The 112,347-nt window shown below is 63.2% G+C and carries 107 protein-coding genes, 1 tRNA gene and 1 pseudogene (2 of these 109 only partly in view); 64 read left to right on the top strand and 45 right to left on the bottom strand.

What is annotated here, in order from left to right:
- From AC3D25_RS14150 to gpmA, 4 genes are all read right to left on the bottom strand, one after another.
- Window positions 1-600, bottom strand: partial view of an autotransporter strand-loop-strand O-heptosyltransferase gene (locus tag AC3D25_RS14150; protein ID WP_488888993.1) — the start only. Its footprint begins 645 nt before the window's first position; the window shows 600 of its 1,245 coding nt (coding positions 1-600); its start codon is at window positions 598-600; the stop codon falls past the left edge of the window.
- A 108-nt stretch (window positions 601-708) separates the two neighbouring features.
- Window positions 709-1,464 carry a HesA/MoeB/ThiF family protein gene (locus AC3D25_RS14145; RefSeq protein ID WP_488888992.1) on the bottom strand — a complete coding sequence of 252 codons (756 nt, stop codon included), beginning with the start codon at window positions 1,462-1,464 and terminating at the stop codon, window positions 709-711.
- A 151-nt stretch (window positions 1,465-1,615) separates the two neighbouring features.
- Entirely contained in the window at window positions 1,616-3,196 is a 1,581-nt protein-coding gene (locus AC3D25_RS14140) for a S41 family peptidase (RefSeq protein ID WP_488888991.1), read from the bottom strand.
- A 292-nt stretch (window positions 3,197-3,488) separates the two neighbouring features.
- On the bottom strand, window positions 3,489-4,235 hold the full coding sequence (gene gpmA / locus AC3D25_RS14135; protein WP_488888990.1) for a 2,3-diphosphoglycerate-dependent phosphoglycerate mutase: 747 nt from the start codon (window positions 4,233-4,235) through the stop codon (window positions 3,489-3,491).
- Window positions 4,236-4,447: 212 nt separating this feature from the next.
- Between gpmA and AC3D25_RS14130 the strand changes: the two genes are divergently transcribed.
- From AC3D25_RS14130 to AC3D25_RS14115, 4 genes are all read left to right on the top strand, one after another.
- Window positions 4,448-4,873 (top strand): rhodanese-like domain-containing protein, encoded by a 426-nt coding sequence (locus AC3D25_RS14130; RefSeq protein ID WP_488888989.1) that lies wholly within the window; start codon window positions 4,448-4,450, stop codon window positions 4,871-4,873.
- Window positions 4,870-5,130 (top strand): glutaredoxin 3, encoded by a 261-nt coding sequence (gene grxC / locus AC3D25_RS14125; RefSeq protein ID WP_488888988.1) that lies wholly within the window; start codon window positions 4,870-4,872, stop codon window positions 5,128-5,130. Before AC3D25_RS14130 ends, grxC begins: the two co-directional genes overlap by 4 nt.
- A gap of 107 nt (window positions 5,131-5,237) precedes the next feature.
- Window positions 5,238-5,708, top strand: coding sequence for a protein-export chaperone SecB (gene secB, locus AC3D25_RS14120; protein WP_488888987.1), 471 nt, complete (start codon window positions 5,238-5,240; stop codon window positions 5,706-5,708).
- A gap of 49 nt (window positions 5,709-5,757) precedes the next feature.
- Window positions 5,758-6,756 (top strand): NAD(P)H-dependent glycerol-3-phosphate dehydrogenase, encoded by a 999-nt coding sequence (locus AC3D25_RS14115; protein ID WP_488888986.1) that lies wholly within the window; start codon window positions 5,758-5,760, stop codon window positions 6,754-6,756.
- Window positions 6,757-6,826: 70 nt separating this feature from the next.
- Here the strand turns inward: AC3D25_RS14115 and trmL are convergent, their stop codons facing one another.
- Both trmL and AC3D25_RS14105 read right to left on the bottom strand, forming a co-directional pair.
- The gene (gene trmL, locus AC3D25_RS14110) at window positions 6,827-7,297 is read right to left on the bottom strand and encodes a tRNA (uridine(34)/cytosine(34)/5-carboxymethylaminomethyluridine(34)-2'-O)-methyltransferase TrmL (protein ID WP_488889700.1); all 471 of its coding nucleotides are present in this window, start codon (window positions 7,295-7,297) and stop codon (window positions 6,827-6,829) included.
- Window positions 7,298-7,312: 15 nt separating this feature from the next.
- Window positions 7,313-8,083, bottom strand: a complete 771-nt coding sequence (locus AC3D25_RS14105; RefSeq protein WP_488888985.1) for a ComF family protein — start codon at window positions 8,081-8,083, stop codon at window positions 7,313-7,315.
- Window positions 8,084-8,232: 149 nt separating this feature from the next.
- Between AC3D25_RS14105 and AC3D25_RS14100 the strand changes: the two genes are divergently transcribed.
- The 8 genes from AC3D25_RS14100 to AC3D25_RS14065 all read left to right on the top strand — a co-directional run bounded on the left by AC3D25_RS14100 (window position 8,233) and on the right by AC3D25_RS14065 (window position 15,374).
- Entirely contained in the window at window positions 8,233-9,222 is a 990-nt protein-coding gene (locus AC3D25_RS14100) for a methyltransferase domain-containing protein (RefSeq protein ID WP_488888984.1), read from the top strand.
- 258 nt (window positions 9,223-9,480) lie between these two features.
- Window positions 9,481-9,957 carry a DUF2244 domain-containing protein gene (locus AC3D25_RS14095; RefSeq protein WP_488888983.1) on the top strand — a complete coding sequence of 159 codons (477 nt, stop codon included), beginning with the start codon at window positions 9,481-9,483 and terminating at the stop codon, window positions 9,955-9,957.
- Window positions 9,958-10,062: 105 nt separating this feature from the next.
- Complete coding sequence (coxB, locus tag AC3D25_RS14090; protein WP_488888982.1) at window positions 10,063-11,664, top strand: cytochrome c oxidase subunit II; 1,602 nt, start codon at window positions 10,063-10,065, stop codon at window positions 11,662-11,664.
- Between the two features lie 73 nt (window positions 11,665-11,737).
- Entirely contained in the window at window positions 11,738-13,351 is a 1,614-nt protein-coding gene (gene ctaD, locus AC3D25_RS14085; protein ID WP_488888981.1) for a cytochrome c oxidase subunit I, read from the top strand.
- Window positions 13,352-13,419: 68 nt separating this feature from the next.
- On the top strand, window positions 13,420-13,560 hold the full coding sequence (locus tag AC3D25_RS14080; RefSeq protein WP_488888980.1) for a cytochrome oxidase small assembly protein: 141 nt from the start codon (window positions 13,420-13,422) through the stop codon (window positions 13,558-13,560).
- A gap of 8 nt (window positions 13,561-13,568) precedes the next feature.
- Window positions 13,569-14,147 carry a cytochrome c oxidase assembly protein gene (locus AC3D25_RS14075; RefSeq protein ID WP_488888979.1) on the top strand — a complete coding sequence of 193 codons (579 nt, stop codon included), beginning with the start codon at window positions 13,569-13,571 and terminating at the stop codon, window positions 14,145-14,147.
- A gap of 34 nt (window positions 14,148-14,181) precedes the next feature.
- Window positions 14,182-14,391, top strand: coding sequence for a DUF2970 domain-containing protein (locus AC3D25_RS14070; RefSeq protein ID WP_488888978.1), 210 nt, complete (start codon window positions 14,182-14,184; stop codon window positions 14,389-14,391).
- A gap of 125 nt (window positions 14,392-14,516) precedes the next feature.
- Window positions 14,517-15,374: a cytochrome c oxidase subunit 3 gene (locus AC3D25_RS14065; protein WP_488888977.1), complete on the top strand. Its 858-nt coding sequence runs from the start codon at window positions 14,517-14,519 to the stop codon at window positions 15,372-15,374.
- A gap of 171 nt (window positions 15,375-15,545) precedes the next feature.
- Here AC3D25_RS14065 and AC3D25_RS14060 read toward each other — a convergent pair whose 3' ends face one another.
- Window positions 15,546-15,755 carry a twin transmembrane helix small protein gene (locus AC3D25_RS14060; RefSeq protein ID WP_488889699.1) on the bottom strand — a complete coding sequence of 70 codons (210 nt, stop codon included), beginning with the start codon at window positions 15,753-15,755 and terminating at the stop codon, window positions 15,546-15,548.
- 90 nt (window positions 15,756-15,845) lie between these two features.
- Here AC3D25_RS14060 and AC3D25_RS14055 point away from each other — a divergent pair, with 90 nt between their 5' ends.
- The 5 genes from AC3D25_RS14055 to AC3D25_RS14035 are packed head-to-tail and all read left to right on the top strand — an operon-like array spanning window position 15,846 to window position 19,973.
- Complete coding sequence (locus tag AC3D25_RS14055) at window positions 15,846-16,583, top strand: SURF1 family protein (protein WP_488888976.1); 738 nt, start codon at window positions 15,846-15,848, stop codon at window positions 16,581-16,583.
- 60 nt (window positions 16,584-16,643) lie between these two features.
- The gene (locus tag AC3D25_RS14050; RefSeq protein WP_488888975.1) at window positions 16,644-17,306 is read left to right on the top strand and encodes an SCO family protein; all 663 of its coding nucleotides are present in this window, start codon (window positions 16,644-16,646) and stop codon (window positions 17,304-17,306) included.
- Window positions 17,307-17,318: 12 nt separating this feature from the next.
- Window positions 17,319-18,428, top strand: a complete 1,110-nt coding sequence (locus AC3D25_RS14045) for a COX15/CtaA family protein (RefSeq protein WP_488888974.1) — start codon at window positions 17,319-17,321, stop codon at window positions 18,426-18,428.
- Window positions 18,429-18,471: 43 nt separating this feature from the next.
- Window positions 18,472-19,377: a heme o synthase gene (gene cyoE, locus AC3D25_RS14040; protein WP_488888973.1), complete on the top strand. Its 906-nt coding sequence runs from the start codon at window positions 18,472-18,474 to the stop codon at window positions 19,375-19,377.
- Window positions 19,374-19,973, top strand: coding sequence for an SCO family protein (locus tag AC3D25_RS14035; protein ID WP_488888972.1), 600 nt, complete (start codon window positions 19,374-19,376; stop codon window positions 19,971-19,973). Before cyoE ends, AC3D25_RS14035 begins: the two co-directional genes overlap by 4 nt.
- A 70-nt stretch (window positions 19,974-20,043) precedes the next feature.
- Here AC3D25_RS14035 and AC3D25_RS14030 read toward each other — a convergent pair whose 3' ends face one another.
- Window positions 20,044-20,340: a YciI family protein gene (locus tag AC3D25_RS14030; RefSeq protein WP_488888971.1), complete on the bottom strand. Its 297-nt coding sequence runs from the start codon at window positions 20,338-20,340 to the stop codon at window positions 20,044-20,046.
- A 172-nt stretch (window positions 20,341-20,512) separates the two neighbouring features.
- On the opposite strand from AC3D25_RS14030, the gene AC3D25_RS14025 reads away from it, so the two are divergent.
- The 6 genes from AC3D25_RS14025 to nagE all read left to right on the top strand — a co-directional run bounded on the left by AC3D25_RS14025 (window position 20,513) and on the right by nagE (window position 29,109).
- The gene (locus tag AC3D25_RS14025; RefSeq protein WP_488888970.1) at window positions 20,513-21,325 is read left to right on the top strand and encodes a MetQ/NlpA family ABC transporter substrate-binding protein; all 813 of its coding nucleotides are present in this window, start codon (window positions 20,513-20,515) and stop codon (window positions 21,323-21,325) included.
- A gap of 351 nt (window positions 21,326-21,676) precedes the next feature.
- Complete coding sequence (locus AC3D25_RS14020; RefSeq protein WP_488888969.1) at window positions 21,677-22,411, top strand: GntR family transcriptional regulator; 735 nt, start codon at window positions 21,677-21,679, stop codon at window positions 22,409-22,411.
- A gap of 133 nt (window positions 22,412-22,544) precedes the next feature.
- Complete coding sequence (gene nagA / locus AC3D25_RS14015) at window positions 22,545-23,648, top strand: N-acetylglucosamine-6-phosphate deacetylase (RefSeq protein ID WP_488888968.1); 1,104 nt, start codon at window positions 22,545-22,547, stop codon at window positions 23,646-23,648.
- On the top strand, window positions 23,641-24,648 hold the full coding sequence (locus AC3D25_RS14010; protein WP_488889698.1) for an SIS domain-containing protein: 1,008 nt from the start codon (window positions 23,641-23,643) through the stop codon (window positions 24,646-24,648). Before nagA ends, AC3D25_RS14010 begins: the two co-directional genes overlap by 8 nt.
- 14 nt (window positions 24,649-24,662) lie before the next feature.
- Window positions 24,663-27,254, top strand: coding sequence for a phosphoenolpyruvate--protein phosphotransferase (gene ptsP / locus AC3D25_RS14005; protein ID WP_488888967.1), 2,592 nt, complete (start codon window positions 24,663-24,665; stop codon window positions 27,252-27,254).
- A 79-nt stretch (window positions 27,255-27,333) separates the two neighbouring features.
- A complete protein-coding gene (nagE, locus tag AC3D25_RS14000; RefSeq protein ID WP_488888966.1) occupies window positions 27,334-29,109 on the top strand; it encodes an N-acetylglucosamine-specific PTS transporter subunit IIBC in 1,776 nt (591 codons plus the stop codon).
- 75 nt (window positions 29,110-29,184) lie between these two features.
- Here the strand turns inward: nagE and cydX are convergent, their stop codons facing one another.
- The 5 genes and pseudogenes from cydX to rpoH form a co-directional block, all read right to left on the bottom strand.
- Window positions 29,185-29,304: a cytochrome bd-I oxidase subunit CydX gene (gene cydX, locus AC3D25_RS13995; RefSeq protein ID WP_488888965.1), complete on the bottom strand. Its 120-nt coding sequence runs from the start codon at window positions 29,302-29,304 to the stop codon at window positions 29,185-29,187.
- 12 nt (window positions 29,305-29,316) lie between these two features.
- The gene (gene cydB / locus AC3D25_RS13990; RefSeq protein WP_488888964.1) at window positions 29,317-30,453 is read right to left on the bottom strand and encodes a cytochrome d ubiquinol oxidase subunit II; all 1,137 of its coding nucleotides are present in this window, start codon (window positions 30,451-30,453) and stop codon (window positions 29,317-29,319) included.
- Window positions 30,454-30,474: 21 nt separating this feature from the next.
- Window positions 30,475-32,063, bottom strand: a pseudogene (locus AC3D25_RS13985) (cytochrome ubiquinol oxidase subunit I).
- A complete protein-coding gene (cydP, locus tag AC3D25_RS13980) occupies window positions 32,053-32,334 on the bottom strand; it encodes a cytochrome oxidase putative small subunit CydP (protein WP_488888963.1) in 282 nt (93 codons plus the stop codon). The pseudogene AC3D25_RS13985 and the gene cydP overlap by 11 nt, the downstream one beginning before the upstream one ends.
- 321 nt (window positions 32,335-32,655) lie before the next feature.
- A complete protein-coding gene (gene rpoH / locus AC3D25_RS13975; RefSeq protein ID WP_488889697.1) occupies window positions 32,656-33,591 on the bottom strand; it encodes an RNA polymerase sigma factor RpoH in 936 nt (311 codons plus the stop codon).
- A gap of 366 nt (window positions 33,592-33,957) precedes the next feature.
- Here rpoH and AC3D25_RS13970 point away from each other — a divergent pair, with 366 nt between their 5' ends.
- Window positions 33,958-34,521 (top strand): acyloxyacyl hydrolase, encoded by a 564-nt coding sequence (locus AC3D25_RS13970; protein ID WP_488888962.1) that lies wholly within the window; start codon window positions 33,958-33,960, stop codon window positions 34,519-34,521.
- A gap of 45 nt (window positions 34,522-34,566) precedes the next feature.
- Window positions 34,567-34,950, top strand: a complete 384-nt coding sequence (locus tag AC3D25_RS13965; protein ID WP_488888961.1) for a nuclear transport factor 2 family protein — start codon at window positions 34,567-34,569, stop codon at window positions 34,948-34,950.
- Between the two features lie 28 nt (window positions 34,951-34,978).
- Here AC3D25_RS13965 and leuA read toward each other — a convergent pair whose 3' ends face one another.
- The gene (gene leuA / locus AC3D25_RS13960; protein ID WP_488889696.1) at window positions 34,979-36,631 is read right to left on the bottom strand and encodes a 2-isopropylmalate synthase; all 1,653 of its coding nucleotides are present in this window, start codon (window positions 36,629-36,631) and stop codon (window positions 34,979-34,981) included.
- A 399-nt stretch (window positions 36,632-37,030) separates the two neighbouring features.
- Window positions 37,031-38,002 (bottom strand): DNA-binding protein YbiB, encoded by a 972-nt coding sequence (gene ybiB / locus AC3D25_RS13955; protein WP_488888960.1) that lies wholly within the window; start codon window positions 38,000-38,002, stop codon window positions 37,031-37,033.
- A gap of 227 nt (window positions 38,003-38,229) precedes the next feature.
- On the opposite strand from ybiB, the gene AC3D25_RS13950 reads away from it, so the two are divergent.
- From AC3D25_RS13950 to AC3D25_RS13940, 3 genes are all read left to right on the top strand, one after another.
- Entirely contained in the window at window positions 38,230-38,928 is a 699-nt protein-coding gene (locus AC3D25_RS13950) for a fumarylacetoacetate hydrolase family protein (protein ID WP_488888959.1), read from the top strand.
- 651 nt (window positions 38,929-39,579) lie between these two features.
- Window positions 39,580-40,227, top strand: a complete 648-nt coding sequence (gene maiA / locus AC3D25_RS13945; protein ID WP_488888958.1) for a maleylacetoacetate isomerase — start codon at window positions 39,580-39,582, stop codon at window positions 40,225-40,227.
- The gene (locus tag AC3D25_RS13940) at window positions 40,224-40,844 is read left to right on the top strand and encodes a LysE/ArgO family amino acid transporter (protein ID WP_488888957.1); all 621 of its coding nucleotides are present in this window, start codon (window positions 40,224-40,226) and stop codon (window positions 40,842-40,844) included. Before maiA ends, AC3D25_RS13940 begins: the two co-directional genes overlap by 4 nt.
- A 69-nt stretch (window positions 40,845-40,913) precedes the next feature.
- On the opposite strand, the gene ftsY is transcribed toward AC3D25_RS13940, so the two are convergent.
- Window positions 40,914-42,146, bottom strand: coding sequence for a signal recognition particle-docking protein FtsY (ftsY, locus tag AC3D25_RS13935; RefSeq protein ID WP_488888956.1), 1,233 nt, complete (start codon window positions 42,144-42,146; stop codon window positions 40,914-40,916).
- Between the two features lie 254 nt (window positions 42,147-42,400).
- Here ftsY and rsmD point away from each other — a divergent pair, with 254 nt between their 5' ends.
- From rsmD to AC3D25_RS13920, 3 genes are all read left to right on the top strand, one after another.
- On the top strand, window positions 42,401-43,060 hold the full coding sequence (gene rsmD, locus AC3D25_RS13930; protein WP_488888955.1) for a 16S rRNA (guanine(966)-N(2))-methyltransferase RsmD: 660 nt from the start codon (window positions 42,401-42,403) through the stop codon (window positions 43,058-43,060).
- A 99-nt stretch (window positions 43,061-43,159) separates the two neighbouring features.
- Entirely contained in the window at window positions 43,160-43,660 is a 501-nt protein-coding gene (gene coaD, locus AC3D25_RS13925; protein ID WP_488888954.1) for a pantetheine-phosphate adenylyltransferase, read from the top strand.
- Between the two features lie 85 nt (window positions 43,661-43,745).
- The gene (locus AC3D25_RS13920) at window positions 43,746-44,003 is read left to right on the top strand and encodes a YfhL family 4Fe-4S dicluster ferredoxin (protein WP_488888953.1); all 258 of its coding nucleotides are present in this window, start codon (window positions 43,746-43,748) and stop codon (window positions 44,001-44,003) included.
- On the opposite strand, the gene hisC is transcribed toward AC3D25_RS13920, so the two are convergent.
- From hisC to AC3D25_RS13880, 8 genes are all read right to left on the bottom strand, one after another.
- Window positions 43,990-45,060, bottom strand: coding sequence for a histidinol-phosphate transaminase (gene hisC / locus AC3D25_RS13915; RefSeq protein ID WP_488888952.1), 1,071 nt, complete (start codon window positions 45,058-45,060; stop codon window positions 43,990-43,992). The two genes, AC3D25_RS13920 and hisC, sit on opposite strands and share 14 nt — an antisense overlap.
- Before the next feature lie 20 nt (window positions 45,061-45,080).
- Window positions 45,081-45,683, bottom strand: coding sequence for an aminoacyl-tRNA hydrolase (gene pth / locus AC3D25_RS13910; RefSeq protein ID WP_488888951.1), 603 nt, complete (start codon window positions 45,681-45,683; stop codon window positions 45,081-45,083).
- Window positions 45,684-45,822: 139 nt separating this feature from the next.
- Entirely contained in the window at window positions 45,823-46,449 is a 627-nt protein-coding gene (locus AC3D25_RS13905) for a 50S ribosomal protein L25/general stress protein Ctc (protein WP_488888950.1), read from the bottom strand.
- A 159-nt stretch (window positions 46,450-46,608) separates the two neighbouring features.
- Entirely contained in the window at window positions 46,609-47,559 is a 951-nt protein-coding gene (locus tag AC3D25_RS13900; protein ID WP_488888949.1) for a ribose-phosphate pyrophosphokinase, read from the bottom strand.
- A 48-nt stretch (window positions 47,560-47,607) separates the two neighbouring features.
- Window positions 47,608-47,684, bottom strand: a tRNA-Gln gene (locus AC3D25_RS13895).
- A gap of 55 nt (window positions 47,685-47,739) precedes the next feature.
- On the bottom strand, window positions 47,740-48,633 hold the full coding sequence (gene ispE, locus AC3D25_RS13890; RefSeq protein WP_488888948.1) for a 4-(cytidine 5'-diphospho)-2-C-methyl-D-erythritol kinase: 894 nt from the start codon (window positions 48,631-48,633) through the stop codon (window positions 47,740-47,742).
- Window positions 48,634-48,664: 31 nt separating this feature from the next.
- On the bottom strand, window positions 48,665-49,291 hold the full coding sequence (gene lolB / locus AC3D25_RS13885; protein ID WP_488888947.1) for a lipoprotein insertase outer membrane protein LolB: 627 nt from the start codon (window positions 49,289-49,291) through the stop codon (window positions 48,665-48,667).
- Window positions 49,291-51,150 (bottom strand): tetratricopeptide repeat protein, encoded by a 1,860-nt coding sequence (locus tag AC3D25_RS13880; RefSeq protein WP_488888946.1) that lies wholly within the window; start codon window positions 51,148-51,150, stop codon window positions 49,291-49,293. The genes lolB and AC3D25_RS13880 overlap by 1 nt, the downstream gene beginning before the upstream one ends.
- An 85-nt stretch (window positions 51,151-51,235) precedes the next feature.
- On the opposite strand from AC3D25_RS13880, the gene mutM reads away from it, so the two are divergent.
- On the top strand, window positions 51,236-52,066 hold the full coding sequence (mutM, locus tag AC3D25_RS13875) for a bifunctional DNA-formamidopyrimidine glycosylase/DNA-(apurinic or apyrimidinic site) lyase (protein WP_488888945.1): 831 nt from the start codon (window positions 51,236-51,238) through the stop codon (window positions 52,064-52,066).
- Window positions 52,067-52,074: 8 nt separating this feature from the next.
- Window positions 52,075-53,145 carry an A/G-specific adenine glycosylase gene (mutY, locus tag AC3D25_RS13870; RefSeq protein ID WP_488888944.1) on the top strand — a complete coding sequence of 357 codons (1,071 nt, stop codon included), beginning with the start codon at window positions 52,075-52,077 and terminating at the stop codon, window positions 53,143-53,145.
- Here the strand turns inward: mutY and AC3D25_RS13865 are convergent.
- The 11 genes from AC3D25_RS13865 to kdsD all read right to left on the bottom strand — a co-directional run bounded on the left by AC3D25_RS13865 (window position 53,142) and on the right by kdsD (window position 62,602).
- Window positions 53,142-53,774, bottom strand: a complete 633-nt coding sequence (locus AC3D25_RS13865; protein ID WP_488888943.1) for an LON peptidase substrate-binding domain-containing protein — start codon at window positions 53,772-53,774, stop codon at window positions 53,142-53,144. The genes mutY and AC3D25_RS13865 overlap by 4 nt on opposite strands.
- Window positions 53,775-53,806: 32 nt before the next feature.
- The gene (gene rapZ, locus AC3D25_RS13860) at window positions 53,807-54,703 is read right to left on the bottom strand and encodes an RNase adapter RapZ (protein WP_488888942.1); all 897 of its coding nucleotides are present in this window, start codon (window positions 54,701-54,703) and stop codon (window positions 53,807-53,809) included.
- Between the two features lie 52 nt (window positions 54,704-54,755).
- Window positions 54,756-55,724, bottom strand: coding sequence for an HPr(Ser) kinase/phosphatase (gene hprK / locus AC3D25_RS13855; RefSeq protein WP_087643377.1), 969 nt, complete (start codon window positions 55,722-55,724; stop codon window positions 54,756-54,758).
- Window positions 55,725-55,880: 156 nt separating this feature from the next.
- The gene (gene ptsN, locus AC3D25_RS13850; RefSeq protein WP_488888941.1) at window positions 55,881-56,372 is read right to left on the bottom strand and encodes a PTS IIA-like nitrogen regulatory protein PtsN; all 492 of its coding nucleotides are present in this window, start codon (window positions 56,370-56,372) and stop codon (window positions 55,881-55,883) included.
- A gap of 369 nt (window positions 56,373-56,741) precedes the next feature.
- Entirely contained in the window at window positions 56,742-57,095 is a 354-nt protein-coding gene (gene hpf / locus AC3D25_RS13845) for a ribosome hibernation-promoting factor, HPF/YfiA family (protein ID WP_488888940.1), read from the bottom strand.
- 233 nt (window positions 57,096-57,328) lie between these two features.
- A complete protein-coding gene (locus AC3D25_RS13840; RefSeq protein ID WP_488888939.1) occupies window positions 57,329-58,846 on the bottom strand; it encodes an RNA polymerase factor sigma-54 in 1,518 nt (505 codons plus the stop codon).
- A gap of 133 nt (window positions 58,847-58,979) precedes the next feature.
- Window positions 58,980-59,747, bottom strand: a complete 768-nt coding sequence (gene lptB / locus AC3D25_RS13835) for an LPS export ABC transporter ATP-binding protein (protein ID WP_488888938.1) — start codon at window positions 59,745-59,747, stop codon at window positions 58,980-58,982.
- An 11-nt stretch (window positions 59,748-59,758) separates the two neighbouring features.
- Window positions 59,759-60,439, bottom strand: coding sequence for a lipopolysaccharide transport periplasmic protein LptA (lptA, locus tag AC3D25_RS13830; protein WP_488888937.1), 681 nt, complete (start codon window positions 60,437-60,439; stop codon window positions 59,759-59,761).
- A gap of 29 nt (window positions 60,440-60,468) precedes the next feature.
- Window positions 60,469-61,071, bottom strand: coding sequence for an LPS export ABC transporter periplasmic protein LptC (gene lptC, locus AC3D25_RS13825; protein ID WP_488888936.1), 603 nt, complete (start codon window positions 61,069-61,071; stop codon window positions 60,469-60,471).
- Window positions 61,068-61,619, bottom strand: a complete 552-nt coding sequence (locus AC3D25_RS13820; RefSeq protein WP_488888935.1) for a KdsC family phosphatase — start codon at window positions 61,617-61,619, stop codon at window positions 61,068-61,070. The genes lptC and AC3D25_RS13820 overlap by 4 nt, the downstream gene beginning before the upstream one ends.
- Entirely contained in the window at window positions 61,619-62,602 is a 984-nt protein-coding gene (gene kdsD / locus AC3D25_RS13815) for an arabinose 5-phosphate isomerase KdsD (RefSeq protein WP_488888934.1), read from the bottom strand. Before kdsD ends, AC3D25_RS13820 begins: the two co-directional genes overlap by 1 nt.
- 157 nt (window positions 62,603-62,759) lie before the next feature.
- Between kdsD and AC3D25_RS13810 the strand changes: the two genes are divergently transcribed.
- The 5 genes from AC3D25_RS13810 (at window position 62,760) to purU (ending at window position 67,830) form a co-directional block, all read left to right on the top strand.
- Entirely contained in the window at window positions 62,760-64,754 is a 1,995-nt protein-coding gene (locus AC3D25_RS13810; protein ID WP_488888933.1) for a monovalent cation:proton antiporter family protein, read from the top strand.
- 50 nt (window positions 64,755-64,804) lie between these two features.
- On the top strand, window positions 64,805-65,362 hold the full coding sequence (locus tag AC3D25_RS13805; RefSeq protein WP_488888932.1) for an adenine phosphoribosyltransferase: 558 nt from the start codon (window positions 64,805-64,807) through the stop codon (window positions 65,360-65,362).
- A gap of 2 nt (window positions 65,363-65,364) precedes the next feature.
- Window positions 65,365-65,979 carry a LysE family translocator gene (locus AC3D25_RS13800; RefSeq protein WP_488888931.1) on the top strand — a complete coding sequence of 205 codons (615 nt, stop codon included), beginning with the start codon at window positions 65,365-65,367 and terminating at the stop codon, window positions 65,977-65,979.
- A gap of 90 nt (window positions 65,980-66,069) precedes the next feature.
- A complete protein-coding gene (locus AC3D25_RS13795; protein WP_488888930.1) occupies window positions 66,070-66,927 on the top strand; it encodes an NUDIX hydrolase in 858 nt (285 codons plus the stop codon).
- 33 nt (window positions 66,928-66,960) lie between these two features.
- Entirely contained in the window at window positions 66,961-67,830 is an 870-nt protein-coding gene (gene purU / locus AC3D25_RS13790; protein ID WP_488888929.1) for a formyltetrahydrofolate deformylase, read from the top strand.
- A gap of 72 nt (window positions 67,831-67,902) precedes the next feature.
- On the opposite strand, the gene AC3D25_RS13785 is transcribed toward purU, so the two are convergent.
- Window positions 67,903-68,988, bottom strand: a complete 1,086-nt coding sequence (locus tag AC3D25_RS13785) for an AI-2E family transporter (RefSeq protein WP_488888928.1) — start codon at window positions 68,986-68,988, stop codon at window positions 67,903-67,905.
- A gap of 127 nt (window positions 68,989-69,115) precedes the next feature.
- The gene (gene uvrA, locus AC3D25_RS13780) at window positions 69,116-71,989 is read right to left on the bottom strand and encodes an excinuclease ABC subunit UvrA (RefSeq protein ID WP_488888927.1); all 2,874 of its coding nucleotides are present in this window, start codon (window positions 71,987-71,989) and stop codon (window positions 69,116-69,118) included.
- A 274-nt stretch (window positions 71,990-72,263) separates the two neighbouring features.
- Here uvrA and AC3D25_RS13775 point away from each other — a divergent pair, with 274 nt between their 5' ends.
- Both AC3D25_RS13775 and AC3D25_RS13770 read left to right on the top strand, forming a co-directional pair.
- Entirely contained in the window at window positions 72,264-73,466 is a 1,203-nt protein-coding gene (locus AC3D25_RS13775; protein WP_488888926.1) for an MFS transporter, read from the top strand.
- A 136-nt stretch (window positions 73,467-73,602) separates the two neighbouring features.
- The gene (locus AC3D25_RS13770; RefSeq protein ID WP_488888925.1) at window positions 73,603-74,130 is read left to right on the top strand and encodes a single-stranded DNA-binding protein; all 528 of its coding nucleotides are present in this window, start codon (window positions 73,603-73,605) and stop codon (window positions 74,128-74,130) included.
- A gap of 155 nt (window positions 74,131-74,285) precedes the next feature.
- On the opposite strand, the gene AC3D25_RS13765 is transcribed toward AC3D25_RS13770, so the two are convergent.
- Window positions 74,286-75,389 (bottom strand): glycosyltransferase, encoded by a 1,104-nt coding sequence (locus AC3D25_RS13765; RefSeq protein ID WP_488888924.1) that lies wholly within the window; start codon window positions 75,387-75,389, stop codon window positions 74,286-74,288.
- Window positions 75,390-75,734: 345 nt separating this feature from the next.
- Complete coding sequence (locus AC3D25_RS13760) at window positions 75,735-76,898, bottom strand: hypothetical protein (protein ID WP_488888923.1); 1,164 nt, start codon at window positions 76,896-76,898, stop codon at window positions 75,735-75,737.
- A 417-nt stretch (window positions 76,899-77,315) separates the two neighbouring features.
- Here AC3D25_RS13760 and AC3D25_RS13755 point away from each other — a divergent pair, with 417 nt between their 5' ends.
- The 5 genes from AC3D25_RS13755 (at window position 77,316) to AC3D25_RS13735 (ending at window position 84,724) form a co-directional block, all read left to right on the top strand.
- Window positions 77,316-77,963, top strand: a complete 648-nt coding sequence (locus AC3D25_RS13755) for a response regulator (protein WP_488888922.1) — start codon at window positions 77,316-77,318, stop codon at window positions 77,961-77,963.
- A gap of 160 nt (window positions 77,964-78,123) precedes the next feature.
- On the top strand, window positions 78,124-78,801 hold the full coding sequence (locus tag AC3D25_RS13750; protein ID WP_488888921.1) for a response regulator: 678 nt from the start codon (window positions 78,124-78,126) through the stop codon (window positions 78,799-78,801).
- A 13-nt stretch (window positions 78,802-78,814) separates the two neighbouring features.
- On the top strand, window positions 78,815-79,459 hold the full coding sequence (locus AC3D25_RS13745; RefSeq protein WP_488888920.1) for a response regulator: 645 nt from the start codon (window positions 78,815-78,817) through the stop codon (window positions 79,457-79,459).
- Window positions 79,460-79,610: 151 nt separating this feature from the next.
- A complete protein-coding gene (locus tag AC3D25_RS13740; RefSeq protein ID WP_488888919.1) occupies window positions 79,611-80,342 on the top strand; it encodes an aquaporin in 732 nt (243 codons plus the stop codon).
- 47 nt (window positions 80,343-80,389) lie between these two features.
- A complete protein-coding gene (locus AC3D25_RS13735; protein ID WP_488889695.1) occupies window positions 80,390-84,724 on the top strand; it encodes an ATP-binding protein in 4,335 nt (1,444 codons plus the stop codon).
- Between the two features lie 100 nt (window positions 84,725-84,824).
- On the opposite strand, the gene AC3D25_RS13730 is transcribed toward AC3D25_RS13735, so the two are convergent.
- Window positions 84,825-85,769, bottom strand: a complete 945-nt coding sequence (locus AC3D25_RS13730) for a LysR family transcriptional regulator (protein WP_488888918.1) — start codon at window positions 85,767-85,769, stop codon at window positions 84,825-84,827.
- Window positions 85,770-86,188: 419 nt separating this feature from the next.
- Here AC3D25_RS13730 and AC3D25_RS13725 point away from each other — a divergent pair, with 419 nt between their 5' ends.
- From AC3D25_RS13725 to AC3D25_RS13715, 3 genes are all read left to right on the top strand, one after another.
- Complete coding sequence (locus tag AC3D25_RS13725; RefSeq protein ID WP_488888917.1) at window positions 86,189-87,349, top strand: porin; 1,161 nt, start codon at window positions 86,189-86,191, stop codon at window positions 87,347-87,349.
- 164 nt (window positions 87,350-87,513) lie between these two features.
- Entirely contained in the window at window positions 87,514-87,957 is a 444-nt protein-coding gene (locus AC3D25_RS13720) for a CHRD domain-containing protein (RefSeq protein ID WP_488888916.1), read from the top strand.
- Window positions 87,958-88,063: 106 nt separating this feature from the next.
- Window positions 88,064-89,008, top strand: coding sequence for an alpha/beta hydrolase (locus AC3D25_RS13715; protein ID WP_488888915.1), 945 nt, complete (start codon window positions 88,064-88,066; stop codon window positions 89,006-89,008).
- On the opposite strand, the gene AC3D25_RS13710 is transcribed toward AC3D25_RS13715, so the two are convergent.
- Window positions 88,978-89,826, bottom strand: coding sequence for an EcsC family protein (locus AC3D25_RS13710; RefSeq protein ID WP_488888914.1), 849 nt, complete (start codon window positions 89,824-89,826; stop codon window positions 88,978-88,980). The genes AC3D25_RS13715 and AC3D25_RS13710 overlap by 31 nt on opposite strands.
- Window positions 89,827-89,933: 107 nt before the next feature.
- On the opposite strand from AC3D25_RS13710, the gene AC3D25_RS13705 reads away from it, so the two are divergent.
- Together AC3D25_RS13705 and AC3D25_RS13700 are read left to right on the top strand one after the other, a co-directional pair.
- Window positions 89,934-91,529 carry an MDR family MFS transporter gene (locus AC3D25_RS13705; RefSeq protein WP_488888913.1) on the top strand — a complete coding sequence of 532 codons (1,596 nt, stop codon included), beginning with the start codon at window positions 89,934-89,936 and terminating at the stop codon, window positions 91,527-91,529.
- Between the two features lie 21 nt (window positions 91,530-91,550).
- A complete protein-coding gene (locus AC3D25_RS13700) occupies window positions 91,551-92,012 on the top strand; it encodes a MarR family winged helix-turn-helix transcriptional regulator (RefSeq protein ID WP_488889694.1) in 462 nt (153 codons plus the stop codon).
- Here AC3D25_RS13700 and AC3D25_RS13695 read toward each other — a convergent pair.
- Complete coding sequence (locus tag AC3D25_RS13695) at window positions 92,009-93,283, bottom strand: amino acid deaminase (protein ID WP_488888912.1); 1,275 nt, start codon at window positions 93,281-93,283, stop codon at window positions 92,009-92,011. The two genes, AC3D25_RS13700 and AC3D25_RS13695, sit on opposite strands and share 4 nt — an antisense overlap.
- Window positions 93,284-93,453: 170 nt before the next feature.
- Between AC3D25_RS13695 and AC3D25_RS13690 the strand changes: the two genes are divergently transcribed.
- From AC3D25_RS13690 to AC3D25_RS13680, 3 genes are read left to right on the top strand one after another with little or no spacing between them, the layout of a single operon-like run.
- Window positions 93,454-94,341, top strand: a complete 888-nt coding sequence (locus AC3D25_RS13690; protein WP_488888911.1) for a MurR/RpiR family transcriptional regulator — start codon at window positions 93,454-93,456, stop codon at window positions 94,339-94,341.
- A 1-nt stretch (window position 94,342) separates the two neighbouring features.
- Complete coding sequence (locus tag AC3D25_RS13685) at window positions 94,343-95,833, top strand: N-acyl-D-amino-acid deacylase family protein (protein WP_488888910.1); 1,491 nt, start codon at window positions 94,343-94,345, stop codon at window positions 95,831-95,833.
- A gap of 18 nt (window positions 95,834-95,851) precedes the next feature.
- Window positions 95,852-96,238, top strand: coding sequence for a RidA family protein (locus tag AC3D25_RS13680; protein WP_488888909.1), 387 nt, complete (start codon window positions 95,852-95,854; stop codon window positions 96,236-96,238).
- 69 nt (window positions 96,239-96,307) lie between these two features.
- Here the strand turns inward: AC3D25_RS13680 and queF are convergent, their stop codons facing one another.
- Genes queF through ilvA form a run of 3 tightly spaced genes read right to left on the bottom strand, consistent with a single transcriptional unit; the run spans window position 96,308 to window position 99,573 of the window.
- Complete coding sequence (gene queF / locus AC3D25_RS13675) at window positions 96,308-97,132, bottom strand: NADPH-dependent 7-cyano-7-deazaguanine reductase QueF (RefSeq protein WP_488888908.1); 825 nt, start codon at window positions 97,130-97,132, stop codon at window positions 96,308-96,310.
- Window positions 97,133-97,139: 7 nt separating this feature from the next.
- The gene (locus AC3D25_RS13670; RefSeq protein ID WP_488888907.1) at window positions 97,140-98,042 is read right to left on the bottom strand and encodes a 5'-nucleotidase; all 903 of its coding nucleotides are present in this window, start codon (window positions 98,040-98,042) and stop codon (window positions 97,140-97,142) included.
- A 7-nt stretch (window positions 98,043-98,049) separates the two neighbouring features.
- Window positions 98,050-99,573, bottom strand: a complete 1,524-nt coding sequence (gene ilvA / locus AC3D25_RS13665; protein ID WP_488888906.1) for a threonine ammonia-lyase, biosynthetic — start codon at window positions 99,571-99,573, stop codon at window positions 98,050-98,052.
- A 549-nt stretch (window positions 99,574-100,122) separates the two neighbouring features.
- Here ilvA and AC3D25_RS13660 point away from each other — a divergent pair.
- The 11 genes from AC3D25_RS13660 to aspS form a co-directional block, all read left to right on the top strand.
- Entirely contained in the window at window positions 100,123-104,178 is a 4,056-nt protein-coding gene (locus AC3D25_RS13660; RefSeq protein ID WP_488888905.1) for a DUF3683 domain-containing protein, read from the top strand.
- Window positions 104,179-104,216: 38 nt separating this feature from the next.
- The gene (locus AC3D25_RS13655; protein WP_488888904.1) at window positions 104,217-104,645 is read left to right on the top strand and encodes an HIT family protein; all 429 of its coding nucleotides are present in this window, start codon (window positions 104,217-104,219) and stop codon (window positions 104,643-104,645) included.
- A 22-nt stretch (window positions 104,646-104,667) separates the two neighbouring features.
- Window positions 104,668-105,078 carry a gamma-butyrobetaine hydroxylase family protein gene (locus AC3D25_RS13650; protein WP_488888903.1) on the top strand — a complete coding sequence of 137 codons (411 nt, stop codon included), beginning with the start codon at window positions 104,668-104,670 and terminating at the stop codon, window positions 105,076-105,078.
- A 106-nt stretch (window positions 105,079-105,184) separates the two neighbouring features.
- Entirely contained in the window at window positions 105,185-105,916 is a 732-nt protein-coding gene (gene ubiE, locus AC3D25_RS13645) for a bifunctional demethylmenaquinone methyltransferase/2-methoxy-6-polyprenyl-1,4-benzoquinol methylase UbiE (RefSeq protein WP_488888902.1), read from the top strand.
- 27 nt (window positions 105,917-105,943) lie between these two features.
- Window positions 105,944-106,948, top strand: a complete 1,005-nt coding sequence (locus AC3D25_RS13640) for a Tim44 domain-containing protein (protein WP_488888901.1) — start codon at window positions 105,944-105,946, stop codon at window positions 106,946-106,948.
- A 135-nt stretch (window positions 106,949-107,083) separates the two neighbouring features.
- Window positions 107,084-107,776, top strand: coding sequence for a ubiquinone biosynthesis accessory factor UbiJ (locus AC3D25_RS13635; protein ID WP_488888900.1), 693 nt, complete (start codon window positions 107,084-107,086; stop codon window positions 107,774-107,776).
- A gap of 11 nt (window positions 107,777-107,787) precedes the next feature.
- Window positions 107,788-109,365: a ubiquinone biosynthesis regulatory protein kinase UbiB gene (gene ubiB / locus AC3D25_RS13630; RefSeq protein WP_488888899.1), complete on the top strand. Its 1,578-nt coding sequence runs from the start codon at window positions 107,788-107,790 to the stop codon at window positions 109,363-109,365.
- Window positions 109,362-109,982 carry a methyltransferase gene (locus AC3D25_RS13625; RefSeq protein WP_488888898.1) on the top strand — a complete coding sequence of 207 codons (621 nt, stop codon included), beginning with the start codon at window positions 109,362-109,364 and terminating at the stop codon, window positions 109,980-109,982. The genes ubiB and AC3D25_RS13625 overlap by 4 nt, the downstream gene beginning before the upstream one ends.
- 185 nt (window positions 109,983-110,167) lie before the next feature.
- Window positions 110,168-110,551 carry an FmdB family zinc ribbon protein gene (locus tag AC3D25_RS13620; RefSeq protein ID WP_488888897.1) on the top strand — a complete coding sequence of 128 codons (384 nt, stop codon included), beginning with the start codon at window positions 110,168-110,170 and terminating at the stop codon, window positions 110,549-110,551.
- A gap of 121 nt (window positions 110,552-110,672) precedes the next feature.
- A complete protein-coding gene (locus AC3D25_RS13615; RefSeq protein ID WP_488888896.1) occupies window positions 110,673-111,329 on the top strand; it encodes a DUF502 domain-containing protein in 657 nt (218 codons plus the stop codon).
- Window positions 111,330-111,396: 67 nt separating this feature from the next.
- On the top strand, window positions 111,397-112,347 hold the 5' portion of the coding sequence (aspS, locus tag AC3D25_RS13610) for an aspartate--tRNA ligase (RefSeq protein ID WP_488888895.1). Its footprint extends 852 nt past the window's final position; the window shows 951 of its 1,803 coding nt (coding positions 1-951); it begins with the start codon at window positions 111,397-111,399; the stop codon falls past the right edge of the window.

The raw sequence follows: 112,347 nt of genomic DNA, 5'->3' as shown, positions 1-112,347 counted from the left end.
CATCCGGCTCGTGCGCGGGTCGGTCGGCTGGTGATCGCGGTCGGTGTACGGCGAAAACAGGCCGACGTAGTAGGTTGCGTAGAAAGTGAGATCGGCGGCGTCGAGCTGCGCTTGTGTCATCAGCCGCAGATCAGGATATCCGGCGTTGAAAAGCGGCTGCAAATGCCCGGCGAGATACACGACCATCTCGCAACCGTGCTGCGCCCGCATCGCTTCGATGATCGGCAGCCACGCGATCGAATCGCCGAGCGCCATGGTGGAAAGCCGCACCAGAATCCGGCGATTCGACGCGTCGTAGCGATGTTCGAACACGAGCCGGTCGCCGTCGAAAACCTGCAGCAGAAAGCGCACGAAGTACTTCCGGCGGCTCGTCACCACGATGCCCGCTTCCACCGGCTCGTTGAACAGCACGCTGCCCACGTCGAGATCGGTCATGCGCACATGCCAGCCGTCGACCGGCACGCTCACGCGGCAACCATAGTTGAAATCGAACGCGATGCCTTCGGGGCCGCTGAAACACGGCGCGCCGGGATTCGCGAAACTGCTTTGCGTCAGGCCGCGCTGGGAGCTGGCGACGTTAGGGAGGGCGGTGCCGCTCATGGTTTTCCAGGTTCGAGGATGCAGCGCGATACCTTATGCGGATGCGCGCTTTATCGAAACTGGAGAACTCTTAAATTTGAGATGGCGGTGGGAGACGACCGGCAAGGGTCAGCGATGCCGTCCGCCGCACACTGGACAATCGGCCTGCCGCGCGATCCGCATCGTGTTCCACTCCATGCGGAGCGAGTCGAGCATCATCAGCCGGCCCGCGAGCGTTTCGCCGAACCCGCCGATCACCCGCAGCGCTTCCGCCGCCTGCATCGCACCGATGATGCCGACGGTCGGCGCGAACACGCCCATGGTCGAGCACGCCACTTCCTCGAAGGCTTGATCGGGCGGGAACACGCACGCGTAACACGGCGATTCTGCTCTGCGGAAGTCGAACGTGCTGATCTGGCCGTCGAAGCGCAGCGCCGCGCCCGACACGAGCGGCACGCCGTGCGCGACACACGCCGCGTTGATCGCGTGGCGCGTGGCGAAGTTGTCGGTGCAGTCGAGCACGACCGTCGCGCGCGGGACGTTCGCGTCGAGCCACGCGGCGTCCGCGCGCTCGCCGACCGCGTTGATCTTGACGCCCGGATTCAGCGCGGTGAGCGCTTCACGGCCGGACTCCACCTTGGACTGGCCGACCGAGCGCGTGACGTGCAGGATCTGGCGCTGGAGATTGGTGAGATCGACGGTATCGGCGTCCACCAGCGTGATCTCGCCAACGCCGGCGGCCGCCAGATACATCGCCGCCGGCGACCCGAGACCGCCCGCGCCGATCACGACGGCATGCGCGTCGAGAAAGCGCTGCTGCGCCTCGATGCCGATTTCATCGACGAGGATATGGCGGGAATAGCGAAGGAGTTGGTCGTCGTTCATGGCGGCAGTCGGTGGAGCGACGCCTGACTCATGCGGTTCGGCATGCGGCGCGCTTTTCGCTGACATTCTAAACGCGCGATGCGGGTGAAAAAGGTTTGACGCGGGTTTTGAAGCGGACTTCGCGGCGCGGTGCCGCGAAGTCCGACGCGGATTACTTGCTTTCCGCCGCCGGCGCGGAGGCCGGTGCGGCGGCGGACGCCGGATCCGAACCCGGCGTAGCGGGCAACGCCGGCGTGACCGCAACCGGCGCCGATGCCGAGCGCGGCGGCTTGGCCTGAGCCAGCTTGCGCTCGCTGATCGATTTCGACTCGACCACCGGCTTGCCTTCCAGCTTGTTCAGCGCCTGTTGCAGCATGAAGTCGTCCGCGCTGCCGAATTCGACCGGCTTGCGTTCGCGATCCTTGCGGCGCTGTTCCGGCGTCTTCTTGTCGTTCTGCTCTTCGAGCAGGCGCAATTGTTCCAGACGGTCGGATTCGCGGGCTTCCTGTTCCTTCTTCTCATTCGGATCCTGCGTGTTCGCCAGGTGATTCGAGTAATCGACCTCGCGCGTGACGAGCGCGTCGTCCGGGTCGCCTTCCGCGTACTGGTCGACCGGAACGTCCGGGCGCACGCCCTGGTTCTGGATCGACTTGCCGCTCGGCGTGTAGTAATAGGCCGTGGTGAGACGCAGCGCGGTGTCGGCGGTCATCGGCCGAACGGTTTGAACCGAACCCTTGCCGAATGTGGTCTTGCCGACGATCAGCGCGCGGTGATGATCCTGCAGCGCGCCCGCGACGATTTCCGAGGCCGACGCCGAATACGCGTTGGTCAGCACGACCATCGGCACTTTCTTGAAGATTTCCGGCAGATTCTTCAGCGGATCCGTGTCGAAAGACGGCAGGCGATAGTTGTCATAGGTATCGCGGAAGGTTTGCTTCGCATCCGCGATCTGGCCGTTGGTCGATACCACCACCGAATCCGGCGGCAGGAACGCGCCCGCGACGCCGACCGCGCTCTGCAGCAAACCGCCGCCGTTATTGCGCAAATCGATCACGAGGCCCTTCAGATCAGGCTGCTGGCGCGCGAGATCCTGCAGCTTCGCGGCGAGATCCGGCACCGTGCGTTCCTGGAAGCTCGTGATCCGGATGTAGCCGTAGCCCGGCGCCGGAATCTTCATCTTCACGCTCTGGACGCGGATCAGCGCGCGCGTCACCGTGATCGGAAACGTGCGGTCGTCGGTCTTGCGGAAAATGGTGAGCGTGACCTTCGTGCCCGGGTCGCCGCGCATTTGCTTCACGGCTTTGTCGAGCGTCATGCCGCGCACGGGTTTGTCGTTGATGCGTGTGATCAGGTCGCCCGGACGGATGCCCGCGCGGAACGCCGGCGTGTCTTCGATCGGCGAAATCACCTTGATCAGCCCGTCTTCCGACGAAATTTCGATCCCGAGACCCGCGAAACGACCTTTGGTCTGTTCCTGGAGCTCTTCGTAATCGGTCTTGTCGAGATACGACGAGTGCGGATCGAGGCTCGATACCATGCCTTTGATCGCGGCGGTCAGCAGCTTTTTGTCGTCGACCGGTTCCACGTATTCATGCTTGATTTGCCCGAAGACTTCGGCAAACAACCGCAATTGGTCTAGCGGGAGGGGCGCGGAGGCTGCTTGCTGCGCCGAGGCGGACAGTTGCAGGGTTGCAAATACGCCGGTAGCAAGGCCCGCGGCGATCAGGCCGATATTTTTCAGGTTCTTTCGCATGGAGTCTGTTGCGGTCGGAAGCGGATTAGGCTGCGTCGTGGTTGACTGGGCAGTATAACTGCTCCCCTCAAGCGCGGACTTAAACGCAGCTTAAACGGCTGTGTAACCGGTTGTGAAGCAATTGGATTGGCGATGCCCGCGAAATGACCGCAAATTGCGGACCCGGAACGGGCTAGCTCTGAATGCCCCCGACCGGACGTCGGTAAGACGCGTTGCGGCGGCGAAGAAACTCGCGCGCCGGACGCGATGCGCCCGGCGCCCGTGATTGCCGAGGTCAGTGCAGCCCGGACGCTCAGCCCGCCTTGCCTTGCTTGGCGACCGCCGCCTGAGCCGCCGCGATGGCTTCCTGGTCGCCGAGATAGTAGTGCTTGATCGGCTTCAGGTTTTCGTCGAGTTCGTAGACGAGCGGGATGCCGTTCGGAATGTTCAGCCCGACGATATCGTCGTCCGAAATGCCGTCCAGATACTTGATGAGCGCGCGCAGCGAGTTGCCGTGCGCCGCGATCACCACGCGCTTGCCCGACTTGATGGCGGGCGCGATGGATTCGTTCCAGATCGGCAGCACGCGGGCCACGGTGTCTTTCAGGCACTCGGTGAGCGGAAGCTCTTCGCGCGGCACGCGAGCGTAGCGCGGATCGTCGAAGGACGCGCGTTCGTCGTTCGCTTCGAGCGCGGGCGGCGGCGTATCGTAGCTGCGGCGCCAGACGAGGACTTGCTCGTCGCCGTATTTCTTGGCCGTTTCCGCCTTGTTCAGCCCGGCGAGCGCGCCGTAGTGACGCTCGTTCAGACGCCACGAATGCACGACCGGCAGGTACATTTCGTCCATCTGGTCCTGCACGTGCCAGAGCGTGCGGATAGCGCGCTTGAGCACCGAGGTATAGGCGATATCGAAGCTGAAACCGGCTTCCTTCAGCAGCGCGCCGGCTTGCTGCGCCTCGCGATTGCCCTGTTCGGTCAGGTCGACGTCGACCCAGCCGGTGAACCGGTTTTCCTTATTCCACGTCGATTCGCCGTGGCGGATGAGCACTAGCTTGTACATGATGGTCTGTAGGTCGGTTAGTTGGGAAGCGGGAAAAAGCAGGAAAAAGCGAGAAACGATTCTTCGGCCAGCACGCGGGTCCGTGCGCTTCGGCACCTGGCCGAACGGCCATCGCCACAGGACCCGAGCCTCGCGGCAAACGGTTATTTTATAATGGCTGGATTGCCCTGATTTTTCTTTCTTCCTTTTCTCCACTTTTGGCGGCCTCTGACGTGAAGTTTTTCACCGATTACACGAACCTTGTACTCATCGCGATCGCCCTCATCTCCGGTGGGTTGCTGCTCTGGCCGACGATCGGCCGCCGTGGCCGTGGCGGCCTGTCCGCGCCCGAAGCCACCACGCTGATCAACCGCCGAAACGCGGTCGTCGTCGATTTGCGCCCCGCCGCGGAATTCGCGAAGGGTCATTTGCCCGCGGCGCGCAATGTCGAATTTGGCGAGCTCCAAGCAAAGATCGGCCAAATCGCGAAGAATAAGAGCAATCCGGTCTTGCTCGTATGCCAGACCGGCCAGCAATCGCAGAAGGCGAGCCGCACCGTGTCCGACGCCGGCTACGCCGAAGTTCATGTTCTGCAGGGCGGCGTGGACGCCTGGCAGAAAGCCGGCATGCCGGTCGTGAAACAAGGAGCACTCAAGTGAATAAAGTCGTGATGTACAGCACGCAAGTCTGTCCGTATTGCCAGATGGCCGAACGTCTTTTAAAGTCGCGCGGGGTCGAGCACATCGAAAAGGTGCTGATCGACCGCGATCCGGCGAGACGCGAGGAAATGATGACCCGTACCGGCCGCCGTACCGTGCCGCAGGTGTATATCGGCGAGACGCATGTCGGCGGTTATGACGATCTTTCCGCGCTCGATCGCAAGGGCGGCCTCGCGCCGCTGCTCGAATCGGCCTGAAAGCCGTCCGGAACACGAAAGCGCCAGGCACTAAGGCGGACGGTGCCGCGACCTTCGGAAAGAAGGCGCGGCGCCGTTTGCTCGTTAAATAATCTAGGGAATCAACCATGTCTGACGACAACACCCAGCCGTTCTTCAACATCCAGCGCATCTACCTGAAGGACATGTCGCTCGAACAGCCCAATTCGCCGGGCATTTTCCTCGAACAGGAAATGCCGTCGGTCGAAGTGGAAGTGGACGTGAAGGCCGAACGCCTGGCCGAGACCGTGTTCGAAGTGCTGGTGACGGGCACCGTGACCGCCAAGGTCAGCGACAAGGTTGCGTTTCTAATCGAAGCGAAGCAGGCCGGCATTTTCGATATCCGCAACATCCCGGTCGATCAGATCGACCCGCTTGTCGGCATCGCCTGCCCGACCATTCTGTTCCCGTACCTGCGCTCGAATATCGCCGACGCGATCACCCGCGCCGGTTTCCCGCCGATCCACCTCGCGGAAATCAACTTCCAGGCGCTCTACGAGCAGCGTCTCGCGCAGTTGGCGCCGGGGCAGGAAGGCGCGGCGAACGGCGCAACGCACTAAACACGCGGCGTTTATCGCCCAAGTCAAACCGCCGGACCCGGAGCCGAGCATGAAAGTAGCCGTTCTCGGCGCCGGTGCCTGGGGCACCGCACTCGCGGGCCATCTGGCTACGCGGCACGACACCGTTCTCTGGGCGCGCGACCGCGCGCTCGTCGAATCTCTTTCCGATACCCACGAAAACGCCCGCTATCTGCGCGGCGTGGCGCTGCCCGACACGCTGCGCTACGACGCCGATCTCGCCGCTGCGCTCGCACACGCCGCGAACGACGCGGCGCTGTGTGTCGTCGCGACGCCCGTGGCCGGCTTGCGCGCGCTCTGCCGGACGATGCGCGAGTTGGGCGCGGTGCCGGCGCATATCGTCTGGTTGTGCAAGGGTTTCGAAGCCGAGACGCAATGCCTGCCGAACGAAGTGGTCGCGGCCGAACTGCCCGAGCATGCGAGCAACGGCACGTTGTCCGGACCGAGTTTCGCGCGCGAAGTCGGGCAAGGACTGCCGGTTGCGCTGACGGTGGCGAGCGCGTCGGCTGTGCTGGCCGAACGCACCGTCGTCGCCTTTCACCACGGCGCAATGCGCATCTACACCGGCGACGACGTGATCGGCGTGGAAGTGGGCGGCGCGGTGAAAAACGTGCTGGCGATCGCGACCGGTATCGCCGATGGTCTGGGCCTCGGCCTCAACGCCCGCGCCGCGCTCATCACGCGCGGGCTGGCGGAAATGTCGCGGCTCGGCGTGGCGCTAGGCGGCCACGCTGAAACGTTCACCGGTCTGACCGGTCTCGGCGATCTGATCCTGACCGCGACGGGCGATCTTTCCCGCAATCGCACGGTCGGGATGCAGCTTGCCACCGGACTGTCGCTGACCGAGATTCTCGCAGCGCTCGGCCACGTGGCGGAAGGCGTGCGATGCGCGCGCGCCGTGCTGACGCTCGCGCAGACACGCGGCATCGACATGCCGATCACGCAAGCCGTTTGCCGCGTGCTGTTCGACGGCGTCGCGCCGCGCGACGCGGTGCAGGCGCTACTCAGCCGCGACGCGAAAGCCGAATAGGCGCTTCGGGTTTCACGCATTCGAAAAGCCGTCCCGATTCGTCGGGACGGCTTTTTTTCGACGGATCGCGTTATTCGCCGCCGTCGAAACCGGCCTGCCGCCACGCTTCGAACGTCACGACCGCCACCGTATTCGACAAATTCAGGCTGCGGTTGCCGGGCCGCATCGGCAGGCGCACGCGCTGGGTGGCTGCGAACGTGTCGAGCACGGCGGCCGGTAATCCGCGCGTTTCCGCGCCGAACACGAACCAGTCGCCGGGCAGGAACCCGTGGTCGAAGAAGGGCGTCGAGCCGCGCGTCGTGAAGGCGAACATGCGCGCCGCGTCGGGCGATTCCTTCGCGATGAACGCGTCCCAGTTTGCGTGGACGTGCATCTGCGCGTACTCGTGATAATCCAGGCCCGCGCGACGCATCTTGGCGTCGTCGAGTGGAAAGCCGAGCGGTTCGATCAGGTGCAAACGCGCGCCGGTATTGGCGCACAGCCGGATCACGTTGCCGGTGTTCGGCGGAATTTCGGGTTCGACAAGGACGACGTTGAACATGGGATTGAGCAAAAGTTAGTCTTTCGGCGTGCGCAACGCGACGAAATTCGTCACGCGGCGCGCGCCCGCTGTCTTGAGTGCGCGCGCGACGGCATCGAGGGTCGCGCCGGACGTCATCACGTCATCGACGATACCGACATGCCGCCCGCGCACGTCTTTTTCCACCGAAAACGCGCGGCCCACGTTGCGGCGCCGCGCATCGAGATCGAGCTTCGACTGCTGCGCGGTGTCATGCACGCGCCGCAGCAGCACGGCGTCGGCGCGTGTGCCGAGCCGCGCCGCGAGCGGCCGCGCGATCGTCCACGCCTGATTGTGGCCGCGCGCGCCGAGCCGCTCGCGCGACAACGGCACCGGCGCGATCACGTCGGGCGCAGGCCAGTCGCTGTCGTCGAACGCGCGATGAAGCTGGCGCGCGAACGCATCGCCCGTGGCGAGCCGTGCTCGGAATTTCAGATCGACAGCGAGCGTGTCGAGCGGCGCGCGGTAATCGGCGAGCGCGAGGGTCGCGTCGAAGTGTGGCGGCGCGATCTCGCACGCCGCGCAGCGCGGCTTCGGACCGTTTCCGGCGCGCCGTGAAACGGGCAGCGGCATCGCGCAAGTCGCGCATCGCACGCGCGGCTCGTTCCAGTACGCGGCGTCGCACCCGGTACACAACATCTGCTGCGACAAATTGCCACACAACGCGCACTGATTGGGCAGCGCCGCCGCGCAGAAGCGCCGGACGACGCGCGTTGCGTTCAGCAACGCGGACCGGCCGGACAGCCGGGTAAGGATCTGCAAAGTCATCGGCGGCCCGGACATTTTCAGGACAAAGTCGCGTGGCGCCCGACGCCGCCGCTTGCTCGCGAAGGCTGACGCAGCGCGTATCCGCAACAGTTTCAGGACGGTTTTCAAGACGACCGAGTATACTTCGCCGTCTCCGCAAGCAGGCCGACATGTCCCCAACTTCCGCACAATCTAGCCGACCGGTCTATGACCCGCGCCGTCTGCGCCGGATCTTCGATCGTCGCGCCGCGACCTTCGACGACACCGCGTTTCTCCTGCGCGAAATCGCCCAGCGGATGCGCGAGCGTCTCGATTACATCAAGGTCGCGCCGGTTCGCGCGCTCGACGCGGCTTGCGGCCCGGGCGCCGATCTGGCCGGATTGCGCGAGCGCTTTCCCGAAGCGTCGGTGGTCGGCGTGGATTTGTCGGCGGCGATGGTGGCGCGCGCGCGCCAAGCGGAGTCGGCGGATTCCGATGCCAGCGCCGGAGCCGGCTGGCGGCGCTTCTTGCCCGCGTCGCTCCACAAAGCGTTTGGCGCACGCGGCCCGCAACTCGCGCAAGCCGACTTCTCCGAATTGCCGTTCGCGCCGGGCGCGTTCGAGCTGCTCTGGTCCAATCTCGCGCTCCACTGGCATCCGCGTCCCGATCTCGTTTTCCCTGAATGGCAACGTGTTCTCAAGGTCAACGGCCTCTTGATGTTCAGCACGTTCGGCCCGGACACGCTGCGCGAACTGGCTGGCGCGTTCCGTCAAGCGGAGAAGTCGATCGGCGTCGCGCCGCGTCCGCACACCATCGATTTCGTCGATATGCACGATCTTGGCGACATGCTCGTCGAGAGTGGATTCGAGATTCCGGTCATGGACCAGGAAGTGCTGACGATCACCTACAAATCGCCCACTTCGCTGCTCGACGACGTGCGCCGGCTCGGCGCCTATCCCGCCGCCCTGACGCCGGATCCAGACGGTGCAACCGACGGCCGCGCCTTGCGCCGCGCGCTTCACGAGGCGCTGGAGGCGCGCCGGGGCGCGGACGGAACCATCCCGCTCACGTTCGAGGTGATCTACGGTCATGCGTGGAAAGCGGTGCCGCGCACGACTGCGGAAGGGCATGGAATCGTTCGGCTCGAAGATATCGGACGAGGCCCAAAACGGAATCGGTGACGCGGTAAAGAGGGCTTTCGTTATGTCAGAAATTTGCGGCTGAAAACGGTGCTTTTGTGTGCGTCGATTGGGCGCAGAAGCTTGTGGCGCTTGGCTTTGCGCTGTTCTGCCCCTTGCTTGTGGATGCAAGGCAACACGCCTATAATGCGTCAGTTTGTCGCCCGGCCGACACGATTTTAAGCAGTTTCCTAGTGGTCGGACGCAGGTTCCGCAAGCAGGCTGGCGCAGGACAGACAGCAAAGCAGGCAGGAGGCGGCGATGGAAGCAAGCGATTTGCTGACGGAGACCGAGCCAGTCATCAGAGACTGGCTGATGAAGCGCAACTGCTCTGTTTCGCCGCGGCAATTCGTGGCTTTTTATGTGTCGCTTGCGCTGGTTTCATTGGGTATCGCGGTATTGCTGGTCCTGAACGGTGCCTGGCTGGTGTTGCCGTTCACCGGGATCGAGTTGATCGTGGTCGGTATCGCGTTTGCCATTTACGCGCGCCACGCGGTCGATTACGAACGAATCCGGCTGTTTGAAAACCGGCTGTTGATCGAGCAGATGAACGCCGAAGAATTGACGCAGTTCGAGTTCAATCCGCGCTGGGTGCGGGTCGAAACGGGCGCGACACCGAGGGAACCGCTGCGGCTGGTGTCGCGCGGGGAGTCGGTGGAGATCGGGCAGCACCTGGCGCAGCATCGTCGCAAACAGTTTGCCGCCGAATTGCGTATCTCTCTCAGGCGCTGCGCCTGAAGCGAATCGCACGGACTGACTGGCAAGACGGCGCGCCCCGCGAGACGTTCGCATTTGAGGCGGCGCGCACGCGGACAAGCGGTGCGGACGGGGTCGAAGGTTTGAATGGAAATTTTGGGTAAGGATGCTATGAAAACAATCAAGCGAGCCCTCACGGGCGTGCTGGCGGCAGGCGGAATGCTCGCTGCCGGCGCGGCCCTGGCGGTCAACGACGCTCCTGGCGGTCCTCGTGTGAACGAGCTGAACTTCCAGCAGCCTGTGACGAAGATCGCCGAGGAGCTCTTTGGCCTCCATACGTTCATGCTGATCATCTGCCTGGTGATTTTCCTGGGCGTGTTCGGCGTGATGTTCTATTCGTGCATCGTTCACCGCAAGTCGAAGGGCCATAAGGCCGCCAACTTCCACGAAAGCACCACCGTCGAAATCATCTGGACGATCGTGCCGTTCGTGATCGTCGTGCTGATGGCGCTGCCGGCTACCAAGGCCGTCGTCGCGATGAAGGACACGACCAACGCCGACCTGACCGTCAAGGTCACCGGCTATCAGTGGAAGTGGGGCTACGACTACGTGAAGGGACCGGGCGAGGGCATCAACTTCCTCTCCACGCTGTCCACGCCGCGTAGCGAGACGAACGGCCAGCAGCCTATTTCCAATCTGTATCTGCAGGAAGTCGACAACCCGCTCGTGGTGCCGGTCGACAAGAAAATCCGCATCATCACGACCGCCAACGACGTCGTCCACTCCTGGTACGTCCCGGCGTTCGGCGTGAAGCAGGACGCGATTCCGGGCTTTGTCCGCGATACGTGGTTCAAGGCGGAAAAGGTCGGCACGTTCCGCGGTTTCTGCACGGAACTCTGCGGCAAGGAACACGCTTACATGCCGGTCGTGGTGGAGGTGCTCTCCGCCGACGACTACGCGAAATGGGTCGACGACCAGAAGAAAAAGATGTCGGCGAGCGCTGACGATCCCAACAAGACCTACACGATGGACGAGCTGAAGGCGCGCGGCGAAAAAGTCTACGCGTCGAACTGCGCGGTTTGCCACCAGCCGACCGGCAAGGGCGCGGGCCTGTTCCCGGCGCTCGACGGCAGCAAGGTCGCGAACGGTCCGATCGCCGGGCACGTCGGTATCGTGCTGCACGGCAAGGGCGCGATGCCGCCGTGGGGCACGGCGCTGAACGACGTCGAAATCGCGTCGGTCATCACGTTCGAACGCAATAGCTGGGGCAACAAGACGGGCGACCTTCTGCAGCCGAAGCAGGTTGCGGACGCACGCAACGGCAAGATGCCGGCAGGCGGCGATCACACGGCAGCAGCAGCCGCGCCGGAAGCGGCGTCGGCTGCGGCCAGCACGGCGGACACCGCTTCGGCTCCGGCCGCTGCAGCCGCCGCCGCGTTGCCCGCGAGCGTCTACTTCGAGACGGGCAAGAGCACGCTGCCCGCCGATGCCGCCGCCGCGATCGATGCCGCCGCCGCTTACGCGAAGGCGCATCCGGACGCGAAGCTGGCGCTGTCGGGTTTCACCGACGCCACCGGCTCCGCCGACAAGAACGCCGAACTCGCCAAGACGCGCGCGCAAGCCGTGCGCGACGCGCTGAAATCGGCGGGTGTCGCGGAAGACCGTATCGTTTTGAAGAAGCCGGAAACCATCACGGGCGGTGCGGATACGAAAGAAGCCCGCCGTGTAGAGATCAATCCGGCCGCCTGACGTGCCTCGTGCCGCCGTCGAAGGTGGCACGTGTACCGGCTAAGTGCCGCAGTATTCGCTTTAGGAGATTGTCATGTCTAGCATCGGACACGATGTAGCCGCGGGTCACGACCACGCGCACGACGACCACGCGCACGCGTTGCCGACCGGTTGGCGCAGGTGGCTGTTCGCCACCAACCACAAGGACATCGGTACGCTGTACCTGTTGTTCTCGTTCATCATGTTCCTCTCCGGGGGCGTGATGGCGCTGATGATCCGCGCCGAGCTCTTCGAGCCCGGCCTGCAGATCATGCGGCCCGAGTTCTTCAACCAGTTGACCACCATGCACGGCCTGATCATGGTGTTCGGCGCGATCATGCCGGCGTTCGTCGGCTTCGCGAACTGGATGATTCCGCTGCAGATCGGCGCATCGGACATGGCCTTCGCGCGGATGAACAACTTCAGCTTCTGGCTGCTGCCGGTCGCCGCGGTTCTGCTCATCACGTCGTTCTTCGTACCGGGCGGCGCAACCGCTGCCGGCTGGACGCTGTACGCGCCGCTGTCCACGCAGATGGGCCCGGGCATGGACTTCGCCATTTTCGCGGTCCACTTGATGGGCGCGTCGTCGATCATGGGCGGCATCAACATCGTCGTCACGATTCTGAACATGCGCGCGCCCGGCATGACGCTCATGAAGATGCCGATGTTCGCGTGGACATGGCTCATCACGGCGTACCTGCTGATCGCGGTGATGCCGGTGCTGGCGGGCGCGATCACGATGGTGCTGTTCGACCGCCACTTCGGCACGTCGTTCTTCAACGCGGCGGGCGGCGGCGATCCGGTGATGTACCAGCATATCTTCTGGTTCTTCGGGCACCCCGAGGTGTACATCATGATCTTGCCGGCGTTCGGGATCGTCTCGCAGGTGATTCCGGCGTTCGCGCGCAAGCCGCTGTTCGGCTATAGCTCGATGGTCTACGCGACGGCTTCCATCGCGATCCTGTCGTTCATGGTCTGGGCGCACCACATGTTCGCGACCGGCATGCCGGTGACCGGCCAGTTGTTCTTCATGTACGCGACCATGCTGATCGCGGTCCCGACGGGCGTGAAGGTGTTCAACTGGGTCGCCACGATGTGGCGCGGCGCGCTGTCCTTCGAAACCCCGATGATGTTCGCGATCGGCTTCCTGTTCGTGTTCACGATGGGCGGCTTCACGGGCCTGATCCTTTCGATGGCCCCGCTCGATATCCAGATGCACGGCACTTACTACGTGGTGGCGCACTTCCACTACGTGCTGGTGGCGGGATCGTTGTTCGCGCTGTTCGCAGGCTGGTACTACTGGGCGCCGAAGTGGACCGGCTGGATGTACAACGAGACGCGCGGCCAGATTCACTTCTGGGCGTCGATGATCTTCTTCAACATCACGTTCTTCCCGATGCACTTCCTGGGCCTCGCGGGCATGCCGCGTCGCTATGCGGACTACCCGGCGCAGTTCACGGACTTCAACCAGATCGCGACGATCGGCGCGTTCGGTTTCGGTCTGGCGCAGGTGTACTTCCTGTTCGCGGTCGCGCTGCCGACCTATCGTGGCGGCGGCGAGCTTGAAAAAGCGAGCGACAAGCCGTGGGATGGCGCGGAAGGCCTCGAATGGACCGTGCCGAGCCCGGCGCCGTTCCATACGTTCGAAACGCCGCCGACGGTCGAATAAATACTGTTGGCCGGGCGGTCCGCGGATTGTTCCGCGGACCGCCTCAAAAGGAAATTGAAGCAGAACGCATGTCACGGAATTCACAAAAAAGACGAACGCCCGAGGAAATCCGCGCGGGCAACAAGCGGCTCGGTTTGATCTTGCTGGTTATCGTCGCCGTCTTTTTTATGGGTGCCGTCATCCAGCAATTCATGCTCTCCCGAGGTTGAGTAATCAAGTGTCCAGTCCAGAAGAAGCGCGAATCGACCGTTCCTTCAACCGGTCGATGCTGGTCAAGCTGTTCGTCGTGGCGCTGCTGATGTTCGGTTTTGGATTTGCACTGGTGCCGATGTACCGCGCGATCTGCTCGATCACCGGCATCAACAATCTCGTGCAGCGCGACGCGACCGAGCGCGAGGCGAAGAATACGCAGGTCGACGCGAGCCGCTCGGTGTCGATCGAATTCGACGCGAACGCGCGTGGACCGTTGCAGTTCAAGCCGGAGCAGAACACGCTCGACGTGCATCCGGGCCAGGTGATGACGATCATGTATCAGGTCACCAACGAACAGGACCGCACGGTGCAGGCGCAGGCGATTCCGAGTTACGCGCCGAAGCAGGCCACCGAGTATTTCAAGAAGATCGAGTGTTTCTGTTTTACCCAGCAGACGCTGGCGCCGAAGGAAACGAAGCGGTTGCCGGTGGTGTTCGTCGTGGATACGAAGCTGCCGAAGGACATCAAGACGATCACGCTGTCCTACACGTTCTTCGAACTGACGGCGCCGCAGACGGTCACGAAGGGCGGCAGCGGCGCCTGAGTTTCGATGGCGACACACAAGCAGGGGACGCAAGATGGTCGAAACAGGCAGGCCGGCTCGAAAATCGAGCTTTTTGCGGCTGATGAAAGCGGTGTTCTGGTCGTTTTTCGGCGTCCGGCGGCGCAGCGATCTCGAAAGCGACGCGGCTCAGTTGAAGCCGCTGCATTTGATCGCAGCGGCGGTGATCGGCGCGGTGCTGTTTATCGGCTTGCTGCTGGTGGTGGTGCGGGCCGTGGTGGGATAAGAGATTAAGCGGAATCAGGCGGAATCAGGCGGAACAAGCGGTCGGGCCGGCGCGTTTTTTTGAGACAAGCGCGCGGTCGCGGATTGAAGCAAATCAAGAAACTGGATCGAAGTGGAGAGTCAATAATGAGCGGTCAAAACGAGAGCCCGTACTATTTCGTGCCGCATCCGTCACGGCATCCGATCATGGCGGCGTCCGGCCTTCTGGTCACGCTCGGATCGGCGGCTGCGTGGGTGAACGGTGAAGTCTGGGCGCCGTACACGGCGCTGCTCGGCCTGTTGTTCCTGCTGTTCACGCTGTGGCACTGGTTCGGCGACGCCATCTCGGAATCCGAGGGCGGGATGTACGGCAAGAACGTCGACAAGTCGTACCGCTGGAGCATGAGCTGGTTCATCTTCTCCGAAGTCATGTTCTTCGCGGCTTTCTTCGGCGCGTTGTTCTACGCTCGCCAGATCGCGCTGCACGAACTCGGCAGCCTCGACTACAAGCTGATCTGGCCGGATTTCACCGCCGTATGGCCGAACAACGGCCCCGCCGCGCTCGTGCCGCATTTCCGCTCGATGACCCCGTGGCCGTTGCCGACCATCAACACCGCGCTGCTGCTCACGTCAGGCGCGACGCTGACGGTCGCTCACCACGCGCTGCGCGAGGATCATCGCAAGAAGGCGATCATCTGGATGGCGGCGACCGTGCTGCTCGGCGTGACGTTCCTGTTCTGCCAGGGCTACGAGTATTTCCACGCATACAACGAGCTGAATCTCACGCTGGCGTCGGGTGTCTACGGTTCGACGTTCTTCTTGCTCACTGGCTTCCACGGTTTCCACGTGTTTCTCGGCGGCACGATGCTGACGGTGGTGATGGTGCGGCTGATTCGCGGGCACTTCACGGCCGAACACCATTTCGCGTTCGAAGGCGCGGCCTGGTACTGGCACTTCGTGGACGTCGTGTGGCTCGGGCTGTACGTCGTCGTGTACTGGCTGTAAGAACCGGGAGAAGGGCGGCCGACTTTTCGCCGCCCGTGATGCAGATGCAGCACCGCTGGAAACAAGCACGCGATAGCGCCGCCCTCGACGTTTTTCGGGCGGCGTTTTGCTTTTCAGGCTATTTGCGCGACTTGAGGCCGGGACATATCGCCGCAGCCGCGCAGCCAAAAATCAGCGTCCGAGCGGAATGCCGGACGACTGAATCCAGCCCATCCAGTGTGCGAACAGGATGAACAGGAATAGCGAGATCGACAGCCCGACGCGCGCGGCGAGCGACCAGACCATCCGCTTGGTCTTGCCCTTGTCGGTCATCATAAAATACAGCGCTGAACCCAGGCTGCCGATGATGAGGATGAAAGCGATGGCGACGAAAATGTGCATGAAACCTGCCGCGACACGGCGCATTGATTCGAATCGTTCGATTATCGCACCGCGTCGCGTGAACTGCGTGCGGCGGGACGGATGGCCGGTATGAAGATCCGCTTCTGGCCCGCGCTCATCATCCTGATCGTGATGGCGATTACCGTGCGCCTCGGCTTCTGGCAGCGCGACCGCGCGCATCAGAAAGAGGCGCTGAACGCGCAGATCGTCGCGTTCGAAAACGCGCCGGTGCAGCGCGTCGGCGCGGCGCCGTTGCCGCTGAAGGACATCGAGTTTCATCGGGTCAGCGCGCGGGGTGAGTTTTTGCCGGATCGCGTCGTTTATCTCGATAATCGTCCGTATAACGACCAGCCCGGCTTTTACGTCGTGATGCCGTTTAAACTCGCCAATGGCGGCTACGTGCTCGTCAATCGTGGCTGGCTGCCGCGCAATCTCGCCGATCGAACCGGGATCGAGCCCTACGACACGCCGAAAGGCCAGATCGAATTGCAGGGTGTGGCGCGCGCGAATGCGTCGCAGGCGTTCGAACTCGGGCACGGCGGATCGGCCGCGAACCAGCCGATCCGGCAGAATCTCGATATCGCGGCTTACGCGCGCGAAACCGGTCTGCCGCTCCAGCCGTTCGTGATCCAGCAACAAAGCGCCACCGCCGACAAACTCGTGCGCGACTGGCCCACGCCGACGCTCGGCGTCGAGCGCAATTACGGCTACATGCTCCAGTGGTGGGGCATGGCGGCGGCGGCACTCGCCTTCGGCCTGTATGCCGCGCGGCGCGCCGCCAAAAAAGAGACGGTGCAGGACGACGCCGAACCCGTCCACCGCGCCTGAAATATCTCGCGGATCGTTCATCAGGAACGCGCCGCGCTTAAATTCGTAGAGGTTTCCGTTTTGTCGATGCAAACGCCACGCCCTTCGCCGTCCGCCATCAACAAGGCGCGCGCCGAGCAATCCCAGCCGCGCCCGGGTTCCTGGACGCGCGGCCGCTGGATGCTCATCCTGCTCGCGCTGGTCTGCGCGGCGCCCGTCATCGCCTCGTATTTGACGTACTACGTGTTCAAACCGGCTGGCGGCACGTCGGGCTACGGCCAGTTGATCGACCCGCAGCGCCCGATTCCCGAGCAATTCGTCGTCACCGACGAAGCCGGCAAGCCCATGCCGCTCACCGCGCTGCGCGGCAAATGGCTGATGATCACGGTCAATAGCGGCAATTGCGACGAGCAATGCGTGAAACGGCTCTTTTTCATGCGCCAGGTGCGCGTGCTGCAATCGGCGGAACGCGAGCGCGTGGTCAACGTGTGGCTGCGGACCGACGACCGTCCGGTGTCCGATGTCATCAAGGCCGCGTATCCGCAGCCGGACACGCGCATGTTGGTCGCGAATCCGGCGCAGGTGGCCGCGTGGTTGCCCGCGGGCGAGGATTCGCAACTCACCGACCACATCTTTCTCGTCGATCCGAACGGCAATCTGATGATGCGTTTCCCGAAGAATCCCGATCCCGCCAAGATCAAGGCGGATCTGGCGAAATTGCTGAAATGGTCGCGGATCGGCTGAGGATTTAGACGAATGTTCGTATTGCAACTGGGCTTGATCGGCGTGTGCATTGCGCTGCTGCCGCTTTCCTACGTCTGGGTCAAAGCCGACGACAACAAATTCCGCAAGCTCGTCTGGCTCACCACCTTCCTCACGCTCGATCTCATCATGTTCGGCGGCTTCACGCGGCTCACCGATTCCGGCCTCGGCTGCCCGGACTGGCCCGGCTGCTACGGCACGGCGTCGCCGTTCGTCGCGCACGCGGCGATCACGGCCGCGCACCAGGCGATGCCGACCGGCCCGGTGAGCATGGCGAAGGCGTGGATCGAGATGCTGCACCGCTATTTCGCAATGGCGATCGGCGTGCTGATCGTCGCGCAGGTTCTGATTGCGTGGACCGCGCGCGTCAAGCGCCGTCCGCTGCACGTTTCGCCGTGGTGGCCGACCGGCATTTTGCTGCTGATCTGCGTGCAGGGCGCGTTCGGCGCATGGACCGTCACGATGAAACTCCAGCCGGTCATCGTCTCGCTGCATCTGTTGCTCGGGCTTGCGTTGCTCGGCGCGCTCGGCTGGCTCGCCGCGCGCCAGACGCCGATTCCGGTCTACGAACCCGCCGCCGCGCGCTGGCTTCCGGCCGCCGCGCTCGGACTGGTTTTGCTGATCGTACAGATCGCGCTGGGCGGCTGGGTGAGCACCAATTACGCGGTGCTCGCCTGCACGGACTTCCCGCTGTGCAACGGCCAATGGGTCCCGCCGATGAACTTCGCCGACGGCTTTCACCTCTGGCGCGCGCTCGGCATGACGGGCGACGGCGGCTTTATCACGCAGGACGCGCTGGTCGCGATTCACTGGACGCACCGCACGTTCGCGGTGGTCGTCGTGCTTTACATGCTCTGGCTCGCGCTGAAGCTGCGCCGTTTCGAATCGCTCCGAAAGCCGGCGAACGGCGTGCTTTTGCTGATCGTCGTGCAGTTCCTGACGGGGCTGTCGAACATCGTTCTGGAGTGGCCGCTGCCGGTTGCCGTGGCCCACAACGGCGGGGCGGCGATCCTGCTGTTGCTGCTCGTCATGCTAAACTTCCGCCTCTCTTCCAGCCGACCCGGCCGCGCCGTTTTACCCGTGCGCGATGCCGCTTCAGCGTGACTTACAGCCCGTTCCGTCTGCACCTGACACCGGCGAATCCCTCATGGAAAGCACCACACTGACCTCTCCCTCCGGCAACCGCCTCTCGCAATATCTTGCGTTGACGAAACCCCGCGTGACGCAACTCGCGGTGTTTTGCGCGGTGATCGGCATGTTCCTTTCGACGCCCGGCATGGTGCCGTGGACCGTGCTGATCGGCGGTACGGTCGGTATCTGGCTGCTCGCGGGCGCGGCATTCGCCATCAATTGTCTCGTCGAGCAGAAAGTCGACGCGTTGATGCGGCGCACCGCGTGGCGTCCGTCGGCGCGCGGCGAGATCACGCCCGTCCAGATTCTGCTGTTCTCGGCGGTGCTCGGCGGGCTCGGCATGTGGACGCTCTACACGTTCACCAACGCGCTCACGATGTGGCTGACGGTCGCCACGTTCGTCGGTTATGCGGTGATTTACACGCTGCTGCTCAAACCCTATACGCCGCAGAACATCGTGATCGGCGGCGCGTCGGGCGCGATGCCGCCCGCGCTCGGCTGGGCGGCGGTGACGGGCGCGTTGCCCGGCGACGCGTGGATTCTCGTGCTGATCATCTTCGTGTGGACGCCGCCGCATTTCTGGGCGCTCGCGCTGTATCGGCGGAAAGACTACGAAAACGCCGGCTTGCCGATGCTGCCGAACACGCACGGCGAGCAGTACACGCGCCTGCATATCCTGCTGTACACGGTGGTTTTGTTCGCCGTGACGATGATGCCGTTCATCTCCGGCATGAGCGGCGTGGTGTACCTCGCGTCCGCCGTGGTACTCGGCGCGATATTTCTCGCCTACGCGTGGAAGATTTATCGCGCGTATTCCGACGATCTCGCGCGCCGCACCTTCCGCTACTCGATCCTTTACCTTTCGCTGCTGTTCGGCGCGCTGCTCGTCGACCATTACGTGCGCGTGGTGATCGGCGTATGACGGGTTCCGTGCTGAAGTTCGCACGCTGGCTCGCGCTGGCGTTCACGTGTGCCGCGCTGCTCGCCGCGTGCGACAAATCGCCGTCGTTCAAGAATCTCGATATCACCGGCAACACGCAGTTCGGCAGCGATTTCGCGTTGCCGGATACGAACGGCAAGACGCGCACATTGGCCGACTTCAAGGGCCGCGCCGTCGTGCTGTTCTTCGGCTATACGCATTGCCCGGACGTCTGCCCGACCACGCTCGCGGAATTGTCGCAGGCCATCCAGCAACTCGGCGAAGACGGCAAACGCGTGCAGGTCCTGATGGTGACCGTCGATCCCGAACGCGATACTGCGCCGCTGCTCGCGCAGTATGTGTCGGCGTTCAATCCTACCTATGTCGGCTTGCGTCCGGACGACGCGCAGCTCGCTAAAGTCGCGAAGGATTTCCGCGTGTATTACGCGAAGGCCACGAGCAAGACGCCCGGCGACTACACGATGGACCACACGGCCGCGAGCTATGTCTTCGATCCGAACGGCAAGCTGCGCTTGTTCGCGCGCGACGGGCAGGGCGTCGAAACGTGGGTTCACGACCTGAAACTGTTGCTCGACTGACGCGCGGCGGGTTCAATAAAGCCCGATAAAAAGCGGCCGGAAGGCCGCTTTTGCATTGCCGTCACGCGTCTTAGTCGTCGAGCGCGGGCGGAAGATTGAGCCCCGGCGCATGACGCGTCGCCTTGAACTCGGTCACTTCGTGATGCGCCAGCTTTTGCTGCGCGAACGGATCTTCCGCGAGAATCGCGTCGAGCCGCTCACGATGCATCGACGACGCCAGAATGATCCCGCCGTCGCGCGGCATTTTCGGACCGGCGAGGACGAATGCGCCCGCCGCGAAATAGCGCTCCAGAAAGGCGCGATGCGCGTCGAGCGCGTCGTCGATTTCAGCGAGCGCGCCGGTGTAGCGCAGATTGATGAGATACATGGCGGCCTCGGCGAAAAAATGAGCAGGATCAGCCGATTCTAACGGGCGCGTCCGCGTCGCGTCTGCCCGCATATCGCCATGAGAAATGTGTATTTCTATTTGCACCAACGCTGTGCGAACATCGCCCGACTTTTTCCGTTCTACCCGTCATCCGTAACAAGTGAGAAATTCAATGCAGCGCAGAACTTTGCTTCAAACCCTTTCCGTCGCGGTTGCATCGGCGGCGCTCGTCACCAGTTTCGGCGCGCACGCCGACGATAAAGTCATCAAGGTCGGCACCGTCGGCGGCCCGGATGCGCAAGTCTGGCAAGTGGTGCAGAAAGTCGCGAAGCGCAACGGTCTCAACGTGAAGGTCGTCGAATTCAACGATTATGTGCAGCCGAACGCCGCGCTCGACGCAGGCGATCTGGACGCGAACAGCTTCCAGCACCAGCCGTATCTCGACAGCCAGGTGCAGCAGCGCGGCTACAAGATCGTCAACGCGGGACTGACGTACATTTCGCCGCTCGGCGTGTACTCGAAGAAATTCAAGTCGATCAAGGACTTGCCGCAAGGCGCGAAGATCGCGGTGCCGAACGATCCGTCGAACGAGAATCGCGCGTTGCTGCTGCTGCAGGCGCAAGGCGTGATCAAGCTGAAGGCCGGCGCGGGCACGAACGGCAACAACGCGACGCCGCTGGATGTCGCCGATAACCCGAAGAAGGTGAAGCTGCTCGAACTCGACGCCGCGCAATTGCCGCGCACGCTCACCGACGTGGACGCCGCCGCGATCAACACGAACTTCGCGCTGGCCGCCGGTTTGCAGCCGACCCGCGACGCGATCGCGCTCGAGGATGTCCACAGCCCGTACGCGAACCTGATCGCTGTGCGCGCGAAGGACAAGGACCAGCCGTGGGTGAAGAAACTGGTTGCCGCGTATCAGTCGCCCGACGTGCGCGAATTCATGAAGACGGAGTTCAAGGGATCGATGGTTCCGTCGTTCTGAGTTTCAGCGTTCGGCGTTTTGAACGCCGTGAAGAAAACCGCGCGATGCGAATCGGCGCGGTTTTTTTTCGTCCGAGAAGCCAATGAAAAACGTGCGGCGCGGTGCATTCAAGCTGACGAAAGACGGGCTGAAAGGAGAGCCCAAGGTTCAGCCCAACTGGCATGGTTTGGGCTGCGAATCCGGGTAAATACCAATCTAAAATCACCTTGGCGCGGAGCCTTAAATGTACTGGTAAGTGTTTGATAAACAAGAGTTAAATGAGCGATCCGCAGACAATAAATCTCAAATTGACTGGTATTATTTTGGTTATATAATGGGCTCGCCGATCACCTCAGAAATAAGACTGCTCTTATGGATCAACGCTGGCGCGACCTGACGCCGAACGCGAGTAACGACACGCCGCTTTATCTGCAGCTTGCCGCGAAACTGGCAGCCGCGATTCATGCGGGCGCGTGGTCGGCGGGCGAGGCGTTGCCGTCGGAGCGCAGCTTGTCGGAGGGTGTCGGCGTGTCGCGGATCACCGCGCGCAACGCGATCGCGCTCTTGGTCGAGCAGGGCTTGATCCGGCGCGTGCGAGGCGCGGGCAGTTTCATCACGCCGCGCGTCGAAGATCCGCTGTCGAGACTCACGGGTTTCACGAAGAAGATGGAACAGCGCGGTTTCACGCCCGATTCCGTGTGGCTCGCCCGCGAAATCCGCGTGGCGGATCGCGATGAAACGGTGCAACTGGGTTTGTCGCCGGGCGCGGGCGTCACGAGCTTGCGGCGGTTGCGCCGCGCGGACGGCATCGTGATGGCGGTCGAGCATTCCACGCTGCCCGCGTCGATCGTGCCGGACCCGGCGAGTGTCGGCGCTTCGCTGTACCGGTATCTGGAAGAACGCGGAATGGCCGTCGTGCGCGCGCTGCAGCACTTCAAGGCCGTCAACGCGGGCGACGAAATTGCCCGGCTGATGGGACTTGCGCCGCGCGCGGCGTTGCTGGTGATTACGCGGATCGGCTATGGGTCGGATCAGCGCGCGATCGAATTGACGCACACGTATTGCCGCGACGATTACTACGATTTCGTCGCGGAGCTGCACCGGTAGCGCCGAAAGAGACGCACTGGAAAAACAAAGAGGACACGCGGTTCCGGCCGCATGGCAAGCGCGATTGCTTGCCGCCTGCTCGCAGCAGCGCAGCCGGTATCAAGCCTCATCAACGCTCCACCAGAGAGAGTTCATGCTGAAAGGAAACATACTCACGACCGACGGCTGGATTCACGGCACGGTTCGTTTCGAGAACGGCCGCGTGACGGCGCTCGAAGGCGAACGCGTCGATCCGTCGTCGAACGACGCGCCGTATATTCTCCCCGGCTTCATCGACCTGCACGTGCACGGCGGCGGCGGCCGCGACATCATGGAAGGCGGCGACGCCGCACAGACGGTGGCACGCCTGCACGCTCAACACGGCACGACGAGCCTGCTCGCCACCACGATGACCGCCCCGCGCGACGAACTCATGGCGGTCGTCACCGGTCTCGGCGAACAGGCGAAGCACCGGATTTCGGGCGGCGCGCGCATGCTCGGCGTGCATCTGGAAGGTCCGTACATCAATCCCGGCAAGCTCGGCGCGCAACCCGACGCCGCCGCCGTCGCCGTGCGCGACGAAGTGCTCAAATACCTGTCGCTCGCGCCGATCCGCGTCGTGACGATCGCACCGGAAATCTCCGGCCATATGGATGTCATCACGGAAATGGCAGCGCGCGGCGTGCGCGTGCAGCTCGGCCACTCGCTCGGCACTTACGACGACGCCGTCAACGCGCTCAAGCACGGCGCGCGTGGTTTCACGCACTTGTTCAACGCGATGTCGCCGCTGCATCACCGCGATCCGGGCATGGTTGGCGCTGCGCTCGCGCACGCCGAGTACGCGGAACTCATCCCCGATTTGCTGCACGTCCATCCCGGCGCGATCCGCGCGGCGATGCGCGCGATTCCGCGCCTGTATGTCGTGACCGATAGCACGTCGGCGTCCGGCATGCCCGACGGCGAATACCGACTCGGCAGCCAGCACGTCACCAAATGCATGGGCGGCGTCCGTCTCGCGGACGGCACGCTCGCCGGCAGCACGCTCACCATGGATCAGGCGCTGCGCAATCTCGTCTCCATCGGCTTGCCGATGGCGGACGTCTCGAACCGCTTGTCGCGCTTCGCCGCCGATTACCTCGGTCTCGAAGACCGCGGCCGTATCGCGCGCGGCGCGTGGGCCGACATGGTCGTGTTCGATCGCGAACTCGCGCTGACCGCCACTTACGTCGAAGGGGAATCAATTGTCGAATATGCTTAAAGAGGCGCTGGCGTCCGCCGATGTCGTGGCCGCCCAGCTCGCCGATACCTCGCAGATCGAGGCGCTCGCCGCCAAGCTCGCCGAGAAGCCGCGCCATGTGGCGCTGACCGTCGCGCGCGGCAGTTCGGACCACGCGGCGAGCTATTTCGCCAGTCTCACGATGAGCCGGATCGGCGTGCCGGTCGCGTCGCTGCCGATGTCGGTCGCGACGCTCCAGCAAGCACCGCTGCGCGTGGACGGGCAACTCGCCGTCGCGTTTTCGCAGTCGGGCAAAAGCCCGGATCTCGTCGGCACGATGCAGGCATTGCGCGACGCCGGCGCGTTCACCGTCGCCGCCGTCAACGTGCCGGATTCGCCGCTCGCCGACGCTTGCGAATGGCATCTGCCGCTGCTTGCCGGCGCCGAACTCAGCGTCGCCGCCACCAAGAGCTATATCGCGATGCTGTCGCTGTCGGCCATCGTGATTGCCCATGTCCAGCAGGACGCCGATCTTCTCGCCGCGCTCAAGACGCTGCCGGACGCGCTGCGCGTCGCGGGCACGCTCGACTGGTCGCGGGCGGTCGAAGAATTGCGCGGCGTGGACCGGATGATCGTGATCGGGCGCGGGCTCGGCCTCGCCATCGCGCAGGAAGCGGCGCTCAAATTCAAGGAAACCTCGGGCATTCAGGCCGAAGCGTTTTCGAGCGCGGAAGTGCGTCACGGTCCGATGGAACTCATCGGTCCCGACTACCCGCTGCTGGTCTTCGCACCGCGCGGGCCGGAGCAGGCCGGGTTGATCCAGTTGGCGCGCGACATGCGCGCGCGGGGGGCGCGCGTGCTGCTCGCCGCGCCGGACGATATCGCCGAAGCCGATCTGCCGCTCGCGACGACCGACCATCCGGCGCTCGATCCGATCGCCGCAATCCTTTCTTTCTATGTGATGGCAGCGGGTCTCGCCGCCGCGCGCGGGCGCAATCCCGACGCGCCGCAGCACCTGAACAAAGTCACCGAAACCCACTGATACCGAGAAATCCGATGCGCCGTGCCGAGGAGTCCCTGTTGAACCATTCCACCGATAACCCGACCGATTTCGTTCTGCTCGCGCCGCTGACCGGCCCCGTCGTGCCGCTCGCCGATATCCCCGATCCGGTGTTCGCGGAAGGCATGTTCGGCGACGGCATCGGCATCGATCCGCTCGGCGGCGTGCTCGTCGCGCCGTGCGACGGCTCGATCACGCATCTCGCCCGCACCGGTCACGCCGTCACGCTGCGCACGGCGCAGGGCGCGGAAATCCTGCTGCACATTGGTATCGATACGGTCGAACTCGGCGGCAAGGGCTTCACGCCGAAGGTCGAGCAGGGCGCAACCGTGCGCGCGGGCCAGGTGCTGATCGAATTCGACGCCGATTACGTCGCGCAAAACGCGCCGAGCCTCGTCTCCGTCGTCGCGGTGGCGAACAGCGACGCGTTCGAGGTCGTGCGGCGCGCGGGCCGTGGCGTCGTCAAGGCGGGCGAAGACACGCTGCTGGTGCTGCGCTCGAAAGACGGCGCGAAAGCGGACGCGGCGCGCAGCGATTCGAATTTCACCGACGAAGCCCGCCGCAACGTGACGCTCTCTCACGCGGGCGGTCTGCACGCCCGCCCGGCGGCGCGCGCGCGGGAAGCGGCGCGCGGTTTCGACGCGAAGGTCGAAGTGCGTTACGAAGGCCGTAAAGCGCCGATCGAAAGCGTGGTCGGTCTGCTCGGACTCGGCGCGAGCGAAGGCGCGACCATCGAGATTCTGGGCGTCGGCGCGCAGGCGGCGGCGGCTGTCGAAGCGGTCGCGGCGGAATTGCTGCGCGAGGCGCACGGCGAAGTGGAAGAAGCGCCGGCGCGCGAGCGCTCGCCCGCGCCGCGCACCGTCGCGCGCGCGGCCGGCCAGCCGCTCGATCCGAACACGCTGGCGGGCGTCTGCGCCGCGCCGGGGATCGCGGTGGGCACGCTCGTGCGCTGGGACGACAACGACATCGCGCCGCCCGAACAGGCAAGCGGGACGTCGGCGGCGGAAAGCCGTCTGCTGGATCGCGCGATTGCCGCGATCGACGCGGAACTGGATGAAACCGTGCGCACGGCGTCGCAGCGCGGGGCGATCGGCGAGGCGGGCATTTTCGCGGTGCATCGCGTGCTGCTCGAAGATCCGACTTTGCTCGACGCAGCCCGCGACCTCATCAGCCTCGGCAAGAGCGCCGGTTTTGCGTGGCGCGAGGCGATTCGCGCGCAGATCGTGTTGCTGTCGAATATTCAGGACGCGCTGCTGGCCGAGCGCGCCGCCGATCTGCGCGATATCGAAAAGCGCGTGTTGCGCGCGCTCGGCTACACGAACACGGTCGCGCGCGAATTGCCGCAAGAGGCCGTGCTCGCCGCCGACGAATTCACGCCGTCCGATTTGTCGTCGCTCGACCGCACGCGCGTGACGGCGCTCGTCATGGCCCGCGGCGGCGCGACCTCGCACGCGGCGATCATCGCGCGGCAGGCCGGCATTCCGGCGCTGGTCGCCGTGGGCGATGCGCTTCACGCCATTCCGGACGGCACGCAAGTGGTGGTGGACGCGAGCGCCGGGCGGATCGAACATGCGCCGACCGCGCTCGATGTCGAACGCGCGCGCACCGAACGCGACCGTCTTGCCGGCGTGCGCGAAGCGAATCGGCGGACGTCGCAGGAAGCTGCATCGACGCGCGATGGCCGCGCCGTGGAAATCGCCGCGAACATCGCGACGCGTGAAGACGCGCAGACCGCCGTCGAAAATGGCGCGGATGCGGTGGGTTTGCTGCGCACCGAATTGCTGTTCATCCATCGCCAGGAAGCGCCGACGGTCGATCAGCATCGCGAAAGCTACCAGAGCATCGTCGATGCGCTGAACGGGCGGACAGCCATCATCCGCACGCTCGACGTGGGCGCGGACAAGGAAGTGGATTACCTGACGCTGCCGCCGGAAACCAATCCGGCGCTGGGTTTGCGCGGCATCCGGCTCGCGCAGGTGCGCCCGGATCTGCTCGACGATCAATTGCGCGGCCTCCTCGCCGTGCGTCCGGTCGGCGCGGTGCGGATTCTCCTGCCGATGGTCACGGATTCGGGCGAACTCGTGCGCTTGCGCGCGCGTATCGACGAACTGGCGCGCGAAGCGGGCCGCACCGAGCAAATCGAAGTGGGCGTGATGATCGAAGTGCCGTCGGCGGCGTTGCTCGCCGACCAGCTCGCGAAGTACGCGGATTTCCTGTCGATCGGCACAAACGATCTCACGCAATACACGCTCGCGATGGACCGCTGCCAGCCCGATCTCGCCGCTCAGTCGGACGGCCTGCATCCGGCCGTGCTGCGGCTCATCAAGGCCACGGTGGAAGGCGCCGAGAAGCACGGCAAGTGGGTCGGCGTGTGCGGCGCGCTCGGTGGCGATCCGGTGGCGGTGCCGCTGCTCGTCGGCCTCGGCGTGACCGAACTGTCGGTCGATCCGGTCTCCGTGCCGGGCATCAAGGCCCGCGTGCGCAATCTCGATTACCAACTTTGCCGCCAACGCGCCAAGGATGTTCTCGCGCTGGAATCGGCACAGGCAGTAAGAGCAGCAAGCCGCGAAATCTGGCCGCTGGACTAAACGTCCGTTCAGCGTTCAGGACTCGCGTCCCGGAAACACATCCGATCAACGACAAGACCTATATTTTTTGGAGAACTCGATGGACGCCAACCCGTTTGCAAAAATGCAGCGCCTCGGCCGCGCGCTGATGCTGCCGATTGCCGTACTACCCGTGGCCGGGTTGCTGTTGCGACTCGGCCAGCCCGATGTATTCAACATCAAGATGATCGCCGACGCGGGCGACGCGATCTTCACGAATCTGCCGCTCCTGTTTGCGATCGGCGTGGCAGTGGGCTTTGCGAAGGACAACAACGGCACGGCGGGTCTGGCCGGCGCCATCGGGTATCTGATCGAAATCGCGGTAATGAAGGACATCAACGACAAGCTCAACATGGGCGTGCTGTCGGGGATCGTCGCGGGTATGGTCGCGGGCTATCTGTATAACAAGTACAAGGACATCAAGCTGCCCGAGTACCTCGCGTTCTTCGGAGGGAAACGCTTCGTGCCGATTGTCACGGGGGTGGCCTGTCTGGTACTCGGCATCGTGTTCGGGTACATCTGGCAACCGGTGCAGCACGCGATCGACGCGGCGGGCCTGTGGCTCACCACGGCAGGCGCGATCGGCACGTTCGTGTTCGGCGTACTGAACCGTCTCTTGCTCGTGACCGGTCTGCATCACATCATCAACTCGCTCGCCTGGTTCGTGTTCGGTTCGTACACGCCGGCTGGCGGCGGCGCGGCGGTGACGGGCGACCTGCACCGTTTCTTCGCGGGCGACCCGACCGCGGGCGGCTTCATGACCGGCTTCTTCCCGATCATGATGTTCGGCTTGCCGGCTGCGTGTCTCGCGATGTTCCATGAAGCACCGAAGGAACGCCGCGCGATCGTCGGCGGTCTGCTGTTCTCGATGGCTCTGACCTCATTCCTCACGGGCGTGACCGAGCCGATCGAGTACACGTTCATGTTCCTCGCGCCGGTTCTCTACGCGATCCACGCGCTGCTGACGGGCCTCGCGCTCGCCATCTGCTCGGCGCTCGGCATTCACCTGGGCTTCACGTTCTCCGCCGGTGCGATCGACTACGTGCTGAACTACGGCTTGTCGCAGCGCGGCTGGCTCGCGATCCCGATTGGTATCGTCTACGGCTTCGTGTACTACGGCCTGTTCCGCTTCTTCATCCGCAAGTTCAACATGGCGACGCCGGGCCGCGAACCCGCGACGACCGATGCGCAAGTCGAGTCGTTCAACACGGGCGGCTATGTTTCGCCGGTCGCGGGTGCCGCCGTTCCGCGTGCCGTGCAGTACATCGCCGCACTGGGCGGCGCGTCGAACCTGACGCTCGTCGATGCCTGCACGACGCGTCTGCGTTTGTCGGTGGTGAATACGGAGAACGTGTCGGAACCGCAGTTGAAGACGATCGGCGCACGCGGCGTGCTCAAGCGCGGCGCGACCAACGTGCAGGTCATCATCGGACCGGAAGCAGATTTGATCGCCGATGAAATCCGCACGGAACTCGAACGTTCCTCGACGCGTGGCGCCACGCCCGCTTCGTCCACGCCCGCAGCGGCCGAGGTCGCTCCGGCGGCAGTGGCGGCCGGCGAGCAAGGTCCGCTCGATCCGGACCCGCTGCGCTGGCTCGCGGTGTTCGGCGGCGCGACGAACGTCGCTTCGCTCGACGCGATTGCCGCGACGCGCCTGCGCGTGGTGGTGCGCGATCCGTCGTCGGTGGATCGTCAGCGTCTGGCTTCGCTCGACGTCGCGTGGGTGTCGGCTGACACGTTCCATATCGTCGTCGGCGCGGCGGCTGATCGCTATGCGCGTCAGTTCGCGACGCGCTTGTCGGCGAACGGCGGCGGTGCTGCGCCGTTGCCCGCCTGACGCGGTTGGCGTGATTCGCCGGAAGTAAAAAAGCGGCGCCCTCGGGCGCCGCTTTTGCATGGTGCAATTAGAAGACTACTTCTTCGCGCGTTGCTGCGATTCATCCAGTTCATGCCGCGATTCGAGCCACATCGCATTGATGATGCCGAACGCCAGCGCCACGCCGACACCGAGAACCCAGCTGAAATACCACATGTTCGTGCTCCTTTAATACAGGGAATGGGTGTTGTCGCCGATGGTCTTGAGCGTGACCTTGCCGCGCATCACGCGATACACCCAGCCGGTATAGATCAGGATCAGCGGCATGAAGACCACGACCGCGATCAGCATGATCTGCAAGGTCGAGCGGCTGGAGGTGGAATCCCACACGGTGAGGCTGCTACGCGGATCGAGCGAGGACGGCATGATGAACGGGAACATCGAGAAACCCGCTGTCAGAATCACGCCGGTCACCATCAAGCCGGTCGAGATGAACGCGCTTTTCTCGAATCGCGACGACGCCAGCAGCGCGGCGACCCCGCCGCCCAGAATGCCGATAACGGGCGCGGCCATCATCCACGGATAGCGGCCGTAGTTCGAGAGCCACAAGCCCGGCGCGGCTTCGACCGTCTTCAACAGCGGATTCGCGACCGAATCCAGCGCGGGCGCGCTGGTAATCATGAAGCCGCCGATCATCGTCGAAACCACTACGCCGCCGATCGCGAACAGCACGACCGCGAAGAGCGCCGCGATCCGCAACGCCACCGACGCGCGGCGCGCCACCGCGCCGTCCGTCTTCATCTTGACGAACGCCGCGCCGTGCGCCGCCAGCATCGACACGCTGACCAGCCCGCACAGCAGCGCGAACGGATTCAGCAGCGCGAAAAAGCCGCCGAAATAGGTGACGCGCAAGTCGCTGTCGAACTGGAACGGCACGCCTTGCAGCAGGTTGCCGAACGCGACGCCGAACACCAGCGCCGGCACGAAGCCGCCGATGAACAGACCCCAATCCCATGCGCTGCGCCAGCGCGGGTCGTCGCGTTTGCTGCGGTAATCGAAGCCGACGGGCCGGAAAAACAGCGCGAACAGCACGAGCAGCATCGCGAAGTAGAAGCCGGAAAACGACGCCGCGTAGACGAGCGGCCACGCGGCGAACATCGCGCCGCCCGCCGTGACGAACCAAACCTGGTTGCCTTCCCAGGTCGCGCCGACCGTATTGATGACGACGCGCCGTTCTTCGTCGTTGCGGCCGATGAACGGCAGCAGCGTGGCCGCGCCCATGTCGAAGCCGTCGGTGAGCGCGAAACCGATAATCAGCACGCCGATCAGCACCCACCAGATCAGCTTTAAGGTGACGTAATCCATGATTGAGGTTTCCGTGTTGTTTTAAGCGTGCCGCAAAGCGCGTTCGGACTTCGCTTCCGCGACTTCGTGGTGATAGCGCCCGGTATGCAGCGAGGACGGGCCGCGTCGCGCGTACTTGAACATCAGCATGATTTCCACGATGAACAGCACGGTATAGAACAGCACGAAGCCGCCGATGCTCAGATACAGATCGCTGGGTGCCAAATTCGAGGCGGAAAGGTGGGTCGGCAGGATGCCGGCGATGGTCCACGGCTGACGGCCGACTTCCGCTACGATCCAGCCCATTTCACACGCGATCCACGGCAGCGGAATCGCGATCACCGCCCAGCGCAGGAACCAGCGGCGGTTACGGCTCAACAACGTGCGCCGCGCCGAGAACCAGAACGCGAGCACGAAGGTGGCGAGCATCGCCGTGCCGAGCGCGACCATCGCGCGGAACGACCAGAACACGGGCGCGACCGGCGGAACGGTTTTCTTCGCGGCGGCCTTGATCTGCTCGGGCGTCGCATCGACGACATTCGGCGTGAACTGCTTCAGCATCAGGCCGTAGCCGAGGTCGCTCACGTGCGCGTCGAAGGCGGCGTGGGTTTGCGCGCTCGTATCGCCCTGCTTGAGCTGCTGGAGCGCGGCGTACGCGAGCATGCCGTTGCGGATGCGCGTCTCGTTTTGCAGCATCAAATCTTTCAGGCCGACCACCGGTTCGTCGATAGAGCGCGTCGCGATCAGGCCGAGCGCGTAGGGAATGCGGATCGCGTAATCGGTGCGCTCGTCCTTCTGGTTCGGGATGCCGAACAGCGTGAACGGCGCCGGCGCGGGCGCGGTGTCCCACTCGGATTCGATCGCCGCGAGCTTCATCTGCTGGACTTCGCCGGTGCGATAGCCGGATTCGTCGCCGAGCACGATCACGCACAGCGTCGATGCCAGCCCGAAGCCCGCCGCGATTGCGATCGAACGCAGTGCGAAGTCCGTGTCGCGCTTTTTCAGCAGATACCACGCCGAGACGCCGAGCACGAACATCGCCGCCGTCACGTAGCCCGCCGAAACGGTGTGCACGAACTTCACCTGCGCGACGGGATTCGTGATGACGTCGTAGAGGCTCGACAATTCCATCCGCATGGTTTCGTAGTTGAAATGCGCGCCGACCGGATTGTTCATCCAGCCGTTCGCCACGAGAATCCACAGCGCCGAAAGGTTCGAGCCGACCGCGACGAGGAACGTGACGATCAGATGCTGCACGCGCGTGAGGCGATTCCAGCCAAAGAAAAACAGCCCGACAAACGTCGATTCCAGGAAGAACGCCATCAGTCCTTCGACGGCGAGCGGCACGCCGAAAATATCGCCCACGTAATGCGAGTAGTACGACCAGTTCGTGCCGAACTGGAATTCGAGCGTGAGGCCGGTGGTCACGCCCATCGCAAAGTTGATCCCGAAGAGCTTGCCCCAGAACTGGGCATGTCCTTGTAGACCTGTTTGCCGGTCATGACATAGACCGATTCCATAATGACGAGCAGCCACGACAGGCCGAGCGTGAGCGGGACGAACAGGAAGTGGTACAGCGCCGTAATGCCGAACTGGAGCCGCGACAGATCGGCGACTTCGCTACTGATCATGATGATTACCTTCTGATTCCGGCGACGGATTTTGGATGGAGAGGAGTTGCTGCGCGACCGCGGCGGGCGGCATCTTCATGTGTTCCGCCTGCGGATGTCCGAAGAACGCGTGTTTGAGCGTCATCAGGACGGCTAACTTGATCAGGACGATGAGAATCAGGTCGCGCGTGAGCGTCGGCCCGTGGAACCACGCCGAAAGGCGTTGCCTAAAGCGGCCGCGCGGCGTGGCGGCGCTGCTGGTCGGGCTTCTGGGATGAAGAGTCGTTGTCATGGTTTGTCTCGCTGGAACGAGCAATGTCCGGATGCGCCGCCTTTATTCCCGAGCGGCGCGGGACGCCTTCTCCGGCGCATTTTTAGCGCGCGCCGGATACAAACCATTCTAAGAGGAGGGTTTTATCGTGAAGACGATGAGGACATGCGCGGACGTGCGGCACGCTGTCGCGCGGAAGGCCGTCACGCGCTGTAATAGGCCCCGATGCGGCGTTACGCCACAGCGAGGGAACCAAGCACGGGGACGCATCGGACAAAAAAAAGCCCGCAGTCTTTCGACTGCGGGCCTGTCCAAACTTGATGCGCGCCGAAGCGCCAAACGTTATGCGTAGTCGTGCAGCGCCGTGCGCATTTTCTTCATCGCGCTCGCTTCGATCTGGCGAATCCGCTCCGCCGATACGCCGAACTCGGCCGCCAGTTCATGCAGCGTCTTGCCGCCCGAGCCGTCGTCCTGCACTTCGAGCCAGCGCGCCTGGATGATCCGGCGGCTGCGTTCGTCGAGCGACTCCAGCGCGGTGGAAAGGCCATCGCTTTGCAGCTTGTCGAACTGGCGCGCGGCGATCACGTTGGTCGGCTCGTTGTGCGAGTCGGCCAGATACGCGATAGGCGCATACGCTTCCTCGCCGTCCTCGACCTGACCTTCGAGCGCGATATCGCCGCCCGACAACCGCGTTTCCATCTCCGCGACTTCCTCGCGCTTCACGTTCAGTTCCTTCGCGAGACCTTCGATCTCGTCGGGCGTGAACGCGGCAAGGCCGGTCTTGTGGCTGCGCAGGTTGAAGAACAGCTTGCGCTGCGCCTTCGTGGTCGCGACCTTCACCGTGCGCCAGTTGCGCAGGATGTACTCGTGAATCTCGGCCTTGATCCAGTGCATTGCATAGGACACAAGACGCACGTTTTGCTGCGGATCGAAACGCTTCACGGCCTTCATCAGACCGATATTGCCTTCCTGGATCAAATCCGCGTGCGGCAGGCCGTAGCCCAGATAATTACGGGCGATCGACACCACCAGCCGCAGGTGCGACAGCACCAGCTGGCGCGCGGCGGTCAGGTTGTCGTTTTCGCGGTATTCGGTGGCGTATTGGCGCTCTTCTGACGGCGTCAGCATCGGAATGCGGTTCACTGCCTGGATGTACGCGTCGATATTGCCAATCTGGCCCGTCAGCATCGACGACTGCGCGAACGTCAGCGCGCCTGCCGAAGCGGCCTTGGCCGACGCCGAGCTCACAGTATTCGGAAGGGTCATCGCATGGGTCACGCTCATAAGCTCCTTTATCAACAAAAACTCGCGCGAACAATCGAGCGAGTCACCACGATATTAGCACTCCCGTCTACTGAGTGCTAAGGATTAGAGCGGCCAGTTATGTGGGAGTTCCCACAAAGACTATCAAGATGTTAGAGCTAATAGTCGATTTTGCACGAAGAAACTTTTATGTCAGTTTTACCGAAAAGCTTGCGGGGCTGATCGCATCATTTACCGCGATTCTGACGATTTCAGAAAGATAATTCTACATTCGACGCGAATCAAAATACTTATCTGAGCAGGATTTCGCGACCGTCTCTAAAATGTCGCGTCGCCCGCAATAGCGGGACACCGTCATCAGAGAACCGGTCAGGGGAGTTCATGCAAAAGAACAATGGCGCTTGGCGGAAGCTCATTCTTCATATCGCTGTTCTCGCGTCCGCGGCGGCGGCGTCCGTGGCGCATGCCGATACGTTCGGCGTGCAGGTGGCCGGCGGCGTCGCCGATCACGACATCAAGAAAGCCGATGTCGGCGTCGTGTGGGATCCGAACTGGACGTGGTGGGAAATTGGCGGTTTCCACTTCACGGCGGTGCTCGAAGGCCACGCGGGCGTCTGGCATTCCACGGGCGACCACCCGGTCAATCCGAATCTGCTCGAATTCGGCATCACGCCGATGATTCGCTTCATCCGGAGTTCGGGTTCCATCCGGCCGTTCATCGAGGCGGGCGCGGGCGTGCGCCTCCTGTCCCACGCGCGCGTGACCGAAACCTACACGCTTTCGACCGCCTTCCAGTTCGCCGATGTCGTGGGCGTCGGCGCGGTCTTCGGCGATCGCCAGAACTATCAGGCCGGGTTCCGCCTGCAGCATTTATCGAACGCCGGTATCAAACATCCGAATCCTGGTATAAATTTCAGCCAGCTATATCTGCAATACAACTTCTGACGAGGACCGTCCGCACCGGTTTCTCGACGCGAGGGGAACCGACAGATGCCGGCAAAAACGATTGAAGCGATCCGCGAGATGGAACGCGACCGCTTTCGCGCGATGGTGGACGGCGACGGCGGCGTGCTGGACGTGCTGCTCGCCGAAAACGTGTGTTACGTGCACACGAACGGCAAGCGCGAAACGAAGCGCCAGTTCATCGACGCGATCACGGCCGGCCGGCGCCGCTATCGTCAGATCGAAATCCAGTCGCAGGATGTGATTCCGGCCGGGCGGGAAACGTGCCTCGTGTCGGGGCGCGCGCTGATCGAGATGGAATCGAAGAACGGCGCGCTGCTGTTTCCGATCGCTTACACCGCCGTTCACGTGCAGACGGACGGTCAGTGGCAACTGCTCGCGCTGCAGGCAACGCGCGTGGCGCTGGACTGATCCGGCGCCAAACCGCGCGTTCAGAACCTCACGCCGCCACGCGTTCCTCGTTCCGTTCCGCCGCCCGCGCCCACGCCGAGCGGTTCACCGCGCTGATAATCGCATCCGCCACGGCCCGCGCGCCGTCCGCGTGCACGCCGACCCCGAACCGCAGCGGCTCGCCATCCACACGACAGCCGATAAACACCGCCGTTTCGCCGCTGCGCGTGCTCGCGGTATCGAATGAGGCGACGTCCACCGTGACGCCCGCCGCCGATACCGCGCGCGCCACCGCCTGCGCGTGCGCTTCGCTGGCGTCGGGCGCGTGCGGTGTTTTCACCTCGCGTCCGCCGATATTCAATCTGGCCGCGTCCACGCGCGCCACCGGTCCCTGAACGTCGAAGTATTCGCGACGGAACAGCGCGCAGACGGCGTCGCCCGACACTTCTTCGCCCGACGCATCCGCGACCTGCTGCACCGCGTGGCTGAATTCGATCTGCACGCGGCGCGGCGGCGTGAAGCCGAGCCCGCGTTCGAGCAGGAACGTCGCGCCGCCTTTGCCCGACTGGCTGTTCACGCGAATCACGGCGTCGTAACTGCGGCCGAGATCGGCGGGATCGACGGGCAGATACGGCACTTCCCACACCGCGTCCGGCTTTTGCTGCGCGAGACCCTTGCGGATCGCGTCCTGATGCGAGCCGGAAAACGCCGTGAAAACGAGATCGCCCGCGTACGGATGGCGCGGATGTACCGGAATCTGGTTGCAGCGCTCGACCACGCGCCGCACGCCGTCGATGTCCGAAAAGTCGAGGCCCGGGTCGATCCCTTGCGTGTAGAGATTCATCGCGAGCGTGACGAGATCGACATTGCCGGTGCGCTCGCCATTGCCGAACAAGCAGCCTTCGATCCGCTCCGCGCCCGCGAGCAACGCGAGTTCGGCGGCGGCGACTGCCGTGCCGCGGTCGTTATGCGGATGCACGGACAACACGATGCTGTCGCGATAGCCGAGATTGCGGTGCATCCACTCGATCTGGTCGGCGTAGACGTTCGGCGTCGCCGCTTCGACGGTGGCCGGAAGATTCACGATCATCTTGTGATCGCGGGTCGGACGCCAGGTTTGCGCGACCGCATCGCAGACTTCGCGCGCGAAGCTCAACTCGGTCATGCTGAAGGTTTCGGGCGAATACTGGTAGGTCCAGTGCGTCGCGGGCCGCGCATCCGCGTGTTCCTTGATGATGCGCGTGCCGTCCACCGCCAGCGCCTTCACCTCGTCCTTCGACTGGCCGAACACGATGCGCCGGAACGACGGGCAGATCGCGTTGTACAGGTGAACGATCACTTTCGATGCCCCTTCCACCGCCTCGAAAGTGCGCTCGATCAGGTCGCGCCGCGATTGCACGAGCACTTCGATGGTCACGTCGTCCGGCACGCGCTTTTCGTCGATCAATTTGCGCACGAAGTCGAAGTCCGTCTGCGAGGCCGACGGAAAACCCACTTCGATTTCCTTGAAACCCGTCGCCACCAGCATTTCGAAGAACTCGAGCTTGGCCGCGATCGACATCGGCTCGATCAGCGCCTGATTGCCGTCGCGCAGGTCGGTGCTCATCCAGATGGGCGCGCGCTCGATCGTGCGCGTGGGCCAGCGGCGGCCGTTCAACTGAACTTGCGGAAACGGGCGGTATTTCTCGGAAGGGTTGCGCATCGTCATCGTGGACCTCGTAAGTCTCGATAGGCGTAGCGTCTGCGAGGGCGCGCGCGGCGGGCGATGGTGACGCCCGGCGCTGACATGAACGATGCGTATGCAACGTCCATGTGACCCTCGCGTTTCGAATCCGCGCAAATACGCGAACGAAAGCTGACAGCTACAGGTTTAAAAGCAGGTTTTTTTAAAGGGGTACAGCGAAAAACGGAGAACTGCTGGCAGGACCGCGCAGACAACGCGCAGCGCTACGTTTAGCGATTTACGCTAGACGTAGCGATAGGGGCCGCGCTAGGCGGCCCGAAATAATTCGGAGGGAAGAGAATTGGGTGAAGCGCATTTCTTCACTTTAGCCAGCGCTGGCTGAAGTGTCAACACAGATGTCAATCGGAATGTTCCGATTTATGGCGCGCGTCGCACGACATCCGAGATAGTCTCGACCTGACGCGCAACGGCGGGGGGCACCGGAATCTCGCCGCGCAGCACGCCTTCGATCCACCGCGCGGTCGTCGCTGCGTCGAGCGATTCGGGAATCTCGGCGGGCGGGGCGTCGGCGGCGGAGCGTTCCGGCGCGATCAGCGTTTCGGCGTGTCCCGCGTGAAACCAGTCCACCTGGACCTGCCGGCGCGTATCGGCGACCGCTTCGCCTTCCGTACCGCGCGCGAGCAGCGCTCCGCCGGCAGCGGCATCGGGATGACGCGTGAAAAGCCCGGTCAGGCTCTCCCGATACTCCGGATGCGTGTAGTTCACGAGCCGCAGACCCGACTCCGCGAACGGCTGCAGGATCTTGACCAGCGTATGCGTGGAATTGCGCACGCCCATGATGCGTCGCAGGCGCAGAAGCCGCGCGAGCTTCGGCGCGAGCACGTCGACCGGCGCGAACGCGAGACGGCGTGACGCGAGGTTGTCCTCGATCTCATCGTGCGATTGCGCCGCTTCGATCCCCAGTTCGGCGAAAATCGCCGCGCTCGTCACGCGGCCCGGGTCGTCGGTGACGCCGTGCACGAGCACCGGCACGCCGTCGCGCGCGAGCAGCAGCGACAAAAGCGGCGTCAGATTCGGCTGCTTGCGCGCGCCGTTATAGCTCGGAATCGACACCGGACGCGCGTTCTCGCGGCCTCGCTGGATATGCAGCGGCTCGAACGACGCGTGCGCGGCGGCCAGCATCGCGGCGAGTTCATCGGCGGTTTCGCCCTTCACGCGATACGCGAGCAGCACCGCGCCGAGTTCGAGGTCGGACACGCGGTTGTCGAGCATCGCTTCGTAGAGCGCGTAGGTGTCGTCGCGGGTCAGCGCGCGGGCGCCGTTCGGTCCGCGGCCGATTTCCTTGATGAAACGGGCGCACGGGAAGGCGGGTAGATCGGAATCTGTCATTAAATTGGGGCGGGCCAGTGTGCATCGCGATCCGGCCGATGCATTTCTGAGATACGGGAACTCCTTGAGTACCGCATTTACGCGACGCTTGCAAGTCGATGCAACCGCTCGCGCGCTCGGCACGCGCCGCGCCGCCGAGCCGCCATGAGAACGGCGCGCACGTTAAACTTATTGTTTGAGGCATTCGTCGCGCGCGGATGCTTGAGGAAACGAACAAGGAGAGCGGGATGGGTTACGTATTCAATCCGGCGCCGGTGGTAGCGGTGCCTGTCGATGGTTCGAGCGATCAATTTGCCGTGCGCCGCATTTATTGCGTCGGCCGTAATTACGAGGCGCACGCGCGCGAAATGGGCCACGATCCGGATCGCGAGCCGCCGTTTTTCTTCAGCAAGCCCGCCGACGCCGTGCTCTGCGTCGCGCCCGGCGCGACCGGTGAATTCGCGTATCCGTCGCAGTCGAAGAACGTTCATTTCGAGATGGAACTCGTGGCCGCGATCGGCAAGCAGGGTAAGGACATTCCTGCCGATCAGGCGCTCGACTATGTTTATGGTTACGCGCTCGGTCTCGACATGACGCGCCGCGATTTGCAAGGCGAAGCGAAGAAACTCGGCCGTCCGTGGGATACCGCCAAAGGTTTCGATCACTCGGCGCCGCTAGGGCCGATCCATCCGGTGTCGAAAGTCGGGCATCTTGAAAAGAGCGCGATCTGGCTTACCGTCAACGGTGAGGAAAAGCAGCGTTCGGATATTTCGCAGCTCATTTGGTCGGTCGGCGAGACGGTCGCGTACCTTTCGACGCTGTTCGAGCTGTTCCCCGGCGACCTGATTTTTACGGGTACCCCGGAAGGGGTTGGCGCGGTCGTCAAGGGTGACTTGATGAAGGGCGGGGTGGACGGGATTGGGGAATTCGCTGTTCGCGTGGTTTAGGCTGGATTGCTGGCGCGCGTTGTTGTTGTTTTGGTTACTCGGACGCTTGTGGGGAACCTGCACGGTTTTTTGGTTTGCTGGCGCTTTTGCTTTTGTTTGCCTGCGGTTTCTGGGAACTTGCTTTCGTGTAGGTTTATTAGCACGCCGCTATGCGCGGCAGCAGTCACTTTCTTTGCTGCTGCAAAGAAAGTAACCAAAGAAAGCAGCGTGACCGTCTAAGTGTCCACCACGAACCGTTTCTGGGAGTGGTGCGCAAGCTGATTCGACCATCGCACCACAAAACAGAGTGGAGCCGCTCATTCATCCCGGCAGGCACGAAGTGCCTGTCGGAACGGCATAACCGGAAAAACCAAACCAACCGACGGTTTCAAATATGCCCGGCGTCCGAGCGCAGCGAGGACGGACCTGACAGGCGCTGTGCCAATACTAACGACTGCGAGTTAGCCGAATCAGCCTGCGCGCCTATCCGCGGGGTTATTCGTGGTGGACACTTAGACGGATAAGCTGCTTTCTTTGGTTACTTTCTTTGCAGCAGCAAAGAAAGTGACTGCTGCCGCGCATAGCGGCGTGCTAATAGACCTACACGAAAGCAGGTTTCCAGGAAGGACTGGCAAACAAAACAACAGCGCCAGCAATACCAAAGGAGCAACCGTGAAGCTGTACAGCTATTTCCGCAGTTCGGCGGCATATCGCGTGCGGATCGCGTTGAATTTGAAGGGGCTTTCCAGCGATTACGCGCCCATCCACCTGCTGCGCAACGGCGGCGAGCAACTCAGCGCGGCGTATCGCGCGGTCAATCCGGATGGCATCGTGCCGACGCTCGTGACCGACGATGGCGCCGCGCTCAACCAGTCGCTCGCGATTATCGAGTATCTCGACGAAACGTATCCCGAGCCGCCGCTGCTGCCGCGCGCGCCCGCCGACCGCGCCTACGTTCGGGCGATCGCGCTGCAGATCGCGTGCGAGATTCATCCGCTGAACAACACGCGCGTTCTGAAGTATCTGAAGGATGAACTCAAACTCGACGATCCCGCGAAAGACGCGTGGTACGCGCATTGGGTCGAAGGCGGTCTGGCGACGCTCGAAACCCGGCTCGCGGGCGATTCGCGGGTCGGCGCGCTATGTTTCGGCGACTCGCCGACGCTGGCCGATTGCTGCCTCGTGCCGCAAGTGTTCAACGCGCGGCGCTTCCATGTCGACGTAAGCCGCTATCCGACCATCGAGCGTATCGCCGATCACGCCGCGACGCTCGAAGCCTTCCACCGCGCCGCGCCAGCGCAACAACCGGATGCTGAATGACGCTGCCTTATCTGTCGAGTTTTCTGTCGGGCGCCGGGCTCGGCGCGAGTCTGATCATCGCGATCGGCGCGCAAAACGCTTATGTATTGCGGCAAGGGCTGAAACGGCGGCACGTCGGGCTGGTCGTCGCGATTTGCGCGGCGATCGACGTATTGCTGATCGGTCTGGGTATCGGCGGCATGGGCGCGCTGATTGCCCGCGCACCGTTCCTGCTCGAAGTGATCCGCTGGGCGGGCGCGATTTTCGTGTTTCTGTACGGCGTGCGCGCGTTTCTCGCGGCGTGGAAAGGGCCGGGGCATCTGAACGCGTCGGACGCCGAGACGCAGACGGCGCTCGGCGCGGCCACGACCGTGCTCGCACTGTCGCTGCTCAATCCGCACGTCTACCTCGATACCGTCGTGCTGCTCGGCGGGATCGGCGCGCGCTATGGATGGCCGATGAACGCGTGGTTTGCGGCGGGCGCGATGTGCGCGTCGATCATCTGGTTCACGACGCTCGGCTACGGCGCGCGGTTTCTCAAGCCGTGGTTCGAGAAGGATGTCGCGTGGCGCGTGCTGGATGTGATCGTCGGTTGCGTGATGTGGTGGATCGCGGCGACGCTCGTGTTCTCGCACTGAACGCGCGCGCCGGATGCAAAAAAGGCGCTCGAGCTCGAGCGCCTTTTTATGCCGTGTCGAGGCGGCGGTCTAGCCGAGCAACGCGTCCGCGAATTCTTCGGCGCTGAACGGCTGCAAATCTTCCACCTTCTCGCCGACGCCGATGAAATACACCGGCACCGGCCGCTGCCGCGCGATCGCGGCGAGAATTCCGCCCTTCGCCGTGCCGTCGAGCTTCGTCACGATCAGGCCGGTCAGCCCGAGCGCGTCGTCGAACGCCTTCACCTGCGCGAGCGCGTTCTGCCCGGTATTCGCGTCGATCACGAGCAGCACTTCGTGCGGCGCATCCGGCATCGCCTTCGCGATCACGCGCTTCACCTTGCGCAGTTCTTCCATCAGATGAAGCTGGGTCGGCAAGCGGCCGGCGGTATCGGCCATCATCACGTCGATCTTGCGCGCGCGCGCCGCGCCGACCGCGTCGTAGATCACCGCGGCCGCGTCGCCGCTTTCCTGCGACACGACCGTGACATTGTTGCGCTCGCCCCAGACGGCGAGCTGTTCGCGCGCGGCGGCGCGGAAGGTGTCGCCGGCGGCGAGCAGCACGGATTGGTCGAAGCGTTGCAGATGCTTCGCCAGCTTGCCGATGCTCGTGGTTTTGCCCGCGCCGTTCACGCCCGCGATCATCATCACGAGCGGCTGCGCGCGGCCGAGCATCAGCGATTGTTCGAGCGGCTTCAGCAAATCGATCAACAGCGTGCGCAGCGCGGCTTTCACCTGCGCGGCGTCGGTCAGACGCTCGCTGCGCACCTTTTCGCGCAACGATTCGAGCAGGAATACGGTTGCATCGACGCCCGCGTCCGACATCAGCAGTGCGGTTTCGAGTTCCTCGTACAGATCCTCGTCGATCTTCGCGCCGACGAAAATGCCTGTCAGGCTCGAACTCGTCTTCGACAACCCGGTTTTTAGCCGCGTAAGCCACGATCTCCGCGCGTTTTCATCGGCGGCGGGCGGCGGCACGATCTCGACGATTTCTTCGCTCGGCGCGGGCGATTTGCGCAGCGGTTGCGTGCGGCCTTGCCAATACGGCACCTCGGCTGCGGGCGCGGCTTCGTCGACGGGCTGCGCGGGTGTGACCGGCGTGGTCGCGTGACGCAGCGGCTCGGCGGCGGGCGTGCTCGGCTCTTCGACCGGCTGCGCAGGCGTAACTGGCGTGGTGGCGTGACGCAGCGGCTCGGGCGCCTCAGGCTCGTCGAGTTCGGACTCGACCTGCGCCTCAAGCTCCGTCTCGGCCGGCTTTTTGAATCGTTTGAAGAAGCTGAACATGGTCGGCAGTGGTGAGGTGGCGCGCGCATTCCTTCGATAAAACGACGCCGCATGCCCGAAAAACCGGCGCGGCGAACGCGAAAGCGCGGAAGGCGCGTATTTTATCAGGCAGCGCGGCTTGCAGGGCGCGGCTCGGCGCGGCTTGGCGTCCTAGGCTGTGGTAACGTTGGTTTTCAACGCACGCGCCCCGATCCAACGCGCTTTTTTAGCCGTTGCATCGCGAGAAAGCCGCTTATTCCTCTGATTTCCTGCACATGTCCCGTTCGTCCATTACCCGTAATCCCTCGTCCCGCTCCCCTGAACGCGCCGCGCCCAAGGTTCGCGAACCGTCGCCGTCGCGAGGTGGAAAGCCGAACGCCATTCGGATCATCGGCGGCGAGTGGAAGCGCACGCCGTTGCCCGTGCTCGATCTCGAAGGCCTCCGTCCGACGCCCGACCGCGTGCGCGAGACGCTTTTCAACTGGCTCGGCCAGGATCTCGACGGTTTGCGCTGCCTCGATCTCTTCGCCGGCAGCGGCGCGCTCGGCTTCGAAGCCGCGTCGCGCGGCGCGGCACGTGTGCTGATGATCGAAAGGAGCGGCCGGGCCGCCGCGCAATTGAAGGCGAACCAGACGCGGCTTGCCGCGCGCAACATCGAAATCGCCGAGGCTGATGCGTTGCGCCTCGCCGCGAGCCTACCGCCGAACTCGTTCGATATCGTTTTCCTCGATCCGCCGTTCGGCGAAAAATCCCTGTTCGATCGCGCGCTCGACCTCGCGGTGACGCTCGTCGCGCCCGGCGGCGCGCTGTATGTGGAATGCGGCGATCCGCTCGACACCGCCGCGATCCCCGCGCTCGCCGGCTGGGGAATTACCCGCGAAGGCAAGGCGGGCGCGGTCCGCTATCATTTGCTGCGACGCGAAAATGAGGAATAATGCGCGTGCCAAAATAACGCGCCGGGCGACGACCTGGCGGCGCCCGCGGGTTGCCAATGCGGCTAGGCGGCCCAATGTATATGGAAGAGGAGAAGCTTCATGGTAGTCGCTGTGTACCCGGGAACGTTCGACCCGCTCACGCGCGGTCACGAGGACCTCGTTCGGCGCGCATCGAGCATTTTCGATACGCTGGTCGTGGGCGTGGCCGACAGCCGAAACAAGAAGCCCTTTTTCACGCTCGAAGAGCGGCTCGACATTGCACACGACGTGCTCGGCCACTATCCGAACGTGCAGGTCATGAGTTTCACCGGTCTATTAAAGGACTTCGTGCGCAAGAACAACGCGCGCGTGATCGTGCGCGGTTTGCGGGCCGTCTCCGATTTCGAGTATGAGTTCCAGATGGCGGGCATGAACCGCTATCTTTTGCCCGACGTCGAAACCATGTTCATGACGCCGTCCGACCAATACCAGTTTATTTCGGGCACCATCGTGCGCGAAATCGCGCAGCTGGGCGGCGATGTGAGCAAGTTTGTGTTTCCTTCCGTCGAAAAGCGGCTGAAGGACAAGGTCGGTCCGATACCGTCGGACCCGGCGCCCTGAGGCGCTGCGCCCGCGTTGGCTCGATGATCTATCGGGCTTGCGCGGGCTCAATGCCGGTTACGAACCGGCGCTAAGAGAGTGAAGTATGTCTTTGATCATTACCGACGAGTGCATCAACTGCGACGTGTGCGAGCCCGAGTGCCCGAACGACGCGATCTCGATGGGCACGGATATCTACGTGATCGACCCGAACAAGTGCACCGAATGTGTCGGCCATTTCGATGAACCGCAGTGCCAGCAAGTCTGTCCGGTCGAATGCATTCCGCGCGACCCGGCGCACGTCGAGAGCGCCGAGCAGTTGATGTCCAAATATCACGCGTTGATGGCGGCTAAATCGAAGTAAGGCTGTTCAGCGCGTCGAGCAACGCGTCGCATTCGGCATCCGTGCCGACCGAGATGCGCAAATGCTGGTCGATCCGCGGTAGCTTGAAGTGCCGCACGAAAATCTCCCGTTCCTTGAGCTTCGCCGCGAGCGTCGCCGCGTCGTGCGCCGGATGCCGCGCGAACACGAAATTGGCCGCCGACGGCACGACTTCGAACCCCAGCATTTCCAATCCGGCGCGTAGCCGCTCGCGGCTCGTCACCACTTTCGCGCAGGTCGCACGGAACCACGCGTCGTCTTCGTAAGCTGCAATGCCCGCCGCCTGCGCCAGCCGGTCGAGCGGATAAGAGTTAAAACTGTCCTTCACGCGCGTCAACGCGTCGATTAGCGCGGCGTCGCCGAAAGCGAAACCCAACCGCATGCCGGCCAGCGAACGCGCCTTCGACACCGTCTGCACGACCAGCAAATTCGGATATTCGCCGATCAACCCAATCGCCGATTCCGCGCCGAAATCCACATAAGCCTCGTCGATCACCACCGGCGAATCCGGATTCGCTTTCAGTACCGCTTCGATCTCGGCGCGCGTAAGCGCACGGCCCGTCGGCGCGTTCGGATTCGGCAGAAGCACGCCGCCATTGGGCGCACGGTAATCGTCGATGCGAATGGCGAAGGTATCGTCCAGCGGAATCGTGTCGTATTGCACGCCGTACAACTGCGCGTACACCGGATAAAAGCTGTACGTGATATCCGGGAAACGGATCGGCCGCTCGTGCTTCAACAGCGCCTGAAACGCGTGCGCGAGCACTTCATCCGAGCCATTGCCGACAAACACCTGCTCCGGCGAAATTCCGTGATGCTGGGCGACCGCCGCCCGGAGCGCGCGCGCCGTCGGGTCCGGATATTTGCGCAACGACTCGCCGTCGTCGCCCAACTCGCGGCGGATCGCCTCGACCACGCGCGGCGAGGGCGGATACGGATTCTCGTTGGTATTGAGTTTGACGGGATGCGCGAGCACGGGCTGTTCGCCCGGCACATACGGCGTCAGGCGATGAACGATGTCACTCCAGAAACGGCTCAAGTGCGGCTCCAGCGTTGATGTCAGGGATTGCGATGCAGGTTCATCATCGCGCGGTCGGTCTCGCCCGCGACCACGAAGGGCATGACGGCGAGCGCGCGCTCGATCGACGCGTCGATCACGTCCTGTTCCTCGCGGCGCGGCGGCTTCAGCACGAAATTCGCCACATCGGGCTTGGCGCCCGCGCGCGAGCCTTCGGGAATCAGATCGCGCGGATGCCCGATACCGATCCGCAGCCGCCAGTACTGCTGCGACGACAGATGCGCGGAAATGTCCTTCAGACCGTTATGACCGCCGCTTCCGCCGCCCAGTTTCATCTTGACCGTGCCGGGCGGCAGATCGAGCTCGTCGTGCGCGACGAGAATCTCGTCGGGCAGAATCTTGAAAAACTGTGCAAGCGCGACCACCGATTGCCCCGAGCGGTTCATGAACGTCTGCGGTTCGAGCAGATGAATCTCCTGGCCGTTCAGGCGGCCTTTGCCGTAGTGACCGTGAAAGCGGCGCTCGTCGCGCAGGCTCGCGCCAGCGTCGCGGGCCAACTGGTCGATGAACCAGAAGCCGGCGTTATGCCGTGTCGCGGTGTATTCGGCGCCCGGATTTCCGAGTCCGACGATCAGTTTGATCATGTTTGCATCGCGGCCAGCGCGAGCGTTCCGCGTCCGGCCGTATCGAAAATGAGCGAAAAAAAACCCGCCGGAGCATTGCACCGGCGGGTCACGTCGACCGTTCTTGCGAACGGATCGAGAGGATCGGCTCGCAGCGTGATTACGCTGCCGGCTTGTCGCCTGCAGCCGCTTCGGTGCCGCCCGTTGCTTCGTCCGAGACGACAGCAGCCGGAATGGTCGCCGAAGCAACAACCGCGTTTTCCGCTTCGACGTGCGCGACCAGCGTCACGCCCTTCGGCAGAACGATGTCCTTCACGTGAAGCGATTGACCGGCGACGATGTTCGCCAGATCGACTTCGACGAATTCCGGCAGGTCAGCCGGCAGACATTCGATTTCCAGTTCCGTTACGACGTGCGAGATCACGGCGCCCGATTGCTTCACAGCCGGGTTCGTTTCCTGGTTCATGAAGTGAACCGGAACCTTGGTGTGCAGCTTCTTCGACGAATCGACGCGCTGGAAGTCAACGTGCAGAACGATCTGCTTGAACGGGTGGTATTGCACGTCGCGCAGCAGAACCTGTTGCGACTTGCCGGCCACTTCCAGGTCGAGAATCGACGAATGGAAAACTTCTTTCTTCAGGGCGTGCCACAGGGCGTTGTGGTCCAGTTCGACCAGTTGAACGTCCTTGTCCGCGCCATATACGATGCCCGGGGTCTTGCCCGAGTTACGCAGGCGGCGGCTCGCACCCGTACCTTGCAAATTACGCTCGAAAGCGACTACTTTCATGATTCAACTCCATAATCTGCCCGCGACCAGGCAGTGAAAACGGGGCGTCTCGCCGTTCGGCGTCAACCCCAAGAGCAACGATACAAACCTTCGTTCGCTTGTACCGATCACGCAAAAACGCGAAGCATCGAGCTTCGCGTGTCTGCCAATTCGTGTTTCTTACTCGGCGAAGAGCGACATCACCGAGTCGCCGCGCCGGATTCGCGAGAATGTTTCCGCGAGCAGTCCCGCGCTCGAAAGCAGGCGGATCTTCGCGCAGGCGCGCGATTCGGCGGACAGCGGAATGGTGTCGGTGACGACGAGTTCGTCGAGTTCCGACGCCGCGATCCGTTCGCCCGCGCCACCCGAAAGCACCGGGTGCGTGGCATACGCGAAAACTTGCTTCGCGCCGCGCTGCTTCAAAACCTGTGCTGCCTTGCAGAGCGTGCCGGCGGTATCGACCATGTCGTCCATGATCACGCAGGTCCGGCCTTCCACTTCACCGATGATGTTCATCACTTCGGCGACATTCGCCTTCGGGCGGCGTTTGTCGATGATCGCGAGATCGGTGTTCAACTGTTTTGCCAGTGCGCGGGCGCGAATGACGCCGCCGACGTCCGGCGACACGACCAGCAGATGCTCATAATTCTGCTTGCGCAGATCGCCGAGCAAAACCGGCGTTGCATAGATATTGTCGACCGGAATGTCGAAGAAGCCTTGAATCTGGTCCGCGTGCAGGTCCATCGTGATGACACGATCGACGCCCGCGATCTCCAGCATATTCGCGACAACTTTCGCCGAAATGGCGACACGCGCGGAACGCGGACGGCGATCCTGACGTGCATAACCGAAATAGGGAATGGCGGCGGTGATCCGGCCAGCGGATGCGCGCTTGAGCGCATCGACCATGATCATCAGTTCCATCAGGGTGTCGTTCGTCGGCGCGCAGGTGGACTGCAGAACGAACACGTCCTTGCCACGAACGTTTTCCTGGATCTCGACGAGGATTTCGCCATCGGAAAAGCGGCTGACCGTCGCCTTGCCGAGAGGAATTCCAAGGATCTTGACGACTTCCTGGGCAAGCGCGGGATTGGCGTTGCCAGTAAATACCATCAGGCCGTCACTGCTCATCGTGCACCTGTTTCCGGCTGGAGGCGGGAGGAAAAACGCGAGAAATTATGGCAGGGGAGGAAGGACTCGAACCCTCGCATGCCGGAATCAAAATCCGGTGCCTTGACCAACTTGGCGACTCCCCTACACTAACTTTGAGTCTTGCCGGGTAGTGTAGGACAAACCCGACAAAACAAAACCTTATGACGCGAAAGCGAAGAGAGGATGAGAATCCAGGCTGCTAGTCACAACGCTTTTCCAGCTTGCCGGAAGCTTGGCTTGCGCCAACTCTGCTTCAGTCTTGCTGCGAAACGCGGCAAACACGCTCGCTCCAGATCCAGTCATTCGCGCAGGTGCAAGATTCGATAACCACTCAAGCACCAGAGCAACTTCCGCGTACTTCTCTGCGACAACCGCCTGCATGTCATTTCGACCAAAGCTATCCGGCCAATTTGCGTCAGAACTATGTTGTGCAAGGAAGTCCGTAATTGTGAGGACTTTCGAGTCCCTTGTCAACGCTTTCTCGGAAAAAATCGCGGCGGTGGGCACGTGCGCCGCAGGAGTCACCACAAGGAAAAAACGTTTCGGCAATGTCACCGCCTCCAACGCCTCTCCGACTCCTTCCGCAAACGCATTTTGCCCGAAGACAAAAAATGGCACATCCGCGCCGAGTTGCAGGGCGAGATTTTGCAGCGTTGCGCGCGGCAGGTCAACGCCCCAAAGGCGATTTAACGCTAAAAGTGTGGTTGCCGCGTCAGAACTACCGCCGCCGAGTCCCGCGCCCATCGGTAAATGCTTGTCGATTTCGATTTCCACGCCGAATCCGCTGCCCGTGTGCTTTTGCAGCAGACGCGCGGCGCGCACGACGAGATCGTCGGCCTCGGGAACGCCCGCAACCTCGGTCTTGCGCGTGATGACGCCGTCGTCGCGCCGCGTGAAGTGCAGGACGTCACCCCAGTCGAGCAACTGAAACACGGTTTGCAGCGCGTGGTAGCCGTCCGGACGACGCCCGGTGATATGCAGGAACAGGTTCAGTTTCGCGGGCGCGAGACAGTCGCGCATCGACGCAGGCGGCAGTGATATCGGTTCGGACATGCTTGGAGCGGTTCTTGGTGCGAGCAACAAGTTACTGGTCGATCACGAGCTTGATGTCGAGCGGCGGTTCGTCGCGCGACAGGTTCAGGCGCTTTACGCCGGCTGCGGGCGCGTCGGCGTAGGCGAGATAGTCGATCGTCCAGCCATCCTGCTTGATTTCCTTCAGCCGGCCGTTTTCCGACGACGAATCCATCGTGGTTCGCGCGCGCGACGTGGGCGCGGGTGACGGCTGCAGCCAGTAGCGCAATCCTTCGACAGGCAGCGGGAAACCGAGCGCGCTACGCATCAGTTCGGACACGTTGTCGGCGGTTTGCGGCGCGCGGTTGGGCAATTCGAGCGTCGCGGACGAAGGCGACGACGTCACGATGGCGAGCGTCTGGCCGAGCGGATTGCGCAACTGCAAAGTCACGGTATCGCCGTTTTCCTGCCAGTCGAAGTTGCCGTAAGCGTTGCGCTGCTGGCTGTTCTGGTCGTTGTATTGCACGGCGAAACGTCCGTGATACGCGCGGCTCGTCTGGGCCGTGATGGACGTCGCCGCGTTCGACGTGCTCGGCACGCGCGGCTTGACCGCGCAACCCGACAACATCACGACGGCCGCCGCGGCGAACGTCAGCGCGCCGCGGCGGAGCGGCGCGCGTTCAAAAAAAATCGATGCCATCAAAGGTCGTTCACCTGGAGTCGTTTGAGCGTCTTGACGAGCGTGTCGTTGTCCGGTTCGAGCTTCAGCGCCTGACGCCATGTGTCGCGCGCCTGGTCTTGCTGCCCGGATTTCCACTGCACCTCGCCGAGATGCGCGCCAATTTCAGCGTTCGGCTGCAAGTCGTAAGCCTGTTTGAGAATTTTCGCTGCCTCGATGGAATTGCCTTGCCGGTACTTCGCCCAGCCCAGGCTATCCATGATGAACGCGTCGTTCGGCGCGAGCGAAACCGCTTTCTCGATGAGCTTCACGGCTTCGTCGATACGCTGGCCGCGATCGACGAGCGAATAACCGAGCGCGTTATAAGCCTGTGGATTGTCCGGCTGCGTGCGCATCAGCTTGCGCAACTGCGCTTCCATCGTGTCGTAGTGGCCGTTCTTTTCGGCGGCCATCGCGTAGTCGTAGGTCAGATCGGGATCGTCGGGGAAAACGGCGACCGCCTTCGCCAATGCCGCTTCCGCCTCGGGATAACGCTTCGCCTCGAACAGCAGCCCGGCGTCCGTGCGGGCGAGCAAGGCGAGATCGCGCGGGTCGGAGCTTTGCAGATTGCCGAGCAACTGCCGCGCTTCGTCGGTCTTGCCCTGCCGCGCAAGCAGCTGCGCGCGCGTGATCTGCGCGGGCAGATATTGCTGGCTCGTGTGCGGAATCTTGTCGAGCCACTGAACGGCGGCAGCCTCGTTTTTCTGCTCCAGCGCCAACTGCGCGAGATAAATGTACGCCTGGCCCGGATCGGCGCCCGGCGTGGTGTCGGCGATTTTCGCGTACTGGACCAGATAATCCTGCGCGCGATCCAGCTGCTTCTTCTGCACGCTGATGAGCGCGAGCGCCATCAACGCGGTCAGGTCTTTCGGATCGTTCTTGCGCATGATGTCGAACTGCTTCTGCGCGTCGTCGATCCGGTCCGCCGACAAATACAGTTGCGCCAGCGCGAGCCGGGCATCGTGCGATTTCGGGTTCTTCTCAAGATACTTTTCGAACGACGCGATCCCTTCCTTGCGCTCCTCCGGGCCCATTCGAGCGAGCGTCAGCGCGGCGGGCAGATAATCCGGACGCAGTTCCAATGCCTTTTCGAGCGATGCCTTCGCGCCCGGTTGATCGTCGGCGGCGAGTTGCTGACGGGCAAGCGCGAGATGCGTCTCGGGCCGCTGCAGGTCATTTTTCGTGAGATCTTTCAGCACATTCAGCGCGCCCACGCGATTCGGGCCGCGCGAAAGCAGTGTCTGCAGCGAAAGAATCGCCTCGCCGCGTTGCTGTTCGGGTACTTTCGCGAGTTCGCTGGCGAGAATGGGGCTGGCGTCGTCGGGCTTGCCGGCCACGATCAAGAGCGAGGCGCTCAACTGCGCGGCGCGCTCGGAGTGGGGCGCGGACTGCTGCCACAGTTGGGCGGCGGTGAGCGCGTCGTTCGGGCTTTGCGCGGCGATCGCGATTTCGGTCGCGCGCTGGGCGAAACGCGGATCGTGCGTGTCGCGCGCCATCGAAAGGTAAGTCTGGTAAGCCGGCGCGGCCTGGCCACGCTGCAACGCGACTTCGGCGGCGAGGACCTGGAACACGAGCTGGCTCGTCACCGGAATGTTCGGCAAATCCTGCTCTTCCTTGCCCGACGGCGGAGCGGTCAGGAGATCGGCGGCGGTTTGGTCGTCGCTGGCGGGCGCGGGAATCTGTTCGGGGTTTTGCGCGTACGCGGGCGCAAATGCAAACGCGGCGGCCGTCAGCGCAATGGCGCCCGCTACTGCGCGTGCGATGCGCGTGACCGGCGTGCGGCAAGCCTGAGCGGACTTAACAGGCTGCTTCGAAAACAGCTTTACGAAGGACAAGTTCATGGAAATCCGATCGATGTTTCGGTCGATTGTAACGCGCTCGCTACAATACGGGCACATCACCCAGCAAGTTGCAGACCAGTAAAACATGCCAGAGTTGCCGGAAGTCGAAGTCACGCGACGCGGAATCGAACCGTATGTCGCTGGACGGCGCGTCGAACGCGTCGATGTGCGCACGCCCGCGCTGCGCTGGCCCATTCCCGCGCATCTCGCGAAGACGCTGAAAGACCTGAATATCGATACGGTCGAGCGGCGTGGAAAGTATCTGCTGTTCGGCACGGCCGCCGGGTGGCTGATCGTGCATCTTGGCATGACCGGCACGCTGCGCGTCCTGCGCAACGTGCCGCGTCCGCCCGAGGCCGCTAAGCACGATCACGTCGATCTGATCTTCGATGACTTCATCCTGCGGTTCCGCGATCCGCGGCGTTTCGGCGCGATCCTGTGGCATCCGCGCGAGGACGGCGACGTGCTCGCGCATCCGCTGCTCGCCAATCTCGGCGTCGAGCCGTTCACGCCGGGATTTTCCGGCGCGCTGATGTTCCAGAAGACGCGCGGCCGCAAAGTGGCCGTGAAGCAGGCGCTGCTCGCGGGCGATATCGTGGTCGGCGTGGGCAACATTTATGCGTCGGAAAGTTTGTTTCGCGCGGGCATCCGGCCGACGACGGCCGCCGGGCGCATCTCGCTCGTGCGATACGACCTGCTCGCGGATGCCGTGCGCACGACGCTCGCCGCCGCGATCGAAAAGGGCGGCAGCACGTTGCGCGATTTCGTCGGCAGCGACGGCGAATCCGGCTATTTTCAGCTCGATTATTTCGTCTATGATCGCGCGGGCCTGCCGTGCCACGTCTGCGGCACGGCTATCCGACAAATCGTGCAAGGTCAGCGATCGACGTATTTCTGTCCGCGCTGCCAACGCTAATTCCTTCGATGCTCGCACTTACCGATTTCTCCACGCGCCTGATCGCGTGGCAACGCGTTCACGGCCGTCACGACCTGCCCTGGCAAAACACGCGCGATGCTTATCGCGTATGGCTTTCGGAGATCATGCTGCAGCAGACGCAAGTGTCCACGGTGATTCCGTATTACACGCGTTTTCTTGCCCGTTTCCCCGACGTGAAAACGCTCGCCAACGCGCCCGCCGACGACGTCATGGCGCATTGGGCCGGACTCGGCTACTACTCGCGCGCGCGAAATCTGCACAAATGCGCGCAGATCGTGGCGTCGTCGCATGGCAGACATTTCCCCCGCACGGTTGAAGAACTGGCCGAATTGCCGGGCATCGGACGTTCCACGGCGGCGGCCATCGCGTCGTTCGCATTCGGCGCGCGCGCGACGATTCTCGACGGCAACGTGAAGCGCGTGTTGGCCCGCGTGTTCGGCGTGGAAGGTTTTCCGGGCGAAAAGCGCGTCGAAAACGCGATGTGGACGCTGGCGGAATCGTTATTACCCGACGCCGCACACGCCGACGAAGTCACCGCTTATACGCAAGGTCTGATGGATCTCGGCGCGACGCTTTGCGTGCGCGGCAAGCCCGATTGCGCGCGCTGTCCGTTCGCGCCGGATTGCGTCGCGAATGTCGAAGGGCGGCAAAAGGCGCTGCCCACGGCGCGTCCCAAAAAGGTCGTGCCGACGCGCAAGACGTGGATGCTCGTGCTCAAGGATGGCGACGCCGTGCTGCTGGAAAAGCGTCCGCCGTCCGGGATTTGGGGCGGTTTGTGGAGCCTGCCGCAAGCGCCCGACGAAGCCTCGCTCGAAGCGCTCGCGATGACGCTCGGCGGCGCGGACGCGGACGAAGTCGAGCGTCTCGCGCCGCTCACGCACGTATTCACGCATTTCAGGCTGGATATCGAGCCGCGTCTCGCGCGCGCACGGCCGGTCGCGCACGATGCGTCGGCGCGGCCGGTGACGGTCTGGGCGCCGCTCGCGGAGATCGGCGCGTACGGTTTGCCCGCGCCGGTGAAGAAGCTGCTCGACGGACTTCAGGGCACGCTGATCTAGAGCAGTTGATGATGCTGCATGTAGTGATGCACGACGTCGATACGCGCGGCGGCGTCGTCCAGCTCCATCAGCTTCTGGCGCGCGCGCATGGGGATCGGCAGGATTTCGGACAGCCGGTTCGACACCCAGGTCGGATCGTCGAATAGAAAAGGTTCGGCGAACGGCAGGTTTTGCGGATCGCGCGCCTTGATGGTCTCGATAATCCGCTCCAGCACTTCCGCGCACGCGCCGAACTTGGCGAGTGCGTCGCTACCCTGCAGCGGCTCGTCGTCGCCGATCGTCTCGGCCATGCCCACCAGCAAATTGCTCGGCTCGACGCGGTGCGAAAGCAGCCGGAAACGTTTCGTGCCGCGCGATTGCACGATCAACATGCCGAACGTGTCGACGTCGCATTGCGTGATTTCGGCGAGACAGCCGATCGGCTCAGGCACGGATGGATCGCCGGGCGACGCGATTTCACTTCCGCTTTTCAGCAGACACACGCCGAACGGCGTGTTTTCGCGCAGGCAGGCACGCGCCATATCGAGATAGCGCGCCTCGAAAATCTTCAGAGGAAGCAGACCGCCCGGGAACAGCACGGTGTGCAGGGGAAAGAGCGGCAGATCGGCGAGTACGGGATTGGCTGACATCGCGCGCCTCCAGGTTGGACCGCCCGCGGCGATCAGATTGGCGTCGGCGCGGCGAAGCCATCGTGCGAGATGGGTGCGTCGCGATGCCGCACGATCACATTGGCTTTGTCTCCGAAGCGCGCGGCGAGCGCCTGGGAAATGAACACCGAACGGTGCTGGCCGCCGGTGCAACCGATCGCGACAGTGAGATAGCTGCGGTTATCGTCGCGGAAATGCGGGAGCCATTTTGCGATGAACGTGCCGATGTCGTCGATCATCTGATGGACCATCGGCTGCGCCGACAAATAGTCGATCACCGGCTGATCGAGTCCGGTCAGCGGGCGCAGTTCGCGGTCGTAGTACGGATTCGGCAGCGTGCGCACGTCGAACACGAAATCGGCGTCGAGCGGCACGCCGCGCTTGAAGCCGAACGATTCGAACATCAGCGTGAGACCGGCCGGTTCCTGCTCGATGAACTGCTTGACCCACGCCCGCAGCACGTTTGCGCGCAGGTTGCTGGTATCGATCTGATGGCCGAACTGGGCGAGGCCCGAGACCAGTTCGCGTTCGCTTTCGATCGCTTCGGCGAGCGACGTGAGCACGCCGACATCGGCGTCGTGCGCGGGCGACCCGGACAGCGGATGGCGGCGGCGCGTTTCGGAAAAACGCTGGATGAGCGCCTGCGTGCTGGCGTTGAGGAACAGAACGCGCGTGTCGAACGCGCTCGAAAGAACCTTGACGATGGCCGGCACTTCGTCGAGCGAGCGGCTCGAACGAGCGTCGATGGCGATCGCGAGGCGCGTCTGGCCTTCTTTCGCGAGATAGTCGGCGAGTTCGGGCAAAAAGCGCGGCGGGAGATTGTCGACGCAAAAGTAGCCGGCGTCCTCCAGCGCGTTCAGGGCGACCGATTTGCCGGAGCCGGAGATGCCCGTGATCAGAATGATGCGCATGAGTTTCGACTCGTTCGCTTGTGTTTTCAACGTCCTGGCGCCCGCCGCGCGGTTAAATCAGCTTTCCGGGGAACTGGCTGTCGGGGTCTTGCATCGCCAGCCGCTGACGGTCCATGAAGTCACGCAAGGTATCAATACCACGCAGTTGCAGGATCGTGTTGCGCACGGCCGCTTCCACCAGCACGGCGAGATTTCGCCCGGCGGCGACCTGAATAGTCACCTTGCTGATCGGCAGGCCGAGCACGTCGACGGTCTGGCTTTCGAGCGGCAGCCGCTGGAATTCGCCGTCCGGACGACGCACGAGTTGGACGATCAGCTTGAGTTTCATTTTCCGCCGCACGGCGGTTTCGCCGAAGATCGTCTTGATGTCGAGCAAGCCGAGTCCGCGTACTTCCAGCAGGTTTTGCAGGAGCGGCGGGCAGCGTCCTTCGACGAAATCCGGACCGAGCCGCACGAAGTCTACGGCGTCATCGGCGACAAGTCCGTGACCGCGGCTGATCAGTTCCAGCCCGAGTTCGCTCTTGCCGAGGCCGGAGTCGCCGGTGAGCAGCACGCCCATGCCGAGGATGTCGAGGAACACGCCGTGCAACGTGGCGCGCGGCGCGAGAATGCGCGACATATAAAGCCGCAGACTATCGATCACCGCCGCCGCCGACATCCGCGTGGTGAAGAGCGGCGTGGACGAGCGCGTGCAGCGCAGAACCAGTTCCGGCGGCGCGCCGACTTCGCCCGCGACCACGAGAAACGGCGGTTCGAGCGCGATCAACTCGGCCATGTTGCGCGAGCGGTCTTCGTCGGATTGACGCTGGTAATAATTGATCTCGGCGTCGCCGAGCACCTGAATGCGGTTCGGATGAATCAGATTCAAGTGGCCGACGAGATCGGCACTCGACGTCGCGTTGGCGACGGTTTCGGTGGAAAAACCGCGTTCCCAGCCTTCGTGACCCGTGAGCCAGCTCAGTTTGAGCGCGGCTGCGTTGTCGTCGAAAATGCTCTGGGCGTTGATGCTGGACGTATCCATGTGGCCGAAACTCCGAAGGAAGCCGGGAGCGGACGGCACGCGGTCAGGCCGCGCGTTCGACTTGCCGGAAACCGCTCCATTTCACCGATTGTGCGCCAGAAGCCGCGCCGGCGCGAGCGCACGGGCCGTCGGGCAACTGCGCGTTTCGCTTGGGCACTACGGTTGCCACTGCGTGAGCACTTTGTGCAGTGCCTCACGATCCTCTTCCGTATTCAGGCGTTCGCGCGCCTGAGCATCGGACAGTAACTGAGCAATTTCGGACAGGATTTCCAGATGCTGCTGGGTAGCCTGTTCAGGTACGAGCAGGAAGATCAGCAGCGAGACGGGCTGGCCGTCCGGCGACTCGAACGCGATAGGTTCGGCCAGCCGCACGAACGCGGCGAGCGGTTGTTTCAGACCTTTGACGCGGCCGTGCGGAATCGCGACGCCTTCGCCGAGCCCGGTCGAACCGAGGCGTTCACGCGCGAAAAGGTTGTCGGTGACAGTGCTGCGGGCGATGCCGTTCTGATTCTCGAAGATCAGTCCCGCTTGCTCGAACACGCGCTTCTTGCTGGTGACGGTCAGTCCGAGGACGACATTTTCGAGGGGAAGAAATTTGGCTAAACGATTCATGTTGGCAGGCTGATGCGTGGCCTGAATTCTCCTCATCGTGGCGACTGGCGGATTAGCGCACACGGCGATGTTGGAATGGAGCGCGCCTTAAGGCGCATTCCGATTGACGACCCCGATATTAACCGGTTCATTATAGAACAGTGCAACCTGCGATGGTGCAGCGCGCCATCGCTTTTTAACTGAATGGTTCCATTTTAAAGCGCCGGAAATCAACGACTTGTGTGATGTTTCAACGAAAAAGCCGCCTGCTTGCAGGCGGCTCGTGGCCGAGGTTGCACCTCGACATGCACATTGTCGCGACCGGGAATAAATTCGAGTATTTCCTCGAATCATCTGCATGCGGACTTGCCGCATGAGCACCGTCCGGTGAGGAGCATGAGCCGGCTCATGGCCGGGCGGCTCGACTCACGGTAGCGGCGCTTCGATCTCCGTAGTCTGGTACTTCATCGCGTCATGGGCGTGGCCCTGAATCTTGTCTTTGTGGCGTATGACCTGCCGATCCAGCTTGTCCACCATCAAGTCGATCGCCGCGTACATATCAACGTCACAACTCTCGATGAAAATGTCCTTGCCCTTCAGATGCAAGTTGATTTCCACCTTTTGCCGCTTGTCCTTTTCCCTATGATTGTCGACCGAGAGGACCACATTGCCATCGATCACTTGATCGAAATGACGGAGCACCCTGTCCAGTTTGGTGATCACGTACTCGCGCAACGCAGGCGTCAATTCGAGGTGGTGTCCACTGATCTGCAGATTCATAGTTGCTCTCCAAGCTAATGGCCGCTTGGGCGCTTCGACGCGGCTGACACGGACCGGTGGGAATCTCGCGGCGTTCGCTGGTGGGCTGACGCTGGCGCGGGTTCCACCGGCCGGCTGGTCCGCGCGTGTTCGCGTTGCGGCCGGTAAAGGCTCGCCGCAACATGCAGCGAGCTACAGAGACGATTCGGCTTTGATGCTCGACTGTCCTCGTTTAAGTGGCGCGGTGTGAGGTGTCAGAGGGACTTTCGCAGATTTACCGCCGGGATTTTCAACGCTTCGCGATACTTCGCAACGGTACGCCGCGCGACCACGAAACCTTGCTCCGCCAGCAGTTCGGCGATGCGGCTGTCTGAAAGAGGAGATTTTGAATCTTCCGCTCCTATCAGTTGCTTGATGAGAGCGCGGATCGCCGTGGACGATGCCGCGCCTCCTGTGTCAGTCGAAACGTGCGATCCAAAGAAGTACTTAAACTCAAGCGTCCCAAATGGGGTCAGCATGTATTTCCCGGTCGTCACACGCGAAACCGTCGACTCGTGTAAACCCAGCGTATCAGCAATTTCCCGCAAAACCAAGGGCCGCATGGCAATTTCGCCATGCGCGAAAAAGTTCTTTTGCCGCTCGACGATAGCCTGCGCGACACGCAGAATTGTCTCGAATCGCTGCTGGATATTCTTGATGAGCCAGCGCGCTTCCTGAAGCTGCTGGCGCAGCGAACCGCTGCCCGGATCGCCGCGATTGTTGCGCAAAATATTCGCGTACAAGTGGTTGATCCTGAGACGCGGCACGATCTCTGGGTTCAGTTCAGCCGCCCATCCGGTCGTGGTTTTGCGCACCAGAATGTCGGGTACGACGTAATCGGCCTCGCTCTTTCCGTAGGCCGCGCCGGGAAACGGCTCAAGCGAACGGATGAGCGCGTGGGCGTCGCGCAGCGAGTCGTCGCTGGCTTTGAGTTGCTTGCGCAGGCGCGTGAAATCGCGCGCGGCGAGCAGTTCGAGATGATGCGAAACGATGTCGATGGCGAGCGTTCGCGTGGCCGATCCGTCGAGTCGCAGCAACTGCAGCTTGAGACATTCCGATGCCGATCGTCCGCCGACGCCGGGCGGATCGAAGCTCTGCAGCAGCGCGAGCGCCGCGCTGAGTTCGTCGAGATCGACTTCGAGTTCTTCCGGCAGATCAGCCTGCACTTCGTCGAGCGACGCGGTGAGATAGCCGTCTTCATCGAGCGATTCGATCAGGAAAGTGATCAGCGCGCGATCCCGCGGATTCGCGGCCGTCATGCGCAACTGCGCGCTCAGATGGTCGCGCAGCGTGGTCGTGGATTCGTGGATTTGCAGCGGCGGCAGGTCGTCGTCGTCCGAGCCGGTGTTCGAGCGGCCGTAGTCTTCGAGGTTCCACGAATCGGACCCGGAACCGTTGTCCGAGCCCATGCCGTTGTATTCGTCGACGCCCTGCGGATCGCCGTTTTCGGAGCGTTCGGAACTCGACGTGCTGCTGGTCGAGCCGTTGTTCATCAGCGGCTCGGGTGGCGCGCTCGACGTGTTCGCGGACGTGATGAGCGAGCCGTCGGCGGCAACGCGCAGCGGGCTCGCGATCCAGTCGTCCTCGTTTTCCAGCAGCGGATTTTGCGCGACCGCCATCGCGACCTCTTGCTGCAGTTCGAGCGTCGACAACTGCAGCAGCCGGATGGACTGCTGCAGTTGCGGGGTCAGCGCAAGATGCTGCGATAGGCGAAGTTGGAGGCTAGCTTTCATGGCAAAGTTTTATTCATTGTAGAGAGTTTGCCACGCGCGCGAAACCTCGCGGGGATTCGTCAAAACGAACGTGCCGCCCAAGAGGGGCGGCACGTAAGAATTGCTGATGAAGGAAAGCCGCCGAAGCGCTGCATCACATGCGGAAATGTTCGCCCAGATAAACGCGCCGCACGTTCTCGTTTTCGATGATCTCGCTCGGTGCGCCCGCCGCGAGCACGCTGCCGTCGCTGATGATGTACGCGTGGTCGCAGATGCCGAGCGTCTCGCGCACGTTGTGGTCGGTGATCAGCACGCCGATATTGCGCTGCTTCAGGAACTTCACGATCTTCTGGATTTCGAGCACGGCGATCGGATCGACGCCCGCGAACGGCTCGTCGAGCAGGATGAACGCCGGGTTCGTCGCAAGCGCCCGCGCGATTTCCACGCGCCGGCGCTCGCCGCCCGACAACGATAACGCCGGGTTATCGCGTAAATGCGCGATCTGCAGTTCGTCGAGCAGCGCCTCGGCGCGCTCGGTGATGGCTTCCTTCGAAAGACGCTTGTCCGATTCGTCGGTTTGCAGTTCCAGCACGGCGCGGATGTTCTGCTCGACCGTGAGCTTGCGGAACACGGACGCTTCCTGCGGCAGATACGACAGGCCGAGGCGCGCGCGCTTGTGGATCGGCAAAAGGCTGATGGACGTGCCATCGAGCGCGATTTCACCGGCATCCAGCGGAACGAGACCCACGATCATGTAGAACGACGTGGTCTTGCCCGCGCCGTTCGGACCGAGCAGGCCGACCACTTCGCCGCTTTTCACGTCGAGCGATACGTCCTTCACGACCGTGCGCGAGCCGTAGCGTTTTTTCAGGTTGCGGACGGAGAGCGAGCTGCTCTCGCCGAGAGGCTTCCGATGTAGCATGGCGGACGCGTTCACTCTTGCGGCGCTCCCTGGATCGAGTTCGACGGTGCGAGCGTCGCGGGCGCGCCGGTCAGCGGCGCAGCGCCGCCGTTGCGCGGCGCCAGCATGGCGCGCACGCGGCCAGTCGGATTGCCCGGGCCCGCAACGTCCTTGCCCGCCTTCGCGGTGTAGAAGTCTTTCTGGCCGTCGTAGGTGATGACGCTGCCGCGCACTTCGTCCTGAATCTTCGTCAGTCCTTGCAGGCGGCGCACGACCGCGCGGGTCGTGAGCGTGGTGAGATCCTGCTTGCCGTCGTAATCGATACGAACCGCGTTGCCTTCGATGTATTCGTCCAGGCCGTCGCGCTTCTGGCGGAAGTACGACAGGGTGTTGCCCGTCGACGTGCCGGTTGCGTACTGATAACCCTGCGGGTCCTGCGTGACTTCAACGCGGTCCGCGCGAATGATGATCGTGCCTTTCGTGGCGACCACGTGACCCGTGAAGATGTTCATCTGCTTCAGGTCGTCGTAGGTCATGTTGTCCGCTTCGATATTGAGCGGCTTGTCGTTGTCGGCGCGTTCGGCGTGCGCGCCGGGGGCGAAGCCCGCGAGCGGCAGCGCGACCAGTGCGGCCACGAGCCCGAACGTGCGGACGCGGCGCGACAGCGCGGCGCGAGCGCGGACGGAATCGGGACGGAGGAACGGTTCGTTCATGCAGTCACACTTGGAATGGGAAAAGCGGATCACTGGGAGGGGCCGCCCTTGATGTCGGACGCGGCGATCGCGCCGCGAACGTTGCCAAAGAGCTTCATTTCCCGGGTCACGTTGTTGTAGTTCATGCCGTTGGCGGTCATCACGGATGGACCGCGCTGCAGTTTAACCGGCTTTTCCGTTTCGATGACATCGTCGTTCACGTGGATCCGGAAGTGCTCCGAATCGGCCTGCATCTGCGGATCGCCCGCGCCGGCCACACGCAAAATGCGCGCGTGATCGTACAGATCGACAATCGATACGTCGCCGTTCACCGTGCCGCGCTGCGACGTGGCGGTCACCGTTGGCTTGCCCGGCTGGAACATGCGCATTGCGGGCAAGGTGAGATCGCTGTCTTCGTCGTCTTCGTAATGCACCATCGACGTCGCCGTCAGACGGTATTGCGTCGTGCCGGTCGTGTCGAGTTCGGAGACGGAAAAGTTGTCGGCGAAATAGTCGGCCGTGTGAGTTTTCGCGCGCGCGGGCTCTTCGCTCGCGGGCGGCAGTGTCGCCTGCAGAAGCCAGTATGTGATGCCGGCGAGCGCCGCCACCGCGACGAGCGGCACGAGCGAAGTCAGGCGAGCTGGACGTTTCATCGCGCTCCCGTCGCGGCAGCGAGCAAGCCGTCGTAAGTCTGCTGCGCGCGCAGGATGACTTCGCACACGTCGCGCACCGCGCCGTGGCCGCCGCGCGCCTCGGACACGTAATGGACGCGCTCGATTACTTCCTGATGCGCGTTCGCCGGCGCGGCCGCGAAGCCGCAAAGGCGCATCACGGCGAGGTCCGGCCAGTCGTCGCCCATGTAACCGCAATCCGTGGCGGCGATGCCGGTTTCGCGCAGCAATTCGGCGAGGGCGACGGTTTTATCGGCGACGCCTTGATAAAGATGCGCGATGCCGAGTTCGCGCGCGCGCGCCGCGACGATGCCCGATTGGCGGCCGGTGATGATGGCCGTAAGAACGCCGGTCGAGGCGAGCATTTTCACGCCGTGGCCGTCGAGCGAATTGAACGATTTCATGGTGTCGCCGTGTTCGGTGAAGAACAGGCTGCCATCGGTGAAGACGCCGTCGACGTCGAAAATCATCAGCTTGACGCGGCTCGCGCGTTCTTGCGCCAGGCTCGCGGCGGCGGGCGTTTGCGCCATCAGATCACCTTCTTGGAAAAGAGGTCGTGCATGTTCAGCGCGCCGATCAGCGTCGCGTTTTCATCGACAACCAGCATCTGGTTGATGCGAAACCGCTCCATCAGTTCGACCGCTTCGACGGCGAGCTGGTCCGGACCGATCGTGCGCGGGTTGCGCGTCATCACGTCGGCGAGCGGCAGGGCGCGGAAATCGCCTTCGCGCTGAAGGATCCGGCGCAAGTCGCCGTCGGTGAAAATGCCTTGCACGCGCCGTTCGCCGTCGATCACCGCCGTCATGCCCATGCGTTTGTCGGTGATCTGGAACAGCGCGTCGGCCACACTCGCCGTCAGCGCCACGACCGGCACTTCGTCGCCCACGCGCATCACGTCGCGCACGTAGGTGAGCAGGCGCCGGCCGAGCGCGCCGCCCGGATGCGAGCGCGCGAAATCGTCGGGGCCGAAGCCGCGCGCGTCGAGCACGGCGACCGCGAGCGCATCGCCGAGCGCGAGCGCGGCCGTCGTGCTCGCGGTGGGCGCGAGGTTCATCGGACAGGCTTCTTTCTCGACACGCGCGTTCAGATGAACGTCCGCGAGTTGCGCGAGACTCGATTCCGGCCGGCCGGTCATCGCGATAAGCTTGGCGCCGAGGCGCTTGATGAGCGGCAGGATAGCAACGAGTTCTTCGGTTTCCCCGGAATTCGACATCGCGATGAAGATGTCCTCGGCGGTCACCATGCCGAGATCGCCGTGACTGGCTTCGGCGGGATGCACGAAGAACGCGGGCGTTCCCGTGCTGGCCAGCGTCGCGGCGAATTTGCGCGCGACGTGACCCGACTTGCCGATGCCCGACACGACCACGCGGCCGCGGCAGCCGAGCAGCAGTTCGACCGCACCGACGAAGCTGTCGTCGAGCAGATCGCAGAGGCCGCGCACTGCGTCGGCTTCGGTCTCGAGAACGGAGCGACCCAATGCTAGCGCACGGTCGCCATTGATTTTCGCTATCATGCGCGGAGTATAGCAAAGGCGTTACTTCGCCGCGCCGGACCAACAGCGGTCTCGCACCGCTCATCCGCCCCCCGCAGGCTTGTACGACGGGCCTGTCCACGAGAACGAACGTGCTCGCCGCGCGCTCCTTCCGCCGACAAACGAGGACGCTAGACGGATGACTTCTCCGCTCGAAATGACGCTGTTATTGCTGCTGTGTTCAGTGGCGGGCGTCGTCGTATTCCGGTTTTTCAACCTGCCGCCGATGCTGGGCTATCTGACGGTGGGCATCATCGTCGGGCCGCATGCGTTGGGGATCGCGCCGGACAGCGAGCGCGCGCAGCATCTGGCCGAGTTCGGCGTCGTATTCCTGATGTTCTCCATCGGGCTCGAATTCTCGCTATCCAAATTGCGTTCGATGCGCCGCATCGTGTTCGGGCTCGGCGCGAGCCAGGTCGGCGGAACGATCGCGATTGCGCTGCTGTTCGGCTGGATCGCCAATGTGTGGGTGCATATGTCGTGGGAGGCGAGCATCGCGCTCGGCGGCGCGCTCTCCATGTCGTCCACGGCGATTGTGAGCAAACTGCTTGCCGAGCGCCTCGAACTCGAATCCGAGCACGGCCGCAATATCTTCGGCGTGCTGCTGTTCCAGGATCTGGCGGTGGTGCCGCTTCTCATCATCATCGCCGCGTTCGGCAACGGCAATTCGTCGCAGCTCGCGATGTGGCTCGGCATCGCCGCGATCAAGATCGTGGTCGCGCTGACCGTGCTGCTGTTCATCGGCCAGAAGTTCATGACGCGCTGGTTCGATCTCGTCGCGCGCCGCCGCTCGCAAGAGCTGTTCATGCTGAACCTGCTGCTGGTTACGCTGGGCGCCGCGTTCATCACCGATAAATTCGGCCTGTCGCTCGCGCTCGGCGCGTTCATCGCGGGGATGCTGATCGCGGAAACGCCGTACCGGCATCAGGTGGAAGAAGACATCAAGCCGTTCCGCGACGTGCTCCTCGGGCTCTTTTTCGTCACGACCGGCATGCTGCTCAATCCGCGCGTGATCTGGGAGCATCCGCTTCTCGTGCTCGCGTTCTTCCTCGTGCCGATCCTGCTGAAAGCCGTGATGATCACCGGCCTCGCGCGGCTGTTCGGCGCGCCGGCGGGCGTCGCGATGCGCACCGGGCTTTATCTCGCGCAGGCGGGCGAGTTCGGTTTCGTGCTGCTGAACCTGATCCTCGACAAGCATCTCGTCGATCCCGTTCTGCTCCAGGCCATTCTCTCCGCGATGCTGCTCTCAATGCTCGCCGCGCCGTTCATCATCCAGAATGCGGACCGAATCGTGCTGCGGCTTTCCTCGACGGAATGGCTGCGGCAATCGCTGCAAATGACGAAGATCGCGACGCAGAGCCTGAAACAGAGCGGCCACGTGATCATTTGCGGCTATGGCCGCGCCGGGCAGAATCTCGCGCGGATGCTGGAGCACGAAGGGTTGTCGTATGTCGCGCTCGATCTGGATCCCGACCGCGTGGCGGCGGCCGCGGCGGCGGGGGAATCGGTCGTGTTCGGCGACGCCGGGCGCCGCGAGGCGCTGCTCGCCGCCGGCCTGCACCGCGCCGCGACGGTCGCGATCACCTACGCGAACACGCCGTCCGCGTTGCGCGTGCTGCATAACATCCACGAGTTGCAGCCCACGTTGCCGGTCATCGTGCGGACAGTGGACGACGCCGATCTCGAAAAGCTGATCGCGTCGGGCGCGACGGAAGTGATTCCGGAGATCGTCGAAGGCAGCCTGATGCTCGCGTCGCACACGCTCGTGCTGATGGGCGTGCCGATGCGGCGCGTGGTGCGGCGCGTCGAAGAAATGCGCGACGAGCGCTACAGCCTTTTGCGCGGCTATTTCCACGGCGCGGACGACGCCGACGACGAAGATGGTCACGAACAGGTCCGGCTACAATCTGTGGCTGTCGATGCGAACGCGGAAGCGGTCGGCCGGACGCTCGACGAGCTCGGGCTGGTCGGCCGCGGCGTGGAAGTCACGGCGATCCGCCGCCACGGTATTCGCGGCGTCGAGCCGGCGCCGGACACGAAACTGCGCGCGAGCGATATCGTCGTGTTGCGCGGCTTGCCCGAAGCGCTCGCGCTCGCTGAAGAACATCTGTCGCGCAATCGCCGCGCGGGCTGAACATTTTTTACCCGGAAAGCGCCTGGCCGCGCCGATTCCCTGGAGACGTCATGTCCAAGATTCCGTCGAACACACCGCTCGATCCCGTCGGCTTTATCCGCGAGCGGATTCGCACCATCGAGGACTGGCCGCAGCCCGGCGTGCAGTTTCGCGACATCACGCCCGTGCTGCAGGACCGGCGGGCGCTGCGCACGCTGATCGACGTGTTCGTGCAGCGCTATATAGATTGCGGGATCGACACGATCGCCGGGCTGGACGCGCGCGGTTTCATCATCGGGCCGATTCTCGCGTATGAACTGAGCCTCGGTTTCGTGCCGATCCGCAAAAAAGGCAAGCTGCCGTACAAGACGCTTTCGCAATCGTACGAGCTGGAATACGGCAGCGCGACGGTCGAGATTCACGAAGACGCGTGCCAGCCGGGCGAGCGCGTGGTGATCGTGGACGACCTGATCGCGACCGGCGGCACGATGATGGCCGGCAAGCTGCTGCTGGAACGCCTCGGCGCGGAAGTGGTGGAGGGCGCGGCGATTATCGACTTGCCGGAACTCGGCGGCTCGAAGCGTCTGCGCGACAGCGGCCTCGACCTTTTCACCGTCTGCGAGTTCTGACGATGCCCAATTTCCTCCTGTTCCTCGCCGCCTCGCTCGCGATCACCATCGCGCCCGGCCCCGACAATCTGCAAGTGCTCGCGCGCGGCATCTCGCAAGGCCGCGCGGCCGGCCTCGTCGCCGCGCTCGGATTCGCCGCCGGCGTCAGCTTCCACACGACGCTCGCCGCGCTCGGGGTGGCCGCGCTTTTGCGCTCGTCGCCGATGGCGTTCGAAGCCGTCAAGCTCGCGGGCGCGGCGTATCTCGTGTGGATCGGCATCAAGGCGCTGCGGAGCCAGGGTCTCGCGACCGCGCATGAACGGCCGAGCCAGCCGCTCTGGACCGTGTTCCGCCAGAGCGTGATCGGCAATATTCTCAATCCGAAGGTCACGCTGTTTTTTATCGTGTTCCTGCCGCAGTTCGTGAATCCGTCGAGCGGACACAGCGTGATGCTGCAGATGTTCGCGCTCGGCGCGGTATTCATGGCGCAGACAGTGGTGGTGTTCTCGGTGTTCGGCCTCGCGGCGGGAATGATCGGCGCGTGGCTCAAGCGCCGGCCGCGCGCGGGCGTGTGGCTCGACCGGCTGGCGGGCGCGACGTTCATCGGGCTGGGCATCCGGGTCGCGCTGAAGGACTGACCCCGAAGGTACAATTCGCGGCTCGTTCATCGCGCCACAGTTACCGCTTGATCGCGCTTCAGCGCCCTCGCGCGCAGCCGGAGTTTTTCCATGAGTTTGCCTTCGATCGTCGCCGCCCGCCGCTTCGATCCCGCCGCGCACCGGCCGTTTTTCATCGGCGCCGAGCGGGTCGGCTGGATTCGTTCGAGCGACCTTGCATTGCTCGAACCGTGGCGCGACGTGTTCGATATCGACGCCAATTCGGTCACGCTCGCGCCCGCTTTCGCCGATGTGACGAGCCGCAGCGCCGCGCTCGGCGCGGTGATCGGCATGCTCGCGGCGGACGGCCGGATTCCCGGCTGGCGCAATGAAACCTACGCGGTGCGCAATCATTTCGACGCCGAGCCGCTCGCGTTCATCGAGCGCGCGGCGTCGCGATTCTTCGGCACGCAGACCTACGCGGTGCATCTGAACGGCGTCGTAGAATATGAGAAGGGCGCGCCGAACCTGTGGATCGCGCGGCGCAGCGAGACGAAGGCGACCGATCCCGGCGTGCTCGACAACGTGGTGGCGGGCGGGATCGGCTGGGGCATGGATATCGAGGCGACGCTCGCGAAGGAATGCTGGGAAGAAGCCGGCATGAGCGCGGAACTCGCCGCGAACGCCGTGCGCGGCGGCACGTTTCATGTGCTCCAGTCGCTGCCCGAAGGCACGCAGGCCGAGCAGATTTTCGTCTACGATCTCGCGCTGCCCGCCGATTTCGCGCCGCGCAACCAGGACGGCGAAGTGGGCGAACACCGGCTCGCGCGTATCGACGAAGTCGCGCGCTGGATCGAGGAAGGCGCGCTCACCGTCGATGCGACGCTCGCCACGCTCGATTGCCTCGTGCGCCGCAACTGGATCGACGCCGGTGCGTGCGAAGGTCTCGCCGCGCTGTATTTGCCACCCGCGTTGCCGCCTGCGCTTTAATTCTCAAGTATCGAAAGAAGGAGTAACCGGTTCATGTCGACCGACCATAGTTTCATTCTGAAGTTGTCCTGCCCGGACCGGCCCGGCATCGTCCACGCGGTGTCGGGGTTTCTGTTCGATCTCGGCAGCAACATTCTCGACTCCGCGCAATTCGGCGACAGCCACACTGGCGAGTTCTTCATGCGCGTGCATTTTCAGCAGGTCGGCGGCGATCCGGGGCTGGAAGCGCTGCGCACGTCGTTCGCCACGCTCGCCGACGAGTTCGGCATGAGCTGGGAATTGCACGATGCATCGGCGAAACCGCGCGTGGTCATCATGGTGTCGAAGATCGGCCATTGCCTGAACGATCTGCTGTTCCGCTATCGCACCGGCCAGTTGCAGATCGAGATTGCCGCGATCGTGTCGAATCACAAGGATTTTTATCAGCTCGCGGCGAGCTACGACATTCCGTTCCATCATCTGCCGCTCGCCGCCTCGACCGCGCACGCGAAGGCCGCGCAAGAAGCGCGCGTGATGGAAATCGTCGATCAGCACAACGTCGATCTCGTCGTGCTCGCGCGCTACATGCAGATTTTGTCGCCCGAAATGTGCGCGAAACTCGCGGGCCGCGCGATCAACATTCATCACTCGTTCCTGCCGAGTTTCAAGGGCGCGAAGCCGTACTATCAGGCGTTCGACCGCGGCGTCAAGCTGATCGGCGCGACCGCGCATTATGTGACCACCGACCTCGACGAAGGTCCGATCATCGAGCAGGAAGTGGAGCGGGTCGATCACAGCATGACGCCGGACCAGTTGACCGCGATCGGGCGCGACGTGGAGTGCGTGACGCTCGCGCGCGCGGTGAAATGGCATGTCGAGCACCGGATCGTGCTGAACGGCAGCAAGACGGTGGTGTTCCGCTGATTCTTGCGTCGTGCAGGACGTGAAAAAGCCGCCGGATCGCGAGATCCGGCGGCTTTTTTCTTTTGATCGACCTTAAACCAGCCGCAGATAAATCAGTTCGCGCTTCACATACGCGTAGAAAATCGGCGCGGCGATCACGCCCGGCAAGCCGAACGCGGCTTCCATCGCGAGCATCGCCAGCAGCAGTTCCCACGCGCGCGCCTCGATCTGTCCGCCGATAATGCGCGCGTTCAGGAAGTATTCGAGCTTGTGGATCAGGATCAGAAACGCGAGCGACGCGACCGCCGTGCCGAACGAAACCGACAGCGAAATCGCGACGATGATCGCGTTGGAAATGAGGTTCCCGATCACCGGCAGCAAGCCGACGATGAACGTCACCAGCACGAGCGTCTTGGAGAGCGGCAGGCGTTCGTGAAAGACCGGCAACGCGATCAGCAAGTACAGCGCGGTGAAAATGGCGTTGATCGCCGAGATCTTGACCTGCGCGAACACGATGCGCCGGAACGCTTCGGAAAAGCGCGTGACGCGCGTGACGAGCGCGGTGGAGAGCGGCAGACGATGCGAGCTTTTCGGCACGCCCACCGCGATGATCGCGCCGATGATCATGCCGATCAGCACATGCCCGAACCCGCGCGCCGCCTCCTTGCCGCCGGCCTGCAACTGCGCGGCGTGCTTCTGCATGAGTTCGGCGGCTTTGTCTTTCATCTGCTCGGCGTCGACGGGCAGGTAGTTGCCAACCCAGTCCGGCACCCGCAGACGCGCGTGCGAGGTGAGCGTCATCAACTGGTCGAGCAGCTTTTGCAGGCTCGGCACGTCGCGCTGAAAGTGTTCGATGGTGGCGATGGTCGCGCCCGTCAGCCCGCCGACGATCACGACCGCCAGCAGCACCACCGCGAGCCAGCGGGCGCGGCCGCCGGTCATCCGCTTTTCGATCAGCGGCGCGATCATATGGACGAGTTGATAGACGAGCATGCCCGCGAGCATCGCGCCTAGCAGGTTCAGATAAAGCACGAGAAACATCGTGGCGAAGGCCACGAGATAACTGCCGATTTCCACCGCCGACAGCTTCGGCATGCTCATGTCGCTCGTCAGCCGCACCGGCCGCGCAGGCATTTCCCGCACCGGCCTGTCTTCGGCCGCCTGGTTGCGTTTTGCCATGACTGCTTCCCGTCTCCTACCGCTGACCACGTTCATCACTGCCGCGCCCGGCGGGCGCGGCTCATCTTTGCGGCGTGTTGCGCTTGTCCTGCTGGCCTCGAACGCGACCTGACCGGACGGCCGAGGCTCAGGCGGCGGATTTCGGCCGTTGCAAGAGCGGCGCGAGATACCGGCCCGTGAAGCTGGCCTTGGTCTTCGCGACCTGCTCGGGCGTGCCCTGGGCGATGATCTGCCCGCCGCCCGCGCCGCCTTCCGGACCGAGATCGATGACCCAGTCGGCGGTTTTGATTACATCGAGATTATGCTCGATGATCACGACCGTGTTGCCCTGATCGCGCAGCCGATGAATCACTTCCAGCAACAGCGCGATGTCATGGAAGTGCAGGCCCGTCGTCGGTTCGTCGAGGATATATAACGTCCGACCGGTATCGCGCTTGCTCAGTTCCAGCGAAAGCTTGACGCGTTGCGCTTCGCCGCCCGAAAGCGTCGTGGCCGACTGGCCCAGGCGGATATAGCCGAGACCGACATCGAGCAGCGTTTTCAGCTTGCGCGCGACCACCGGCACCGGTTTGAAGAACTCGTGCGCCGCTTCCACGGTCAGGTCCAGCACTTCGCTGATGTTCTTGCCCTTGTACTGCACGTCAAGCGTTTCGCGGTTGTAGCGCTTGCCGTGGCAGACGTCGCACGGGACGTAGACGTCGGGCAAGAAGTGCATTTCCACCTTCAGCACGCCGTCGCCCTGACACGCTTCACAGCGCCCGCCTTTCACGTTGAACGAGAAGCGGCCCGGGTCGTAGCCGCGTTCCTTCGCCGCCGGAACGCCCGCGAACAGTTCGCGGATCGGCGTGAAAAGGCCCGTGTAGGTGGCGGGATTAGAACGCGGGGTGCGGCCGATCGGGGATTGATCGACGTTGATAACCTTGTCGAAATGTTCCAGCCCTTCGATCGATTCATAGGGCGCGGGTTCGGTCGCCGAACCGTAGAGATGCTGGGCGACCGCGTGATACAGCGTGTCGTTGATGAGCGTGGACTTGCCCGATCCGGAAACGCCCGTCACGCAGGTCAGCAGCCCGACCGGCAGATCGAGCGACACATTCTTCAGATTATTTCCGTACGCTTCGATGATCCGCAGATAGCGCTCGCCCGGCGCGGTCCGGTCGGACGAAAACGCGATGCTGCGCTTGCCGGCCAGATACTGGCCGGTCATGGAGTTCGGGTCGTTCTGAACCTGCTTCGGCGTGCCTTGCGCGACGATCACGCCGCCATGCACGCCCGCGCCCGGCCCCATGTCGACGACGTAATCCGCCATGCGGATCATGTCCTCGTCATGTTCGACGACGATCACCGAATTGCCGATATCGCGCAGATGCTTGAGCGTCCCGATGAGCCGGTCGTTGTCGCGCTGATGCAGGCCGATCGACGGTTCGTCGAGCACGTACATCACGCCGGTCAAGCCCGAGCCGATCTGCGAGGCGAGGCGAATCCGTTGCGCCTCGCCGCCCGACAGCGTTTCGGCGCTGCGTTCGAGCGACAGATAATCGAGCCCGACGTTATTCAGGAACGACAGCCGCGCGACGATTTCCTTCACCACTTTATCGGCGATCTCGCCCTTCGCGCCTTCCAGATGCAGCGACTCGAAGTAGCCAAGCGTATCGCGCAACGGCCAGCCGCTGACCTCGAAAATGCCGCGCGCCTGCTCGCCCGAGCCGACTTTCACGTTGCGCGCTTCGCGCCGGAGACGCGTGCCTTCGCACGCCGGACACGCCTGATTGTTCTGGTACTTCGCGAGTTCTTCGCGCACGGCGGTCGAATCGGTTTCCCGATAACGACGTTCCAGATTCGGAATGATGCCCTCGAACGCGTGCTCGCGAACCGAGGTGCGGCCACGCTCGTTGATGTACGAAAACGGAATGGCTTGCTTGCCGGAACCGAACAACAGGGTCTTGCGGGTTTTCTCCGGCAGATCCTCGAATGCCTGGTCGATGTCGAATTCGAAGAATGCCGCGAGGCTCTGCAGCATCTGGAAATAGAACTGATTGCGCCGGTCCCAGCCTTTCACCGCGCCCGCCGCGAGCGACAGCGACGGATGCGCGACCACGCGTTTCGGGTCGAAGAACGTGATCTGGCCGAGGCCGTCGCATTCCGGACACGCGCCCATCGGGTTATTGAACGAGAAGAGGCGCGGCTCGAGTTCCTGCAGCGAGTACGAGCACACCGGACACGCGAACTTCGAGCTGAACAGCTTTTCGTTCTCGGTATCCATTTCGAGCGCGATGGCGCGGCCGTCCGCCAGACGCAGCGCGGTTTCGAACGATTCCGCGAGCCGCTGCTTCATGTCGGCGCGCACCTTCAGGCGGTCGATCACCACGTCGATCGTGTGCTTGTCGTTCTTCTTCAGCTTCGGCAGCGAATCGACTTCGTAGATCTTCGCGACGCCTTCGTTCGCCGTGCCGCCGCCCGAACGAATCCGGAAGCGGATGAAACCCTGCGCCTGCATCGCCTCGAACAATTCGACATGCTCGCCCTTGCGATCGGCGACGACCGGCGCGAGGATCATCAGCCGCGTTTCCTCGGGCAGCGCGAGCGCGGCATCCACCATTTGGGACACGCTTTGTGCTTCGAGAGGAATGTGGTGATCGGGGCAATAGGGCGTGCCGACGCGCGCGAACAGCAGCCGCAGATAGTCGTGGATCTCGGTGACCGTGCCGACCGTGGAACGCGGATTGTGCGAGGTCGCCTTCTGTTCGATGGAGATGGCGGGCGACAGACCCTCGATCAAATCGACGTCTGGCTTCTCCATGAGCTGCAAAAATTGCCGCGCATAAGCCGACAGACTTTCGACGTAACGCCGCTGACCTTCCGCGTAAAGCGTATCGAAGGCGAGGGACGACTTGCCCGACCCGGACAGGCCCGTAATCACGATCAGCTTGTGACGAGGCAAGTCGAGACTGACGTTTTTCAGGTTGTGGGTGCGAGCCCCACGAATACGGATTTCTTCCATGAACCGGGCGGAAAGTGAGGGGGCTAAACCTGCTACTATAACGACTTTTCAAGGGCGCCGTACCCGCGTTGGTACTCGCGTCCGGGCGCATCGGAGAGCGCGTCGACCGGGTGCCGGGAGGCTCCGTCCGAAAGCGCGGTTCGGCTCGACAGGCTCGGTTTGGCGCGTCGAGCGCTATGCCGAACATGGCGCCGGTTCCTGAAACTACAAGGTGAGCACGCCGGGCTTCGCGCCGTGGCGCGCCGCACACGCATCTCACACATTCCCGCTTCTGATGTCCAATCCGTCTGCTACGTCCACACGCCTGAGCGCGCCCGAAATGCGCGCGATCGTGTCGCTCGCCGCGATCTTCGCGCTGCGCATGCTCGGCCTCTTCATGATCATGCCGGTTTTTTCGATCTACGCGAAGACGATCCCGGGCGGCGATAACGTGCTGCTTGTCGGCATTGCGCTGGGTGCATACGGCGTGACCCAGTCGATGCTCTATATCTTCTACGGCTGGATCTCCGACAAACTCGGTCGCAAGCCGGTCATCGCGTTCGGGCTCGTCGTGTTCGCCATCGGCAGCTTCGTCGCGGCCGTCGGCCATTCGATGACCTGGATCATCGCCGGGCGCGTGATTCAGGGCATGGGCGCGGTGTCGTCGGCGGTGATCGCGTTTATCGCCGACCTGACGACCGAAGAAAATCGCACGAAGGCCATGGCGATGGTCGGCGGAAGTATCGGCGTGTCGTTCGCGGTGGCGATCGTCGGCGCGCCGATCGTGTTCCAGTGGGTCGGCATGAGCGGGCTGTTCACGCTGATCGGCTTCCTGTCGCTGCTTGCGGTCGCCGTCGTGGTGTGGGTCGTGCCCGACGCGCCGAAGCCGCCGGTGCACGTCAAGGCGCCGTTCGCCGAGGTGCTGCACAACGTCGAATTGCTGCGCCTGAACTTCGGCGTGCTCGTGCTCCACGCGACGCAAACCGCGCTGTTTCTGGTCGTGCCCCGCATTTTGGAAGCGGGTGGATTGCCCGTCGCCGCGCACTGGAAGGTCTATCTCCCGGTGATGGGTCTGGCCTTCGTGATGATGGTTCCGGCGATTATCGCGGCTGAAAAGCGCGGAAAAATGAAGGCCGTTCTGCTCGGCGCGATCGGGCTTATCCTGATCGGACAGTTGTTATTGGGTGCGGCTCCTCATACGCTATGGTCAGTGGCCGCCATCCTGTTCGTGTACTTTCTTGGCTTCAATGTGCTGGAGGCGTCGCAGCCGTCGCTCGTCTCGAAACTTGCGCCGGGCACGCGCAAGGGCGCGGCGGCGGGCGTATACAACACCACGCAATCCATCGGCCTCGCGATGGGCGGGGTGATCGGCGGATGGTTGCTGAAAGTGGACGGGCAGAGCGCCGTTTTCTTCGCGTGCTCGGCGCTGGTGTTCGTGTGGCTGATCGTGGCCGCGAGCATGAAAGCGCCTCCGAGCAAGACGCGGCGCACCGTTTAGTCGTTTTCGTTATTTTTATTGGCTTTAACCGAATCTGGCCGGAGCGGCCGAACCGTGTTCACGTCGCCGGCATCGGCTGGCGCGCTGAGCGCGTTTCACGCCGACGGCGACAAGCATCGAATCAACAGGAGAAATCATGGCATCCGTCAACAAGGTCATTCTCGTCGGGAACCTGGGCGCCGACCCGGAAACCCGCTATCTGCCGAGCGGCGACGCCGTGGCGAACATCCGTCTCGCGACGACCGACCGCTTCAAGGACAAGACGTCCGGCGAAATGAAGGAACTCACGGAATGGCACCGCGTGTCGTTCTTCGGGCGTCTCGCGGAAATCGTCAACGAGTATCTGAAGAAGGGCTCGTCGGTGTATATCGAAGGCCGCATCCGCACGCGCAAGTGGACCGATCAGGCCGGCCAAGAAAAATATTCGACGGAAATCGTCGCCGAACAGATGCAGATGCTCGGCGGCCGTAGCGGCGGCGGTGGCGGCGGCGATGAAGGCGGCTACAGCCGCGCGCCGGCTGAACGCAGCGGCGGCAGCAGCCGCGCACCGGCGGCCGGCGGTCGTCCGGCGGGCGGCGCGGGTGGCGGGAGCGGTGGTGCGAGCCGCCCGAGCGCGCCGGCTGGCGGCGGCTTCGACGAAATGGACGACGATATTCCGTTCTAATTTCTCGTCAGACGCACCACGCCTCAAAGCGAAGCGGCGGAATGTCCGGATGCGAATCCGGTCATTCCGCCGCTTTTTTTGCGTCAGTGAAACGCAGTCAGCTCAGGTTTTAGCTAGGTTGTCAGCTCGCGTGTCGCTCGCGTGTCGCTCGGGTGTCAGCTCGAAAAACTATGCTTCCGGCAGATCTCTTCTTTATGGCCGAGTTGCGCGGCATCGGCGAGTTCGTCCATGGCGCGCACCGAGTTCTTGAGCACCGCCTGATGCAGATCCCGCGCGCCTTCCCTGACCGCCGCGCGATCCTCGGACAGCGCCGCTTCATCGCCGCGGGCGTGAAAGTCCGCGGCCGAACCGTGCGGGGGCACCAGCACCGCGAAGCGTCCGAAGCTTTCCCGGAACGCACCGCGATTCGGCACCATCGGCTTGCAGCCGCGCAAGGCCGCTTCGAGAACCGGCATGCAGAAGCCTTCGAGCCGCGAGGTCGAGAGAACGAAGTCGGACTGCGCATAGAGATCCGACAGCGCCTGTTCGGACAAATTTGAGAAGACGCTCACGCGCTCGGACAATCCGCGAGCGACGACTTCCGCTTTCAATTCGTCGCTCTGCGAGGCGGGCACGACCATCGCCAAACGCAGGCCGGCGCCTTCCGCGCCTTCCATATAGCCGAGCGCCTGCTGATACTGCTTGTGTGTCGCGAGTGTGCCAACCCACACATAGCGATATCGCTCGCCTTCAGGATTCGCTTCAGAAGGAAAGCTAAAGGCTTTTTCAATCGGCACGCCACAAACGCTATAACTCACTTGTCCAATCAATCGCTGAATCATTCGTCCTGTTGCATGGGTAACGCAATAAACGAACTTTAGCTTGCGTGTAACCCACGGAAGATAATAGCGATAAAAAAGCGCCGACTTTTTATTTCGCGGAACGAAGTACTGAATCATGTCGTGATAAATCGGAATCTGCTTGTCGAATCCGAAAGGCACAACGTATTCCTGTGAAATAACCGCAATCACCGGACGCCCGGCGCGAATCCACATCTGGAACGCGAGCACCCAGTAGGTGACGAGCCACGGCACGCGGGCGCGCTCCAGGAAGCGGATAGTCCGGTTGCTTTCCTTGGCCTGCGCGAGTTCGCGGGCGCCGAGGATCAACGGCGTGCAGCCACGCTCGCTCATCGATTCAGCGACTTGTTTGAGAAAACGTCCCATGCTGCCGGAATCGCCGATATCCGATCCGGGCGCGCAAATTAAAACTGGTTTCACTGGACCCCCGTTAAAACGGCGGCACACCGCATTCGGTGAGCAGCTTGCGCATCATGGAAGGACGAGTAGGCGCGTACATACAATGCTGATTGCCGTGAAAGAATGGGTACGGCACTGGAAAGGGGCGCGGCCTGAATCGTATTCCTCATCTTGTAATAAAATTGACTGCGCATATCAATGCGATCATGCGTCGCACAACTGCATTCTCGCTTAAATTCCGCGCTTTAATTTATTGCGGCCCTGCTTATCTCCGCCAATCGTTAGTCATATCGGGCTATCGCACACGAGCGGGCGTTCGCGAACCTGCGCCGGCCGCGCAAATTCGCAAAAAGTCCACGCTCGGTCTCAGTGCGCTTCGCCGCCACGGCCCTTCGCGACCGTGGGCACGCCGAATCCGAAGATCGTCAACGCGCCGGGCGCGCTGCTGCTCGCCGGCGTCCAGGCGCTGACACCGGCCGTGCGCTCGACGTCCGGCGAAGCGGGCGCCGCATGGTTCGCCGTTTTGGTCGTGTGGGCGGCGTGTCTGGTGCGCGGCGTTTGCGCGGCCTCCAGCGTGCGCGTCGATCGACGATGCGAATTCGCGCGCTGCAGAAGCGTCCCGGCCTCGCTGCTGCTCACGTCGATGGCCTGCGCCGCATTCGCGTGGCGCCGCATGCAACCCCACGAACGCGTGCGCTCGCATGACTCGGCACGTTGTAGCGCGATGTCGCGCTTGCGTTCCTGCCGCACGAGATCGAGCCTCGCGCGCTGCAGTTCGGCGTCGATGTCGCTTCCCGGCGGCAACGCGGTGATCTGGTCGCGAGCGGCGGCGAGATCGCGGCGGGCCAGCGCGGCGCGCACGGCGGACGCTTCGTCGGCGGCGAGCGGGACAGACGCCGCAATCGGCGCCTGGGCCAGCGCGGGCGCGGCGAGCGATTCGATAGGCGGCGCGATGGGTGTCATTGGCGGGATCGGCGCGATTGACGGGATCTGGAGCATGGGTCCCGTCGGCATCGCGAGTACGGCGGGCGGCGCGACGGATGCGCCCACCAGCGGCGCGGCCGCGATGCTGCCGGCTGCGCTCTTGACGTCGGATTCCGGTGTTGCCGTGCGCGCGGGCGCTCGCGGCACCTGCAGCGCCATCATCCCGACCAGTGCAAGTGCGGCCACGCCCGCCACCGCGAGCGCGATCGCCAGCGGACGCACGACGCCGATCCCCGGTTGCCGCATCGCCTGGCTTTCACTGAGGCTCGGATACGCGATATCCCCCCGTACCCGGCGCGAGAGCACGCGTGCCACCGCGCCCTTCGGCTTGCTATCGAAGCTGGTTCCGAGCGTCCCGCCAACCTGGCCCGAATAGTTCTGGCGCGGTGCCGCATCGGCGCTGACGAGCACATCGGCCGCGTCGCGCGAAGCGGCTGGATCGGCGGTGCCGCAATGCGGGCAATGGTCGGTCTGGTCGGCGAGCGAGCCGCCGCAGCGCCGGCAAATCAGGCCATATGTCGATGCAAACAAATGAGTTCGAACCATCTTTTCAAGCTCCCACGGCGGAGGTGGCCGCGATTGGCCGTTATCTCGATCGACCTCGTTACGCGCACCGGCCACGCGAACTAATCCGGTTTCTGACAATAAGACATATCGTATGGAGTAACCCCCACGATGGGAATTACCCTGTTACACATCGCGAAACGTCCGATACCACGAATAGCGCGGGCCACCGTCAGGCTTGTTAGTTGACCGACACGAGCATGGTCGTGGTGACTAGCCTCCGTCGTGGCGTACCGCACAAAAGGAGTCCAAAACCTCCGCACGGAATCGTGAGCGGGTCTTGCCGGACGCGTTTGGTTGACGCGTTCGAGAAGCGGCCGTCGCACTTCGCAGAAGAAATGCGCTTACGACGGCTGCAGTTTCACTGTAGTTGCAAACAAAAACAACCGAGAGTGCTCCTTGAAACTAAAGATTATCCTGGCAGACGACCATCCGTTCGTTCTGCTAGGCATCCGCGCGACGTTCAACATGGACGAAAGCCTGGAAGTCGTGGGTGAAGCGACCAGTGCAACGGCGCTTCTCGCGTTGCTCGCCACCACGTGTTGTGACGTGCTCGTTACCGATTTCGCCATGCCCGAGCACGGCTGCCGCGCCGACGACGGCCTGCGCCTCATCCGGCGTGTGCGCCGCGACTGGCCGGACGTCCGCATTGTCGTGCTCACCAGCATGAGCAATGTCGCGATCCTTCGCTCCATCCTCACGGCCGGTGCGATGAGCCTGTTGAACAAGGTGGAATCGATGGAAGAACTGGCGTCCGCCGTTCGGTCCGCCGGGCTCAACCGCCGCTATCTTAGTACGTCGATCGTCGAAGCGCTGGCCGTGGCCGGCGCGGAAACCGACGCGCTCGCCGCGAGCCCGCGCCTTTCGCCGCGCGAAGTCGAGGTCGTCCGCATGTTCGCGAGCGGACTCTCCATCACGGAAATCGCCCGGTCGCTCGATCGCGACGTGCGCACCATCAGCCGCCAGAAGCGCGACGCGATGAGCAAACTTGGCGTTCAGAACGACCCCGGCCTTTTCGCGTTCGCACGAGCGCACGGACTGACGTGATGGCGCCCGCATCCGTCCCGCTTCTCTCTTTCCCGCGACGCCGCATGCCGCTTTTCGTCCATCCCGGTCGTGCAGGTCGTTCGATTTCAACGCAAGCCAAGATCCAGCGTAGCGCGCCGGCCTGCCGCGCCTCCACGCAAGCGGAACCAGGAGCAGGGACATGAACGCGCTCACACAGAGAATCCGCCTGGCAATCGCCGACGACCACCCCTTGGTCCTCCTCGCCGTCGAGCGGTTGATCGCCAATTTCCCGAACATCGAGATCGTCTGCCGCGCGTCCGACTCGACCCGCCTCGGCGAGATGCTCGAGTCGCTCAAGTGCGACGTGGTCGTCATGGACTTCTTCATGCCGGGCGGCCGCTACGGCGACGGCGTCGCGCTGATCCGTCATCTGGCCGAGCGCTACCCGAAAATGGCGATCGTCGTCCTTTCAATGATGACCGACACCGATCTGATCGCGCAGGCGCTCGAGGCGGGCGCGAACGCGATGGTGAGCAAGCAGGACCGGCTCGAACTGATCTACCTGGCGATCATTTCGGTGCTCGCGCACGAAGACTATCTCGGGCCGTCGGTGCGCTCGCTGCTCGCTGACGCCAACGTTGCCAGCCGCGTCGACCTCATCCGCCAGAAACTCACTCGCCGCGAACTCGACGTGCTCGCGCGTTATGCCAAAGGCGGCAACGTCACCGAGATCGCGAAGGAACTCGGGCGCAGCGTGAAGACGATCAGCGCGCAGAAGTGCGCCGCGATGCGCAAGCTCGAACTCGCAACCGATGCGGACCTTTATCGCTTCGCGTTCGACAGCGGCCTTCTGCAAACACAGCGAAGCGCGGCCTGAGTCGGGGACATCCATGGACACAAAAATAAAAATAATCGTCGCGGACGACCATGTCGTCGTGCGCGAGGGCATGCGGATCTGGCTCACGCGCGACCCGCGCTTCGACGTCGTCGAGACCGCCGCGGACGCCGTGACGCTCGCCGACGCGCTCGATCGCGTGCCATGCGATTTCGTCATTTCCGACGTCGGAATGCGGGGCATGAACGGCGAAAACAACGCCATCGCCCTGTTGCGCCGCGTGTTGCGCCACAAGCCGCGGCCTCATGTGATCGTCGTGACGATGATCGCCCAGGCGCAAATGCTGGCCGGGTTGTTGCAAGCGGGCGTGGAAGGCATCGTCGACAAACGCGACGGCATGCATGCGCTCAACGAGGCGATCGACGCCATTCTTCGCGGCGAATGTTTCGCGTCGGCGCACGCGAGCGCGCTGCTCGGCGACGACCCGTTCGCCATGCCGGCGCGCGCCGGCGTGCTGAGCGCGCGCGAGTGGGAAGTTTTCCAGCTCTACGCCAGCGGCCTTCCGGTGGCGAGCATCGCCCAACGGCTCGGGCGCAGCAGCAAGACCATCGGCACGCAAAAGCGCAACGGAATGCGCAAACTCGGCCTCGAAACCGAACACGATCTGGTGGGATATCTGAGACAGATCGGTCTCGCGTGAAGGAGTAGAGAAAATGCTTAGGATCATTTAAGACTGATCCTATTCGAATCCATTCGCACCGGCCGCAAACTCAGATTCCAAAAAAATCCGAAACGACGCCGACCTGAGCGACGTTGCGGCATGGCCAGCGATTGCTGGAAGGGGCGCTAAATTGATCAAACGACTCACGGCCGAATGTTCGGGAACCTTCTGGCTCGTGTTCATCGGCTGCGGCTTTGGCGCTTTCAACGTCGGGCATTTCGCTGGCGGACGCGCGTCGTTCGCGCAGCCGGTCGCGTTTGGTCTGGCATTGACGACGGCTTCCTACCTTTTTCGCCCCATTTCGGGCGCGCACTTCAATCCTGCCGTCACGGTCGCCTTGGCCGTCGCCGACCGCTTTCCGGTTCGCGATCTCGTTCCGTACATGCTCGCGCAAATTGCCGGATCGATCGCGGCGGCGGTACTGCTGTTTTATCTCGCCGACTTCCAGCCGGCGCGCGAAATCGTCGAATCGAGCTTTGCCGCGAACGGTTACGAAGCGCACTCGCCGGCTCACTTCCGCCTCAGCGCCGCGCTCGTGATCGAAATGCTTGGAACCTTCGCGTTTGTCACCGGACACATGGCGGCGTTCGCCCGGCGCTCGACGGGCCTTGCCGCGTCGACGATCGTCGGCTTGATGCTGATGCTGGTGTATTTCGTCGCGAGCCCGATCACCGGCGGCTCGATGAATCCGGCGCGCTCGACCGGCCCGGCGATCGTGATCGGCGCATGGGCGCTCGACGAACTCTGGCTGTTCTGGGCCGCGCCGCTCGGCGCTGGTGTGCTCGCCGGTCTCTGCTATCCCATTCTTTTCGAATCGCGCGCTGGGAACCCATCGCTAACGCCGCACGACACTCCGTTTTGAACGCCTGGATCCGCGCCCGGCGAACCCCTGCTTACTTGTTCCGCATGATGAACCTGTTGTCCCGAATTCTCCTCGTCGTGCTGATGCTGTGCGGACAACACGCATTCGCCGATCCGCTTCGCGCCAATCTGTCGCGACGCTCGCTCGACGAGTACGCCGTGCTGACCGTCGGCGTGCTCGCGGGATCTACGTCGCCTAAGCCCGACGCCGCCGATCCCCTCAGCAAAGGTGAAGAAGCACTGCGCGAAATAAGCGGATCGAAAGCGCGGTTCGAAATCCGGCGCTATCCGAACATGGCCGCATTGGTCCGCGCGGCGTGCGCGGGCGAAGTCGACGTAGCCGTGAGCGTGCCGCGCGCCGCCGATTCGTCGCGCTGCCTGACATTCACGGTGCCGTTCGCGTTCGACAACGCGGTGGTGATCGCGCGCCCGGACGAGGTCGACGCGGTCGCCTCGGGCGCCATGCGTGGCGCGGTGGTCGCCGTCGAGGCGGGCCTGGCGCTTGAACGAAGCGTCCAAGAACGTTTCCCCGACGCACGCATCTTCTCGTTCGAAAATCAGGCTGCGGCGTTGCGCGCGGTCGAAAACCGTACGGCGGATATCTATCTTGGTGCCGACGCCAGCCAGTTCGCCGACACGCAGATATCAGCCTCGCTCGTTGTCGTGCCCGCTCAAAAGGGCGAGTTGAACGAAGCGCGCTTCGCCGTTCCGCGTGGCCGCGTCGCACTTCGCGACGATCTCGACGAGCGGCTCTTGACGATGCACACGGCCCGGCTGAATGATTTGCGCACGAGCGCGCTCGCCGGATCGCATCGCGGCGCGAGCGGTTCGGGGTCGCTCGTGCTGAGTCCCGAGGAGCGGCGCTACCTCGCGTCGCTGCCGGCTTTGTCGGTCGGGTTCGACGCGAGTTGGGCACCTTTCACCTATGTCGGCGCCGATGGCAACCCGAGCGGTATCGTAGAGGCGTATCTCGTCTATTTGTCCAGGACGCTCGGCGTCAATTTCGAGCATCGCGTCCTGCCGGATTCAGCCGCGACGACGTCCGCGTTTCAACAAGGCGCGATCGACGTGCTGGTTACATCGCAACTCAACCGCGCACGGCTCGCGGGCGGAATTCCGACCGAATCGTACGACAGTTATCCACTCGTGCTGGTCGGGCGTAATGCGCCGGGCACGCGGCGCACGCTGACCGACAAAACGATCAAGCGGGTCGCCGCGACCGAGCGGCTCGTGTCGAACGGTCGCATCGGCAACCTCGCGCCGCAAGCCGAAATCGTCGTGGTGCCGAATCTGTCCGCCGGTTTAGGGCTAGTCGCCGCGGGCGGCGCGGATGTGTTGATCGGCGATCTTGCGGCGGTCGATCTGGCGCTGTCCTCGCATTACGGCGATCAGTTGAAAATTCTCGGTCCGGCGGGCGAATTCGAGCGGCTCGGGTTCGCGCTGCGTCCGCGATACAGCGCGCTCGTTCCGCTGATCGACCGCGCGCTGCGCGCGATTCCCGAGGCCGATCGCGATCGCATCACCGCCGCGCGCCAGGAGGCGTTCGCGAAGCCGCAGGGCGGCTGGAGCGTGAACGCGCTGCGGCTGCTGCCCGCGCTGATCGCCATCGCCGTTGCGCTCGCGGTCACGTTGCGCGCATTCGTGTTGCTGCAGCGCGAAGTCGCGCGCCGTATCGCCACTGAGCAGCGGCTCGCAATGCAACTCAGCTTCCAGCAGACGATGATGGAAGTCGTTCCATATCCGCTGGTCGCGAAGGATCTGGATAACCGGTATATCGCGGTGAATCGCGCGTTCGAGGAAACGCTCGGCGTGAAGCGGGAGGATATCGTCGGGAAAACGACGCTCGAGGTGCAGACGTGGGGGCCGGAATATGGCGAGCAAATGCATGCGCTGGTGGCGTCGAGCATCGAGAACGGCCGGCGCGAACAGGCGGAAATCGAGTTCCGCGACCGCCATGGCGCGCGCCGCCACGGACTTTTCTGGACCGGGGCGTTTGCCGCTTCCGACGGCGAGATGGCCGGCATCGTCGGCACGATGATCGACATTACCGATATTCGCGACGTGGAGATGCGCGCCCGCGAAACCGAGCGCCGGCTGCACGACGTCACGCGCACGCTGCCGGCTGTCGTGTTCCAGTTGCGGCGCGCGCCGGATGGCTCGTACTGCTTCCCCTACATAGGCGGCGACACGCGGCAATTGTTCGGCGTCGATCTCACCACGCTCAGCCCCGAGCAACTGGCGACGCTGCCACAGATTCATCGCGACGACAAACGCGCGCTGCGCGAGCTGATCGAGCGCTCGGCCGTGACGCTCGAACCCATCCATACCGAGTTCCGCTCCACCGCGGTCGATGGCGGCCGCTGGGTGCGCTCCGACCTCGTGGCGCGCCGCGAAGCCGATGGCTCGGTGGTGTGGAGCGGCTACTGGGTGGACGCGAGCGTGGAACGGGCGCGGGCCGACGAACTTGCTGGCGCGCGTGACGCCGCCGAAGCCGCATCGCGCGCGAAGGACGATTTCCTCGCGATGATGAGCCACGAAATCCGGACGCCGATGAATGGCGTGCTCGGGTTGGTCGAAGTGTTCGAGAACACGCCGCTCAATTCCGATCAATCGCACATGCTCGGCATGATTCAGGAATCCGCGAGCGCGCTGCTGCAGATCCTCGACGACCTGCTCGACTATTCGAAAATAGAAGCGGGGCGGCTCACTATCGAATCGACGCCGATCGACCTGCGCGAGCTGGTTGACAACGCTGTCGGCCTGCTCGCCGGCCGCGCCCATGAAAAGGGCTTGCGCGTGCGCGTGGACGTGGCGCCCGAGGTGGCGGCGAGCGTGCGCGGCGACAGTGTGCGCTTGCGCCAGGTGCTCTTCAATCTGCTGAGCAACGCGATCAAGTTCACGATGAAAGGCGAAGTGGGCGTGAGCATCCGGCTCGCCGGAAGCGCGGAAGGCGTGCAGAGAATCCAAATGTCGGTCGAAGACACCGGAATCGGTATTGCGAAGGAGGCGCAGGCGAGCCTTTTCGAGCCGTTCGTACAAGCCGAATCGTCGACCACGCGGCGCTTTGGCGGCACCGGTCTCGGCCTCACGATTTGCCGTAAACTGGTCGAGTTGATGGGCGGCTCGCTTGCGCTCGAAAGCGAACTCGGCGTCGGCACGCGCATGGTCGTCGGACTCGCGATGCCGGTCGATACGATGCACTATCAAATCGACGGATCGCGCGGGAAGAAAGGCGTGATTGCCATCGACGACAAGAAAGTCGCCCGCGCGCTTCTGGATTTCGGTCAGGTGCTGGGACTCGTGTTGAACATCGTGCCACGGCTCGATGCCAACGCACTCGAAGGCGTCGATCTCGTCTTTCTGAGCGACGGCCATACGATCGATGTGCCGTCCAATTGCCGCGTGATCCACGTCACGGAGAAGCCGAAGCCGACCGGCTACCGCATTCTCGAAAACGATATTCGCGTCAGCGTGAATCCGATTTCCTGGCGTGGCCTGGGTGCTGCTTGCGTCGCCGCGCTGACCGGGTTGCCGCAGATCGTATCGCGGGCCGGCGCGGTCGAAACGCGCACCGTGCCGCCGGACCGTGACCTCGCGCTGAGGACCGGGCGCCTCGTGTTGGTCGCGGAAGACCATTCAGTCAATCAGGAACTCATCCGGCAGCAATTGGCGCTGCTCGGTTTTGCGTGCGATGTCGCGCACGACGGCGTCGAGGCGCTTGCCGCGCTCGGCAATACGCGATACGGCTTTCTCATCACCGATTGTCACATGCCGAACATGACGGGCTACGAACTCGCGCGCCGGATCCGCGCGAGCGAGATCGGCAGCGGCAGGCGCTTGCCGATCCTCGGAATTACGGCGAGCACCGCGCCGGAAGAGCTGACGATGTGCCGCAAAGCCGGCATGGACGATTGCCTCATCAAGCCGACCCGGCTCGCGACGCTGCGCGATCACCTGAACCGCTGGCGCACGGAGGATCCGGTCGCGCCCGCGATGGTCGAGATCGTGCCGACCGCGGTCGAGCCGTCCGCGTCCATCGCCGATGGCGAAGTCGATCTCACCCACATGACTCAGTTGTGGGGCAGCGAAGCCACGGTGAAGGCGCTGCTTGACGCCTTCGTTTCGTCCTTCCGCGACGACCTCGCAGCGCTTCGTCCGCTGCTCGATCGCGGGACGGTGGAGGCGCTTCGGGAGTGGCATCATCGTGTGGTCGGGGCGGCGAACGTGCTGCAATACCGGCCGCTGTTGGAACAGCTCGAAGCATTTCGGAGCGGGTTGCGCGAGAAGACGGTGGCGCAGCGGCGCGAGGACGGCCACAAAGTAATTGCGCGTTGCGAGGCGCTGCTGGACCGTATCGAAAATCAGTGTGCCGCGATGGCTTGACCGCGCGCAAATGCAAATAGGCGGCTTTGGGCTAAAGCCGTTCAGTCGCTTAACTGAACGGCATCAGGCTTTGAAGCCGCCTTTTTTGCGTCGGAGCCTGTCAGCCGGCTGCGACCGTTTCGTCCTGCAGCGGAACCTGTGAAATCGATCGGCCACGGAAATGCGCGATCGTGAAATCGACGAAAGAACGCGTCTTTGCCGACACATACCGCCGCCCGGGATAAACCAGCGATATCTGTTTGTCGGCGTCCTTGACTGCATAGCCGGTGAGAATCGGCACGAGCGCGCCCGCTTCGATGTCTTGTGTCACGTGGCTCTCCGGCAGCACCGCGATCCCCATGCCGGCAAGCGCCGCCTGACGCAACATCTGCACGTTGTTCACCGTGTAGCCGGGGTCGATGAGAACTTGCTCGTCGCGGCCCTCCGGCGACGTGAAGGTCCACGTCGTGCCATGAATATCCGAGGACGGCGCGAGGAAAACGTGCCTGACGAGGCTCGCCGGACGATTCGGCGTGCCGAACTCGGCGAGATAGCCGGGCGCGGCGACGACGACCGGGGTGATCGTTACCAGCGGCCGGTTGATCAGCGTGCCGCTCGTCACGAGCCGCGGCACGACGATGCCGACATCGAACCCCTCGTCGACGAGATCCACCGGGCGATGCAGCAGCGTCAGACGCAGTTTCACCTCGGGATATTTGCTCTGATAGGCGCGCAGGAGCGGAGTGAGCCCGAAGAGCGAAAACGACGCCGATGCCACGAGCTTCAACGTGCCCGAAGGTTCGACGGCGCTTTGCGAGATCATCGATTCGATCGCTTCCACCTGTTCGAGCACGGTTTTACAGCCCTCCGCGTAGGACTGGCCTGCCTCGGTCAGCGAAACGCTGCGCGTGGTGCGGTTCAGCAGCCTCGTATTGAGATGGGCTTCGAGCAGCGCGACGTAGCGCGTGACGACGGCATTCGACATTTCAAGCACTGCAGCGGCGCGCCCGAACGATCCGGTCTCGGCCACTTTGAGAAAGACCCGCATCGCTTGAAGTTGATTCATGGTTCTGCCTAATCGGAGGCGGCCGGACGGCCAAGCTGCGGTCCGGTCCACGCGGGCGCGATCTTATCGAGCGACTTGTGCACTTCCTATCCGAATAATCCTATCTTTTGATGTTCAAAATTGAATGGCACTGTCGCATGCTTGCAACGTTGAAAAGTATTTAGTAATCCGTAGATAATTTTAGGATAAGAAGAAACCTAGATCGGATAAGCGTTGTGCTCATTGCCTCGTGCATATTTCGATTAATTCGAAATGATTTTTGTGTGTGCTGGTGTGGTTTGACGAAAAGCCGCCGCCCTAAACTTTGGCCTGCCGAATAACGGTGACCGGCGAGTCCGGAAACGAAGCGCCTCGCTCAGGCGGCCCGGCGCTGGGTTATGCAACCAATCGAGTCATCAGACTCATCCAAAGGATCACACATGAAAAAGACTCTGATTGTCGCGGCCGTAACCGCTTCGTTCGCGACCGCCGCGAGCGCGCAAAGCAGCGTGACGCTCTACGGTCTCGTTGACGCAGGTTTCACCTATGTGAACAACGAACTCAGCATGGCGTCGAGCCAGGCAAACCACGGTTCGCGCTTCAGCGTGAACGGCGGCAACATGCAGCAAAGCTTCTGGGGCATGCGTGGTCGCGAAAGCCTCGGCGGCGGTACGTCGGCGGTGTTCACGTTGGAAAACGGCTTCGACGTCGCCAATGGTCAATCGACCAATGGCCGCGCGTTCGGCCGTCAGGCATTCGTCGGCCTGTCGAACAATCAGTACGGCACGCTTACGCTCGGTCGCCAGAACAATCTGGTCGCGGATTATCTCGGGCCGCTGACGGCAACGGGCAGCTTCGGCGGCACGTACTTCGCGCATCCGTTCAACAACGATCAAGCCAACGCCGATCAAGCGGCGCATCTGAACAACTCGGTCAAGTATCAAAGCGCGAATTATGCGGGCTTGACGTTCGGCGGCGAATACGGTTTCTCGAACGCAGCCGGCGCTTTTGCTGCTAACCGTGCTTATAGCTTCGGCGCGGGTTATGCGAACGGCCCGTTCAAGGTCGCTGCAGCCTACTTGCAAACGCAGGCAACGAATTCGCGCAATGCGAACGGCGCCATTCAGGACCCGGCCCTGAGCGTGACGCTCAACGGCGGTACGCAGCAGCAATTGTCGCTGACGTCGGAATCGAATCGCACGTATGGCGTGGGTGGCAGCTACGACATCGGCGCGGCGACCATCGGCCTGGACTGGACCCAATCCCGCCTGCAGTTCGGCTATGCGGACAGCTCGCTGCGTTTCAACAACTACGAAATCAACGGCAAGTATGCGTTGACGCCGGCCCTGTTGATCGGCGCTGCGTACACGTACACGGAATCGAAGCTGGGCGCACCGGGCGAGCGTAACGAGCGTCACGGCCGCTGGCATCAGTTCGGCCTGACGTCGGATTACTCGCTGTCGAAGCGCACGGACATCTACGCCGCAGCGGTCTACCAGAAGTCGAACAACGAGACGGCTTCGGAAATCTCCGGCACGAACGCACCGTCGGCGAGCACGAACCAGGTTGTAGTGACGACGGGTATTCGTCACCGCTTCTAAAGTGGTTGAAGGTTAGCCACGAAGAAGGCGCCGCGAGGCGCCTTTTTTGCATTCGAAGCTCGCGTTCGCTTCGCCGCGCCGATCCTGACGCAAATGCACTAACATGGAACGGGCGACGCGGGAGGAGACCTGTGTCGGACGCCTTCGCAAACCGGAGAACCACCATGAGTTCAAGAACGAAGCTTCGCAATGTCGCGCTCGCCGTGATGTTGAGCGCCATTGCGCCGGCCGCGGCTTTTGCGGATACCGTCGCGTTGCACGCCAATTTGCAACCGTCGAGCGAAGTGCCGCCGCGGGTAAGCAAGGGTCACGGCGAGTTGAAAGCGAGTTTCGATACCGAAACGCGGATGTTGACCTGGACCGCGACTTACGACGCGCTGACCGGTCCCGCGACGATGGCGCATTTTCACGGTCCCGCGCCGGTCGGGCAGAACGCGAAAGTTCAGGTGCCGATCGCGAAGAGCGCGCTGGAAAGTCCGATCAAAGGTCAAGCCACACTGACCGACAGCCAGGTCACCGATCTGATGGCCGGGCAGTGGTACTTCAATGTTCATACCGAGCAGAATCCGGCGGGCGAAATCCGCGGCCAGTTGTTGCCGCCGAACTAGCCGGCCGCGCTGGCTTTTAGAACCGCGCTTCAGGTTTCCCCGACGACAACCGCACGTACCATAAAAGGTCCGTCGTTTGAGTCGGCATTTACTGGAGCGGTTTTCGATGAGTTGGCAAAGCGCGTTGGCTTGCTGGTTTCTCCGTCGGCGGTTTCGTCCCGAAACGGCGAAGCCAGGGATTGATGTCGAGCGGGCGCGTGCCTACACCTCGAAGCGCGCGTGGTCGCCGAAGGTGCCGGCGGGCTGGCGGCTGACGGAGCACTACAGCGCGACCGACGCACCGTTGCGCGGCGAATGGCTCGCCGCCGACATACCGCAGCGCACGACCATCTTCTATCTTCACGGCGGCGGCTATTATTTCTGCTCGCCGCGCAGTCATCGCGCGCTCGTGTTCGCCCTGGCAAAACGCGCCGATGCGCGCGCTTTTTCACTCGATTACCGTCTCGCGCCGGAGCATCGCTTCCCGGGCGCGCTCGATGACGCCATCGCCGCGTATCGCGCCGTGCTCGCCAATGGCGTCGATCCGCGATCCATCGTGATCGCGGGCGATTCGGCGGGAGGCGGTCTCGCGCTCGCCACCATGTTCGCATTGCGCGATGCCGGCGATCCCTTGCCAGCCGGCGCTCTGCTGTTTTCGCCGTGGACGGATCTCGCGGCGGCCGGAGCGTCGATCACGACGAACGACCGCCAAGATCCGATGTTCCACGGCGCGGCGATCGTGCGCGCGGCGCAGGTTTATCTGGGCGACGCTAACGCTACAAATCCGCTGGCGTCGCCGGTTTATGGCAATTTCGACGGTTTGCCGCCGCTTTTCATCCAGGCGGGTAGCACGGAAGTGCTGCTCGACGATTCCACGCGCGTCGCCGAACGCGCGCGTGCGGCGGGCGTCGAGGTGGATCTGGAAATCTGGCCCAAGATGCCGCACGTCTTTCAAATGTTCGCGCCGTTCATGCCCGAGGCAAACCGCGCGCTCGATCACGCTGCGCAGTTCGTCCGGCGCGTCGTCATGGTCGATGCAACTCATCGCGCGGCCGAAACGTCCACGGTTTGATAGGCGCGCTCGACGGCGAGCTGGCCGTATTGGCGCTCCAGCCGCCGCACGGTGAAGTGGCCGTGCGCCATCTGCTGAAAATGATCGATGAACACGGTGTTCACCATCGCGCCGAGCACCGCGCCGATCGCCGGGATCGACTTGGCCGCGACCTGTTCGGTCACCTGCACCGAAAAGCGTGAGGCCACGGTGTGCAGGAATTTGAGCAGCGCGGTCGAGCCGTGGCTGCTCAACCCCTTCGCGGCGATCTCGCTCGTCGCCTTGGATACCGACTGCGCCAGCGCGCCGCGCACGATGAAATAGCCGAGATCGGCGTTGTCGTCGGCGCTCGACGGGCCGCCCATGCCCAAGACGGTCAGACACTGCAATTGCGTTTCGATCAGCCGGATGTCTTCGCCTTCGCTGCGCGCGATGTCGCAGATCGAGCGGAACATCAGCGTGGTCGTGACCGGCAACTCCACCGGCAGCGCGAACAAGCCGAACGCGCCGCCCGCCGCGCCGGTCGTGGCGACCGCCAGCTTGTGCATCAGGTTGTGCGGCCGGTCGGGCGGCGGCGCCATCAGCGAATCGGCGGGACCGCTTTTGCCTAACGTGCGCAGCGCGAGTTGCAGGCATTTTTTCAGCGCGGCCTGCGTGGCATCGTCGATTTTCTCCTGCGCCACATTTGGCATTTTCGCCATGAGTTTCTCGATCGGCGCGCCGACGACGCTCGCCAATTTCATCGTGAGAGACGGGCTTTCCAGTTCTTCGCGGGCGCGGCGCAACGCGGCGAGATCGCCGGCGGTCAACGGGGAAGAGGCGATCGGCGTCGGTTCCATGTTCATTTTTCTAGAAGAAGTTAGCGGGGTTCCACGAACAGCTTAGAGCGTTTCACCATGCTATGATTCAACTTCAATTGACAAGTCAATCATTGCGGTATCAAAAAATGGCCGTTCACACCGCCGCGCATCATTCCAGTGGTCAGGTTTTGCCGTTCCGGGCGTCCTTGATGGCGATGCTCGGCGTCTCTTTCGTCACCATGCTCGTCGCGCTCGATCAGACCGTGGTCGGCACCGCGCTGCCGACCATCGTCGCCGAGTTGCGCGGTTTCGATCTCTACGCGTGGGTCGCGACCTCGTATTTGCTGACCTCGGTGATCACCGTGCCGATTTTCGGCCGTCTCGGCGATTACTACGGTCGCAAGCCCTTCGTGATCGCGTCGATTGTCGTGTTCACCGTGGCTTCGGTGCTCTGCGGACTCGCGAACAACATGCTGTTCCTGGTGCTCGCGCGCGGTTTGCAAGGCGTGGGCGGCGGCATGCTGGTCGGCACGGCGTTCGCGTGTATCGCCGATCTTTTCCCCGATTCGGTTGTCCGGCTCCGCTGGCAAGTGCTGATGAGTTCGGCGTTCGGCATCGCAAATGCGATCGGGCCGTCGCTCGGCGGCTTGCTCACGGAATATTACGGCTGGCGTTCGGTGTTTTACGTGAATCTGCCGGTCGGGGCGTTGTCGCTCTTTTTCGTGTGGCGTTTCCTGCCGCATCTGCGTCATGTCGCGCACGAAGGCAAGATGCGGCTTGACTGGCCGGGCGCGGCGTTGATCGCCATTGCGCTCGGATCGCTGCAGATGTTCGTCGAAATGCTGCCGAAGCACGGCGTGAATGCCGAAACCGTCGGGCTGCTGGCCGTGGCCGTGGTGAGCGCCGTGGCGCTGTGGAAGTGGGAGCGCCGCTGCGATTACGCCATCCTGCCGATCGACATGTTCCGTAACAAGAGTCTCGCGGCGCTATTCACGCTCGCGATTCTCGGCGGTTTCACGATGTTTTCGCTGCTGTTCTACGCGCCGTTGCTGTTTCAGGGCGGTTTCGGCATGTCGCCGAAGGACGCCGGCCTGATGATTACGCCCCTCGTCGTGTTCATCACGATCGGCAGTATCGCGAATGGGCGGATCGTGACGCGCGTGAAAAATCCGAACGCGATGCTGTATATCGGCTTCGCGCTCTTGGTGGTCTCGTGTCTCGGCGTCGTGATCGCCACGCGCGCAATGCCGCGTTCGCTCCTGATGACCTTCATGCTGGTCGGCGGTCTCGGGCTTGGTTTCGTGATGCCGAACCTCACCGTGTTCGCGCAGCAGACCGCGGGCCGCGCGCATCTCGGCATCGCGACCGCGCTCTTGCAGTCGCTGCGGATGATCGGCGGGATGATCGGCACGGCGCTGACCGGTACACTCATTACGCATCTGTACGCGAGCGGCGTGCAACTCGCGCTGGAGAAGGATCACGCGGCGCACTGGTTCGGCGAGTTGAGCGATCCGCAAATCCTGATCAACCGCGAAGCGCAAAACACGCTTCTCACGCAATTGTCCGCGGCCGGTCACAACGGCGCGATGCTGCTGGAGTCCGCGCGCGAGGCGCTGGTCGCCGCGATCCATATCGGGCTTGCGCTGGCGGCGTTGGTCGCGGTGATTTCCGTGTGGCAATCGCGCCGCGTGCCGCCGATCCGCCTGAAAGGCCCCGTCGATCCGACGATCCTCGCCGAATAACCCAGGTCTAAAGTGATGAGCATGGAAGAACAGGACCGCATCGCCGTCGTGCAGCAATTCGGGCGGACTTATCGGGCGTTCATGTCGGCGTTCGAGACGCAGGTCGGCCAGCCGATGCCGCGCTGGCGCATTTTGCTCGCGCTGCACGAGCACGCGGGCGAGTTGTCGCAGAAGAAACTGGTGGAGCGGCTGCGCGTCGATCCGGGCGCGCTGACGCGGCAATTGAAAGCGCTGGAAGCGCTCGGCTGGATCGCGCGCAGTGTGGACGCGCGCGACAACCGCATTTCGAATGTCGTGCTGACGCCGGAAGGCCGCGCGGCGGCCGAAGCCGGTTTGCCGCGCCGCAACGCGTTCCTGCACGACACGATGGCGTCGCTTCCCGACGACTCCATCGCCGCGCTTTCGGATGCGCTGCGCATGCTCGAACAGCGCATCCAGCAGGTGGTCCAGACGGTTGCGGCGTCAAGCGCCGGCGACGCCTAAAAGAACGTTTCGATCACTTCCGTCACGCGGTATTTCGGATCGACGAGAAGAATCTGGCGCCACTTGTCGAAGGTCAGGCACGGATGCGAAATGTCGAACGCGATCATGTCGCCGACCTTCAGATCGTCGCCCGGCTTGATCCGCAAGTACGCGTGCTGATCCATCATCCCGAAGATTTCCCACGCTTCATCGGCGCGCACGTCGCGCGGCAGATTCGTGCCCGGACGGAAATGGCGCGCGGGTTCGGGATAGCCCGCGTCGAACGCTGAATCGCGTTTGCCGAGACCGATAATCGCCCGGTCCGGCTCGGGAATCGACTGCACGTAAGCCCACAATTGCAGCGCCGGTTTCAGTCCCTGACCCATCTTCCTCGCGATCGGATTGCGCGCGAAAATCTCGTTTTGCGCCTTTTTGTAGATGCCGACGTCGTGCGTCAGATAGCAGCCCGGGCGCAATACTACTTCGACCACATCGCGGTTCGCCTTCGCGAATTCGTCCGCGACCACGTCGTACCACGCCGACCCCGCGCCCGACAGAAGCGCCGGCTTTCGCGTGATCGTGCCCGCTTCGACCAGCGAGCGCGTCAGATTCACCGCGCTTTGCAGGAATTCGCGCACCTTCGCTTCGTCCTGCAAGACGCCTTCGTACAACTCGACGCCCGCGAGATGGATCGTGTCCGGCCAGCGCGCGATGGCCGCGAGCACGGCTTCGCGCTGCGCGTCGTCGCGCACGCCGGTGCGTCCGCCCGGCACGCCGAGTTCGATCAGCACGTTCAACTGTTTCTTCACGCTGCTGAAGAACTCGCCGAGTTGATCGACGCCATCGGCGGAATCGACGAGGCAATAGAACTCGAAATTCGGATCCGTCAGCAATTCGGCGATCAGACCCATGTTGCGCTTGCCGACCAGCTGGTTCGCCATCAGCACGCGATACACGCCGCCGCGATACGCCGCGCGCACCTGATGCGCGGTGGCGAGCGAAATGCCCCACGCGCCGTGATCGAGCTGGCGGCGGAAAAGCTGCGGCGCCATGGTCGTTTTGCCGTGCGGCGCGAGCTTCACGCCATATTCCGCGACGAACGCCTGCATCCACTTCAGATTGTGTTCGACGCGATCCGTGTAGAGAACAGCGGCGGGCAGGCTCACGTCTTCGTCGAGCAGATTCCACTCCAGACGCGCGGCGTCGACGAGCGGAATACTCACGCCGGGCACCATCCCGAGACCCTTGCCGAACGGGTCGATTGTCGCGTTTTGATAGTTTGTAACTTTCATCACCTGATCTCCATCGTCCGTTTTAATCACGTTCTGTTCATATGTTGCTTCAACGCTGACGGGCATTTTGCCGAACGCCGAGGTTGACGTTCACATGGTACCGAAAGTACGATTGGCGATAAATTGTTATTTAGTACCACGTCTTCTTTCCTCGCATCGGCCGGCTTGCCATGAACGTTTCCTCCGAACCGCTCGCTTTCGATATCGTCGCCCGGATTGCCGAGCGCGCGCCGGAACTGCGGCTGGCCGAGCGCAAAGTCGCGGCACTCATTCTCGACGATCTGACCGGCGCGTCGCGCGCGAGCATTGGCGCGCTCGCGGAAAAAGCGGAGGTGAGCATCGCGACCGTCACGCGTTTCGCTAAGGCGGTCGGCTGTCAGGACGTGCGCGAACTCAAGCTGCGCCTGGCGCAAGCGGCGGCGGTCGGACAACGCTTCCTGCGCCGCGAACCGGACGAGGTGCCCGATTCGCTTGCTGCGCGTATCTTCGAGGAAATCCAGACGACGCTCGCCCACAATCAGGGGGCGCTCGCCGCTGCGCCGGTCGCGGCGGCGGCAGAAGCGCTGGCTGAAGCGTCGATGATCTACGTATTCGGCATGGGCGGCGGCTCGACCGCGCTCGCCGATGAAATGCGTTTCCGGCTGGTGCGGCTCGGCCGTCCGGCGGCATCGTATCAGGACGGATTGCTGCAACGGATGGTCGCCGCGACGCTTTCCAAAGATCATGTCGTGGTGGCGCTTTCTGTTACCGGACAGACGCCGGAAATGGTTGAAAGCTGCCGGATCGCGCGTGAATACGGCGCGTGCGTGATTGCGCTGACTGCGCCCGCTTCGCCGCTCGGGGCGCTGGCCGACTGGCTGATCCCGATCATCGCGATCGAGACCGATTTCATCTACAAGCCGTCGTCCTCGCGTTACGCGATGATGATGGCGCTCGATCTGCTCGTTACCGAACTGGCCGTCAGGCAGGCCGGACAAAGCCGCGAATTGTTGCGGCGCATGAAGCACGCGCTCGATACGCACCGTGGCGGCGGCGAGCGTCAACCCCTTGGAGACTGACATGGATTCGGATTCGCAAAGCGCCGACACGCTGATCCTCGGCGCGCGGCTGATCGATGGCACGGGCGCGCCGGCGGTGCTGCGCGATGTGGCCGTGCGCGACGGGCGCATCGTCGCGATCGAGCCGGGTGGCGCGCTGGCGGGCTGGCAGGCGGAGGAGACGATCGATGCGGCGGGGCGCGTGCTCGCACCGGGTTTTATCGACGTTCACACGCACGACGATTCGCACGTCATCCGCTCGCCGCAGATGCTGCCGAAACTGTCGCAAGGCATCACGACGGTCGTGGTGGGCAATTGCGGCATCAGCTTGTCGCCGGTCACGCTCAACGGCGAACCGCCCGATCCGATGAACCTGCTCGGCGGCGCGGGCGCGTTCCTCTATCCGACCTTCGCCGATTACGTCGATGCCGTGAACGAAGCGCGTCCGGCGGTGAATGTCGGCGCGCTGATCGGGCATACGGCGCTGCGCAACAATCACATGGACCGGCTGGATCGGGCGGCGTCGGCGGAAGAAATCCAGGGAATGCGCGCGCAGCTCGAAGAAGCGCTCGCTAACGGCGCGCTTGGGCTTTCCAGCGGCCTCGCGTATGGATCGGCGTTCAGCGCGCCGCCCGAGGAAGTGAAGGCGCTCGCCGAGCCGCTGGCGCAGGCCGGCGCGCTTTACACCACGCACATGCGGACCGAATTCGACGCGATTCTCGACGCGATGGACGAGGCGTATCAAGTCGGCCGGCACGCGCGCGTGCCGGTCGTCATCTCGCATTTGAAGTGCGCGGGGCCGTCGAACTGGGGACGCAGCGTGGAAGTGCTCGCATCGATCGAACGCGTGCGCGACGGCCAGCCGGTCGGTTGCGACTGCTATCCGTACAACCGGAGTTCGTCGACGCTCGATCTGAAGCAGGTCACCGGCGATATCGACATCACGATCACCTGGTCGGAGCCGCATCCCGAAATGGCGGGCAAGCTGATCAAGGAAATCGCGGCCGAGTGGGGCGTGAGCCAGCAGGACGCCGGACGCCGTCTGCAGCCGGCGGGCGCGGTGTATCACAACATGTCGGAAGACGACGTGCGGCGCATTTTGTCCCATCCGGCGACGATGGTCGGTTCGGACGGCTTGCCGAACGATCCGCTGCCGCATCCGCGTCTGTGGGGCGCTTTTCCGCGCGTGCTCGGCCATTACGCGCGCGACACCGCGCTTTTGCCGCTGGAAGAGGCCGTGCGAAAGATGACGAGTTTGTCGGCGCGGCGCTTCGGGCTGGCGGAGCGCGGCGAGGTGAAGGTGGGCTATCACGCCGATCTCGTGCTGTTCGACGCCGAGACAGTGCGCGACGCCGCGACGTTCACCGAGCCGCAGCAGCCGGCGGACGGGATCGACGCAGTGTGGGTGAACGGAGTCTTGTCGTATCGCGAGCGCGCCGTGACGGGCGAGCGCGCGGGACGATTTATCGCCCGGGGCGCGGGATCGAAACTCGACGCCCAGGGCGCTTTTTAAGTTTAAAAGGAGTTAAAGATGAAACGATATGGTGTTGAAGGCGGCAAAGGACAGGGCGGCGCGCATATGCCGTTCGCACGCGCGGTCGAAGCGAATGGCTGGCTGTTCGTGTCGGGCCAGACGCCGATGGAAAATGGAGAAGTGATTAACGGCGGGATCGTCGATCAATCGCATAAGTGCATTCAGAATGTATTCGCGATTCTGAAAGAAGCGGGTTATGGCCCGGAACATGTGGTGCGTTGCGGCGTGTGGCTGGACGATCCGCGCGACTTCGCGTCGTTTAACAAGGTATTCAAGGAATATTTCGGCGAGAACCCGCCGGCGCGCGCTTGCGTGGTTTCGTCGATGGTGATCGATTGCAAGGTGGAAGTGGATTGCGTCGCTTATAAGGCGCCGGAAGCGTAAATGCTTGGTGGCGTTTAATCTAAAAAAATCCCCGCGTTTAGCGGGGATTTTTATTTGGAATGCGTTTGCTTACTGCCGCGCCAACCGCGCATTATCCGGCATCGGCAAATTAAAATTCGTGCGGAACGGATTAATATCCAGCCCGCCGCGTCGCGTATATCGCGCATAAACCGCTAAACGTTCCGGCCGGCATTCGCGCATGATATCCATGAATATCCGTTCGACACATTGCTCGTGAAAGCCCGTGTGCTCGCGAAACGAAATGATGTAGCGCAGTAACCCCGCGTGATCGATCGGCGCGCCGAGATACCGAATCTGCACGCTGCCCCAGTCCGGCTGTCCGGTCACCGGGCAATTCGATTTCAGCAAATTCGAGAACAACGTTTCATCGACCGGCGTCTCGCCGTGCGCCGCCGTCAGGAGCGAAGGCGTCGGCGTATAGATATCCGTATCCAGATCGAGCCGGTCGAGCGACAAACCGTCGAATTCTTCCATCGACAATTTGCCGAATTCGTACGGCGCGACCAGTTTGACCGACACGCTTACGCCGCAAATCGCGGAGACATCGCGTTTGATCGCGGCGCGCACGTCGTCGATGGAATCGAACGCCGTCTGCGCAAACGAGCCGAGATAAAGCTTGAACGACTTCGATTCCACGATATTCGGCGACTCAGCCGGCACGTAAAACGTGGCGACGGCGAGTTGCGGCTTGCCGCGCGTGTTCAGCCACGAGAGTTCATACGCGTTCCAGATATCCGTGCCGAAGAACGGCAGCCGCGCGCCGACGCCGATCGCGTCGCGCGCGGTCTTGCGGTCGATCGGAAACAGCAGCGACGCGTCGTACTGTTCGGTATAGGAAACGGCTTTGCCGAGCGGTGATTGTTCGGGTGTCATGTTGCGGTCACGATGCGTTTGAGATGCCGCTCAAAACGTGCCCCGTCGCTGTCACGACGCGAGCCGATTCGCAGTGGCGAATTTGGTCGTCGAAGAAAAAGTCGGGCTCGAACGCGCGCAGGAACGCGCCCTTGTCCAGGCCGCCCAGAAACATCGCTTCGTCGATTTCGATGTTCCAGGCCATCAGCGTCCGGATCGCGCGCTCGTGCGCGGGAGCGGAACGCGCGGTGACGAGCGCGGTGCGGATGTGCATCGGCGCGGCGTCGCCGGCGATTTTTTGCAGCTTGTGCAGCGTTTCCAGTAGCGGTTTTAACGGCCCGCCCGCGAGCGGCGAGTTCCGTTTGGTGATTTCATGCGCCACGAAAGCGGGCAATCCCTGTTCCTGAAACACGCGTTCGGCTTCGTCGGAAAACAGCACGGCGTCGCCATCGAACGCAATGCGGATTTCGTCAGGATACTGGCTCGCGGCGCGCGGCGTCTCGGGCAACACGCGCGCGGCGGGAAAACCGGCTTCGAGCGCGCCGCGCACGTCGTCTGGATTCGCCGATAAAAACAGCGACGCGCGCAGCGGCTTCAAATAGCCGAACGGCGCGCGGCCACGCGTGAAAACACCGCGTTCGATCGCGAGTCCGTGTTCGCGGCACGAACTGAACGCGCGCAAACCGCTGATCGGATCGCTGCGCGACAGGATCACGACTTCGACGTGCTGCGCGCCGGCATTCAACGCCAGCAACTTGCGGATCAGCCCGAAAGCCACGCCCGGCTTGGCCGCGACGTTCAGCCGCGAGCGTTGCAGCGCTTCGTAATCGGCGAGATCGCCCGATTCGTACACTTCGTTTTCTTCTTCGAAATCGAACAGCGCCCGCGACGAAATCGCGACGACCAGTTTGTCTTCGAGCGTGAATGCCATGGCGGCGTTAAGCCAGGAACAGCTTGTACACGGGGTTCGCGCCTTCGTCCCACCACGGATAGCCGAGCGTCGCGAGAAAGCGTTCGAACTCGGCGTTTTCGGCCGGGGGAACCTGAATGCCGACCAGAATCGAGCTGTAGTCCGCGCCTTGATTCCGGTAGTGGAACAGGCTGATATTCCAGTTCGGCGCCATCGACGACAGGAATTTCATCAGCGCGCCCGGCCGTTCGGGAAACTCGAAGCGCAGCAGGCGTTCTTCCTGCGCGAGTGGCGAACGGCCGCCCACCATGTAGCGGATATGTTGCTTCGACAGTTCATCGTGCGAAAGATCGACGGTGGCGAAGCCGTGCTCGACGAACGCGCCGAGCATCTGCGCCGCTTCGCCGCGCGCCTTGATCTGCACGCCGACGAAGATATGCGCGGCGTGCGCGTCGGCAATCCGGTAGTTGAATTCGGTGACGCTGCGGCTGCCGACCAGTTCGCAAAAGCGCCGGAAACTGCCGCGCTCTTCGGGAATCGTGACGGCGAACACGGCTTCGCGCGCTTCGCCCACTTCGGCGCGCTCGGCGACGAAACGCATGCGGTCGAAGTTCATGTTCGCGCCCGACGTGACCGCAATCAACGTCTTACCCTCGATGCCTTCCCGTTCCGCATACACCTTCGCGCCCGCGACGGCCAGCGATCCCGCCGGTTCGAGCACGCTGCGCGTGTCCTGGAACACGTCCTTGATCGCGGCGCAAAGTGCGTCGGTGTCGACCGTGATGACGTCGTCGAGCAGTTCGCGGCACAGCCGGAACGTTTCCTCGCCGACCAGTTTCACCGCCGTGCCGTCCGAGAACAGGCCGACTTCCGGCAGCGTAACGCGCTCGCCCGCCTTGATGGATTGCGCCATCGCGCAGGAATCCTCGGTCTGCACGCCGATCACCTTGATCTCCGGCCGCACCGCCTTCACATACGCCGCGACGCCCGCCGCCAGACCGCCGCCGCCGATCGGCACGAAGATCGCGTGGATCGGGCCCTGATGCTGACGCAGAATTTCCATCGCGACGGTGCCTTGTCCGGCGATCACGTCGGGGTCGTCGAAAGGATGCACGAACGTGAGACCGCGCTCGGCTTGCAACTGCAGCGCGTGCGCGTAGGCGTCGCTATACGATTCGCCCGCCAGCACCACTTCGACGGTCGGCCCGCCGTGCGCGCGCACCGCGTCGATCTTGACCTGCGGCGTGGTGGTCGGAATCGTGATGACGGCGCGGCAGCCGAGCCGCGCGGCCGAATACGCGACACCTTGCGCGTGGTTTCCAGCCGAGGCGGTAATCACGCCGCGCGCGAGAACGTCGGCGGGAAGTTGCGCCATCTTGTTGTACGCGCCGCGAATCTTGAACGAGAACACCGGCTGGTTGTCCTCGCGCTTCAGATAAACCGCGTTGGAAAGCCGCGCCGACAGGTTGCGCGCCGGTTCGAGTTCGCTTTCGCGCGCGACGTCGTAGACGCGGGCGGTCAGTACTTTTTTGAGGTAATCAGGGTGTGCCATGCGGGCCTGGAGGCGCGAACCTTTCCGCGTGAGCGGCGGCGCGCTTTTTTGAGAGCGAAAACGTCAATGATAGCGCCAACCGGCCAAAATCCAGCCGTTGGGTCGTTTTTACCGGCCGTTCGGCCTATTCCGCGCGCGGCGAGCGCCGCCCCGGCCGGCCGCCCGAAAGCCCCTCCGGCGCGCTGGCGAGCGCGAACGGGCTTGTTCGCGATGGGTTAGAATTCCTTTTTCGAATCAGAAACCACCGGGATCATTCGGGTTCAACCGAGATCAATCGAGATCAATCAGGATCGGAAGATGCACTGCCAGCCCCGGATCGACTTTTTGACGCATGTCCCCCGCGAGTCTCATCCCGCGGCAGAGCGGCACGCGCGTCATGCGCGATCGTGGCGCTGATTCCGGCGACCTCGAAGGCGTCGCGCCGCATGCCGAGGCATGCCCGGCGGCCTCTCACAAGACAAGTCTCACTCGAAAAATTGCGCCCCCACGCGCACCGTCGGCCATCGTGCTTCTAGAACAGCGCGTGCCCGGCTTACCGAACCGTCGAACATGAACGCACCCCAAGCCTTCGATCCGAACGGCGCTGCCGCCGCCGTCGCCCTCGATATCGAGCCGCGCCTGCGCGAAATTCCCTATAACTACACGTCGTTTTCCGATCGCGAAATCGTGATGCGTCTGCTCGGCGACGAAGCCTGGGCCGCGCTCGCCGAACTGCGCAACGAACGCCGGACCGGCCGCTCGGCGCGCATGCTGTACGAGGTGCTCGGCGATATCTGGGTCGTGCGGCGCAATCCGTATCTGCAGGACGACCTGCTCGACAATCCGAAGCGCCGCGCTTTGCTGATCGAGGCGCTGAACCATCGGCTGAAGGAAATCGAGAAGCGCCGTAAGGCCGACCTGTCGGAACACGGCGACGTCACCGGCCGCGACCGGGCGGCGCGCGTTGAGATTCTCGTGTCGGCGGCGTGCCGTGCGGTCGAAGCGTTCGCGCAGGAATTCGAGCGGATGGCGGAGTTGCGGCGGCGGGCGTCGAAGGTGCTCGGGCGCTGCACGCAGAAGGACAACATCAAGTTCGACGGGTTATCGCGCGTCTCGCACGTCACCGACGCCACCGACTGGCGCGTCGAATATCCGTTCGTCGTGTTGACGCCGGATACCGAAGCCGAGATCGCCGCGCTCATCAAGGCGTGCTTCGAACTCGGCCTGACCGTGATTCCGCGCGGCGGCGGCACCGGCTACACGGGCGGCGCGATTCCGCTCACGCCGTTCTCGGCCGTCATCAACACTGAAAAACTCGAACATCTCGGGCCGGTCGAAATGACCGACCTGCCGGGCGTCGATCGAAAGGTCGCGACCATTTTCTCGGGCGCGGGCGTCGTCACGCGCCGCGTGACCGAAGCGGCGGAGCAGGCGGGCTTCGTATTCGCCGTCGATCCGACCTCGCTCGATGCATCGTGTGTCGGCGGCAATGTCGCGATGAACGCGGGCGGCAAGAAGGCCGTGCTGTGGGGCACGGCGCTGGATAACCTCGCCTGGTGGCGCATGGTCGACCCCGAAGGCAACTGGCTTGAAGTCACGCGACTGGACCACAACTGCGGGAAGATTCACGACATCGAAGTGGCGCGTTTCCGGCTCGACTGGTTCGACGGCGCGTTCGGTCCGGGCGAGAAACTGCTGCGCACGGAAGCGCTCGATATCGCGGGGCGCACGTTCCGCAAGGAGGGGCTCGGCAAGGATGTGACGGATAAATTCCTGGCGGGTCTGCCGGGCGTGCAGAAGGAAGGTTGCGACGGGCTGATCACGTCCGCGCGCTGGATTCTGCACAAGATGCCGGCGCACACGCGCACCGTTTGCCTCGAATTCTTCGGCCAGGCGCGCGACGCGATTCCGAGCATCGTGGAGATCAAGGACTATCTGTTCGAGACGTCGAAGCAGGGCGGCGCGATCCTCGCGGGCCTCGAACATCTCGACGAACGCTATCTGCGCGCGGTCGGCTACGCGACCAAGAGCAAGCGCAACGCTTTTCCGAAGATGGTGCTGATCGGCGATATCGTCGGCGACGACGCCGATGCGGTCGCGCATGCCACGTCGGAAGTCGTGCGGATGGCGAACGGCAAGAGCGGCGAAGGTTTCGTCGCGGTGAACGCCGAGGCGCGCAAGCGCTTCTGGCTCGACCGTTCGCGCACGGCCGCCATCGCGAAGCACACGAACGCGTTCAAGATCAACGAAGATGTCGTGATTCCGCTCAATCGCATGGGCGAGTACACGGACGGCATCGAGCGCATCAATATCGAACTGTCGATCAAGAACAAGCTGCAACTGGTCGATGCGCTGGAAGCGTTTTTCAAGACGGGCAAGCTGCCGCTCGGAAAAAGCGACGACGCGAACGAGATTCCGAGCGCGGAACTGCTCGAAGACCGCGTACAGCAAGCGCTCGACTTGCTGCAGAAGGTGCGCGCGCGCTGGACGTTCGTCGGCGAGAAGCTCGACATGCCGTTGCGCGAGGCGCAGCACTATATGGTCGGGCTCGGCTACGAAGCGCTTGCGGAAAAGCTCGCCGACCGTTCCGACGCGCAACCGGGCGCGACCGTGTTCCACGTGGCGCAAGACCGCACGGTGCGCGTGTCGTGGAAGGCCGAAATCCGCGCCGAACTGCGCCAGATTTTCAACGGCGGCGAGTTCAAGCCGATCCTCGACGAAGCGCAGGCCATCCACAAGAAAGTGCTGCGTGGCCGCGTGTTCGTCGCGCTGCACATGCACGCAGGCGACGGCAACGTCCACACGAATCTGCCGGTCAACTCCGACAACTACGAGATGCTCCAGGACGCGCACCACGCGGTCGCACGGATCATGAAGCTCGCGCGTTCGCTCGACGGCGTGATTTCGGGCGAGCACGGCATCGGCATCACGAAGCTGGAATTCCTGACCGAAGAGGAAATCGGCGAATTCCGCGCCTACAAGAAACGCGTCGATCCGAACGGCCGCTTCAACGCGGGCAAGCTGCTCGAAGGCGCGGACTTGCGCAACGCGTACACGCCGAGCTTCGGCCTGATGGGCTACGAATCGCTCATCATGCAGCAGAGCGATATCGGCGCGATCGCCGATTCGATCAAGGACTGCCTGCGCTGCGGCAAGTGCAAGCCGGTGTGCGCGACCCACGTGCCGCGCGCGAACCTGCTCTACAGCCCGCGCAACAAGATTCTCGCCACGTCGCTCCTGATCGAGGCGTTCCTGTACGAAGAGCAGACGCGCCGCGGCGTGTCGATCAAGCACTGGGACGAGTTCAACGACGTCGCCGATCACTGCACGGTATGTCACAAATGCGTGACGCCGTGCCCGGTGAAGATCGACTTCGGCGACGTGACGATGAACATGCGCAACCTGCTGCGCAAGATGGGCAAGAAGAAGTTCAACGCGGGCAACGCGGCGGGCATGTTCTTCCTGAACGCGACCAATCCGCAGACCATCAACCTCGCTCGCACGGCGATGATGGGCGTGGGTTACAAGGCGCAGCGCCTCGGCAACGACGTGCTGAAGAAGTTCACGAAGAAGCAGACGGCGAAGCCGCCCGCGACGGTCGGCAAGCCGCCGGTGGTCACGCAGGTGATCCACTTCATGAACAAGAAGATGCCGGGCAACCTGCCGAAAAAGACGGCGCGGGCGCTGCTCGATATCGAAGACAACAAGATCGTGCCGATCATCCGCAATCCGAAAACGACCACCGCCGATACGGAAGCGGTGTTCTATTTCCCCGGCTGCGGTTCGGAGCGTCTGTTCTCGCAAGTGGGCCTCGCCACTCAGGCGATGTTGTGGGAAGCGGGCGTCCAGACCGTGCTGCCGCCGGGTTATCTGTGCTGTGGCTATCCGCAGCGCGGCTCCGGCCAGTTCGACAAGGCCGAGAAAATCGTGACGGACAACCGCGTGCTGTTCCACCGCGTCGCGAACACGCTCAACTATCTCGATATCAAGACGGTCGTGGTGTCGTGCGGGACGTGCTACGACCAACTTGCAGGCTATGAATTCGAGAAGATTTTCCCGGGCTGCCGGATCATCGACATTCACGAGTTCCTGCTCGAAAAGAACATCAAGCTCGACGGCGTGACGGGCACGCGCTACATGTATCACGACCCGTGCCACTCGCCGATCAAGACGATGGATCCGGTCAAGCTCGTGAACGATCTGATGGGCTCGAAGAACGACGGCTACAAGATCGAGAAGAACGATCGATGTTGCGGCGAATCGGGCACGCTCGCCGTCACGCGTCCGGACATTTCGACGCAGGTGCGCTTCCGCAAGGAAGAGGAAATTCGCAAGGGCGCGGCAAAGTTGCGCGACATTCCGCTGGTCGGGGAAGCCGTCGATTCACCCGGTTCGCTGCTGTCGGCCGGCGACGGTCCGCAGCCCAATGGCGGCAACCATGCCGACGTCAAGATCCTGACGAGCTGCCCGTCGTGCCTGCAGGGTTTGTCGCGTTACAACGAGGACGCGGACATCGAGGCGGATTACATCGTCGTGGAAATGGCGCGCAAGGTGCTCGGCGAAAACTGGATGGTGGAGTACGTGGCGCGCGCGAACGATGGCGGGATCGAGCGCGTACTGGTGTAATAGCGGAATCGAGGCAATTGTTTCGCTAGAGGAAAACGATGGACTGTGTGTTTTGCCGTGAAGACGGCGGCGAAGTGCTGTGGGCGGACGACACGCTGCGTGTCGTCCTCGCCGACGAGCCCGATTGGCCGGGCTTTTGCCGCGTGATCTGGAATGCGCATGTCGCGGAGTTCTCCGATCTGGAAGACGCCGAGCGCGCGCACGTCATGAACGCCGTGAATGGTGTCGAGCGCGCGATTCGTCGGGTGATTTCGCCGGCGAAGATCAATCTCGCGAGCCTCGGCAATCAGGTGCCGCACGTTCACTGGCACGTCATTCCGCGTCATTCCAACGACTCGCGCTTTCCGCTGCCGATCTGGGCGCCGCGCCAACGCACGGTGTCCGAGGCGCTGCTGTCGTCGCGCCGCGCGCAGGCCACGCTGCTGCGCGAGGCGGTGCGGATCGAGATGGCGAAGGCGTTCGGCTAATTATTCTGACAAAAGGCTCAACGTGAGCGGACTCACTCCCCAAACGCCGATTCCGACCGGAGTCGTCGTGCATTCCAAATCCCGCGCGCTGGAACTCCAGTACGCCAACGACGAAAGCTTTCGCATCCCGTTCGAACTGCTGCGCGTGTATTCGCCATCGGCGGAAGTGCAGGGCCACGGGCCGGGGCAGGAAACGCTGCAGACCGGCAAGCGCGACGTGACGATCATCGCGGTCGAAGCAGTCGGTCATTACGCGCTGCAACTGACTTTTTCCGACGGCCACAACACCGGCATTTATTCGTGGGACATCCTGCACGACCTCGCGGTGCGTCAGGATGAACGCTGGCAGACGTATCTCGCCAAGCTGGAAGCGGCGGGCGTCGATCGTGACGCGCCGATGGCGGCGAAAGCATCGGGCGGCCATTGCCACTAAATAATGCATCTCACGCTGCGGCAAATTGCCGCAGCAGCGGGCGTGATCGGCATGTCGACGCAACCGCACGCGGGCACACAACAAAGAACAGGCGAGGACGAGCGCGATGAGCAAGACCCACTTCGGTTTCGAAACGGTCGACGAGCAGGACAAAGCGAAGAAAGTGGCAGGCGTTTTCCACTCGGTCGCGAGCAATTACGACTTGATGAACGACCTGATGTCGGGCGGTCTGCATCGCGCATGGAAGTTCTTCACGATTGGTCAGGCGCGCGTGCGGCCGGGCAGCAAAGTGCTCGATATCGCAGGCGGGACGGGCGATCTGGCGATGGCGTTCGCGAAACAGGCCGGCGAGAAAGGCGAAGTCTGGCACACGGATATCAACGAATCGATGCTGCGCGTCGGGCGTGACCGGCTGATCAATAAAGGTGTGATAACGCCCGCCTTGCTGTGCGACGCGGAGAAGATTCCCTTTCCGAACAATTATTTCGATGTGGTTACAGTTGCCTTTGGACTTCGTAATATGACGCACAAAGATGGTGCGTTGGCTGAGATGCAGCGTGTTTTGAAGCCGGGCGGACGTTTGCTGGTGCTGGAGTTTTCGAAGGTGTGGGATCCGCTCAAGAAAATGTACGATATCTACAGTTTCAAGGTGTTGCCGTGGCTTGGCGACAAGTTCGCGAAAGATGCCGAAAGTTATCGCTATCTGGCCGAGTCCATCCGGATGCATCCGGACCAGGAAACATTAAAAACGATGATGGAACAAGCCGGACTGGATCGAGTCGAATATTACAATTTGTCAGGTGGCGTGGTAGCGTTACACGTCGGGACCAAATTTTAGTGTTCCACTTTTCATAAAGGATTCGAAATGTCCGATTCACGCTTACCCCAATCTCGGGGTTTCCTGAAGTCGCTGGTCAGGAAAGCCGGGCTCTTGGCACTGGCTGGCGTAATCATGGCCGGCGCAGTGATCTCCGACGACGCAGAAGCGCGCCGCATGGGCGGCGGGCGCAGCATGGGCCGTCAGTCGGCCACCGCCGCGCAGCAACATCAGGCCACGCCGCCATCGCAGTCGATGCAACAAGGCCAGGCCGCGCCCGCTCAACGCGCGCAGCCGGCACCGGCCGCGGCCGCGGCGCAACCGGCCCGCAACCGCTGGCTCGGACCGATCGCCGGCCTCGCGGCGGGACTCGGTATCGCCGCGCTCTTGTCGCATTTCGGCCTGGGCGGCGCGTTCGCCGGCGCGATGGCGAACATCATCATGATTGCGCTGATCGTCGGCGCGGCTGTGCTGCTGTTCCGCTTCATCATGAGGAAGCGCAATGGCGGCAACACGCCGGCTTATGCGAACGCGGGTGCTAATGCCGGTTCGCCGTTCGGCGGCACGGCGCGCACCGACTTGAACCAGGAACCGTCGATCAACGCGCCGTCGGCCGGTGGTTACGGCGCGCCGCAAGCGGGCGCGATGGCCGCGACGGACGCCGCATCGCAAGTCGCGCTGCCGGCGGGTTTCGACGCCGACGCCTTCGTGCGTAACGCCAAGGTCTATTTCGTGCGGCTTCAGGACGCATGGGATCGCGGCAATACGAACGATATCCGCGAGTTCACGACGCCGGAGATGTTCGCCGAAGTGAAGCTGGATATCGACGCGCGCGCCGGTCAGCCGAACCGCACGGATGTCGTGCAACTCAACGCCGATATCCTCGGCGTCGAGGATCGCGGCACGGAAAGCCTGGCGAGCGTGCGCTTCCACGGCTTGATTCGTGAAAGCGAGGGCGCGGCGGCGGAACCGTTCGTCGAAGTGTGGAACCTGTCGAAGCAGAAGTACGGCAACGAAGGCTGGCTGCTGGCCGGGATTCAGCAGGTCAGCTAGCTGACGCCCCGGACGCGCCGTGCCATCGGCTAAATGGCTAACCGCCGAGTCGGGCGGACGGCGCGGCCGGTTGCGAAGGTAGAATAGAAACCCGCGCGAGCCACCGCTTGCGCGGGTTTTTTCATCTCACAGCCGATGACGAACGCAGACGAAACCGCCCGCACCGCAGCAATTTCCACCGTCAAGACCGCGTCCCGTGCGTTCGCGGCCGCCGTCAATCATCTGCTCGCCCGCGAGTCCTGGGCTCGCGAGCGTCTCACGCCTTACGCGGGCAAGACCGCGAGGCTGTCGTGCCCGCCGGTCGTCCTGTCGCTCGTGGTTCAGCCCGACGGCCTGATTGCCGCCGTCGATGAAGCCGCCGCACAGCATGTCGACGTCACGCTTTCCGTTCCCGCCGACGCATTGCCCGCGTTCATTGCGGGCGGTCAGGCGGGCGTGATGAAGCACGTCAAGATAGAAGGCGACGCGGAGTTCGCGACGACCATCGCGAAACTGGCCGAGCATCTGCGCTGGGAGCCGGAAGAAGATCTGGCGCGGGTGATCGGCGATGCACCGGCGCACAGGATCGGCGGCGTCGCGCGCTCGATCCACGAACACGCGCGGCGCACCGGCCGCAATCTGCTCGACAGCGTGGCCGAATATTTCCTCGACGAACAACCTCAACTCGTCCGCCGCAGCGCGCTCGACACGTTCAACCACGAACTGTCACAGGCGCGCGACGCGCTAGCCCGCGTCGAAAAACGGATCGAGCGAATCGAACAAAAAGCCGAAGCCCGTGGCGCGTCAGCGTCCGGCGCCGCCGCCACCGCGCGCGGCTCGCGCAAGTAATGGGCTGAACCATGCGTTTTCTGCGTTTTCTCAAGATTTTCTTCACGATTGTTCGCTTTGGGCTGGATGAACTGGTGCTTTCCGGCATCAAGGACCGGCGCGTGCGCGTTCTCATGCGCATCACCACGTTTGGGCGCAATTTCGATATGGAGCGCGGCGTGCGTCTGCGTCTCGCGCTCGAAAGTCTCGGTCCGATCTTCGTGAAATTCGGGCAGGTGCTTTCTACGCGGCGCGATTTGCTGCCCGTCGATATCGCCAATGAGCTCGCGAAATTGCAGGATCAGGTGCCTCCGTTCGATTCGACGGTCGCGATCAATATCGTGGAAAAGGCGCTCGGCGCGCCGATCGACGTGCTGTTCGACGATTTCGAGCGCGTGCCGGTGGCGAGCGCGTCGATCGCGCAGGTTCACTTCGCGAAGATCAAGCGCGGCGTGCATGAAGGCAAGGCGGTCGCGGTCAAAGTGCTGCGGCCGGGCATGCTGCCGGTGATCGACTCGGATCTCGCGTTGCTGCGCGACATCGCGATCTGGGCGGAGCGTTTGTGGGCGGACGGCCGGCGCCTGAAGCCGCGCGAAGTCGTGGCCGAATTCGATAAATATCTGCACGACGAACTCGACCTGATGCGCGAGGCGGCGAACGGCAGTCAGTTGCGGCGCAATTTCGCCGGGCTGAATTTGCTGCTCGTGCCGGAAATGTACTGGGATTATTCCGCGCCGACCGTGCTGGTCATGGAACGGATGGTCGGCGTGCCGATCAGCCAGGTCGAAACGCTGCGGGCGGCGGGCGTCGATATTCCGAAGCTGGCGCGCGAAGGCGTCGAAATTTTCTTTACGCAAGTGTTTCGCGACGGCTTTTTTCACGCCGACATGCATCCGGGCAATATTCAGGTAAGCCTCGATCCGGCGCATTTCGGGCGTTATATCGCGCTGGATTTCGGGATCGTCGGCGCGCTGTCGGACTTCGATAAAAACTATCTTGCGCAGAACTTTCTCGCCTTTTTCAAGCGCGATTACCACCGCGTCGCGACGCTCCACCTGGAATCGGGCTGGGTGCCGCCGAACACGCGCGTCGAGGAGTTGGAAAGCGCGATCCGCGCAGTCTGCGAGCCGTATTTCGATCGCGCGCTGAAGGATATTTCGCTCGGACAAGTGCTGATGCGGCTCTTTTCAACCTCGCGCCGCTTCAATGTCGAAATTCAGCCGCAACTCGTGCTGCTGCAAAAGACGATGCTAAACGTCGAGGGGCTGGGCCGTTCGCTCGATCCGGACCTCGATCTGTGGAAGACCGCGAAACCGTACCTCGAACGCTGGATGAACGAGCAGATCGGCTGGCGCGGCTGGTACGAGCGCCTCAAGATGGAAGCGCCGCAGTGGAGCAAGACGCTGCCGCAACTGCCGCGGCTGATTCATCACGTGCTGGCGGAACGGCACGACCTGCCGCGCTCGTCGAGCGACGACGCGATGCGAATGCTCCTCGCCGAGCAAAAACGCACGAACCGGCTGCTCCAGGCACTGCTGATCTTCGGTCTGGCGGTCGGCGCGGGTGTCGTCATCACGCAATTTTGGCTCGCCTACGCTTACGGACAATGAGCGACGAACCGAAACCCGCCGCGCCGGCATTCGCCACGCGCGATCCGAATTCCCCCGGCTTTTGGGACGAACGCTTCGATCAGCGTTTCACGCCGTGGGATCAGGCCGGCGTGCCGCAGGCGTTTCTCGATTTCGCCGCGAGCCGAGCGCCGCAGAACGTGTTGATTCCGGGCTGCGGCAGCGCGTACGAAGCGCAGTGGCTAGTCGCACGCGGCTGGCCGGTCCGCGCGATCGATTTCTCGGCGAGCGCGGTCGCGGCGGCGCGGGCGCAACTCGGAACCTCGAGCGATGTGGTCGAACAGGCGGATTTTTTCGGCTATGCGCCGCCGTTCGAGATCGACTGGATTTATGAGCGCGCGTTTCTCTGCGCGTTGCCGCGCGATCGCTGGAACGATTACGCGGCGCGGATGGCGGCGTTGTTGCGACCGGGTGCGCTGCTTGCGGGATTTTATTTTCTCGGCACGACGCCGAAAGGGCCGCCGTTCGGGATCGAGCGGGACGCGCTGGACGCGTTGCTGTCGCCGTATTTCGAGCTTATCGACGAGCATGAGGTCAGCGGATCGATTCCGGTTTTCGCGGGGCGCGAGCGCTGGCTGACGTGGGGTCGTCGAGGGTAAGGGTGTACGCCGATTGAAATAGCGCCGGATTGGCCGCATTTGATGTTGCCGCGCGGGGGTCCGATTTGAGCCTCGGATCAGCCCGCCTCCCCCCTCCGCGCCCTCGAAACTCGCGGGTCAAAAACCGTTTGCGGCTATAATTCAAGGCTTTGCAAGCGTCGACAGATTATTGTAGGAAGAGTGCCATGCCGATCTACGCGTACCGCTGCGAGTCCTGCGGCTTCGGAAAAGACGTGCTCCAGAAGCTCAGTGACGCGCCGCTCAAACAATGTCCCGAGTGCGGGAAAGAAACCTTCGCCAAGCAGGTGACGGCCGCCGGATTCCAGCTGAAAGGCTCCGGCTGGTACGTGACCGACTTCCGCGGCGGCAATGGCGCCAAGCCTGGCAGCGCGGCGCCGGCGGCGGGCGCGGCCACGGGCGACGCCGCGAAATCCGATGCACCGGCTTCTGGCGCATCGGAAAGCAGCACGAAAAGCGAATCGTCGGGTGCATCGGCGGAATCGTCGAAATCGGGCGGCGCCGCGTCCACGCCTAGTTCCACGCCCGCGTCTTCGTCGGGCGCGGCCTGAGGCGCGAGACCGCGAGCCGCTCGATCTGTCCGATCGCACGCACGAAGATGACCGTCCGCGGGTTGGCGGACGGCGAACCAGCCAAACCGCGGCGACGCGGGGCGGCCTTCCGGCTGTGTAAATGACGACCAAAAAGACTACGTTGAAATCCGTGTTTCTGACCGGCCTGCTGGTGCTGGTGCCGCTCGCCATCACGTTGTGGGTGCTCGGCCTCGTGATCGGAACCATGGACCAAACGCTGTTGCTGCTTCCCGAATCCTGGCAGCCCGAGCGCGCGTTCGGCTTCCGGCTGCCGGGTCTCGGCGCGCTGCTCACGCTCGCGTTCATTTTTGTCGTCGGTTTGTTGACGCAGAATTTCGTCGGACAAAAGCTGGTGGAATGGTGGGACTGGGTCGTGCGGCACATTCCCGTCGTCGGTCCGCTGTACACCAGCGTGAAACAGGTGTCCGACACGCTGCTTTCGAGCAGTGGCAACGCGTTCCGCAAGGCGCTTCTGATCCGCTATCCGCACTCGGGCTCCTACACGATCGGTTTTCTGACAGGCGTACCCGGCGGCGACGTCGTGAATCACCTGACCGAAGACCACGTGAGCGTCTATGTGCCGACAACGCCGAATCCCACCTCGGGCTTTTTCCTGATGGTGCCGAAGAGCGAAGTCATCGAGCTCGACATGACCGTCGATGCTGCCCTGAAGTACATCGTCTCGATGGGCGTCGTCGCCCCGGCCGCGCCTGCCGCGCCGCTGGCCCCGCGCCGTCCCGTCGAGCCGCCGCTGTAATGCCGGAGCGCGGCGCGAACCACGCGCCGCGCTCCGTTGATCAATGAATAACGAAAGAAACAACATCATGTCGATGCGATCTGAATACTGCGGTCTCGTGACCGAAGCCCTGCTGGGCCAATCCGTTTCGCTGTGCGGGTGGGTCCATCGCCGCCGCGATCACGGCGGCGTTATCTTCGTCGACCTGCGCGATCGCGAAGGTCTGGTTCAGGTCGTCTGCGATCCGGACCGCGCCGACATGTTCAAGGTTGCCGAGGGCGTGCGCAACGAATTCTGCGTGCAGGTGAAGGGCGTCGTGCGCAGCCGCCCGGAAGGCACGGCGAACGCCGGCCTGACGAGCGGCAAGATCGAAGTGCTGTGTCACGAACTGACCGTGCTGAACGCATCGGTCACGCCGCCGTTCCAGCTCGACGACGACAACCTCTCGGAAACCACGCGCCTCACGCATCGCGTGCTCGACCTGCGCCGTCCGCAGATGCAGCAGAACCTGCGTCTGCGTTATCGCGTGGCGATCGAAGTGCGTAAGTACCTGGACGCGCAGGGTTTTATCGATATCGAAACGCCGATGCTCACGAAGAGCACGCCGGAAGGCGCGCGCGACTATCTCGTGCCGTCGCGCACGAACCCGGGCCAGTTCTTCGCGCTGCCGCAGTCGCCGCAACTGTTCAAGCAGTTGCTGATGGTCGCGAATTTCGACCGTTACTACCAGATTGTGAAGTGCTTCCGCGACGAAGATCTGCGCGCCGACCGTCAGCCGGAATTCACGCAGATCGACTGCGAAACGTCGTTCATGACCGAGCAGGAAATCCGCGATCTGTTCGAAGCGATGATCCGCCACGTGTTCAGCGTGACGATCGGCGTGTCGCTGGATGAAAAATTCCCGGTCATGCTGTATTCGGAAGCGATGCGCCGTTTCGGTTCGGACAAGCCGGACTTGCGCGTGAAGCTCGAATTCACCGACCTGACCGACGCCGTTCGCGATGTCGATTTCAAGGTGTTCAGCACGCCGGCCAACTCG

It is taken from the genome of Caballeronia sp. SL1002 (assembly GCF_057814995.1).
Note: the sequence above shows the minus strand (reverse complement) of the source record. Positions and strands in the feature narration are given on the sequence as shown.

What these genes read in the sequence shown, in the direction of transcription:
- AC3D25_RS14145 (WP_488888992.1), bottom strand. Translation starts at nt 1,464, where the DNA reads ATGAACGACGACCAACTCCTTCGCTATTCCCGCCATATCCTCGTCGAT.
- AC3D25_RS14140 (WP_488888991.1), bottom strand. Translation starts at nt 3,196, where the DNA reads ATGCGAAAGAACCTGAAAAATATCGGCCTGATCGCCGCGGGCCTTGCT.
- gpmA (WP_488888990.1), bottom strand. Translation starts at nt 4,235, where the DNA reads ATGTACAAGCTAGTGCTCATCCGCCACGGCGAATCGACGTGGAATAAG.
- secB (WP_488888987.1), top strand. Translation starts at nt 5,238, where the DNA reads ATGTCTGACGACAACACCCAGCCGTTCTTCAACATCCAGCGCATCTAC.
- AC3D25_RS14115 (WP_488888986.1), top strand. Translation starts at nt 5,758, where the DNA reads ATGAAAGTAGCCGTTCTCGGCGCCGGTGCCTGGGGCACCGCACTCGCG.
- trmL (WP_488889700.1), bottom strand. Translation starts at nt 7,297, where the DNA reads ATGTTCAACGTCGTCCTTGTCGAACCCGAAATTCCGCCGAACACCGGC.
- AC3D25_RS14105 (WP_488888985.1), bottom strand. Translation starts at nt 8,083, where the DNA reads ATGACTTTGCAGATCCTTACCCGGCTGTCCGGCCGGTCCGCGTTGCTG.
- AC3D25_RS14100 (WP_488888984.1), top strand. Translation starts at nt 8,233, where the DNA reads ATGTCCCCAACTTCCGCACAATCTAGCCGACCGGTCTATGACCCGCGC.
- AC3D25_RS14095 (WP_488888983.1), top strand. Translation starts at nt 9,481, where the DNA reads ATGGAAGCAAGCGATTTGCTGACGGAGACCGAGCCAGTCATCAGAGAC.
- coxB (WP_488888982.1), top strand. Translation starts at nt 10,063, where the DNA reads ATGGAAATTTTGGGTAAGGATGCTATGAAAACAATCAAGCGAGCCCTC.
- ctaD (WP_488888981.1), top strand. Translation starts at nt 11,738, where the DNA reads ATGTCTAGCATCGGACACGATGTAGCCGCGGGTCACGACCACGCGCAC.
- AC3D25_RS14080 (WP_488888980.1), top strand. Translation starts at nt 13,420, where the DNA reads ATGTCACGGAATTCACAAAAAAGACGAACGCCCGAGGAAATCCGCGCG.
- AC3D25_RS14070 (WP_488888978.1), top strand. Translation starts at nt 14,182, where the DNA reads ATGGTCGAAACAGGCAGGCCGGCTCGAAAATCGAGCTTTTTGCGGCTG.
- AC3D25_RS14065 (WP_488888977.1), top strand. Translation starts at nt 14,517, where the DNA reads ATGAGCGGTCAAAACGAGAGCCCGTACTATTTCGTGCCGCATCCGTCA.
- AC3D25_RS14060 (WP_488889699.1), bottom strand. Translation starts at nt 15,755, where the DNA reads ATGCACATTTTCGTCGCCATCGCTTTCATCCTCATCATCGGCAGCCTG.
- AC3D25_RS14055 (WP_488888976.1), top strand. Translation starts at nt 15,846, where the DNA reads ATGAAGATCCGCTTCTGGCCCGCGCTCATCATCCTGATCGTGATGGCG.
- AC3D25_RS14045 (WP_488888974.1), top strand. Translation starts at nt 17,319, where the DNA reads ATGTTCGTATTGCAACTGGGCTTGATCGGCGTGTGCATTGCGCTGCTG.
- cyoE (WP_488888973.1), top strand. Translation starts at nt 18,472, where the DNA reads ATGGAAAGCACCACACTGACCTCTCCCTCCGGCAACCGCCTCTCGCAA.
- AC3D25_RS14035 (WP_488888972.1), top strand. Translation starts at nt 19,374, where the DNA reads ATGACGGGTTCCGTGCTGAAGTTCGCACGCTGGCTCGCGCTGGCGTTC.
- AC3D25_RS14030 (WP_488888971.1), bottom strand. Translation starts at nt 20,340, where the DNA reads ATGTATCTCATCAATCTGCGCTACACCGGCGCGCTCGCTGAAATCGAC.
- AC3D25_RS14025 (WP_488888970.1), top strand. Translation starts at nt 20,513, where the DNA reads ATGCAGCGCAGAACTTTGCTTCAAACCCTTTCCGTCGCGGTTGCATCG.
- AC3D25_RS14020 (WP_488888969.1), top strand. Translation starts at nt 21,677, where the DNA reads ATGGATCAACGCTGGCGCGACCTGACGCCGAACGCGAGTAACGACACG.
- nagA (WP_488888968.1), top strand. Translation starts at nt 22,545, where the DNA reads ATGCTGAAAGGAAACATACTCACGACCGACGGCTGGATTCACGGCACG.
- AC3D25_RS14010 (WP_488889698.1), top strand. Translation starts at nt 23,641, where the DNA reads ATGCTTAAAGAGGCGCTGGCGTCCGCCGATGTCGTGGCCGCCCAGCTC.
- ptsP (WP_488888967.1), top strand. Translation starts at nt 24,663, where the DNA reads ATGCGCCGTGCCGAGGAGTCCCTGTTGAACCATTCCACCGATAACCCG.
- nagE (WP_488888966.1), top strand. Translation starts at nt 27,334, where the DNA reads ATGGACGCCAACCCGTTTGCAAAAATGCAGCGCCTCGGCCGCGCGCTG.
- cydX (WP_488888965.1), bottom strand. Translation starts at nt 29,304, where the DNA reads ATGTGGTATTTCAGCTGGGTTCTCGGTGTCGGCGTGGCGCTGGCGTTC.
- cydB (WP_488888964.1), bottom strand. Translation starts at nt 30,453, where the DNA reads ATGGATTACGTCACCTTAAAGCTGATCTGGTGGGTGCTGATCGGCGTG.
- cydP (WP_488888963.1), bottom strand. Translation starts at nt 32,334, where the DNA reads ATGACAACGACTCTTCATCCCAGAAGCCCGACCAGCAGCGCCGCCACG.
- AC3D25_RS13970 (WP_488888962.1), top strand. Translation starts at nt 33,958, where the DNA reads ATGCAAAAGAACAATGGCGCTTGGCGGAAGCTCATTCTTCATATCGCT.
- AC3D25_RS13965 (WP_488888961.1), top strand. Translation starts at nt 34,567, where the DNA reads ATGCCGGCAAAAACGATTGAAGCGATCCGCGAGATGGAACGCGACCGC.
- leuA (WP_488889696.1), bottom strand. Translation starts at nt 36,631, where the DNA reads ATGCGCAACCCTTCCGAGAAATACCGCCCGTTTCCGCAAGTTCAGTTG.
- ybiB (WP_488888960.1), bottom strand. Translation starts at nt 38,002, where the DNA reads ATGACAGATTCCGATCTACCCGCCTTCCCGTGCGCCCGTTTCATCAAG.
- AC3D25_RS13950 (WP_488888959.1), top strand. Translation starts at nt 38,230, where the DNA reads ATGGGTTACGTATTCAATCCGGCGCCGGTGGTAGCGGTGCCTGTCGAT.
- AC3D25_RS13940 (WP_488888957.1), top strand. Translation starts at nt 40,224, where the DNA reads ATGACGCTGCCTTATCTGTCGAGTTTTCTGTCGGGCGCCGGGCTCGGC.
- ftsY (WP_488888956.1), bottom strand. Translation starts at nt 42,146, where the DNA reads ATGTTCAGCTTCTTCAAACGATTCAAAAAGCCGGCCGAGACGGAGCTT.
- rsmD (WP_488888955.1), top strand. Translation starts at nt 42,401, where the DNA reads ATGTCCCGTTCGTCCATTACCCGTAATCCCTCGTCCCGCTCCCCTGAA.
- coaD (WP_488888954.1), top strand. Translation starts at nt 43,160, where the DNA reads ATGGTAGTCGCTGTGTACCCGGGAACGTTCGACCCGCTCACGCGCGGT.
- AC3D25_RS13920 (WP_488888953.1), top strand. Translation starts at nt 43,746, where the DNA reads ATGTCTTTGATCATTACCGACGAGTGCATCAACTGCGACGTGTGCGAG.
- pth (WP_488888951.1), bottom strand. Translation starts at nt 45,683, where the DNA reads ATGATCAAACTGATCGTCGGACTCGGAAATCCGGGCGCCGAATACACC.
- AC3D25_RS13905 (WP_488888950.1), bottom strand. Translation starts at nt 46,449, where the DNA reads ATGAAAGTAGTCGCTTTCGAGCGTAATTTGCAAGGTACGGGTGCGAGC.
- AC3D25_RS13900 (WP_488888949.1), bottom strand. Translation starts at nt 47,559, where the DNA reads ATGAGCAGTGACGGCCTGATGGTATTTACTGGCAACGCCAATCCCGCG.
- ispE (WP_488888948.1), bottom strand. Translation starts at nt 48,633, where the DNA reads ATGTCCGAACCGATATCACTGCCGCCTGCGTCGATGCGCGACTGTCTC.
- lolB (WP_488888947.1), bottom strand. Translation starts at nt 49,291, where the DNA reads ATGGCATCGATTTTTTTTGAACGCGCGCCGCTCCGCCGCGGCGCGCTG.
- AC3D25_RS13880 (WP_488888946.1), bottom strand. Translation starts at nt 51,150, where the DNA reads ATGAACTTGTCCTTCGTAAAGCTGTTTTCGAAGCAGCCTGTTAAGTCC.
- mutM (WP_488888945.1), top strand. Translation starts at nt 51,236, where the DNA reads ATGCCAGAGTTGCCGGAAGTCGAAGTCACGCGACGCGGAATCGAACCG.
- mutY (WP_488888944.1), top strand. Translation starts at nt 52,075, where the DNA reads ATGCTCGCACTTACCGATTTCTCCACGCGCCTGATCGCGTGGCAACGC.
- AC3D25_RS13865 (WP_488888943.1), bottom strand. Translation starts at nt 53,774, where the DNA reads ATGTCAGCCAATCCCGTACTCGCCGATCTGCCGCTCTTTCCCCTGCAC.
- rapZ (WP_488888942.1), bottom strand. Translation starts at nt 54,703, where the DNA reads ATGCGCATCATTCTGATCACGGGCATCTCCGGCTCCGGCAAATCGGTC.
- hprK (WP_087643377.1), bottom strand. Translation starts at nt 55,724, where the DNA reads ATGGATACGTCCAGCATCAACGCCCAGAGCATTTTCGACGACAACGCA.
- ptsN (WP_488888941.1), bottom strand. Translation starts at nt 56,372, where the DNA reads ATGAGGAGAATTCAGGCCACGCATCAGCCTGCCAACATGAATCGTTTA.
- hpf (WP_488888940.1), bottom strand. Translation starts at nt 57,095, where the DNA reads ATGAATCTGCAGATCAGTGGACACCACCTCGAATTGACGCCTGCGTTG.
- AC3D25_RS13840 (WP_488888939.1), bottom strand. Translation starts at nt 58,846, where the DNA reads ATGAAAGCTAGCCTCCAACTTCGCCTATCGCAGCATCTTGCGCTGACC.
- lptB (WP_488888938.1), bottom strand. Translation starts at nt 59,747, where the DNA reads ATGCTACATCGGAAGCCTCTCGGCGAGAGCAGCTCGCTCTCCGTCCGC.
- lptA (WP_488888937.1), bottom strand. Translation starts at nt 60,439, where the DNA reads ATGAACGAACCGTTCCTCCGTCCCGATTCCGTCCGCGCTCGCGCCGCG.
- lptC (WP_488888936.1), bottom strand. Translation starts at nt 61,071, where the DNA reads ATGAAACGTCCAGCTCGCCTGACTTCGCTCGTGCCGCTCGTCGCGGTG.
- AC3D25_RS13820 (WP_488888935.1), bottom strand. Translation starts at nt 61,619, where the DNA reads ATGGCGCAAACGCCCGCCGCCGCGAGCCTGGCGCAAGAACGCGCGAGC.
- kdsD (WP_488888934.1), bottom strand. Translation starts at nt 62,602, where the DNA reads ATGATAGCGAAAATCAATGGCGACCGTGCGCTAGCATTGGGTCGCTCC.
- AC3D25_RS13810 (WP_488888933.1), top strand. Translation starts at nt 62,760, where the DNA reads ATGACTTCTCCGCTCGAAATGACGCTGTTATTGCTGCTGTGTTCAGTG.
- AC3D25_RS13805 (WP_488888932.1), top strand. Translation starts at nt 64,805, where the DNA reads ATGTCCAAGATTCCGTCGAACACACCGCTCGATCCCGTCGGCTTTATC.
- AC3D25_RS13800 (WP_488888931.1), top strand. Translation starts at nt 65,365, where the DNA reads ATGCCCAATTTCCTCCTGTTCCTCGCCGCCTCGCTCGCGATCACCATC.
- AC3D25_RS13795 (WP_488888930.1), top strand. Translation starts at nt 66,070, where the DNA reads ATGAGTTTGCCTTCGATCGTCGCCGCCCGCCGCTTCGATCCCGCCGCG.
- purU (WP_488888929.1), top strand. Translation starts at nt 66,961, where the DNA reads ATGTCGACCGACCATAGTTTCATTCTGAAGTTGTCCTGCCCGGACCGG.
- AC3D25_RS13785 (WP_488888928.1), bottom strand. Translation starts at nt 68,988, where the DNA reads ATGGCAAAACGCAACCAGGCGGCCGAAGACAGGCCGGTGCGGGAAATG.
- uvrA (WP_488888927.1), bottom strand. Translation starts at nt 71,989, where the DNA reads ATGGAAGAAATCCGTATTCGTGGGGCTCGCACCCACAACCTGAAAAAC.
- AC3D25_RS13775 (WP_488888926.1), top strand. Translation starts at nt 72,264, where the DNA reads ATGTCCAATCCGTCTGCTACGTCCACACGCCTGAGCGCGCCCGAAATG.
- AC3D25_RS13770 (WP_488888925.1), top strand. Translation starts at nt 73,603, where the DNA reads ATGGCATCCGTCAACAAGGTCATTCTCGTCGGGAACCTGGGCGCCGAC.
- AC3D25_RS13760 (WP_488888923.1), bottom strand. Translation starts at nt 76,898, where the DNA reads ATGGTTCGAACTCATTTGTTTGCATCGACATATGGCCTGATTTGCCGG.
- AC3D25_RS13750 (WP_488888921.1), top strand. Translation starts at nt 78,124, where the DNA reads ATGAACGCGCTCACACAGAGAATCCGCCTGGCAATCGCCGACGACCAC.
- AC3D25_RS13745 (WP_488888920.1), top strand. Translation starts at nt 78,815, where the DNA reads ATGGACACAAAAATAAAAATAATCGTCGCGGACGACCATGTCGTCGTG.
- AC3D25_RS13735 (WP_488889695.1), top strand. Translation starts at nt 80,390, where the DNA reads ATGAACCTGTTGTCCCGAATTCTCCTCGTCGTGCTGATGCTGTGCGGA.
- AC3D25_RS13730 (WP_488888918.1), bottom strand. Translation starts at nt 85,769, where the DNA reads ATGAATCAACTTCAAGCGATGCGGGTCTTTCTCAAAGTGGCCGAGACC.
- AC3D25_RS13725 (WP_488888917.1), top strand. Translation starts at nt 86,189, where the DNA reads ATGAAAAAGACTCTGATTGTCGCGGCCGTAACCGCTTCGTTCGCGACC.
- AC3D25_RS13720 (WP_488888916.1), top strand. Translation starts at nt 87,514, where the DNA reads ATGAGTTCAAGAACGAAGCTTCGCAATGTCGCGCTCGCCGTGATGTTG.
- AC3D25_RS13715 (WP_488888915.1), top strand. Translation starts at nt 88,064, where the DNA reads ATGAGTTGGCAAAGCGCGTTGGCTTGCTGGTTTCTCCGTCGGCGGTTT.
- AC3D25_RS13710 (WP_488888914.1), bottom strand. Translation starts at nt 89,826, where the DNA reads ATGGAACCGACGCCGATCGCCTCTTCCCCGTTGACCGCCGGCGATCTC.
- AC3D25_RS13705 (WP_488888913.1), top strand. Translation starts at nt 89,934, where the DNA reads ATGGCCGTTCACACCGCCGCGCATCATTCCAGTGGTCAGGTTTTGCCG.
- AC3D25_RS13700 (WP_488889694.1), top strand. Translation starts at nt 91,551, where the DNA reads ATGGAAGAACAGGACCGCATCGCCGTCGTGCAGCAATTCGGGCGGACT.
- AC3D25_RS13695 (WP_488888912.1), bottom strand. Translation starts at nt 93,283, where the DNA reads ATGAAAGTTACAAACTATCAAAACGCGACAATCGACCCGTTCGGCAAG.
- AC3D25_RS13690 (WP_488888911.1), top strand. Translation starts at nt 93,454, where the DNA reads ATGAACGTTTCCTCCGAACCGCTCGCTTTCGATATCGTCGCCCGGATT.
- AC3D25_RS13685 (WP_488888910.1), top strand. Translation starts at nt 94,343, where the DNA reads ATGGATTCGGATTCGCAAAGCGCCGACACGCTGATCCTCGGCGCGCGG.
- AC3D25_RS13680 (WP_488888909.1), top strand. Translation starts at nt 95,852, where the DNA reads ATGAAACGATATGGTGTTGAAGGCGGCAAAGGACAGGGCGGCGCGCAT.
- queF (WP_488888908.1), bottom strand. Translation starts at nt 97,132, where the DNA reads ATGACACCCGAACAATCACCGCTCGGCAAAGCCGTTTCCTATACCGAA.
- AC3D25_RS13670 (WP_488888907.1), bottom strand. Translation starts at nt 98,042, where the DNA reads ATGGCATTCACGCTCGAAGACAAACTGGTCGTCGCGATTTCGTCGCGG.
- ilvA (WP_488888906.1), bottom strand. Translation starts at nt 99,573, where the DNA reads ATGGCACACCCTGATTACCTCAAAAAAGTACTGACCGCCCGCGTCTAC.
- AC3D25_RS13660 (WP_488888905.1), top strand. Translation starts at nt 100,123, where the DNA reads ATGAACGCACCCCAAGCCTTCGATCCGAACGGCGCTGCCGCCGCCGTC.
- AC3D25_RS13655 (WP_488888904.1), top strand. Translation starts at nt 104,217, where the DNA reads ATGGACTGTGTGTTTTGCCGTGAAGACGGCGGCGAAGTGCTGTGGGCG.
- ubiE (WP_488888902.1), top strand. Translation starts at nt 105,185, where the DNA reads ATGAGCAAGACCCACTTCGGTTTCGAAACGGTCGACGAGCAGGACAAA.
- AC3D25_RS13640 (WP_488888901.1), top strand. Translation starts at nt 105,944, where the DNA reads ATGTCCGATTCACGCTTACCCCAATCTCGGGGTTTCCTGAAGTCGCTG.
- AC3D25_RS13635 (WP_488888900.1), top strand. Translation starts at nt 107,084, where the DNA reads ATGACGAACGCAGACGAAACCGCCCGCACCGCAGCAATTTCCACCGTC.
- ubiB (WP_488888899.1), top strand. Translation starts at nt 107,788, where the DNA reads ATGCGTTTTCTGCGTTTTCTCAAGATTTTCTTCACGATTGTTCGCTTT.
- AC3D25_RS13625 (WP_488888898.1), top strand. Translation starts at nt 109,362, where the DNA reads ATGAGCGACGAACCGAAACCCGCCGCGCCGGCATTCGCCACGCGCGAT.
- AC3D25_RS13620 (WP_488888897.1), top strand. Translation starts at nt 110,168, where the DNA reads ATGCCGATCTACGCGTACCGCTGCGAGTCCTGCGGCTTCGGAAAAGAC.
- AC3D25_RS13615 (WP_488888896.1), top strand. Translation starts at nt 110,673, where the DNA reads ATGACGACCAAAAAGACTACGTTGAAATCCGTGTTTCTGACCGGCCTG.